Here is a 115,343-nt window from a genome sequence, read left to right as displayed (position 1 = left end):
ATACCAACGCCACGTTGGACCACCTATGATGCGGTGAGAAGTAAGCAGCCTCTGCTAGACGACGTGCAAGCCAGCATTCAGGAACGCGCCTGGACATCGCCCATCTGGTACAAGCCAGCGGGATAAGTTAACCCTCTAGCAGTTGAATATGGGCCTGACGCTGGTTAAATTAGCTTAGGCGCTAGGCCCATAAACCATTTCATGTTAAATCTTGCCCCGACACTAGGTTTTAAAGGTGTACTATGCCACTCGTATTTAGACAATTTATTCGCGACCCCTTCGCTCATTTCATCTTGATTGGCGCCGCACTATTCGGCCTCTACGCCTTAGTTAATGATGAGGAGCTAGCGCCCAACCGCATCATCATCTCAGAAGCGGATATACAACGCACCGCCAACCAATGGCAGCAAAAATGGCATCGCCCCCCTTCCGAGTCTGAGTTACTCAAGGTCATTGAGCGACAAATTCGCGAGGAGATCTATTACCGTGAGGCACTGGCCTTAGGTCTCGGCCAGGAAGACCCTATCATACGCAGGCGTTTGGCCGAGAAGATGGAGTTTATCGCCAACGATCTTCTGGTGCCCTCGGATCCATCGGATGAAGAGCTCGCCGCTTATCTCGCCGCGAACCCGGACAAGTTTGTATCTCCAGTTCGCCTGAGCTTCTCCCACATTTTTTACAGTGCAGATAATGTAAACAGTGCGAGTCAATCAAACCAAGAGACGCTACTCACCCACCTCAATCAGTCAGCTGAGCCAAAAGCATACTCAGGATTAGGCGACAGTTTCAATGGCAAGCAGCACTATGAGCAGATTGCAGATTATCAAATAGCCAGAATCTTCGGTCGTCGCTTCGAGGAGCAGCTTATCGCCTTGCCTGTTGGCCAATGGCTGGGCCCCATAGAGTCAGGCTATGGCCAACACTTAGTCAGAATCGATGACCGTATCGATGCCAAGCTTCCCCCACTAACGGACATTCACGACAAGGTCTTACCCTATTGGCTAGCCCAGCAGCAGGAAAGAAGTAATGACTCACTCTATGCCAAGCTAAAAGAAAATTACCAGATAGTGATTATGATGAAACCGTCTCAAATACTTGAGGCAAGTCTCACCAGCGAGTCTCAAGGTTTAGATGGATCACCAGAGACGGTGCAATAGGAATGAGTATGAAGAATATTAACTTATTGATCCTATTGCTTAGAGCGAGTCGATTAAATAGATTAAGTCACTGGACCAAGCCGTGCTTGATGACTCTGCTTTTAGTATTTCCTCTGCTCATGCAACACTCATTAGTTCGCGCCGACGAGATAAGGCCTGCCTACCTGGAGTTGACCGAGCTGGATAATACCTCCTTCAAGATCACCTGGAAGCTGCCCAGAAAAGAGACGCAAGTGCTTAAGCTAAGCCCTGAATTTCCTAATAATTGTACTAAGCTAGCGCCCATACACAGGGTTCAAACGCCGTCGGCCGACATCAGACACTGGTCGATACAATGCAGTGGTGGCCTCGCGGGTCAAACCGTCTCGGTTGCCGAACTGGCCAACACCACCACAGATATCCTAATCCGGGTACAACACTTAAATGGCTCGACCCAGATGGCCAGACTGACTCCGACTAAAACCAGCTTCGTCATAGAATCTGCCCTGGAATCATCAGATACTGAGGTCATCAAGGTCTATACCTTACTCGGCATCGAGCATATTCTGCTTGGCTTCGATCACTTGTTGTTCGTATTCGCCCTGTTGCTTATCATCAAAGACAGGCGCAGGCTGATAGGCGCGATCACCGCCTTCACCTTGGCCCACAGCATCACTTTAGCATTAGCCTCATTAGGCATAGCCAGCATCGCCTTACCGCCGGTCGAAGCCGTTATTGCATTGAGTATCTTGTTTTTAGCCGTGGAGATCATTCATGGTCTGAAGGGAAAAATAGGCATAGCCGAGCGTGCTCCCTGGATGGTGGCATTTATCTTCGGCTTGCTACATGGTTTTGGCTTCGCCGGCGCATTGGCAGAAATAGGCCTGCCGCAAAATGCCATCCCCCTCGCCCTGCTGTTTTTCAATGTCGGGGTCGAATTGGGACAATTGGCCTTCGTAGCAGCGGTACTGATTGCCGGCAGGATATGCCTTGTGTGGGTAAACAAGGGATGGGTTAGCGCTCACTCTCGCTCCCAAGCCTTGACCTTGATGGCCTATAGCATCGGCGGCCTGTCAGCTTTCTGGGTCATAGAGAGAACGGTCAGCTTCTGGGCCTAATGCTTAGTTTTCAGTGACGCCTATTCGCTAACTTGGTCGTATTGATTGCCTGAGTTTGTCGTCTATTTTTGTCACCTTTTATTGTAAATAAAGGGCTCAATATGAGCCCTTTATTCATCTCCAAGCATCAAGCACAGCTTGTACCTGAGGCTGGGCGCCATGCTTGCTTATCCAGTCGCTCAGATATGCCTTAGCATCTTGCCGCTTATTGAGTTTATCTAAACCTAACGCGTAGGTACTGGCATAGCGCCCATTAGTGGGGTCCAGTTCACTGGCTGTTAATAACCCATTCAGCGCCGCGGCATAATTCCCATCACGCACATACCAGAGCCCCATAGCGTAGTTGGCTGCCGCCGAGTCGGGTAGCCATGTTAATGTCTGCTTTAACATGGCCAAGCTCTGTTGCTCCTGGCCAAGCAGACGATACAGATCGGCAAGATTAAGCCTGGCGCTCTCTAGCCTGGGCGATATCTTAAGTGCTTGTCGATATGCCTGCTCGGCAAGCACATAATCTTGTCGCTCAAAATAGAACAAGCCGAGTAATACCTGACTCTCAGGAGCACTGGCATTAAATTTCGCCGACTCGATAAACTCATCAAACATGGCTAACAGGACTTTAGCCTTGGCCTTAGGCAGTTGCTCTAGTGGCAGACTCGCCAGTTGACGGGCTATCTCTACCCGCACCGACTTACTGCTTTGTTCGAGATGATTTAATAACAACCGAGCTTTAAGACCGATAGGCAGGGCGTCCATAGAGCGCACCGCTCCTAAACGCACCAAGGGATCTGAGTCCAGTAACAGAGATTGGGTAGCTTGCAAGCTTTGGGAGTTATGAAACTGACCATGGCGCAGTATCGCGCTTCCCCTCACTATCCCTGTTTGCCCTGAATCTAAGGCTATTTTTAACAGCTCAGTAGAGGCATTGATGTCTCCACTGTCTGCATCGAAAAATGCCTCGGCAAAATCATGTACACTCGGCTGCTTACCTCTGGCCTCATTCCAGTTATCAATGGTTTGTTGAGCCCACGAATTAGACTTGTCATCGTGGCATTGATTGCAGGCATTAGGCGCGCCGATCCGCTCAGCCAATGCAGGACGGGGGAGCCTAAAACTGTGATCTTGCCTGCCATCGACGCCCATATAGGTAGTAGTCGGCATATGACAATTGACACATTTCGCCCCCTCACCTTCATGGTGATGGTGCTCAACTTGATCGAATACACTGGGATTATGGCACTGAGTGCAGAGTGCATTACCTTGAATGTTCAGGCTTAGACTATGGGGATTATGACAATTGCTACAGGTCACCCCAGCGGCTTGCATCTTACTCTGCAAAAAAGAGCCCCAGACGAAGACCTCTTCGCGCATCTGGCCATCGGCGTAATAAAGTGGGCTTTCTAATAGAGAGAGCAAGTGGTCATCATTATAATCATGGCCGGGGGTAGACGCTTGCAGCGGTGTGCGTCTCGAGTGACAAGCGGCGCAGGTCTCTTTCTGCCTTTGAGCGACAGGGCCACTACTGGAAAAGGTCTGATACGTATCACTGTTAGCCGATTTAGCATCTGGTATATGCCCCCATTTAGCGTGATTATTAATCGACTGTGGAAAGCCTTTATTCGGCCCTGTCTTTGGTTTCTCCTGGGAGTTCGCCGCCCATTGCAGGTGTTGCTCTCCAGCGCCATGACAGGCTTCACAGCCGACATTAATCTCAAACCATTGTGTATTGAAGCTGTTATTTTCAGGTTCATAATTAACCTCTAGCCCGGTAGAGTGACAGCTAGCGCAGCGACTGTTCCAGTTGAACATGCTGCCAGTCCAGTGCAAAGGATCAGTATGATCTATGGCTGCGCCCTGCATCTTAGTCTCATCCATACCGTGAAGCTGCTCCGGGTACAGATGATACCAACGCTGGCCGCCCTCCTCCTTGCTACGCGTGTCCCAGATTATGCTCAACACTTGCTTAGCCCCGTTCGGGAAATCGATCAGATATTGCTGTAAAGGATAAACACCGAAGGTATAGCCGATATGAAACTCTTGTAACTTACCCTCGGCATTGTCAGTAGTGACATAAAACTTACCATCACGACGGTAAAAGCGTGAGGTCACGCCATTATAGGTAAATTGGCTGTTGTCAAAATCACCTAACACACTGATTTGTGTGGCAACAGACATAGCGGAAAAGTGATGACTGGTCTGCCACTCTCGATATTGCTCGCGATGACAAGTCTGACAACTAGCACTACCCACTAGGCTTGGCGAGCCATCCTCAGCCATCACGAACGGACATACGAATGTAGACAGTAGCAAGAGTCCAAGTAAAGCAATGCGCATATGTAATACCAATATCAAAATAAGCCAAATATTCAACTGCTTATTTTATAACACAGTCAGGGCTGAGAACGTATTTTAGGCCCATAAAAAAGCCGCCATTATCTCGCAATAACGGCGGCTTAATATCAAAATATACGCTAAGGAAGAAAGGTTACTCTTCGCTTGGTGGCACTTTCTTAACGAAGCAAGTTAAAATAACGATACGAGTACCGCTAACGCGCCCTTCGATGTGCTCAGGATTGTTTGTCAGTGAGATACCACGAACCGTAGTACCGCGCTTAGCGGTAAAGGTGGTGCCTTTCACGTTAAGATCTTTAATGATCACCACGTTATCACCAGCTTCGAGAATAGCGCCATTACTGTCTCTATGAGGGATAAAATCTTCATCAACCTCTTCGATGCCAGCGTCGCCCCATGCCTGCATGTCATCATCGAGATAGAGCATATCCAGTAGATCACGTGCCCATGCTTCTTCGCTAATTTGCTTAAGCATACGGTAAGCCATCACCTGAACGGCAGGAACTTGGCTCCACATGCTGTCATTGAGACAACGCCAGTGATTCATGTCTATGGTGCTGCGATCTTGAATTTGACCAGTACAAGTGTCACAGATCATGATACGCGCATCACCATATCCTTTTGAGTCTGGAAGCTCATAGGACGCTAACTTTGACTCGCTACCACACAGTTCACACTTGCTATCGCAGCGCTTTAATAGTTCTCTAGTCATCTCGATCTCTTCAATCAAACATCTACACAATAATGGGCGGCACTATAGCACACACAGTGGTTTCTAAACAGATGACCGAACCTCAGCTTTGACTGGACTGCCGCTCTCTACAACTTGCTGAAATAGCCTAATGTGCTCTGTATTGTGAAACACTCTTAATCTAGTGGTATATCTAAATATGAAAGACAAAAAAACGCAGCCAATCGCTGCGTTTTATAAGGATTAATCATACAAGAAAAAGGCTCACACGCCGATTATCTCTCCCTTGAGTGAATAGGCAATCATCAAGAGTTCCTGTTTTTCCTGCTCCCCGACCTCGTTTTTATTTAGTGCAACCATGATGTCATCGATTACGGCTAAGTATTCCGCCTCGTTGATGTTCATGCATCGATGAGCTTCTGGCATAGATTTTCCCGTGTAGTCCTGTGGCCCACCGGTACCGGCACACAAAAACTCGGTCACCATCTTGATCACCTGCTCTCTGTCACTGTCCTTATAACGACTAGCCACGGTAGGGTTTGTCGCATGGGTATCGAATATATCTGCCGCAATCCGTGCGATTTTTTGCTCCCCTCCAAGACGCTCATAAAGACTCATAACACACCTCGTATCCATTAAACTTAAAGACCCATTAAGTCTAGTAGAAAGTAATGTGAGTGGATAAATACTCATGGTGTTTTATGGGGAAAGACATTGACAGCCCAATGTTAGACGGGAGTTTAACCATCATAAACAAGCCGATTCAAAATAACTGATTTAGCGAGATTTATTCCGCAAAGTTAATTCAACGGAACTAATCTAACGAAACGGGTCTAGTTTATCCAAAACGAGGAAGAAAACTTAAGGTCTAGTTCAATCCCCTAACTCCAAGATCTCACTGCGATAGATATCAACCGATCCGTCGGCAACGATGCCAATGCGGTTATCTGAATAGATATTGATCTCAATATCTTGGAGTTTCTGGCCGTTTTCATCATAGACATTGGTGATCGTGATCGATGAATTAGGCTTTCTGGTAAGAATAAGCATAAAACCTCCTTGTCTGGATATAGCTCCCTGAGCAATATACTCACTAGGTTTAGCAATGAAGTTAGCTTTTAGCAAATTGAGCACTGCCATGCTGGAGCATAGTTGGGATTTATTTCAATCAGATGAACCCGGGCGATGGCGGCATACTCAACTGCATGGGACAGGCCATCAACTGGCAAAACTTCATGGCTTATTCTGATCAATATGCCAACTTTACCCAAGATCAGGTTGACCGCATGATCAATGGCCTAAGCAGTTCTTCACGTGTCACGCTTTGGTCGGCATCTAACTTAGCCGCCACGGGTATCGCCAATTAACTAAAAGATAGTGATAGTCATCTAAGGTTCAGGTTAAACAAAACAGCCGTGAAACCCCAATGGCAGTATCCTCGCCATCTTAGCCTCAGCAATGGGACCCTTGGCGATATCCGCCGAGTCGAACAAGGATAATCCGCTCTGTTTACTTTCATAATCGAGCCAGGTCATCAAGATGTAGCCCTCACCAACCTCTTTAGCTGGAATATACAGCGGCTCCTCTATTATCTTGTTGTCGCCAAAGTAATAAGATTGATTACCCGTCGTTGTTACACAATGAAGGGTATCGCTCAGACCTGTGGCATTATTTATACGTGCACCGACCCCAAATACCGATGACATAGAATCACTTATGCGGGTATCGAACTGAGGAAACTCCATCTCAATATTACTGCGGATCAACTTAGCGACTTTCGAAGCCAATACTAGCTGATTAGTTAACTGTTTGGCTAAGCGCTCATGGGATTCCAACTCTACCGAGATAGTCACAAATTCAGCATTTGTGCTAGCGTCACGCTCCTTGCCAGTCAGCAGTTGAGTCATACCATCGAGCAATATGCCCGCATCCGGGTAGAGGCTAATTTGCACCTCAAGCTGATTATCATGTTCAACCGCTTGGCCAAAATGAAAGGCGAAGCCGGCGGGAAGGTCGACCCACTGCTGTAACTTGAAATCCGCCTTATCGATAATGAGCAACTTAGCTCCCAGCTCGGGTCGCCATTTAAAGGCATCGATATAAGTTTGTCCCTCTTCATAGACACAAGAGGAAATGTAGAAGATAAGCTTGTTTCGGCTCTGTGCGAACGCATGCATATAACTTGCCTGAGGCAAGGTTATTACTTCGATGCGGGAGATCTCATCCTCTTTAGAGACTTGATACATCAAGAGTGAGCTGTCCCCTCCCACAAACCAGCTGCCGAAATTCCACATGCCGCCTTGCCCATCGGGCAAAGGATGAGCCGAGAAAGGCAGCTGCTTGAACTTGTCCCCAAAGCTTTTCACCCCGAGCGTATCTAGGCTATTTGGGTCAATTCTATAAGGAGAGCCTGCCTCCCAGAGTGCTAACAGTTCGCCGCGCCATGGAATGACACTGGTATTGGCCACATTCATATCATCATTATTGCGAATGGGCAGCGCATCTGGAATGATAGTCCCTGCAGTCCGGTACCTGAACTTGCCGGCCTTCTCTTCTGCCTTAAACTTCTTGGTCTGAATAAACTTGCCTTTATGGCTCACTTTTCCATGAGCTATGTCAAACTGCTGCACCATGCCATCACCATCGAACCAGTGCTGGTAACGCATGCCTGCCCGGTTCATCTTCGACGGTCCATTGCGGTAGAGAAAACCGGTTAAGTCACTTGGCCAAAAACCACTGGTTTCCATCTGCAGAGGGGCAAAGTCACTCATCGCACCCTCGAACGCCATGGCCCACTTCTGTTTTGTCAGATGATTATCATGAGCTAAAGAAAGCACTGAATCTGCCGAGGCTCCCCAAACCGACGCTGTAACAGAGCTCGCCATAAGAGCGAGTGAGGAGCCGATAAACGTTCTTCTACTTAACATGGCTAGCCACTCCTATCTTAGGTGAATCGTTAGCTGTGCATCACCATCGACAGTGAACTTGGCATCGTCATAGCTAGCAGGTCCGAAGCTGCCGCCATTGTTGCTAAAACCATATCCCTCGCTGGGAATACCCAAGAAGTTGGTGTCTAAGGTGCCATTATCATTTTCATCATGCATCACCTTAATGGCGTACTCGCCAGGGGCTAAGTCGGTAAAGACCAGGGTGTGAGACTCAGATGTCACCGCCTTTTTAGTTGATGCCACCACGCCTTTATTAGTGCTATAACTCTCCTCTCCTTGATAAACTGCCACCATCAAACTGCCCTGATGCGCTTGAATGTTATCTAAGTTAACCGTCAGAGTATCTGCATTGGCCAGAGGCTGAAGTAACAGAGATACTAAGGCGGCGATACTGCTAGCGGTTAACGTGCTTTTATTTATGATGTTTTTCATTGGACTTTCCTTGTGTCATCATTGAAGTTGTTAATCTGAGTTCAGTTTATAAAAAGCAGCATCATTAAACAGGTGCCAAAAGTAACGAGTTATGTTTATTTCCCATGACTCCAGGCAAACCTCCGACTCAGATAACCGAGAGCCTGATAATTAATACTCTTATCGTGAACAGAGTGGGAAAACGCTAAAGTGCATGGACTTAAATTTACCAAAGAGAGCATGATGCTCCAGTTAGCAGGCGTCGGAACTTGGGCCTTAGTGACCTGGTTGGCCTTGAGTCAATCGTTAACTCAGTTTGAACTCTTGCTATCAGGGATGGGACACCTGACCTTCTTGATCTTATTTCTACTGATCTCGACTCACTTTTTATCCCGTTTTAATCCTAAGGTGATCACTGGCGTTGTATATTCCCAGGCCCTAATCACCTTAATTCTCATCGTGTTTGACTCCAACATGATCACCCCTATCTTATTGGTGATCTGGGCATCACAACTTCCGGGCCAAGTGAGTAAACGCCTGGCAATTATCAGCCTGATCTTAATCAATCTGGCTTTCTATCTTATCCATAGCCTAAGTCACGAGAGTGCCAGTGCAGGATTTACCGTCCTCATCTACATGGGCTTTCAGTTATTCGCCTACAGCAGCAGTCAGGCAAGATTGAATGAAGTCGAAGCCAGAATGCAGCAAGAGCAACTCAATCAGCAACTTATCGCCACCCGCTCCTTACTGAGCCAGTCCAGCCAACATCAGGAAAGAGTCAGAATAGCCAGAGATTTGCACGATATCTTGGGCCACCAGCTCACCGCACTCTCATTACAGTTAGAGGTCCTCAGCCATAAGGTGCCAGATGAGGTCAAGCCAGATGTCGAGTTGAGTAAACAAGTGTCTAAGGAGCTGCTTGCGAGTATTCGAGCCGTAGTAAAGAAACAGCGAGATATCGTTGGGCTGGATCTGACGGCCCCTATCAATGCATTGATGACACGTCTTCCAGGGGTCAAACTTAAGATGGATGGTTTGCTTCCCTTAACATCAACCGAACTGGCTCAGGAGCTGGTACTCGTTCTGCAAGAAGGGATAAGCAATGCGGTTCGCCACGGTAAAGCCAAGACTCTGTGGTTATCCATGAGCCAGAAGGAACAAACTCTGCGACTCGTTCTCAGGGACAATGGCAAAGGGAGAAGCGGCGCACCTATCCCGGGATCGGGCCTTAAAGGAATGAATGAGCGGCTCGCCCCCTTCGATGGCAAGGTGGAGCTGAAAATGAACAAGCTCAATGAGCGGGGTCGTTCAAGCTCTGACACAGAGCTTCATATCAGCTGTGACATCGATACCCAAGTCACTGTCTGACATTAGGATTTTAGTTAGCTGCAAGGCATATAAGCAAACATTTACATTAGATTTAAAACGTAAGAGATGGATGAAATTAAGATGGAAGATAAGGTGAAAATGCCAGCAAAACTCGATAAAAAAGTCCCCATTACCTTAGCCCTGATCGATGACCAACAGCTGGTAAGGCACGGCATCGCCAGCCTATTATCTCTTTCAGACAAGGTACAAGTACTCTGGCAGGCGCAAAACGGACTGGAAGCCATAGACAAATTAGCCCAGCAGCCTGTCGATCTGATACTGAGCGACATTCGCATGCCAGAGCTCGATGGCATAGGCATGCTCAAACAAATAAGAGCCTCTGGCAGCCGAGTACGGATCATCATGCTTACTACATTCGACGATAATGAGCTCTTGATGGCCAGCATCACCCAAGGTGCCAATGGCTTTCTGCTCAAAGATGTCTCACTAGAAAAGCTAATTTCCGCCATCACTCGAGTTGCCAGCGGCGGTTACCTGATAGAGGCCGATGTGCTGCAAGAGCTCAGCAGCAACCAAGAGCAGTTAAGCATAGATAGCCTAAGCGAGATCAAGATAAGCAGCCGCGAGTCAGAGATCCTCACCCTGATGGCGGGAGGTTTATCCAACAAGGAGATCGCCGCAGCAGTCTTCCTCGCCCAAGGCACTGTCAAGAATCATATCTCCAACATCTTACTCAAACTCGAAAGCAGAGACCGCACTCAGGCCGTGCTAAAAGCACTGCAATTAGGGCTGATTTAGTTAGCAATCTAATAGACTTAACAATCAGTGCAGCTAATACGTGTTAGTTAAATGCTAAGTATGTCTATACCCGAACCTGTGCTAACTTAATTCATAGTGCATGTACTCTTTTTCACAGAGACATCGCCCTCTCACAAGGACAAGTTATGCTAGAGGAAAGAAAAAAAATCTTAGTGCTATTCGCACATCCATCTCAAGAACGTTCCGAGGTCAACAAGCTGCTGTACAAAGCCAGTTTGGAGCACAGTGATGTCACCGCCATCGATCTTTATCGTGAGTACCCGACTTTTCACATCAATATCGACAAAGAACAGCAACGTTTACTCGAGCACCAGGTGATCATTTTCCTATTTCCTCTGCATTGGTATTCGACGCCCGCCATCCTCAAACAGTGGCAAGATCTGGTGCTCGAGTATGGCTTCGCCTATGGCACAGATGGCACGGCGTTAAAGGGCAAGACCTTCTTCTGTGCCACCACTGCAGGCGGTAGTGAGAAGGCCTATCAGGGGATGGCTACAATCATTTCACCATTCGAGAACTGTTATACCCTATAGAACAGACCGCCAACTTAAGCGGTATGCGCTACTTAGCTCCCTTCGTGCTGTTTAGCAGCCGTAATGCCAGCGAAGAGGGAAGAATTCCCGGCCACATTGACGCATTTAATACCCTGCTAACCTCATTAGCCGCAAACACTCTGGACTTGTCTCAGGCCGCCTCGCTGCCCGTGCTCAATCAGGCACATATGCAGCAGACGGCTCAAGCATCTCAAACACGCTAACTTAAGGACAAGGTAACTTTTTATGACAGCGTATTTTATTCAAGCCTTTATCTACCTGTGCGCCGCCGTGATTGCCGTGCCCCTGGCCAAACGCTTAGGGCTTGGCTCTGTGTTGGGTTACCTCATTGCCGGTGTGGTAATTGGTCCTATCGTTGGCCTGGTCGGCAGTGAAACCAACACACTGCAACATTTCGCCGAATTTGGCGTAGTGATGATGCTTTTCTTAGTTGGCCTGGAACTCGAACCACGCATGCTATGGGATATGCGAAATAAATTGATGGGGCTTGGCGGGCTACAAATCGGCTTAACCACAGCGATTATCATGGCAGCAGGAGTCTACTTTGGCCTGGGCTGGAGCGTCGCCTTCACTGTTGGTCTCATCTTCGCCCTGTCATCCACCGCTATTGTATTACAAACGTTCAGCGAGAAAAATCTCTCCAAGACGGAGGGCGGTAAGAATGCCTTCTCGGTGCTGCTATTTCAGGATATTGCCGTGATCCCCATGCTGGCTCTTATCCCTTTGCTTGCGCTGCCAGAACTGGTGGAAAAAGCGCAGGCACTCGTTGGCCAAGCCGCCGAGCACCATGAGGAGTTATCACTGGTCGCCGGGCTCCCCGGCTGGGCCTACGGTATCACAGTATTACTCGCCATTGCGGCAGTTGTCGTTGGCGGACATTACCTGAGTCGCCCATTGTTTCGCTATGTGGCCAGCTCAGGACTGAGAGAGATATTCACCGCCACCGCGCTCATGTTAGTCATAGGCATAGCAGCGCTGATGAGCTTAGTCGGCCTTTCTCCGGCTCTGGGCACCTTTCTTGCTGGTGTCGTGCTGGCAAACAGTGAGTTCCGCCACGAGCTAGAGTCCAATATCGAACCCTTCAAGGGACTGTTATTAGGGCTATTTTTTATCACGGTTGGCGCCGGAATAGACTTTGGTGTGCTGGCCAGTAACATTGGCCCGGTTCTCGGTATCACTGCCGGCGTCATGTTGGTCAAGGCTGCAGTATTGTTCTTGCTTGCCATGGTATTTAGGATAAAGAATAGCGACCGTTGGCTGTTCGCTTTGAGTCTGGCTCAAGCCGGTGAGTTTGGCTTCGTGCTCCTAAGCTACACGGTACAAAACCATGTTATTCCAACCGATCTGGCCCAGATGCTCTCCCTCGTCGTCGCCCTGTCAATGTTCCTCACCCCTGGCTTGTTCATCTTGTTCGACAAGGTGATCTTACCCAGATACGAGGTGAATGAAAACAAACCCGAGGCCGATGAAATCACCGAAAAAGGCACAGTGATCATCGCTGGCGTGGGCCGCTTCGGTCAAATGGTCAACCGCTTTCTTGTCGCCAATAAAATCAAGACTGTGGTGCTGGATCAATCTGTCGATCAGGTGGCCAACCTAAGAAAAATCAATGTTAAAAGCTTCTATGGGGACGCCACACAGCCAGATCTGCTCCACACTGCAGGCATAGAAGATGCCAGCATGTTGGTTATTGCCATAGACAACAATGAGCGCGCCGTGGAGCTGACCAAGTACATCAAGCATACCTATCCTAAGGTGATGATTTTCGCCCGTGCATTCGATAGAGGACATCACTTCGAACTGAAACACGCCGGTGCGGATTTTATCGTCAGCGAAACCTATCACTCAGCACTGGAACTAGGCAAAGAAGCACTGATAGCCCTTGGGGTTCATCCCTTCAAGGCCGAACAGAAGAAGGCCACCCTGCGTGAACTCGAACTTTGTTATAAAGATTCACTCTATGAGATGTGGAAGAAGAACAGTGAAGACAGTAAATACAGCACGCACTTTAGGGAGCTGTTTATTGAGTTGGAAACTGCCATAGCAAAAGCCATGAAGAGTGAACATCTGGATGAACAAGCCCGAGTTGAGCGTGGCTGGACGCCGCCCCCCAAAGATTACGAAAAACGTATGAATGATAACGAGTAGTCCATAGCAGTTCATTAGCCAATGATTAAACTCAGCTGGACAAACATCCCATCAAAGATTACGAAAAACGAATGAATAAGAACGAAGAATTAGGTCCTAGGTTCTAGGATCTAAAACCTTTTTATCACTCCCGCACAATCAAGGTGGCCGATTAACCGGCCACCTTGAGCCGTTCCGCCAGAAAGTCCACGAATACCTTGACCCGATTCACCGCCTTACTCTCCTTACTGTAAACCGCGAAGATACCGTTATCGAACGTGGTGGAGGTCACCTCAAAATCCGGCAGAAGCTGTATCAGGGAACCAGACTCTATCTCAGATTTTATGCCCCATACAGGCTGAATGATGATCCCCGCGCCATCGAGGGCACACTGTCTCAGAATATCAGCATTATTGCTGGTCAGCACGCTGTCTTTCAGTGGAATACGATAAGATCTGCCCTGCTTTCTCAGGGTCCAGCTGTGATAGGGAGTGGAGAAGTTGAACGACAACATGGCATGCTCCCGCAGATCTTCGGGCTTAGTCACCCTTGCATGTCTGGCCAGATACTCAGGAGATGCCGCCATGGCAAAACTGTGAGGACCCAAACGCCTGGCAATAAGGTTCGAGTCTTTGAGACGACTCAGGCGCACCGCCACATCAACCCCCTCCTCCACCAGCTTAGTCATGCCGTCATCGCACTGCATCACCACCCTGAGATCCGGATACATGGCGAGAAACTCAGGTAACAGAGGAGCCAGATGCAGCTGACTGAACCACCAGGGCACTGATACCTTCAATGTTCCATGGGGACTGACATTATCGGCACTGAGCTCGGCCGCCAGGTTTTCCATCTCCATGATCAAACCGCTGGCGCGTCCATAGAGTATCTCCCCCGCGGGTGAAAGTTGTACATGCCTAGTCGTGCGGGTAAACAGGGACACGTTCAACTGACTCTCTAGCTGGGCTATCTGGCGCGACACAGATGAGTTCGCCATGTTGAGCTTTCTAGCCGCCTTAGCGAAGCTGTTGGCCTCGGCAACTGCCATAAAGCTTCTGAGATTTGGGAGTTTATCCAGCATATTATTTCGTTTATTCGAATAGTCATTTCGAAGTTTAGTTATTTTTTAGCATCAATAGAAGCCTTATATTAGCCGAAGAACAGAGTAATCAAGGCTAACTTATGAAATATCCCGCATTATTTGACACAACAACGCTAGGCTCACTGACCTTAGAAAATCGCATCGTGCTACCACCACTGACCCGCTCCCGCAGCAGTCAGCCCGGTAACATCGCCAACGAACTGATGGCTCAATACTACAGCCAAAGAGCCTCTGCAGGCTTTATGATCACCGAAGGCACTCAGATAGAGCCCAGGGGTCAGGGCTACGCCTGGACCCCTGGTATTCATTCCCCCGAGCAAGTCGAGGGCTGGCGTAAGGTTACCCAAGCGATACATGAGCAGGGTAAGGTTATTTTCGCCCAGCTCTGGCATGTAGGCCGGGTATCTCACACCAGTTTACAACCAGGTAATTCCGCGCCAGTAGCCCCCTCTGCGGGTAAGGCTGAGACGGTCAGCGTATTTATTGAGACCGGACCGGGAGAAGGTGCATTAGCTGAGCCTTCCCATGCCCGCGCACTCTCCACCCTGGAGGTTAAGGAGCTGGTTCAGCTCTACAAACAGGCCGCAGTCAACGCCAAAGAGGCGGGATTCGATGGCATAGAGATACACAGTGCCAATGGTTATCTGGTGAACCAGTTTATCTCAGACAAGAGTAACTTCAGGGAAGATGAATACGGCGGCTCATTAGAGAACCGACTGCGTTTCCTCAAGGAGATTGTCGAGGCCGTGACCCAGGTTTTCAGCCCGGAAAGAGTCGGAGTACGCTTCGCGCCTATGTTCGAGACCACACAAGAAGATCGTATCTATCTAGGCCTGTTAGAAGATGATCCTCACACCACCTATGTGACAGCAATCAAAATGCTGGAGCAGGCTAAATTAGGTTATCTGTCTCTTGCCGAAGCCGATTGGGACAATGCACCTGAACTGCCCGACAGTTTCAGACAGGCGGTGAGAGACAGTTTTTCCGGACTCATCATCTACGCCGGACGTTACACCCCCGAACGTGGCCAAAGAGTATTGGAGAAGAACTGGGGTGACTTGATTGCCTTCGGTCGTCCCTTCATAGCCAACCCAGACCTGCCTGAACGAATCCGCCATGATCTTCCCCTCAATGCAGTAGATCCTACCACCATGTATGGTGGTACTGAGCAGGGTTACACGGATTACCCGGTTCATGATGTAAATATTGCTTAAACATATTCTAGCCCTAATAAGCTAGGTTCTTTCTCATATGCAACTAGCAAATACCTTAAGTGAGAGTTGCAGCCATTCGGCTGTGAATGCTATCTATCGCGTTACACTCACTTCACTTCTAGCATGGAAGTCTCAGCTTCGCCGTCCATGAGGAGAAACTCCCTATCGGCCTGATTTAAATATTTTTGCATCAGGCCTTCGGCCCTCATGGTTTTTAGCACCTCAGCGATTAATCCCGCCAGCTTATGATGACGCATGTGCAGATAACCAAAATTATCAAAAGTCTCCAATCTGCCAACCATATGAATCTTGGCATCATTAAACTCATTGCGCTTTAACAGGGGGATAATTCTAAACTCGGCACCGATATAGATATCGATTCTATCGTGCATAAGCCGCTTCAACCCATGTAGCGGGTAAGTGGCGATGGTCAATTTATCCGAGGGGACCAGCGCCACCAAACGTTTCTCTGTGATGAAGATCCCGCGGCGATACTCGACTCTATAGGACGTATCTTGAAGATCGGCCCAGCGAGTCAGTTTGATGTCGGCGCGATGGGAAAAAGCACTGAAATGTGTCGAGACAATCGGCTCTTCGATACGAACAAGATTATTAAACTTTTCAGCATAATCGGCGACCCTTGCCGCCTCACCATCTACCCTACCAGAATTGGCCATCATGCTGGCCCGCGACGGTGGATAGACATTATAACGAAAAGGTATATTCAGTCGCCTGAATACCTCGATATAGACAAGTTCAACCCACCTGAAGTTAACGTCAGACTTGGGATCACCGATAAAAGCCAAGGTGATGCCTGCAGTATCTCCTTCACCATCGATTTCAGCATATCCTCCAACATCAGCCTCGATGTATCTTCTAAGATCTAAGCCTGTTTCTGTCCGAGGAGCTTCTACCACATTAGCCATAACTTTTGTCATAGCAGGCGCAACACTGCCAAAGAGTATGACACCCAAAAAAAGTAATCTTGCGATTGTCGACATCACCACACCCATTGCAGTACAGTCACTGATCCATGGATTAACTATAGCCGCTGGTGTTTAAGCGTATTAAAATAATGACCAGTACCAGATGATCAGATTTAAGTTTCCTGTTAAACACTAGATAGTTTTTAGCCAAAACTAACAACAAAAAAGCCACCCTAAGGTGGCTTCTCTATAAACTTCTATGCCTACAAGACTGTAGCGTTAAACCGACTTCATCTCTTGTATTATCTTCATAAGCAAGCTCACGAGCAATTTCTGCAACATTGTTGCTCACTGCCTTGCTCTAAATTTCGTCCTTAAACCAGTTTCATCTCTTGGACTATTTCATGAGCTATTTCTGGCGTCGTGCTCACTGGCTTCTCATGTTTATCTGCTTTTAGCTGACCCTTACGGTGCTTGAGCGCTGCCTCGAGCTTCTTCTTGGCAATCGCAATAGCCGGATACATGACATCGTTTGTCCCCGATGCAGAGATTCGACTACCTTCATAATTAGTGCGCAACTCAACCTGATACTCGCCATGCTCTTTAGAGATGGTGACATCTAACGAAATAAGTGTCGGGAAATGAGTGGCTATCTTGGAAAACTTTTCGTTCAAATGTTCTTTGATTGAATCTTTAACATCTACGTGGTGACCTGAAAGATTTATTTTCATAGGTTTTCCTTTTAAGAATTACTTCTAATAATAGAACTGGGGTCTGAGCTTGAAAATCTCAAGGGCTAACATAAAATTAATTTAAATTTTTACGCTAGCAAGTCATTACTAACTCGGTTAATAGAGTATTTTCATACTCATACAGACCTAATAGACCTCTATCCATCCTAACTATTACCATTGCAGAAAGTGAACGTTTAAAGATGAAAGTGCCAATGGGCGGATATGACCACGCACCTTTGATGCATATTTGTCACACGTAATTAATCACCAAAACAGTTCCAAACCAGCTGTCTTAATATTTACTCCTGATGCGAAACAAATGCAAGCCTCGGTTATATTCAATGTCTAAAATAAAGACAAAACTAAGATAAGCGTCATAAAAGCAGACAATATGTTGATATTTTCACCACCAAAAAGACTGATAATTAACCAACTAAAATTAAGCATAAACCATACTCGCTCTGTATGATGATTAATTTTCATTCACACCGAATCATTTCGGTCATTTACCGCAAAAATGAGAAGCAGTTCTCACTATGTAAATTTACATGTAAATGAGAATGAAAACAGTTACCAGATTTACACTCCTGATGTAAAATCGATCCCACCATTTTGATCTACCTGTTTCGTAGCAGGTTAAAACGGACAGAAAACAGTGATCCACTCTCACGTTACCAAATTAACTTTCATAGAAAAGGTGAGTTTATATCGCCCCAAACATGGCGCGCTGATGACCAGAATTCTGGCTGCGATATTTGGCGGTTATCTGGTTGCGGCCAATGTATGTGGATTTATTGCAGCCTTGCTGCCACTTCCTGCTGTCGATGCGACCTTAGTGGCGACCATGCTTTCATTCGCTATCTACGCCGTCAGTGCTATTCGAACTTTTAGCCTACCGTCGGCAATGAGAGCCTGGTTAGAGCCTTTGCTTATAAGTGCTTGCCTATACGCCGCGACTCAAATGATGACCTAACACCTGTAACAGGTTTATTTCCGTTTTTAGGTAACCTAATGAAAGATTCTTTTTTTCGCTCTATGACCTGGCTCCATACTTGGGTCGGCCTGCTCGTCTGCTGGATACTTCTTGTCGTCTTTTTTGCAGGCAGCATGAGTTATTTCCGTCACGAGATATCATTGTGGACCAAACCTGAATTGCATTCAGGTACATTCCAACATTATCACGCTAATGAGCTTGGCAAACAGTTAGCGTCGGGACAGAAATTCTTAAACGAACGAACCGATAATGCGAGGGACTGGCGTATCTACCTGCCCACTGAGCGCAGACCTTATCTTAGCTATGGCTGGCAAAATCAACCGGAAGCAGGCCAACGTCGCGGTGAATTTCATGAATTGATCGTTAAACCCGATAGTGAAGAGATGATCAGTGAAGTACGTGAGTCTAAGGGCGGTAATTTTTTCTACCGATTACACTTTGACCTTCATTATATACCGGCTAAGTTTGCCCGTTGGATAGTGGGCTTGTGCACCATGTTTATGCTGGTCGCCTTAATCAGCGGGATTGTCATCCATAAACGAATATTTAAAGACTTCTTCAGTTTCAGACGTAATAAGCGCAGCCGTTCCTGGCTTGATGCCCACAATGTCAGCTCAGTGATAGCACTGCCCTACCACTTGATGATCACCTATACGGGTCTCATCACCTTGATGTTTATGTATATGCCTTGGGCAATTGTCACTAATTATGACGGTGATAACCAAGCCTTTCGCGCAGAGTTAAATCCATCTAGGGTACAAACAAAGCCTAGTGGTCAAGATGCTAATCTTATTTCTGCAGCTAGCTTATTGCCACAAGTAAAGCGTTACTGGGGAGAGGCGCCGATTAAACAAGTGATCATCTCTGCGCCACATGACAGCAATAGCCGTATCAGCTTCTATCGTAACAATGAACAACTGGTCACCGACAAACGTACTCAAATCGTATTTAACGGAGTGACAGGTGAGCTAATTACCATGTCACCGATGGAAGAGTCTGCGACTCATGCAACCTACGACACCTTAATGTCATTGCATACGGCGAGATTTTCAGACTTCATTCTACGGCTATTTTTCTTTTTCTGTGGCTTATTAGGCTGCGCCATGATCGCAACAGGCGCACTACTTTGGGCGGTAAAAATCCGCCAGAAGCAGCAGAAACAGATAAACAAAGGCGAGCCGGCGAGTTTTGGTCTGCGATTGGTCGAAGGGCTGAACCTGACGTTTATTGCAGGGTTACCCTTAGCGACATCGGTTTTCTTCTACGCCAACCGTATACTGCCACTCGAGATACAAGATAGGGCGCAATGGGAAGCCGATAGCTTCTTTATCGCCCTTGGCTTAGTGGGATTATTAGCCTGTTTTAATCGCAGCCTGAGCAGTTGGCGACTCGTTTTGAGCATTGGGGGCCTTGGCTTAATTTCTCTGCCTCTACTCAACGCCTTAACCTCTCCGAGCAATATTATCGACAATATTGTCAGCGGACAGTGGGCCTTAGTGGGTTTTGACCTCTTATCTTGCTTATTAGGCTTAGGGTTACTTTTCGCTATCAAAAAACTCAACACTTCGAGTAAACCTAAATCAGCAGCCATCAAGAAAAATACGGCAGCAGAGTCTCAGCGACAAAACTTAGCGAGTGAAAATCCCCTTACAGCTAAAGTGAAGGAAGAAGCCCTATGATGATCTCGAATCTAATGGTATTGAGTATCTTGTGGATCAGCTATATCGCATTTGGCTGTTTAGCATTGGCCATGTTTTCTAATTTCAGGAGTACCTTCAAAAAGGCCCCGACTCCATTGCAAAGTAGAGGCTTATATTGGTCTGGTTGGTCGATACTTGTCTTAAGCTATTATTTGAGTGTGGCTAAACAGGGTATGGTTTATGGCAGTATATTCTTTACTGGTATGCTTGCTGTCGCAGGATTATTAGTGATTCTCACCCTAAGTTACCGTGCTAAGTCTCTGCCAGTTTTTATGGCCACAGGACTATTGGCAAGCGCCGGTTATCTCTTAACTTAATCCCAATAAAACTGATTAATGGCGAGCATGCTCTTCAATAATGATGGTGTTCAGCTATCATTCAGCTTAATTATTATACAATGCGTACCTATTCACAAAATAGTGAGACAGGTATGCAAGTTAACTCAACGAATCAATATGCCACCAACGCATCTGTAGCGATTCAACCAGCCTCGAATCAAGCACCAACAACTGCATTTCAGGCCAAAGTTGTTGCAGCTAAACCTCTGCCAAATATCACCGATTCAGTCACTCTTTCGGCGCAGGCGATGGCCTTATCCAAGCAGCCCAAAATGCCCATAAGTGAAGTTATGCCTTTAACCCCTACTCGACCTGCTCTCCCTGGCACTGGTGAGAATCAAGGTAATAATCAAGGTGAAAAAGTCGACCAATATATCGAGTATCGTAAGACTGTGGCTCAATATCAGATATATTCAGATATGGCGGGCGTAGCCACAGGAAACGGCAATGGCTTGTCGCCTGTAAGCGCTTATTACCTGTCGAATAACGATGGCGCACGTGAAGCCGTAGTCGGCTCTATGGCTCAGCAGCAAGAAGTATCCGTCATGCAAACCTATGTTGAGACGACTCAGAGCATAAATGAGCAAGCTTAGCGTCTCTGACTCCGCCCCTTACTGCTGAAGGACTCTAATAAGGTAATTAAGAGCCTCTTCAGACTGGTACCTTTGCCTTTTCCTTCATGCCCTCCTCGCTTTCCCCTTATGTTTCTCTTCATTTCCTCCAAGCCTCTCCCCTGCCAAGACACTCTCTAATACCAATCGGTATAGAGATGTAATCGTGCTAACCTGCTGGCAATACAACTCATAAAATATGCGTAGGAATTAATATGGCTTTCACCTTGGAAGTGAGCTGGGAAACTGATAATCGACCGATAGTCGAAGGGGAATTCTGTCGAGATCACACGATACACTTTGGTAGCGGTCAACTAATTCAAGCATCATCGGCTCCTGAATACAAAGGCAGTAATACTAAGGTTAACCCTGAAGAGCAATTGCTAGGTGCTTTAAGCTCCTGTCATATGCTGACTTTTCTCACTATCGCCCACCTCAAACGATTAAAGGTATTGAGCTATAAAGATGTCGCGACGGCAGAGCTCGGTAAAAATGAGGCGGGAAAAATATCCATATTAAAAATAACATTGAAGCCAGTCGTTATCTTCGATACAGATCAGGAAGTGAGTGAAGCTGTGTTAGATAAAATTCATGACAAGGCCCATGCGAACTGCTTTATAGCGAACAGCTTATCTGCCGAAATTGAAGTTATTTACTAGCCCCCTATGAAAAGGGGGCCTAACAATGTGCATGATGACATGGCTTACCACCCAAAATCTTCATATAAATTGGCCTGCAATAGCGTCCATGTAGGCCAAGGCACAAGGGATTAAAAGCACTGGTGAAATTATCCGCCTAAGAATTTTTTTCCCATACAGATTACTTAACCTCTGTATCGACAGTGTCATCTTGACTCACATTGCTTGGCTCATTGTCTATCCAGGCAATAAACAATTTATAGCCCAAGCCCATCACTACCGCGCCTACAAATAAGCCCACAATTCCCGACATCATCATGCCACCAATGGCACCGAGTAAAATGATAAGCATAGGGATATCGACGCCACGGCCCATCAACATAGGCTTAAGAAAGGCATCACTAGCACTGACTAAGATGGCCCAAACCATAAACATGATAGCAACCGATGAGCTCTCAACTGAAAAAACATAGGCTATGATCGGAGCCAGAACTAAGATGGGTGGAAGTTGCACTATGGCTAGAATTAGCACGGCCAACATCCAGATCCCAGTTGCCGGTACACCGACTAATCCCATGCCTATGCCTGATAGAATAGACTGTATAAATGCAACCCCTATCACACCTTGAACCACACTACGGACAGTGGCAACCGACAAGGCTGAAAACTCAGCACCATAAGAACCTGCTAGCCTGACTGCTATCTTGTGGCAAACGTCGCTTGCCCCTTTAGTATTGGTAATAAAGACACCACCAATGATAATTGAGATAACAAACTGCAGTACAGTCATGCCGAAACCACCTAGGACAGCGGCACCTTTAGTTGCTAAATTTTTAATCTCTTCACGATGGGTTTTAATGACGTTATCTAAATTCGTCGATGATTTATCCCAGAAGCTATACAACTTATCACCAATTAAAGGCAGATCGGCAACGGATTCTTTAGGGGGGGAATGACGAAAGTGCCCTCTTGAATCTCGCCAATAAAGTCTTGAGTACCGCTCACTAGGGCGCCAGAAAACATAAATGCAGGGACAAGCAGCAAGGCTAATGAAAGCACTGTCACCAGGGCACTGGAACGCCCTAAACTAAGTCCGCTTTTCTTCGAAAGTTTAGCGACTAAAGGAAACAAGGTTATCGCAATTATCCCCCCCAGACGATTGGCATGATAAAAGGTTTTATAATTTCGAAACACCAGATCACTACCATAAAAATAACGGCAATTTTGATGGCTGCATCTACGGCGTGTTTAGTAAACCAGTGGGGGCTATCGCTATTTTGAGCACTCATTTTAGCTCCAACAATTCTATTTAGGCTAGATTGTTAATAAAAAGTAACGTTGAGTTTAAAGCTATCTTAAAGATCACTTACTATCAATAATCTAGATGAAAAAAAGTTATCCCTCTTTCTCAATAAAGTCATCGGTAAAATCTGTCTTCCAGTACTTATAAGCTTGAACCGTGGCTTGGGCGGCAGCACCCATCAAGTTTACCTGATAGGTTTTCACCCCTTCGACATCCACCGACTGGTTGGCTGAGGCTTGATCGCCACTCCCCTCATACTCGGCACTGGCCTCCGCCTGAGCCTGACCTTCAAACCCCGCCTCCTTAAAACGATTCAGCGCATCACGATTCATAAACACCTGTACAAAACCCACTTGTTTCCAGCCAATCCCAGCACCGACACCGCCCGTGGCAAAACGGTAATAAGAGATGGTCCCTTTTTCATTCAGTACGCAGACCCCACCACCAGTTGAAAGTGCAAACAGATAACTGTTACTGCCAGTACAAGTCACATAGGCTACAGAGTTGGCTACGGCCGACTTAGCCCCGGCATGCTCCTTATATATTTCCTGCAACGCCTCATTAGTTTCTGCGCGCGCATTGTTTTTTTTAGATTCTGGTGTATTGCCTGTAGCACAACCAACTAATATCAGCGGAGTCACGATAGCAGCAGCTTTAACTAAACGAGTAAGATTAAATGTCATAACGCACCTTTTACTTATGAAGAACACATGCCAAAGTAAACCGCACCTTGCACATAATTTATAAAACCTTGAATTTAAGCGTACACCTAATACCAATTGGCATAGCAGATAAATCACACCTTTAAATTGATAGAAAGACGTTTAATATTCCAACGCTTTTATAATGACTACCGGGTATTCTGGACGCGATATTGTAAATACTAGTATAAATAGTGTCGAACTAGTTTCCATTTCGTGCCATTGACTAAAAAGTTAGCCATCATCAGGTGTACCACGCACATGCTAGTGCTATAACACTAAGTCTTGGTAGCGTCTAATTATGCTTTTACACTTTTCCACCAGCCAAAAAACACAACTATCAGAGAAGTGATAAGCACCACCTCCCCCGCTATCACTCCTGTAATGAGAGCCGTTAACGTGCCTGCAATGATCCAGAGGCTAGAGAATATAAAGATAATAATGCCCAGTCCCATAACACCTCCAGCAGATAAGATAGGACAAGTATAAATTGATGCCGTCTGACTTAGTTACCATTTTGTGCCAAGTGGTGACGTTTTATACTTATTTTAGGAGGGAGAGGGGCTTGCTTATTTGCTACAACTCAAGGCTTTTACGATAAGCACGTGGTGACAGGCCTGTCATTCGTTTAAATGCCCTAGAGAAATGGGCGACATCAGAATAGCCTAGTGTCGATGAGATGCGGGTAACGGGTATCGTTTTATCTAACATCAAGTCAACCGCTTGTGACTGTATTCTCTCTTCAATAACCGCTGAATAGCTCACCTTTTCAGCGGCTAATCGACGTTGCAGCGTTCTTACACTCATATTGAGTATGATCGCCGCTTGAGTAATAGGCAAACGTCCCATGATGATATAGGGGTGATGGCTCCTCTAAAAGTCGCTAAAAAAGCCGAGGGGGCAATAGCAGGAACTTGATATTTTTTTTGCCCCCAGTCAAGCTTATGTTTCACCTTCTGCTCAAGTTCCGCATCGGTTAAGCAAATAGCACAAACAGAACGCTCAGTGTAGAACTGGACTCTTTTGAGTAAGAGTGCGTCTTTGAGCACTTGGGAATTATTATATCGCATCACCACATCCGTAGGGGCCCAATCACTGCGGGTAAGACCACGGATCAACTCCACCATAAAGATCAATGCAAACTGTTCAGCAAGATGATGGCTGTGATCTAGGCTCTGCCTTCTGTCGCGAATAAACCAGTTTTTTCCTGCTAAGTGGCGAAGTTGAATATGAGTGTGAGTTGTTTCGGTATGCATTAAGTCAATGAATGTGCGAAGTGCGTCTTTTAATGTAACATCTTGCTTTATTCGAGCTATAAATCTTGGAATAAATATATTGCGGCAGGCATACCAGATCAACTCTGCATACTTCTTTTGCCCCGCTTTCTCAAAAATGAGTTCAAGCAGATTAATCACCGGGGCTTCGGGGACAAAGTCATACTCTGTCTCTAATATGTTCTCAGGAAGCCCAGCCATGGAGATAAGCGGATAGATATCTCTATCTAACGTTCTTAATAGGTTAACAAGCGTAACAGTATATTCAGCGTTAAAAAGAGGCACAATCTGAGCAGGACTTGAAGGCGGCATTTAGCTCTCCAGTAGACTCCGAGGACAGGAGAGTTTATCCCAGCAGTAAGTCTTAAACTTAAGTTTGATAAATTAAAACTCGTAAGAGAGTGTCAGCATGGGTCCATGAAAGCCATAATGAATGCTGGTAGTGGTATGATCACCCTCGATATCTACGGTCACTTTGTAGTATTTATAAGATAAATCTGCTGCAAATTTACCTTCAAAGTTATATTCAATCCCACCGCTGAGATCGATCAACTCCCCCTTTATATTGTCTATTTTTATATAAAAATACTGAGCATGACCTGTAATACTCCAGCTATCGGCAAACTGATAATGAGCCAGTAGACCGAGATCCGGCAACGGAGCCGTCACATCGGTAAACACCACAGTATCGGGAGCGATATCTATGATGCCACAGTTATCATCCAGACAAGCACCAATCTCACCCTCGAAGCCTAGCTCTAACCACATAACATGCAAACCGGCGGTAAAAATGAGGTCCCATGCATCATCCTTATAAAAATCATAGCCATAACCTATGCGAGCGATATCCACATTAAAGGTTGTGGTTATTTCGGCACCAAGCTGCACCGAGTAAGTCTCATCAATATCCGGATCGGGATGGTCAAACTCATAAGGAACAGTGATATTAGTATTGGTTGCATCACGATGAAGTCGTTGCCAATCAAAATAGATTCCATGCTGGGCATTGAACCAATATGCAATTTCAAAAAAAGGCAAAAACTCACTCTCTACCAGCTCTAAATCAGTTTCAAAATCAAGCTCAAAAGTTTTGTCTGTTAATGGACTAGTGACATCCATTCCTGTATCAGAATTAGAGTAAAAACCACCTATAGCGATCTTGAAACGGCTCTCATCGGCTACAACTGCGGGTGATAAAACAAGGATAGCGATAACCAACAAAGACATCTTTGTCTGATTCAATTTCGTGTTGAGCTGCATATTCTTACCTCTCAATTTTCCTTAAAAATGCCCAATTTCTGCTTTCCAGAAAAAAAGAAGCAAAAACCATGTAGAGACCAACCATCATCAGCTGAAGAATTCGCATATAGAAATTTTCAGCCACTCCCTTGTCAGTCGAAGATGCCGTAGAGCCCACAACGACAATTAAGGCCGAGACAATACCGGCATACACAGGGGGCCTTTGTCGGGTCTTCATATATTTTTTTCGCAAAAAGTATTACAGCTAAACTCGCTAAAATGACATAGAAAGACAGCTCAGGAACAGTCACTAATAAATTATAGAAAACAATCGCTAGTAAGCCACAAATACCATTAGTTATTAATAAAAACAGGCTGACTTATAGATAACGAGTGAGGAAAGAAAAACGGAAGCTACCAGCCTGGGAACTGCTTGGCTGATAACCTCCTAAAAATGTCGGCCTTGGTGAGAGAACCGAACCAGACATAAGGCATGCCTGTCACAAACAAAACTCTTGGACAAGCATTAATATGCATTACCCATATATCTTTAACTAATTAATTTTATTTAATAAATCCTTCTTTGTTTTAACGCTTAGTTACTTAGTTATTTACTGTTTATGTCGTCAGCCATAGATTGCCCTGCAAGCGGCAACGCCTCGAGTGGCTTTATCGGCTTCTGTACCAGCTCATCTTTAAGGTATGAAATAGCTTTTTCAAGCTGAGCGTCACCACCTGTAAAGGTGGCATAAGGCAAGTTATCCACCTCGATATCCGGACTCACTCCCCGGCCTTCGAGGATCCAGCGACCGTCCATGGCATATTGAGGATATTCGGCGACGCGCGCCATGCCTTTGTCTGTCAGGGAATTACGCCCCGACAGCCAGACACCGGCCCCAGCTGTCTGTTTACCGATAAGTGGCGCTATGCCCAAGGCCTTAATGCCGGCAGCGAAGGTCTCACCATCTGAATAGGTGAGTTCATCGGTCAACACAACCAAATGCCCGCGGAAGGTCTGCTGCATATTAGCATTTGGGGTGCCACGAGTCGGTTGCCAGAATGCCCAGGTACGGCGCAGTAATTTTTCGATGATCCAGCTGTCTATATTACCGCCTCGATTACGACGCACATCTATGATCAGCCCATCTTTCTCATAGTTAGCGTAAAACTCTCGGGCGAAGCTGGCAATGTCGCCGCTGCCCATGGCATAGAGATGTAAGTAACCAATTTTACCTTCACTAGTGTCACTCACCTTAGTGCCGTTATGGTTAACCCAGTCTAAGTATCTGAGCTTGGCATCACTGCGGATCGTCACTGGCTTCACTATGGTTTTATGTTGTTTATTACCACGTTTAAGCTGGAGCAATACCTGCTTCTTCGCCTGATTTCTCAGGAAACGGGTCACATCGGCAACATTGGTCACCTTCTTACCGTTAATAGCGACGATGATATCCCCCACCTCGGCATCGACGCTCACCTTAGCCAGTGGCGCGGCTTGAGCGGGTAGCTCGGGGTCATTCTGGTAGATGTGAGTGATCTTAACGCCAGTTTTCGTCTGCTCGAGACGCGCACCTAAACTGGCGGCTTTGGCCATCTGCTTATCTTTGTCCAGATCGCCACCGCGAACCTGAGAGTGGAGCGAATCCAGCTCTCCCATCATCTGCTTAAACAGATCGTTAAGCTCGTGTCTGTCCGTGAGTCTGTCTACCAAAGGCTGGTATTTAGCCTTAGTCGCCTGCCAATCCAGGCCGCGCATCTTCTTATCGTAGAAAGAATCTCTGTGCATTAACCAGGCATCTTCAAACATCTGTTGCCACTCAAGCCTTGGCTCTATGGCGAGCTGCCATTGCTGGATCTGAACCTTGGCATTGGTTAGTTCTTTTGGCAATTTATCACCGGCATCGACAATAAGCATATCTTTGCCGCCATGATTAGACTTACGAATAAACAACTTCTCACCGTCTGCCGATAAGCTGTAACTGGCGACACCTTTAGCAAATGTCTCCACTTTTGGGCTTAGAGGATCGAACTTCACCAGCTTCAAGCTAGGCTTACTGCCACGAGCGGCAGCGCGATCGAGAAAGTAGAGGCCATCCTTGTTCGCCGTCAAGGCGGAATAGTTACCAGAAGCCACCGGAACTTGCCACAGTCTCTGACTCAAACCATCCCAGTCGACGCTCACCTTAGTCGATGATGTCTCATCTTTGTCATCGGCTTCTGGCTTAAATAACTCATTGGGTTTCTGAAAGGCAAACCTGGCATCTTTATCTAATGCCAGGGCAAAAATTTGGGTACGTTTGTCAAACATTGGTCCTAAGTTACGGTCGCCCCAGGGCGAGGTAGGCGTCGACTTAAACTGCCTGTCGGAGAGGAAATAGAGCCAGTGACCATCGATGCTAAACGCGGGGGAATAGGATTCATACTTGTCACTGGTCAGGGTCTCAGCACGCTGTTTAGCTAATGAATAAAGCACAATTTGAGGTCTGGGTTTGCCAATCTCTGATTTAGTGACAGCGATAAACTGACTGTCACCCGACCAAACGATATCGGCATAGGGCCCCAGACCTTCGCCTTGGGTGATGATCTTCTTGTGCCTATTCTTCTTAAGGTCCAGTAACCACAAGTTACCGTCATAATCATCACTGGCAATGTATCTTCCATCCGGCGAAACACTGAGCGACATACGTAAGGTGTGACCATTATCGGTTAACTGTTTAGCGCCATTACCGCCATCGGCTGCGAAGCGCCAGATCTCTTGCTCACCAGAGGCATCGCTGATCCCGTAGACCCATTTTCCATCTGGACTCATCTCTGCATTACGAATACGACTGTTGCCTGCAAGGGCTATTTCCACCAGACGAGAACCATCTGTGGCCGCGACGGCCACATGACTTCTTGCCGTTATCACGACCTTGTTTGCAGAAGGTGACAGACGAGTAGACGTGGCGTACTTCATAGGATCGTTAACCCAATGCTCACGACGCTGTGGAAAATCAGACACTAAGTTAATATCTAATACACGGGTGCTATTGGCTGCGATATCGTAGAGCTTGATATCGGCACCCAGCTGAAACACGATGCGGCCATTATCGATGCGTGCACCACGTACCTGCCAATCGGTAAATTGGGTATGCTGCTTAAACGCTTTGCCATCTAATGTCATGGACCAGATGTTATCGTTACCATCACTGTCGCTAACGAAATAGAGGCGGTCATCCCAGAGCATGGGTTGACGCACTGAACCTATGTGGCCCGATGTTAAGCGCTCGGCCTCAGCCTTTGAGCCCAATTTGAAACGCCACAGCTCGCCTTTGGCGCCACCGCGATACACCTTGGCGTTGTCGCCGGTAGTCTGTAAACCAAAACGTGTGAAATACAGATACTCACCTTGATCATCGATAGTCCCTTCGATGGCATCGGCAAGAGGCAAGTCCTGAGTCTCTAAGGTGTCAGGATTAACACTTCTGAGCACCCAATAGTTGGCAGGACCGAAGGCATTATCTGTGGCATACAAGACCTGGCCATCGGCTGTCCAGCCCTGTACTCGCACCCGGCTATTTTCGAAACTTATCCTCTTCGCCTGACCACCTTTGATAGGAATAACATACACTTCGCTGCTACCTTCGTAGTTAGCCACATAGGCTACCCACTCGCCATCTTTCGATACTGTTGCCCCTAACTCTTCCGCCGGCAAACTGGTCAGCCTCTGAGCCTGGCTCTGATCCAGACTCTTGGTCCAGAGGTCGCCCTCAGCGGTGAACACTAAGGTATTGTCACTCAGTGCTGGGGCGCGAAAGTAACCTGGATAAATAGCATCTGCAGAAAAAGCGGCCGAAGAACTTAGGCTGCCGAGCGCTAACAAGGTACAGGCAACTGAAAGGCGAAGTTTCATGATTAGCTCAATATTTATTATTAATATAATTTTTCAAGGTCAACAAAGTAGCAAACTTTTATTAAACCAACAGTAAAAATTAGTACATAAATCATTAGCAAATGTGTACAAGCGAATAGCCTGACTATACTCAATAGATTCATTGATTAAAAGGTGAGCGTTCAGATGGGGGCTGAGGGTGATGATAACGTCAATTCTGCTTCAATATCCCAAGATATTGAAGCAGTTAACCACGGCCTCTCTACCCCTATAAGACAAGATCCTGTGATTGAGAAGTTACCAAAGACCTTAGCCAGTAGCTACTCAGATGAACAACTTCAGGGAATGCGTGTTGCACTCGGTGACCGAATCTGGGGCAAGCACTTTATCGACAATCGGGGAACCTTTGCCTTTCCATTCATCCTTTGGCGATTTTATTATGTCTTCTTACTGGGTCAAAACCACCGTTCCTACACCCGCCGAGAGAAACATGCCTCGATGCTGATGTTATCGGTCTTATTTTGAGCTTTATCATCATCAGTGTTTTATTTGGTCTACTTACCCTCTACATTCTCAAGTCCGCCATGGGAATAGATCTGTTAGAAGGCACCTCTTTGGGTATTTGAGACTGGTTTAAAGATGTTATTTAATGATTGAAGAAAAACCAATAGACAGCTAATGGATAACTGTCTATTGGTTATTAAATCACTTTTTCATATTCGCCATAGGAACATAAACCAGAACCTAAACTAGTGTTTTGCTATTTTAGACTGCAACTCACTCCACCTTTGATGCTGAGGGTGCTCTGACTCTTCGAGGTTTGGATACTGCTTGGCAATATTCTTAGCTAGCTTCTCTGCCTCATCCCACTGCTTAGAATCGATCAAGTTTTGCAGATGGTTCAATGCCTGCTTGGCGCTCACCACTGCCTCACGTTGTGGCACACTCTTGTTCGGTAACGCATGACTCGATAAAGACTTGGTCGACGGCATCTGGTTACTCGGCGCCTCGGCCCCTAACTTAGCTCTGTCATCAGGTCCATGGACTTCACCCATCTGTTTCATTTTCGGCTCGGCTGCCCCACCAAGTTGCTGATCCGATGCAGGCATCACACTCTGCGTCCTGGATGCTTGTCTGGACTCACTCTTCACATCGGAACTGTTATCTTCAAACTTAGCACCTTCAACAACATCAGCTTGTAACGACTCACGCTGCATAGCGGTACTTTTTGCTTCGAAACTAGCCCCTTCGACAACATCAGCCTGTAACGATTCAAGCTGTTCATCGAGCGGCTGGCTCATTTGCATCATCATGGGCATGGCATCATCGGATAGAATCTCTTGAGGGCTTTGAGGATTTAACATGATCACAGTCACCACCAGCATTACGGAGGCGGCCGACGATAATGCCCATCTATTCTTTCGCCAAAAACTATTCTCGACCCGCACCACATTGTCAGTGATCTTGTCGCCAGCTAATGGGGCTTCATGCTGACTGCTATCAACCGAAGCTTGATTGCTCACGGCGCTCGCCTCAGTAGCCATCTTGATGATGGCATCATCGAGTTCACAGCTAGGTTGCTCTTGGGCCTGCAACTTATACCAAGCCTGCAGTTCACTATCGAATTCCTGAGCCTGCTCAGTAGCAGGCTTATTGTTTTGATCATCTTTCATTTTGAACCTCCTGCCACTTATTCATCACACAGGTTTTCAGACCTTGGTTGGCATAGCGAATTCGACTCTTGGTCGCTTCGAGTGTCACGCCGACAATATCTGCGATGGCGCCGGCGGTAAAGCCCGCCTCCATATTCAGTAACAAGGCTTCTTTCTGCACCGTTGGCAATAATGCTATGCAACGCTTAAGCAGGCTAGCCTTGAAACTATCCTCCATCGCCCTGTCCGGTGACATTTCATCACTGGGCAGAAACGCTTCGCCATCTTGCTCTTCGGTAAAGGTCTCGCTAAACAGGTCGACAGGTTTCACTGCCCTGACATGGTCGATAAGCAAGTTATGGGCAATCCGATAGAGCCAAGTCGTAAATTTAGCATCGGCCTGGTAACTGGCAGCAGACTTGATGATCCGCCCCCATGTCTCCTGATAGAGGTCTTCCGCTAGCTGCTTATCCCCTATCTGGCGGACAAAATAACGATACAAGCCACCCTTATGTTTTAGATAGAGAGTTTCAAATGCCGAGGTGTCTCCACTGGCATAGTTCAGCATTAAGCGCTGATCTATCTCCGCCTCTGTCGATTTATCTTGCCCTAACGCTTGTGCCACACACCTCTCCTGCTGAAACGCCTCTCCCTTAGGCCGTAAACCTATCGAGGGAGAGACTATAGATAGACTAGTCATGGAAAGTTTGCACGCCCTGAACCCCTTTGTCTATCTCAAGCTGGTATTCGGGAGAGTTCATATCAGTTCCATTAAGTAAGTGATCATTCAGCGGGAGTTAAAAACGCTGTAGGCAAGTAAGGGGATTGAAGCTAATAGTTATTCTATATCGAAAACCACTTGCGCTGCATAAAGTGTTTTTAAACCCGCACTACGTGAGCTTCTCAGGACTTCTACTTCTGTGTTGCATTGCCTCAAAAGGGAATAACCATTTCCTCAACAATGCGCCGTGAATTCAAAGCCCTGAGAGAGCTCTGAATTAATCATAAACTTAATGGAATTGGTATTATATGTGGCGCTATGTATTTAGGTTGAACTTCGACCTTAGATTTAGGCATAGGTTTTATGGGGTGAATGATACTCGACATGTTTTCTCCATCAACAACAGCCTCTTGCCCTGCCAACAGGCGAGCTGTCTTAGCTAGCTGCACAAACTCATGACGATAGCCGAACGCGTCTTGGCCCATTGCAGAATTAGCTAAGTCGATCACCTTGGAATAGCTCAAGTCGTGGGTATAGAGATTCTGATTAATCAATTGCCCCAGTCCGGCAACTGCGGCGGAAAATCTATAGTCATCGCTCGCCTGGGCTAAGCTCTTAACCCCTGAGTCTCGGCGAATCGCATATGAGATCAAGCGGCTGCTATCTTCCCCTATGGGTTTATATCGCAACTTCAGAAAGGCTATCTCATCCCGGCTATATTTCTCCGTGCCAGTGGCATCATCATAACCATATCTGAGTTTGTCGTTGGCCTGGTTGGGACTATCGACATAGCTTATCTCATAGAGTGCGGTGACCCTGTGACCAGCCCCAATCTCGCCGGCATCCACCTTGTCATTATTAAAATCTTCACGATTAAGGGCTCGGTTCTCATAGCCTATCAAACGATATTCGGCGACGATTGCCGGATTAAACTCCACTTGAATCTTCACATCTTTGGCTATGGTCAACAGGGTCGAACTCAGCTCATCCACCAGCACCTTACGCGCCTCATTGAGCGTATCTATGTAGGCATAATGACCATTACCCTTATCGGCAAGTTGTTCCATCAAATGATCGTTATAATTTCCTTGGCCGAAACCTAAGGTCGTTAGGGCTATGCCTTTGTCACGTTTGGCTGCTATCAGCTCCATCAAGGCCTGATGATCTGTGGTGCCGACATTAAAATCTCCGTCGGTAGCCAAGATCACCCGATTGACGCCACCTTGGATGAAATGTTTCTGCGCAAGTCGATAGGCCTGCTGGATCCCGGCGCCGCCATTAGTTGAGCCCCCTGCCTTGAGGCTATTCAATGCCTGATTAATCGCCTGAGTGTCATTGCCTTTTACCCCATCGAGTACCACACCCGATGCGCCAGCATAGACAACGATGGAGACATGGTCTTGCTCACTCAGTTGCTGGGATAACATCTTCAATGATGTCTTTAACAAAGGTAATTTATCTTGCGAGTTCATCGAGCCAGAGACATCGAGCAGAAAGACTAAATTGCTCGCCCCTAGCTGGGACTTATCGACCTCATATCCCTTGAGGCCAATCCTGAGCAACATCTTATGCTCATTGTAAGGAGACGGTGCCAGCTCGGTATTAACACTGAATGGCTGCTCGACTGTTGAAGGAGTAGAATATTGATAATTAAAATAATTGATCATCTCCTCGACTCTAACCGTGCCCTTCTCTGGCAGGCGTCCCTGATTGATCCAGCGCCTCAGTGTCGTATAACTACCAGTATCGGTATCGATTGAGAAGGTGGATACCGGGATCTCCCCCGCCACCATGATGCCATTGGCAGTGTGCCTCGAAAAATTATCCCTGTTGCTAGCTTCTCTAAACGGCGGCAAACCCGGAGCACTCATCTGCCCCATGATATGATTGCGACTTAAGGATTTCATCTTAATCATACGCTCACTGGCCTGTTTGCCTGCCCCGTAGATACCACTCGATATAGAGATAGACATATCGGCAGATTTATCATCATCTGTGCTGACTTGCTCGGCCAGTGCTCGATGGCCAATCATGGCATCATTGGCTTGTACTCTTATAGGCTGGCTCTGAGGATTAATTCCTTCAGGCGTATTCTGGTCAGCTTGGGCTATCTCTTGCTTAGGCACAGCGAGTTGCTGCTCCTTTACCTCTTCTTGCAGCTGATGCTCCGTCGCTGCTGCGCTGTCTTTTTCTGCATCACTCTGCTGACCGCCACAGGCAGTCAAGGCCAATAGTAGGGAAACCGAAATGAGTGATAATTGAAACCCTTTCACTCTTTTCATTTTAGTGAGTTGCTGAACTGCAGAATGAGAGGTTGAATCTGCTTTCAAATGAGTCATGACCCTGTCCTTTTGTCTGTTGATAAACTTATAAACGAAGACAAAAGCAAAAAGGGTTATTTTAGAAATGATATTAGAGGGGACCGATTTATAAACATAAAAAAACGCCACTCAGCCTTGAGGCTCAGCGGCGTTTCGTCAAACTATACAGACAAGCGCTTAGCGCTTTCTGAAAAGCTTATAAATTAGCGAGTTTCTCTTGCAGCTTAGCATCTTTAGCTTCAACAACAGCGGCAGATCTGGCACGTTCCTCTTTTACTGCTACAGCCAAAGCATCATCAGCCACGGCTAAGATTTGCGCGGCTAAGTAACCCGCATTCTTAGCACCTGCACTACCGATAGCCACAGTGGCTACTGGTACGCCGCCAGGCATCATCACAGTAGAAAGCAGAGCATCATGACCTTGAAGTGGACCACAGTCCACTGGGACTCCAATCACAGGACGAGTGGTGATACCAGCAACTGCACCGGCTAAGTGAGCAGCCAGACCGGCGGCACAGATGAAGACCTTACAACCACGTTCTTCTGCATCATGCACATAGGCGTGAGTCGCAGCGGGAGTACGGTGAGCCGATGTCACCTTAGCTTCGAATCGAATACCAAAGCCCTTAAGCACATCTAGGGTGGCTTGCATGGTTGGTAAATCAGAATCAGATCCCATCAAGACTGCAACAAATGGTTTGCTCATTTTTAATCCTTATGTAGGGTATAGCTTAGAATTACTTATAATTTATGGCGCATTATAATGGAATAACGCCCCGATTGCTTGATTCCAGCAACGGCTCCCCCAAGCCAAGGGCTAATTATCACCTAGCTTGATCCACACTGCAAATAACTAATCCCTACAGACTAATAACAAAAACACCGTTTTGTGTAGCAAACAATTCTTGTCGGATAACAAGTTGCAAGTATCTTTTTTGGGTTGGGTTCATTAAGCTGGTTTGGTGTTTGGCTAACTTCATGAATGCCATAAGTTCATTCTAATCTATAGCCTGCGGCTCGCTTAACATGTAAACACTTCTACGAGGCGCCGTGAACACTTCCCTGTGGGCTCTGCCAAAACGTCCTTGTTTCGGAAGCTCGCAGCCCCGTTCACACCTGATTATTTATTTCTTCGAACTAGAGTTTTTTGGTTGTAACTCACTTTTTGACATAAACGTGCAAGAGCATCGAGTCTAATTAAACTGACATTGATTAGAAAAATTATCTTGGTTTATTCGAAATCCCTAATTATCACCAAGCCTTTGTAGATAATTTATATACGACTAAGGCGAGGGGTGAAGTGCATTACTGCTGGCTTTACCTTTACACCATAGCCCACAGTTATGTTGCTTTTTGAAAGCACACATAGCATCCCAACGACCACTAATACCACTGTATTGGCGGCGAAACTCTTTTGCTGAGGTTATCCAGGCATCGGATGATATACCAAGTTCATCAAGTAATTTAGGGCGACTTGAGTCGATGAAACCTCTTTTGTCTGGCCTAATTGCTCTGCCAGTCCAATCGATAAGTTGTAAATAATCACAGAAATGAAATGGGACGCCTGATTGAGTCGCTAAATGAGCTGCACCATCAAATTGGGCAAGGGGTTTGAGTCGCTCACTCGAGATTAGTTCTGATTCATCATTTGGTTTAGTGTCTTTATCTGGTGTATTGAGCTCGTTAATGCGCTCCTGAATAGACGTATAATCAGAAGCTTGAAGTGTGTTGGCAATTCCCGCTCTAATAGGATTTAAATCAACATACATCATGCAGGCTAATAGTGCTTGCTCATCAAGTAAAGCTTGTGACTTAAAGCGCCCCTCCCAGAAAGCCCCTTTACATCCATCCTCACGATTGGCCCTACGCGCTATCTCTTCATTGAGGCACCTCATAAACCAAGAGATACTGGATAGACGTTCGTGCCACTCAGCCAATAACCCATCAAGTAGTAAACGCTCCCCCTCGATTAAGGTCTCTCCATTCATAAATTTAGTCGCTACATCATGCCCTTTTGTCACCTTACACCATCGACTAATAACCTGACGGTTACTCAATGACTTGGCTTTGTCGGTATCGATTTTAAGGACTAAATGATAGTGATTATTCATCACCGCATAGGCACAAACATCAATACAAAAAATAGCAGATAGAGCCTTAACTTTATCGACAATCCAGCCGCGTCTATGCTCATAGCTTTTAGCTGTGAGTTTATCCTCTCCGCACAAAAAAGCCCTTCTAACACAACGATTTATTATGTGATAAAACGGAGTCGATTCTGCATCGATAAGGATTCTTCGAGCTGAAGTCATAATCGTTATCCTGAACAAAACTAAGTTGAGGTAACTTAAAGGTTAGTAGAGGGGATGAGCTAAAGCACAAAAGATATGGCTGTCCCGTCTTTTTTGCAAACAATTCTTGTCGGATAACAAGTTGCAAGTATCTTTTTTGGGTTGGGTTCATTAAGCTGGTTTGGTGTTTGGCTAACTTCATGAATGCCATAAGTTCATTCTAATCTATAGCCTGCGGCTCGCTTAACATGTAAACACTTCTACGAGGCGCCGTGAACACTTCCCTGTGGGCTCTGCCCTGAGGAATCCCCTGATAATTTTATTAAAAATCATTTAACTAGGGTGCACTTACACCTTGAACTGTGATCTGATGAAGGTGCGAACAAACATCAAACACAGGATATCAAGGTGCAAGTATTAGCTATCTTACATCAATCTCTCTATGAGCATTGCCCAGAGATCCATCTAAAACGCTTAAATACTCTCATGGTTGCTTGCCGAGCACTTGTTGATTCAGATGAGTTGACCTTAACTTCATTAGGTCGACACATTAACAGCAGTGAGACTCGTACTAAGCATTCCATCAAACGTATGGATAGATTATTGGGGAACCATCATCTCCACTCAGAACTAATTGCTGTTTATCAATGGCACGCCAAATGGTTACTTTACCAGAATACTATGCCAACAGTGTTGGTCGATTGGTCTGATATGAAAGAAGGTCGTGAGCTTATTGCCTTAAGAGCCTCTATCGCGCTAAGAGGACGCTCTATTACACTTTATGAGCGAACTTTTCCTTTAGCACTACAAGGTACGCAAACGGCTCATAACCAATTCTTAAACGAGTTGAACCAAGTTATACCGAAGCACATGACTCCTTTAATCGTTACAGATGCCGGTTTTAGAAACCCATGGTTTAGGCAAGTTGAAAAACTAAGTTGGTATTGGTTAGGTAGAGCTAGAGGATTAAGTGTTTATCGTCAACACCCCAACGGTCGGCAGTTTTCGTTAAAAGAGTTGTATCCATCAGCAACAAGTCGTGCAAAGCATGTAGGACGGATAGCTTTATCAGTTAAGAAACCACTAATTTGTGAAATGGTGATATTTAAGGAGCGTAATAAAGGGCGTACAGGCCAGAGAAGTACGACAACAGATTGTCACCATACTGCACAATGGACTTACGAACGAACAGCTAAGGAACCTTTGGCGTTGGTGACCAACTTAACAATGGAAGCTATTCCTCCTAAAAAGCTGGTCAATATCTATCGAAAGCGAATGCAAATTGAAGAGACGTTCAGAGACTTAAAAAGCCCAGCTTATGGATTTGGTTTACGTCATAGCCGAACTCGCTCAGCCGCAAGGATGGACATACTATTAATGATAGCGCTGCTAGTACAATTAGCCTTTTGGTGGGTAGGCTTGTTCGCTGAAGCTCAAAAGCTACAAAGACACTTTCAAGCTAATACGGTAAGAAAGCGTAGTGTTCTTTCGACTGTAAGAATGGGAAAAGAACTTCTCAGACGGCGAGCTCACTATCAAATATCTAAAAGTGAACTTATCGATGCAGCAAAAATATTATCTGAAATATCCAGAGAACATGGGTGTTGGGGTAATGAATTATGAGGGGATCCTACAGCATTGAGCCACCACATCCCTATCAGACCAGTTTCGAACCAATTCATCATCGACCCGTAGTACGAGATGCAGATGATTACTCATTACGGCATAAGCACAAATATCGATAGCGAACACTGAAGCCAATTCTAACAATCGACTTTCAACCCAATCACGCCTATGCTCATAGGATTGACCTGTATAATGATCGACTCCACACAGAAAAACCTTTCTAACACAACGAGATATACAGTGATTAAATGGACCGACTCTTAAATAGAGAGTTCCAAACTTACTAATGCTTTCCTTGGTGTCGGCATAACCAATCCTCCTCAAAAACTCTTACCTAAGCTTAGTTAAGGGAGCTGGCTCTGACAATTTTGGGTGTTTTAGTTATCTTACAGAGCGTGCCATTAACCATGTCTGTCCTTATTTATTACTCAGCTATTCTTTGGTTGAAAATCATTCAAAGCATGCTCTCACCCTGCCTTGATATATAGTCAATTCATAATTAGCATAAATAAAATTTAATTAAAGTATAAATTAATTCAAATATTTATAATGTTGGTACAAGTATACTATTTATGCCTTTGATACAGTAAGTAAAAGGCTAAAAATGAAAGGGAAACATATATCATGCGCAGTTAATAACGTGGATGCACTATCTCACTTACCAGTACACTCTCAAAAAGTAGCATTAGTGACTGAAGGGGGAGGGCAACGTGGTATTTTTACTGCGGGGGTTCTAGATGCGTTCTTGGAGGCAAAGTTTTGCCCCTTTTCGTTAATGATAGGAACATCAGCAGGTTCACTTAATTTGGCGTCATATCTGTGCGGTCAAAGTAAGCATGCTTATGATGTAATCACTAAAGCGACCACTACTAATCATTTTTTTGATTTAACTAGATTTTTATCAGGTAAAGAAGGTTTAGATCTAGACTGGTTATTAAAAGAGATGCAAACAAAAATACCTCTGAATTGGCTGCAGGCTCGTGAAAGAATGCGCTCATGTACAGTGCTTGCTTGCGCTAGCCATGTAGATACTCATAGGCCATTTTATTTTGATCTATACGATGATAATTGGCAAACATCTTTACAGGCATCATGTTCAATTCCTGCATTACGAAAACAGCCAGTTTTAAACCAAAAACAGTATTGGATAGATGGGGGTTTAGGTGCACCTATTCCAGTTCAAGAGGCCTATAAGCGCGGGTATAAGGATATTGTTGTGATCCGTACTGTTCCGATCACAACTAAGTTCAATCATTGCTGGATGTCAATCCTAACTAAATCACTCGGGAGGAGTAAGCTTTCAAATTTAATTAGTTTGCTACTTGAACATGAAGAGAATTATCGGCGAACTCAATCCTTTCTAAACTCTCCACCAAGTGATGTAACTATTTATGAGATCTACCCCAAAAATGACCTACGCTCTAAATTAATTGGCAGTAGTAAGCATTCACTGGAAAGTGATTATGAACTCGGTTATCGTTCAGGCCGCTACTTTAAGGAAACTCTAGGTAAAAAACTTTTCAAACTAAATAACCAATAACCAATAACCAATAACCAATAAATAACAGAATATATATACAATAATAGATAGCATTATAACTTGCTAATCATCATCCTAAAGTTAGTACAGCATAATAGCTAAACGTAAGGAAATAAATATAAGAAAGTAACTTAAAAAGAATACACTTCACATAAAGTCAATTTATAAGAATGCTGCAACATTCCATCTTGACCAATCAAATAAAAGTCTGTTAGAGCAAACACATAGATTAAACCTATGGGTTAGAAATAATCTTCAGGGTAGATTTAATTTAACGGTAACACTTTCAATAATTAGGACGTAACGATGAAGATAGAAACAGAACTGTTAGATAGAGCTGAAGAACTTATAAAAAAATACGGCGCGTTAAATATTAGTATGGCAGAGGTACATCTTGGCGTGTGTTCATCAAGCCACATGTTCAGGATTTTTAAAAATAAGAATTCATTACTTGCAAGACTTTGTGTAAGAGAGATGATGAGCAATGTCGAAAAAATAAAGTCTGATGCTCCTGACTATATGAGTAGACATTTCAAGGTTGTAACTGACCCTTTTATTTACGATTATTTATCCATACAAGATAAATATATGGTTAAGTACTATTTAAATATCTTCCTATCTAAACTAAGAAAAAGTAATTTAGCTGGAGTAATAGGTTTCAAGCAAGCTTATGACGTTCAATAGTTTTATATAGAGTTATTCACACGCATCCCACAATAGTTATAGAAGATGTTTACTTATACGCATAAAAAACAACAGCCTAAGTAAATGTAACCCAATCTAAATTAAATGTAGTGATACCTATGCATAAATTTTCACATTCCCTATTAAACATATCTAATTGAGGTGTATTCATGTCAATAATTACCAGCTTAATGGCTGCTAGAGTCTATTCTGATTGCAAAATTCACGCCCTTAGTGAACAGCAAGCATCATTAGTTGCGAGTATCATAATAGCTCAAAGACACAATAATGGTATAAAAGGTGTACCGAACTCTCTATCAAATTTAAATAAAGATGAACTTTTTTTAGTTCAATTACAAGTTTGTAAATTCTTTAAATCTAATTGCCATGTTGAAATTTATGACAATATTAAAGACCCAAGTCATATTGAAATTGCAGCCGAACTACTAGTTGAGTCAATTTCAATATCCATTTTATACACATAAAACTCCAAACGAAGAAGTAAATAATCCAATGTAGTTGAATCCGCTCAGACTGCTCTGAAACCTGCACTTTGAAGTAGAATGGGTATCGTTCATTTGTTAGAATCCCCCTAATTTTTATGGCAACAATCCTGACATAGGGGCTTGCTGCCACACTCTGCTTGATTCTGAAGGTTTCGTACTGACTGTTTCGAACCGTTCATTTTCACACAGAGTATTCAGATTTTACGATTTAAAGGCAGGTTATGACCGTTCTTCTAATGACTCCACCTATGACCCAACTGAATACGCCCTACCGGCAACAGCGTATTTAACTGGTTTTTTACGCTCTCGAGGCTATGAGGCGGTTCAGCGAGATCCTGCTATTGAGCTTTTCCTAGAAATGATGACAGCGCCTGCGCTGGAGATTATTCGTCAGCATGTGGAAGAAAACTTCGAGCACTTTGAAGACAATGAGCTGCCTGATGTGATCTTTAGTTTTCTGGCTGAGTTTGACCGTTACCACCAGACAGTTGAGCTTGCTATTCGCTTTTTGCAGGGCAAAGATCCAAGCCTTGCACTGCGTATTAACTCCCGTCGTTTTTTACCAGAAGGCCCGGCGTTTGACACTATTGCTCAGATGGAAGCGGTATCCGGCGATGTGATGCAAGCGGCCTTTGGTAATCTAGGCGTACAAGATAAAGCCAAATATCTAGCAACCCTGTTTATTAATGATCTGTCTCAGGTCATTACTCAGGGGTTGATCCCTACTTTGAAGTGAGCCGTTATGGCGAGAAATTAGCGGCAGCCAACCCAAGCTTTGACAACCTCTACGATACCTTGATGGGCGAACCTAGTTTCAGCTCGGAAATTTTGGAACAATTGGTCGAGCAGTATCTGGAAGAAACTCAGCCTAGCGTAGTCGCGTTAACCGTGCCTTTCCCCGGAAATATGCTAGGAGCCTTACGTATTGCGCAAACTTGTAAAGCCATCAATCCTGATATTCCCATCGTAATGGGCGGTGGTTTTATCAATACCGAGCTGCGCGCACTGAAGGACCCTCGAGTATTTGAGTTTGTCGATTTTATCTGTCTCGACGACGGCGAACGTCCTTTTATCACGCTGCTGGAATACTTTGAAGGACAACGTGAGATAGACTCCCTGATGCGCACCTTTTTCCTCGCAGAGGATGAAAATGGCCAAGCATACGTACACTTCAATGAAAATGCGCAGCTCCACGATATCCCACAAACCGATGTCGGTGCACCGATATACGATGGCCTGCCATTGGGGGAATACCTGTCTTTGTGTGAAATGCTCAATCCGATGCACCGCATTTGGAGCGATGGACGCTGGAATAAACTGACCATAGCTCATGGTTGTTATTGGCGTAAATGCAGCTTTTGCGATGTCAGTCTGGACTATATCGACCGCTACGACACCGCTGGAGCCGATATTCTGGTGGATAGAATCGAACAACTCATCGAAGAAACCGGACAGACAGGTTTCCATTTCGTCGATGAAGCCCTACCGCCAAAGACGTTGTTTGCGCTAGCAAAACGGCTAATTGAACGCGGTGTAGTGATCAGCTGGTGGGGCAATATCCGTTTTGAGAGGACGTTTAGCCAAGCCCGTTGCCAGTTGCTGGCGGATTCTGGTTGTATAGCTGTTAGCGGCGGTCTTGAGGTGGCATCAGATCGTCTATTGAAACTGATGAAAAAAGGCGTGAGTGTTGAGCGGGTCGGCCACGTAACCAAAGCCTTCAGTGAAGCAGGTATATTAGTTCACGCCTATTTGATGTATGGCTTTCCAACACAAACCGAGCAAGAAACCATCGATTCGCTGGAAATGGTGCGTCAGATGATGGAGCAAGGTTGTTTCCAGTCCGCCTACTGGCACCGTTTTGTGGCCACGGTTCACAGTCCTATAGGCATGAACCCTGAGAAGTTTGGCATCACGCTTGCCGAGCGCCCTGAGATCTTATTCGCTGAAAACGATGTGGACTTCACCGATCCAACCGGCACGGATCATGAAATGCTTGGGGTCGGGCTTCGTATGGCGATCTACAATTATATGCACGGTATTGGCTTTGAGCAGCCGATGAGCTTCTGGTTTAAACAGCCTGTTGCACGCACTCAGATGAAAAAAGACCTGATATCAAAAGCGGTTAACAATCTAATCGCCAGCTGTGAAGGATAATTAGACTCAGGCGAATACCAATAGATTTAATCTATAAAAAGGCCACTTTCTTGTAAATCAGTCAGTATAGATGCAGCTGCGGGCTTCCCAAAAAGGGTGAGGTATCACGAAGTTATACTCTCCGAACGAAAGGCAGGGATGCCGAACTGGCCGTTAAACAAGGACGTTGTTTGATTTGGTAGAGCCCACAGGGGCTGTACTCGAATGATATCCTATCTAAAAGCCAGTTCGGCAAAATATGTCCAAATAACCAAGACACCCAGGATTGTCACTTGCCTGTATGGCCTCCCTTGTTCAAAGTAGAAGTGCACCACTCTCCACCAAGAGATAGGCTATCCGCGCTAAAATGGCTACTACACTTCAAATTTCACTAGCATTAAACTGCGTATCAAGGCAACGATACAAGGTGAGCAGCCAACATCACTGCAGCCCTTTGTCGGCAACGAGCATAAAGCAATGCCTAAAGGACTCATGTTCAGTGCTAAAGATTATCTGCAACTTGTTGATGATACAGGGCGAATAGTCAGAGCTGACAAGCGAGGCTCTATGAGTCAAGAGTCGGCTAATATTTTAAATAGACTTAATATCCCGCAAGAAAACAGGATAAAGCTGACCACAGAGTTTACCAAGATTTTCAAAGAGCCCGTGGGCAACACCCAAGAGTTAACTGTCTACTGTGAACATCTTGACCGCAAACGTAAGCAAGGGGCTGCCAACTGTCATCGATGGCTAGATAGCGCTTAATCAAGACCCTATATACCCAATTTAAAGTCATTTTTTCATACATAACCAAACCCTTGTTTGGGGTTTATGATGTTTTATTTTTAAGGAAATAGTCGATATTTCACTCATAACAGACTATTTGAGTATCGTTTGGTCTGTAATACCAATCGGTATAAAGGTGTGGTCACTCAGCAAGAGTTTAGCGCTTCAGAGGCAAGGCAACGAGTGAGGAACATAGTTATTCTACGTTTAAGTTCGTTAACGCCGTATCGGAAGTGCTAAAACTCGCCTTTCAGGAGTGTTTTTGGCAGCCTACTTCTGTGTTGAATGAGTTCAAAAGGGATCACCATTCCCTCACTCATCCACCTTGAATTATGCAGTCAAAAATAACTCTGAGTTGGCCACTTTCTTATACCGATTGGTATAAGTGGGCGGATTGATAAATCGAGGAGTTTATCTAGATGTGTTCGGCATTGACGATCTTGCTTAGAATAAGAATGGATGATGGGATGAACGCTCCCTAATTCGGCTCTGCTAAGTCCTTATAACTTGCCAATTATGAATGTCATGTTCAATCGACTTTGAACAATATTTTAGGATTAACCATGGTTTTCATTTCAAGAATATTGCCGTTCGGGTCTTCAATAAAAAAGGTTTCCTGTTCATATTTACTGTCTATAAAGCGACGATAAGGCTTGTCTAAATAGGCAATGCCAGCCGTTTCAATACGCTCTTTTAAGGCTTGAAACGCCCCATCAGGTAAATGTATACCAAAGTGGGGAACGAGGACGCTACCCATGTCCACTTCATGGCGTACTTTTGGCAAACGTTCTTCGCTTTGGTGTAAGGTCAATTCGTTGCCCCAAAAATCAATATCTACCCAATGGTCCTCCTCGCTATTGCCACTCTTACAGCCAAGTACATCGCAATAAAACTTTTTAGCCACATTTAAATCGCCCGCTGGAATGGCAAGATGAAAACAGTTGGTCATAAATGTCCCCTTGTTTTGTTTTATTTTAAACGCATGAATTAAATAGCTACTCTATTTTATAGAACACCAATCCATAGAACTCTACTTTAAAGCCAAATTTAATAAAAAGAGCTGCAATGCTTTGTTGCGCTGAGTAAAGACGCACGCGCTTTATATACCATATGTATGTTAAATAGAGGTTGAATTATTAATTGAATAAATTTAGCGAACTAACTATTCAACAGTTCAGCATTTGTTGGGTATTTCTCAAGTAACTCAACAAGTTTCCTAGCACCCTCTACAGGTTTAAGACCGGTAAGCGTCCTGCGCAACACGGTTACCTTTTCGAGCTCTTTCGAATTGAGCAGCAGTTCCTCACGACGCGTGCTGCTTTTAGCAATATCCAGCGCGGGAAAAATTCGTTGATTTGCAGCCTCACGCGATAAAACGACTTCCATATTACCCGTACCTTTAAACTCCTCAAATATCACCTGATCCATTCTGCTACCAGTATCAACCAGTATGGTTGCTAGAATGGTAAGCGAGCCACCATGCTCAATTTTTCTCGCTGCGCCAAACAATTTTCGTGGTATTTCCATCGCTCTAGCGTCAAGCCCGCCCGATAGGGTACGACCGCTGCTCCTTTGATTGGCATTATGTACTCGTGTCAGTCTTGTCAGAGAATCAATGACAATCATTACATCAAAGCCTTCACCTGCTTGCCGGCGAGCGACTTTAAGAAGGTCATTAGCTACACGAACGTGTTGGTCATAGTTTTCATCCGTGGATGAGGCGTATACTTGTGCCGGTACGCTGCGCTTAAAATCCGTCACCTCTTCGGGACGCTCATCAATGAGTAACGCATAAAGCTTTATTTCTGGATAAGCCTTCCCCACCGACTGACAAATATGTTTTAACAGGGTGGTTTTTCCGGAGCCTGGTGGAGCAACAATTAAACCTCGCTGCCCCATTCCTATTGGCGTGAACAGATCCATAGCTCGGGTGGAAAGTTGCTCAGAGCCTAATTCTAGGCGAATACACTGATGAGGATTGATGGCTACGCCATTTATAAAACGCTCTTGTGGGTCAACGTGAGGTACAACCTTGGCCACTTGCTCGACTTGTTTGGCGACCTTTTTTCTTTTCACATTCAAAGTTAATATTTTTCTTGTCATAATATCGGTTTATCAATAAAGGAATAAAGGTGTCAGAGCGAATAAGGTCAGATCTTGGCAGAACCAACAGGGATTTACAGAGCCAGGCTAGGAGGTTTCCCAACCCGACTAATATTTATTGCTAAGCGAAGAAGAGACGCCATAACCAGGAAGAGTCGAGATCTTCTTTACAGGTCTTATATTGTGCGGCGTAGCGCCTGGATCTGGCATCGACCTTAGCCGCAACCTTGATCAACCAGGCTTTCTGGTTATAGCTCTTTCGCTTATAACCACCCCAACCTTCGTGGTAATTCAGATACTGATTTCTGGCATCCCACTTAGAGACTCCGTTGATTTTATGAGTTTTATAGATAAACCAGCCCATAAAGTCCATGGCATCGTCGAAATTACTCCGACTTGACCAGGAGTTACCCGTCTCCCTGACGTAATCGTCCCAGGTCATGGTCTTAGCCTGAGCATAGCCATAGGCATCACTGGCGCGTCCAATGGGAATGAAGCCGAGAAAGTACTCCATAGGCGGCGCAGCATTGTGCTTAAAAGAGCTCTCCTGATACATCATGGCCAAGGGGACATGGACAGGCACACCCCACTTCTCTTGGGTTTTCTGTGCGGCGCTATACCAGTCGCGATTTTCCTGATAGATGGAGCATAAATTTTCAGGGTTTTCCGGCGGAGCCGTGGCGCAACCTGAGAGTAATAATGCCAAAAAAGCTGCTGTTAAAACCGAAAAGCCTTTCATAAGTGCGGATACCATGTGTAATGCTAAATTAAGTCATGAAACGAATCAAAACGTTAGTGTCACACCCTTAGGTTAAAGAAGCAATTATCCAAGCTCAAAAGTATCGAGTATTAACGTTATGTCACAGGTTACTTCACGGGTAATTCACACTCATGCGCTTCTTCAAGCCAGATCACCGGCTGCCAAAACCCAGAGTCATTGCCACGATAGCGTTTACCTGTATTAAATTTAGCCGCAAAATGATACCTGCGGTTAGCTTCGACTCTGATCACTAAGTCTTTAGGCGTCCTGGCAGCTAGCTTCACTTTCAGAGATGGCGCACTGATCAACTCGGCAAAGGTAAAGGTATGTTCACCGGGCGAGATCCGATAGTTTGGCTTAGAGATGACAGGCTTGCCGTCTAAATGAGTCACGACGGCTCTATAGAAATCTTGGCTTTGATCTGGATCGAGATAACCTGAGACTACACCACATCTAAGACCATCATCGGGCTGTGAGGCACAGCCCGAAAGCAACATAAACATGGAAAGTAGAACGAGTAATGGTTTCAAATCTTCACTCTCAACGAAAAGTTTTATCTAAGCCATCATTAAAATATCGACAGATAAGCTCAAACCATAGGCTAAAAAGTATTTAGCCTATGGTATTGCAACCTATGAAGGGATAGCGACCTGTTGTGCCGGTTTGTTCGATGTTTCATCTCGGAAATAATCTTCCAGAAAAGCCTCAAAACTTTGGCTAGACTCGGCCTCCATCTTAGCTTGCTTAGACAAGGAGTCTAACGCAGCCTGTTTGTATCGGGTGATGACTTGCTCTGGTAGTTCATATTCACTCAAATCTTTATAGTACTGCTTGGCTAAGCTCTTGACCCAGCAACCATGATCAATTTGACTCTCCAGCAAGTGCGACATGACCCTTCCAGAAAGGGTTAAATCAGGATCATTGACCGCAGCTAACCAGGTATCTAATGCCTGACGGTAATGATTTTCACCATCTTGATCCAATAGTTTGGCAATCGAAGTCAAAGATGAAAACATCTGCTTCATCCAATCGGTAAGGAGAACAGCGTGTCCATTATTGCTTAATTCCAGACCCGGCTTACGCCCTTCCATAATGACTCGGTTCAAGTTAGCGGATATTTCGGCTTCTTCATTCTCTCCCGATAAGGGGGAATCACTTAACAAACAATAGAGAAGGAACATGTCTAAGAAGCGTACTTGAGATGCTTCTATGCCTATCGCGCTGTATGGGTTGACATCCAGGGCTCGAACTTCAATATATTCCACTCCGGCTCGCGCCAGTGCCTGCGAAGGTTTTTCACCATCGAGAGTGACTCGCTTAGCCCGGATTGGCGAATAAAATTCATTCTCTATCTGCAGTACATTGGCATTAAGCTGCCTAAATTCTCCATCGACCTTAACGCCAATTTTCTCAAAATTAGACGAGGGCATGTTGATGGCATTTTGCATCCCTTGCAGAAACTGATCCAAAGAATCATAACTGATGCTTAAGCTGTCTTGCTCCTTATTGGTATAACCAAGGTCACTCATTCTCAATGAGGTGGCATAGGGAAGATACAAGGTCCCCTTGCCCATCTTCTCAAACTCGATGTCTGTCTGCTGGCCTTTAATGAACGAGCTACACAGGGCTGGGGAAGCGCCAAAAAGATAAGGCAACACCCAAACCATGCGTCGATAATTACGTATAAGTCCTAGGTAGGACTCAGAGATGAAATCGGTTTTGGAACTCTGCTGATCGCTTAAAAGGTACAACTTGTCCCAAAGCGGCTGAGATACGGAGAAGTTAAAATGAACCCCGGAGATAATCTGCATCTGAGCGCCGTATCGATAGGTTAATCCCTTACGATATAAGCGTTTCATCTGTCCTGAATTTGAATTGCCGTATTGAGCAATGGGAATTTCGCTCACATCACCGACATAACAGGGCATACTCACAGGCCATAAACCTTGTTGATTAAGGTTTTGCACCGTAAATGCGTGGGTATAGGTCAGATCTTCCAGCAAGTCATCGATATCACTGAAAACAGGAGTGATAAATTCAAGCAAAGACTCACTATAATCTGTCGTTATCCTCGAATGAGTGAGCGCGGCACCTAGTTCTCTAGGGTGAGCATCTGTCGCCAGCTGACCTGACTCACTGATTCTTAATGCTTCGCGTTCTATACCGCGTTGCATCCCCTGTAGTGCTGCACGCCCCTCTGAGTCAGAGAGTTGTTCGATCGATGTATTGAAAGAGTTCAATATTTTATTCTCTAATTTTTGTCATCATTTAGGCTTGTCTGGATCAGACCCGCTAACAGTGCATTTTCTTTCATTAACACAATCGACGGTGGTTAACTCTCTCAGGCAAGTCATCTTTATCTAAGCCATAAAGCAGCGACATCCACTTCTAACGAGATGCCGCAACTTACTACCATTAGATATATGGCCTAATTCAGCGATTACAACTCTAAATCTTCCACCGGATAACCGAGTGCTTTAATATCCGCCTCGATCGACGCCTTATCACCCACGATTAATACCAGCATACTCTTAAGATCTAACTGTTTTCTAGCCAGCTGATTCAATTCATCTTTGCTGATTGAATTAGTGATCTTAGTTTGTTGCTTGGTGAAGTCAGCATCGAGCTGATAACGCTGTATGCGGCGCATGAAGCCCGCTTTTTGATAGGGCGTCTCATAATCCAGTGCATTTCCTTGAGAAACTGAGGCCCGCATAAATGCCAACTCCTCATCAGTCATTCCTGACTGGCTGTACTTATTAATCTCATTGAAAAATTCCACCAGGGCCAGAGATGTCACATCCGTTCTCACGCTTGCCTGGGCTTCATAAACCCCCTGCTCAATGCCACCAGCAAAGTAACTACGGGCACCATAGGTATAACCTTTATCTTCGCGTAAGTTAAGGTTTATACGACTATTGAAGGCACCACCTAAGGGATAATTCATCAGATAAGATTTAAAGTACTCTCCCGTTGCATCATAGGGCAGCGCACGCTTACCAATTTTAATGACAGATTGCGCGGCGCCGGGCTTATCTAAAATATAGATCTTGCCCCCTTGGAGTTGAGGTAGATCTGCCAATTTAGGCAGAGGCGTAGCTTCGCCTTTCCAATGACTAAAGCCAGCTAACTTACCCATAATTTCGGATTCACTCAGATTACTCACCGCAATAATTTGTGCATTACCGGCTCGATACTGCTTTTGATAGAAAGCGTTAATATCATCTAAGGTTAACGAGGAAACAGACTCTAAGGTGCCGCTACTGCTCACCCCCAATGGGCTAGCACAGCCATACATCAAACTATCGAAAGCCGTATTGGCCAAAAAGTTAGGATCAGACATCATGTGCTGCAGACTCTGCAGTTGCTGCTGTTTCAGTCGGTCAAAATCTTCAGCCTTGAACGCCGGCTCAAATAATCGCTCCTGAGCAATAGCCAGTGTCTCATCGAGGCGTGAGGTCAGGCTCGAGATTTTCACATAACTCTGATAGGCACTGGAACCGAAGGTGACACTACTGCCTAGCATCTCTAATGCTTGAGCAAGCTCTTCTGAACTGCGTTTCTTACTCGACTCATTGAGCATGGCAGCGGTTAAGCCTGCAAGCCCCGCATCTTCGACCGGCACTAATCTATGACCGCCATTAAGATAGATGATGAGCTCGACCGTGGGCGTCTCCTCACTCTCTGTGCCCATCACCTGGATATTGTTAGCCAGTTTTCCAGTCCACAATTGGGGAACCTTAAGTACAGGTGCTGGTCCCGCAGCTGGCATTATGGTGCGATCGAAAGCCGAAACAATCTGCTTATGATCAGCCACCCCTTCTACCGCGGTGTTGGACACCGTTAGCTCTGGGGGCGTGAAAGTATCTTCATGGGCGATAAGCTGTTCTTGTCCCTCGGGAACCACGCTCATGACCACCATAGGTTTGTTCTTAATATATTTGTCGAATACCCGCATCACATCGGCCTTAGTCACGCTGGCGTAGCGCTTTAGATCCGATGAGATCATGTCGGGGTTACCGGAAAAAGTCTGGTTAAATGCTAAGGTAGAAACTTTACCCGATACGCTCTGCAAGCCAAAAATCGTCCCGGCTTCAAACTGCACTTTGACCTTCTCCAAGTCATCATCGGTAACACCACGCTGCTCAAATTCGGCAATGGATTGCTTCATTAGCTTCTCGATGTCGGCTAAATTACCTCCTTTAGCAGGATTAGCCAAAGCATACATAGAGAACTGACAAGCCAACTCCTGACAAGGGTGACTCACACCGGCCTGCACCGCATAGCCATCTTTAACCAGATTCTTGTAGAAGATTGAGGTCTTGCCGCCACCTAAGATATTAGACAGCAGATCTAGGGCAGCCTCATCCTGATGACGGGCGTAAACTGTTGGAAAGGCGATACGCAGCAATGGAAGATGAATCTTATCTTCCATTGAGATATAGCGAGTCTTATCTAAGGTCAATAAGTACTTCTCATCGGCTTTAACTGCAGGACCTGCTGGGATCTCACCAAAATACGTGTTAACCCAAGCTAAAGTCTGAAATTCATCGAAATTTCCACCTATGGTGAGGGTGGCATTATTGGGGCCATACCAACGCTGGAAGAAGTGTTTCACGTCATCGAGATTGGCGCGTTCCAGATCATCCGGCCAGCCTATGACAGGCCAAGAATACTGATGACCTTGGGGATAAAAAGCTTGATTAAACTGCTCGCCCATTCGCCCGTATGGCTGATTATCGATGCGCTGTGCTCTCTCGTTCTTAACGGTCTCGCGCTGAACTTCGAACTTCTCTTCCGTTAAAGCTGGCAAGAAGAATCCCATACGGTCAGACTCGAGCCAAAGCATCTTCTCAAGCTGGTTACTCGGCACAGTCTCGAAATAGTTTGTTCTGTCGGTATTGGTGGTGCCATTCAGTGTACCACCGGCCTCGGTGACGGTTTTGAAATGCTGCTCGTCGCCGACATGTTGTGATCCCTGAAACATCATGTGCTCAAATAGATGAGCGAAACCCGAACGGCCTTCAAACTCTCTGGCAGAGCCCACATGATAGGTCACATCCACATGGACTAAAGGATCTGAGTCGTCCTGATGGAGAATGACGGTGAGTCCATTGGCAAGCTGATACTTCTTGTAAGGGATCCCAATCTCAGACTCGGCAACCTTAACCGTTTCTAACAAGGTCACTCCCGCAGGAAGATTGACTGGTGACTCTTGGCTGGCACACCCCGCTAAAGCAGCTGAGATGGCTACAGCTAATATCCATTTTTTCACTTTCAAATCCTTAATATCAAATTATCTGAAGTAACATTACCCAATCTAGAGCAGTCGCCGCGACCAATATAGAAGGTACACTTTTACCTGTCTATAACCAATGAAGTGCAAATGCGGCGACTAAAAAATAACGCACACTTTTACCTATTAATATCATCAGAGTCGATCTGAGTAAGGGAAGTTTCATCCACCCTGCTAATAAACACAATAAATCGCCGATAATCGGAGTCCAGGCTAACAATAGGGCCCAATATCCATATTTCTCGATGAGGGCAATAGAGCGCTTATATTTTCCTTTAGCCATCTCCTCCGGACTGCGGGCAAAACGACCTAAAGTCCCCAGATAATAACTGGTTATCGATCCTAATGTATTACCCACACTGGCAAGAATAACGAGAGCCAACCAGTTAGAACTGTCATCATTGAGTAATGCTACCAGTAAAATTTCTGATCCACCCGGTAACAAGGTTGCAGCAAGAAACGCCGCACTAAACATCAACCATAACTCTGTCATAAATGCTTACCTAATGAAAAAACGCAATTTTTTGTGATAAACCCAGTGAAAAAAACCATGTTACTCAAGTGTTAACCTTTAAAGTTATTAAAACAAACTTAATTATCACAATAAGTTATAACGAAATCGGTTTGTTTTGCAAGCCACTCTGTCTATACAATGCAGCATCGGATAATTGTCTGATCTAATTTTGTTCTAAAAAGGCTTAGGCAAGTATTCAGCGCTTTTTTGAATGTTAATAATAAAAATCACTTGGAATTACATAATGTGGCAAACCATTAAACAGATCCCTTTTTGGCAGAAAGTCTTAGCAGGCTTTTTTTTAGGGGCAATGATAGGGGTGATCTTTGGCGAGTCAGCCACAGTACTTAAACCCTTAGGCGACCTCTTTATCGGCGCCATCAAGATGTTAGTGGCACCTTTGGTATTTTGTGCCATCGTTGTTAGCATCACAGCACTAGGCTCACAGGTGAGCTTGAAGCGTTTAAGTTTTAAAACGTTAGCCATGTTTATGTTTACCGGTACTTTAGCCTCCTTAATAGGCTTAACCGTAGGCTCGCTTATCGACATGGGCGGCAGCATGGATCTGGTTGCAACGGAAGTAAGAGAGCGTCATGTTCCCGGCTTTGTACAAGTATTGCTGGATATGATCCCGGTCAATCCTTTCGCCTCTCTGGCCGAAGGCAAGGTATTACAGATCATAGTGTTTGCGGCATTGATAGGCATAGCCATCAACAAGGTAGGCGAGAAGGCTGAGCCATTAAAACGCACCTTCGAAGCTGGTGCAGAAGTCATGTTCCAGCTGACCCGTATGGTCCTCCAATTGACTCCTATCGGTGTCTTTGGCTTGATGGCCTGGGTAGTGGGCGAATATGGTCTGTCTACCCTGTTGCCTTTAGGTAAGTTCATCGCCGCCATCTATATCGCAGCCTTTATCCATATCATCTTCGTCTATGGTGGCTTGATTAAATTTGTCGCTAAACTGAGTCCCCTCCAGTTTTTCCGTAAAGCCATGCCGGCACAAATTGTTGCATTTACCACAGCTTCCAGCTTCGGTACTCTACCGGCCAGTACACGCTGCACCGAGTCCATGGGTGTTTCGAAACGCTATGCCTCCTTCGTATTGCCTCTTGGCGCAACCATGAACATGGACGGTTGTGGTGGCATTTATCCTGCGATTGCAGCCATATTTATCGCACAAATCTACGGCATTTCACTGGATATGACCGATTACATGCTTATCGCAGTGACTGCAACAGTAGCCTCAGTAGGCACGGCAGGTGTACCAGGTAGTGCTATGGTGATGCTATCCGTGACTCTGGGTGTCGTCGGTTTACCATTAGAAGGCATCGCCTTCATCGCTGCCATCGATCGTATTATCGATATGATTAGAACCAGCACCAACGTCACTGGCGATATGATGACAGCTGTGGTCATAGGTAAGTCTGAAGGGCAACTTGATGAAGAGCAGTTCTACGCCGCAGAAGATGAGCCCCTAAAGCAAGAAGCAAGAAGCTAACACCTGCTAACCCTCAGTGTTAAAACAAGCCGCGATAGCGGCTTGTTTTCGAATAGCCTGTTCAAAATCCGTCTGCTGATATTAGAAGCAAAGGCAAAGCCCTTTATGCTATGTTAGATGTTCTAGAGATACGACTGAAAGATCAGATATTTAGTAGGATTGGTATTATACTTACCCCATCTTAATCTTGGCTTACAAGCCTGACTTGCAACACTGAAGGATACACAATGGCAAAAGTCTTTCTGCTCCCTATTTTTCTTTGTCTCTTATGGACACTTTTTTTGCATTTCAACGGTGTGCCCATTAAGCAAGGAAAGAAAGGTTTCATCTATATCATAGCCATTAGCGCGACGGTGATCCTCTCCCTGGGACTGTTACTCTGGGTGACTGCCGAGCAAAATATTCGCAGTTAATTTTCTGCTCTACACCCATAACCTTGTCTCATCAGTTTAGTATTTAGCGCCGTTTAACTGTCTAATAATCGCTATCGAATAGGGATTAATTGGAAATCTTGCCGCGTTTATAGTATAAGCTCACACAAATCTGCTTTATCTCATTTCTAACCGTTAACTCTGGAACAAATCATGTCAGATAAGTTTTTCTTCATGGGGCGTAAAACTCCAAAACCTAAGCACGAAAGCTATGGCTTTAACACTAAACGCACCCAAAAAGCTGGCACCAGTCAAAATCCACTGAGTCTATCCGTGGTTTCAGATGAGCGTAAATCAGAGGTAGAGGCCATTCTTGAGCAGCATGGGCTACTGGCGAACATAGAGGTCAATGCTGAGGGGGTTGAAGATATCATCGAGCTAGATGGCATCTTGAACAAGCCTGTCACGACTCGATTCGAGAAAACACCCAACAGGAATGATCCTTGCCCCTGTGGTAGCGGTAAGAAATATAAGAAGTGCTGTGGTTAGGACGTATTAACTACCGAGCAATGCAATAAAGCTACTGAACTCTCTGGGACAGTGGCTTTATTTTTATCGGTCAACTTATCGCTTTCTAAAACTATCGCATATGAATATTCCGCTTCTATTCTTTATTGACCAAGCTTTCTGAGATACACGTTAAGTGCATCTCTAATTCACCTTCCGTTGTAGGCATAGTGTCTAATTCAAATGATAGCGGGCTGCTACCGTTAAGCATGAATACCGCCGTCTCTCCATGGTCATAATGAAACCATTTCCCGTTGATACAAAGATCTGTATAGCAATTCGGCAATAACTCCATGGGTACACCTCTTATTGTTTTACGACATCTGGCTGCCGTCTGGTCATCTTTATTCGAGACTGTCTTAGCAACTAAAAGTTGTCACTGTGATTTGGATCACCTTTATAAGACCTCACATGACCTAGAGATGTCTTGATCTAAATCAAGCACGGATGCATTAGAGAATTTGAAATAAAATCACAGATAGATAAAACACTAAAAATCATTTTTCATCAGTTCACATTTAGATAGATACATCAGTTAAGAGGCGTTTTATAGCTGAATATATTAGGGGCTACAAAAAGGTTTTCATACCAGCATCTTTATCTTGCATACGTAAGGTTAGTCCTGTCGAAGACAGAGAAAGAATATCTCCCACAGGTCTATCTGAGTGATCTGTTAAGGTTACATTGAGCGGTGTTTGTACACGCCAACTACGATCGCTTCCATTGATGTCTATAATTTCTGGGGTACCCAAATTGGGCTTGAATTCCCCAAACTCATCAATATCTAGATGCAGTGGGATCCATAACTTATAACCTTATCCTTCGGCCAATAGTGATAAATTAGAATGTTGTAATATAGTGGCCAACCTATTGGGGATCTGCGTTTGAACCGAAAGAGTTCGAGAACTAACGGCGTCGGTTTGGGTCGGTTTATTTGAGAAGAGTTCCTTGAAAAAACCAATTCATCTGCTGAGAAATCCATATCTGCTTCGATGTAAAAAAAGGTGCGTTGATTATAAAGCCATCAATCCTTTGCTTCAATCTCACCATAGCTTTAGTCGAGATTATTTAATCTGAGTTAATACTTATGTGATCTACATCACCTAATAACACGGACATACTCATGCTTTCGTTTACTACAGCCACTGATTTTAAATCACTTAGCCAGAGATATTTCCAGATAAGAACAAAATCAGTTCATTAATCTAAAGCAGATTTTTTTGATAAGTTGCTCAAAGTCGAAGGGTTTAAGCATCACCTCATCCATACCTGCTAACTTACATGTCTGAGTTACCTCCTCAGAGACACTCGCCGTCACAGCAAAGATAGGCACCCGATTGCCATTAACTTCCATTTTACGTATTGCTTTTGTCGCGTCAAAACCATCCATGACAGGCATAAGACAGTCCATCAAAATCAAATCAATGTCGTGCATTTTGAAAAGTTCTACCGCTTGAGCCCCATTTTCGGCGAGGTATAATTGAGTATCTAACTCCTCAAGAGGCATTCTGATTATTTCCCTATTTAGCGCTATATCATCCACGATCAGAATACTTTTCCCTTGATGATAGAAGCATCATGGCTGCGCGTTTCTTCTACACAGTGTCCCTTGCCAACGACAATGTCATGGCTTATATCCAAAGATAAATTGATAATAAACTGACTGCCTGCATTGGGGAGACTTGTTACATTAATAGTCCCCCCCATTTTTTCTACCAAGTGTTTACAAATCGATAAACCAAGGCCTGTTCCACCATACTCTCGGGTTGTAGAAAATGAATGCTGAATAAATGGATCAAAAATATGCTCAATTCTCTCCTCGGAAATACCGATACCTGTATCAGCCACTTTAAATGTCAGCTCACAAGATTTACTTATCCTTGATCTAAGCTCCAAGATGAAATTAACCTGTCCCTGATGCGTAAATTTGAGGGCATTGTTAACTAAGTTAATTAAGACCTGCTTTAACCTAATATCATCGACCATGACCAAAGGGATATCAGGACTCATTTGGGTATGGAACTCGACATTATGATCAGATAAAAGCTGATCACCACAAATTTTCGACACTTGAGTCATGATAGATGCCAGATCAGTGACTACCGGATGTAAAACTAACTCCGACGATTCTATTTTTGAATAATCCAGCACCTGATTGATCACTGCCAATAATTGCTGTCCTGAACAGTTTATAGTCTCCAAATAATGACTCTGAGAACTTGTTAAGCATGATCTACCTAGTTGCTGCACCATACCTAATATGCCGTTCAACGGGGTCCTTAATTCATGGCTCATTGCAGCAAGAAACTGATCTTTAGCGCTATTTGCCGCTTCCGCCTTTAACTTTTCCTCTAAGAGTAACTGGTTATTTTTCTCTAATAAAATGGCATGATTTTTAACTAATGCCTTCAAATGCTTATCAGAATTATTGACTGAAGCTTGAATAAGCAAGAACTCTTGGTTATCTAATAGAGAAATGGTACTGCAAATAAATTCTATTGTATCCTCACGAGAATGAATTGAATACGCTTGGAAAAAGCGATATTTTCGTTTTTTTTCAATCGAACGCTTAATGCGAACTATATCCTCAGCGTTAATGTGATCACTTAAATAGTTTTGGTTCGGCCCTAACTCTAACCAAGCAATCAGAGCTGAATTGGCCTCCAAAACCTCTAGAGTTCCCACAGAACACAAGCCGACGCCATGATCCATAAGGTCAAATAGCTCAAACGTTAATGGCCGCATATACTCATCCTAAGTTCAGTGCGATTATCTATGTTTGCATTACAATCTGATCTTGTAAGCTGCCTACTATCTGAATAATAGACTCGACATCATCACCTTCGACGCCAGCCTCTTCAAGTGACTCTTGGAGCAGTTCAGCAACTTCCAAAAAATGAGGCAATGTAATATCAAGGTTGATATGGGCCTGACGAAGATCGCGGCCTTCATAAGCATCGGGGCCACCTAGCGCTTTTGCTATGAAATTAGTTTGGTGAGCCATCAGATTATCCATATTAACGTTTCTAAAATAATGCTCCAGCTCATCGCTATCTAGCACCTTTTGATAAAAACGACTCACGACCAGAGTAAATGTGTCGAACCCTCCATATTTATCGAACAGAGATTCAGCCATAGTAAAGTCCTTTTAATTGACATAATTTTGAAACCACCCTCTACTGAGAATAGAAGATATACAAACAGAGTCAAACAGAGATACATAAAGGTAAAATGATAAGAATCAAACGAAAAGCGGGGGGAAATAAAAAGCCCATCAGATGATGGGCTCAATGTTATAAGGCTCTAAGACCAATTGGTATAAGGCTTAACCAAGCACAGCAATCAACACACCTGCGGCTACGGCGGAGCCAAGTACTCCAGCCACATTAGGGCCCATGGCATGCATTAACAGATAATTATGCTGATTCGCTTCCAGCCCCACCTTATTGACCACCCTCGCAGCCATAGGGACCGCTGAGACTCCAGCGGCACCAATCAGCGGGTTAATCTTACCGCCAGAGAGCTTACTCATTAGCTTAGCCATCAAGACGCCTGTAGCCGTGCCTATGGCGAAGGCTATCGCGCCGAGTATTAAGATCCCTAAGGTCTCGAGTTGAAGGAACTTATCGGCAGATAACTTAGATCCGACAGCCAAACCTAGGAAGATGGTCACAATATTAATAAGCTCGTTCTGAGCCGTGTTCGACAGTCTGTCGACTACACCGGATTCCCGCATCAGATTGCCCAGACAGAACATGCCGACCAGGGGCGTCGCAGCAGGCAGGAACAAGATAGTTAATCCCAGCACCATCAGAGGAAAGATGATCTTTTCTTTCTTGCTCACTTCACGCAGCTGCTCCATCTTTATCTGACGCTCAGACTCAGTGGTTAACAATCTCATGATAGGTGGTTGGATCAGAGGAACCAAGGCCATATAAGAGTATGCTGCTACCGCAATGGCTCCCAAGAGTTCAGGGGCGAGTTTAGAGGCTAAGAAGATGGCTGTAGGACCGTCGGCACCTCCTATGATCGCGATGGCGCCCGCGTCTTTCATGCTAAATTCGAAACCAGGTACCCAGTTAAGCGCTATTGCACCGATTAAGGTAGCAAAAATACCAAACTGGGCCGCTGCACCTAACAATAGCATCTTAGGATTCGCGATTAAGGCACCAAAATCGGTTAACGCCCCAACTCCCATGAAGATAAGCAGAGGGAACACCCCGGTTTCTATGCCTACATGATAGGCAAGAAACAGTAAGCCCCCTTCATCGATGAAGCCACCATTGGGAATATTGGCCAAGATAGCCCCGAATCCTATCGGCAATAATAACAGGGGCTCAAATCCCTTCACTATCGCCAGAAATAGCAACAAGGCACCAACAGCCATCATCAATACTTGGCCGCCGGTAAAATTAGCAATTCCCGATGCAGCCCAAAAAGCAATTAATCCTTCCATTGAGACTCCTAAGCTATGCCAAGTAATTGGTGACCAACGGCGACAGAGTCACCTTCTTTGACCCATACTTTGCTGATCACCCCATCGGTTTCAGCGCGAACTTCTGTTTCCATCTTCATCGCCTCTAAGATGATCACCACATCTCCCTCTCGGACCGTGTCACCCGGAGCCACATTCACTTTAAAGATATTGCCGGATAGAGGGGCATTCATCTCAAGTTTAATCACTGCTGCAACTTGAGGAGCGGCTTGAGCCACATTTGGCGCAACGAAAGGAACTACATTCTCACTGGATACTATTTGATTGATATCGCCGCCCGGTGAGACCTGCACCACATAACTCTGACCCTGAACATTGACAGTGTAAGTCTCTGAACCTCGTTCAGATACTGAAGCTGCAGGCTTAGCAGGAGTCGCTACACTCTCTCCAGGCTTAGGTTCGAATGCATCGGGGTTATTACGATTCTTGATAAACTTAAGACCAATTTGCGGAAATAGCGCATATGTCAATACATCATCGACCGACTCACTCGCAAGTTCAAGCCCCTCTGCATCAGCCTTCTGGTGTAATTCGGCGGTAAGCCTATCGAGCTCAGGAACAAGCAGATCCGCTGGACGACAGGTTATCGCCTCCTCCCCCTTAAGCACGCGCGCTTGTAGCTCGGCATTGACCGGGGCTGGAGTGGCGCCATACTCGCCTTTTAACACACCTTCAGTCTCTTTCGTCATCGACTTGTAGCGCTCACCAGTCAATATATTGATAACCGCTTGAGTACCGACAATTTGCGAGGTTGGCGTGACTAATGGCAGATAGCCAAGATCTTGCCTCACCTTAGGTATCTCTTCCAGCACTTGATCTAACTTGTCGCTAGCGCCCTGCTCTTTGAGCTGGATCTCCATGTTCGTCAGCATACCGCCGGGAACCTGAGCCCTGAGGATGCGAGAGTCAATGCCTTTGAGTTCACCTTCAAATTGCGCATATTTCTTACGTACGACTCTGAAATAGGCGGCAATCTCTTCGAGCAAGGCCATATCGTATCCCGTAGCCCTGTCAGTCCCCTCTAGCATGGCAACTAAGGTTTCGGTCGCACTATGGCCATAGGTCTGACTCATGGAAGACACTGCGGTGTCGAGCACGTCGATACCAGCTTCGATGGCTTTAAGATAAGTTGCAGTACTGAGTCCGGTTGTAGCATGACACTGCATCGAGACCAGTAGATCTGTCTGAGATTTTATTTGGCTAATCAAATCGAAAGCATCATAAGGTTTTAATAGGCCAGCCATGTCTTTAATACACAGTGAATGGCAACCCATATCTTCCAGACGTTTTGCCATGTCGACCCAAGAATCTAAGGTATGCACCGGGCTCGTGGTATAGCAGATAGTCCCCTGAGCGTGTCCACCGACTTCGACCACTGCCTTCACCGATGTTTCCAGATTACGTACATCATTCATGGCATCGAATATTCGAAACACATCGACGCCGTTTGTATGAGCTCTCTCGACAAACTTGTACACCAGATCATCGGCATAATGACGATAACCCAGTAAATTTTGTCCCCTTAACAGCATCTGCTGAGGTGTATTTGGCATCGCCTTCTTTAGCTCACGCAATCGCTCCCAGGGATCTTCACCAAGATAACGAATACAAGAGTCAAACGTCGCGCCTCCCCATGACTCCAGAGACCAGAAACCAACTTTATCTAGTTTGGATGCGATGGGGAGCATATCCTCGAGTCGAAGACGTGTGGCGAGAATTGATTGATGTGCATCTCTTAAGACAACATCAGTTAATGCAAGTGGATTGCTCATGAAAACTCCCTACTAATATTATTATGCTTTTGCGCGATATTGATGGATGGCCGAAGTGATCACCGCGACAATTTTTGGATCCATTCCTGTTGGCTGAGTGCTTTTATTCTCTGTAGTCCTTGTTGCTTTCTCTTGGGGCAAAGGGGCAAATTTCATCGCCACCAATTTAATGCCTAAAATGAGTATTGTCAGAAATACAAAGACCAGACCCATGCCTAAAAACATGATGCCTACGGCTTGCACAATTTGCTCAGATATCGAGTTCATATCATCCTCAGTATTAACAGAAGTTAGTTAGCGTCGTATGCACTCTCTACACAAGTATTCAAAATTGAATACAAACAGAACCATTCCAGTTTTTTATTCACTTACGAGCTATTTTTCATTATTTAAAAGATAAAATATAGTCGTCTAAAGAAGCATTAAGTGTCTATCACTAGAAAAACAATAACCAATCTATAACAAAATAGCGAGACACTTGTAAATTGGTCATACCAAGATTAGTAAAAACAAACACCCACCAATGAGAATACAATAACTAAAACCGGTATCTACCAAATATTCATCAATGAAAAGTCCGTGGAATGGAAATAACGATTAAAAAACAGATAATGTTCGGAAAGTGAATTCAGCTGAACGAACAGAAATAGCCATAAATGAGAATTTATGCAATTTAGAGTCGAAAATTGATGCAGGGATAAGCAAGAAGGAAAAGATTACTGAAACATAGATAAATAAAAGAGAAAATATCAGGCACAAAAAAACCCGCGGACATGAGTCGACGGGTCTATTGGTGATGACGCAGAGCGCTAGAGAAATTCGAACTCCTAACACTTGATTTGGAGCCGGTAACTCTACCCAGCTGAGCTACACAGGTAAATCTCGTCATCTTGGTTATCTAAACAAGATAACCCTATTTCCAATTAACATTCGTTAATCAGAAATGGAATATGGTGCGGATGGGAGGAGTCGAACCTCCGACCGCCTGGTTCGTAGCCAGGTACTCTATCCAGCTGAGCTACATCCGCATAAATAAAACTTTACTACTTTACTACTTTACTACTTTTTACATTGTATTGAATGGTGCGGATGGGAGGAGTCGAACCTCCGACCGCCTGGTTCGTAGCCAGGTACTCTATCCAGCTGAGCTACATCCGCAACGCTGTTCAATACTATTCTAATACAAAATGGTGCGGATGGGAGGAGTCGAACCTCCGACCGCCTGGTTCGTAGCCAGGTACTCTATCCAGCTGAGCTACATCCGCATATTTTGTATATCTGCTATCTGGCCAGAGATAACAACATTATTAGTAGAATATAAACCACTAGCAATGATTTGGGACAAAAAAGCCCGAAGACGTTGTCTACGGGCTTATTTGTAATGGCGGAGAGGGAGGGATTCGAACCCTCGATGGGATTTAAAGCCCATACTCCCTTAGCAGGGGAGCGCCTTCGGCCACTCGGCCACCTCTCCGAAAATCACAAAACGAGTAAATGGTGCGGATGGGAGGAGTCGAACCTCCGACCGCCTGGTTCGTAGCCAGGTACTCTATCCAGCTGAGCTACATCCGCAAATCTCGTTTTACTTAACTTTTCAATCAAACATCAATGAAAAATCAATAATTCCAGTCAATATATCAACTAGAAATTTAAATATGGTGCGGATGGGAGGAGTCGAACCTCCGACCGCCTGGTTCGTAGCCAGGTACTCTATCCAGCTGAGCTACATCCGCACAAATAAAACTTTACTACTTTTACATTATATTGAATGGTGCGGATGGGAGGAGTCGAACCTCCGACCGCCTGGTTCGTAGCCAGGTACTCTATCCAGCTGAGCTACATCCGCAACGCGTCTCAATATTCCCGTCAACTTACAAAAGATGGTGCGGATGGGAGGAGTCGAACCTCCGACCGCCTGGTTCGTAGCCAGGTACTCTATCCAGCTGAGCTACATCCGCAACTTTTTTGCAAGTAAGAAATGGCGGAGAGGGAGGGATTCGAACCCTCGATGGGATTTAAAGCCCATACTCCCTTAGCAGGGGAGCGCCTTCGGCCACTCGGCCACCTCTCCGTTTCTTGGCGCACATATTACTGTTTGACGAAAATAAGTCAAACCATTTCTTATAAAGGTTTTCTGTTTGAGCTGTTTTTAAACAGATTAGTCAGATATCAATCAAACTCTGTATAAATCATCGTATTTATGTAATTAAAATGTCGTTCTAACACCGGAACACACTTAGACTATCAGTGTAAAAAAAACGAGAAACTAAAAGCCAGAAAACAAAAAAGTCAGTTAAAAACTGACTCTTCTATTTTAAGAGGTAACTCTTAAGACTTTTAAGGCTAGAAATTTCCACCCTCAGACGCATTGCCTGCTTTTTCAGACTGAATACGTTGGTAGATCTCTTCACGATGCACAGATACTTCTTTAGGTGCATTAACACCAATACGTACTTGATTACCCTTAACGCCTAAAACAGTGACAGTCACTTCATCACCAATCATCAGTGTTTCACCAACACGACGAGTCAATATCAGCATTCGTTTACTCCTTTAGTTCCAAATTTAGCTTTATACGATACTATTCCGTTATATGCTTATTATAAGGTTAGCTTAGTACAAATTAATAGTACCCTAGTGGAAAACCACCATTAAAATACACCTTATTTAAGTCAAAAGCGTGATCTAGTCCTCGAACAGCACTCCCATATGGCTAGATCCTCGAGCCCGCAGGATAACTATTATCAAACCATTAGATTAAACTAGCATTAAATCCCAGCCCTACCAAGGGTTAAAGCAGCACCCAAGCACAATGCATTAAATATTGACCATTTAACTTGACAAATTTTACATAAACAACTCAACAGAACTTACAACAAGCCAGAAAGCTTCACCTAGTAAGGGTTACAGTCGACGAAACTAAAAGCGTATTCTTTATACATCTCATTGCAATAATAGATTTTCTTCTCGCCTCAGTCTACTAATCATCAGCAACAAAGGAGCCTCTATGCATATAACGTCAATAAAAAAGGACGCTATATAAATATAGCGTCCTTTTTTTTACATTAGATAAGACATTGTAAAACTATCTAGTCGAATACAAATTTATGGCCTAATCAGCATCGGCTATGTCTTCACTTAATCTAAGCGCTCTTTTAACCAAGATGACACTTGAGCCAGAGCGGCATCTAAGTTCTCAGGCTGACTTCCGCCAGCCTGAGCCATATCAGGGCGACCGCCACCTTTACCACCGACTTGTGCAGCGATGTTAGCAACCAATTCACCGGCCTTTACTTTAGAGGTCAGATCTTTGGTCACGCCCACAATCAGGTTAACCTTAGCGTCACCTGCGATACCCAATACTACAATTCCTGATCCCAGCTTTTGCTTTAACTCGTCCAGTAAACCTCTTAAGGCACCTGGCTCGACGCCATCAAGCTTCTTAATTAAGACTTTAACGCCGTTAATCTCTTGAGCTTCACCCGCTAAATCTGCACTCGTGGCAGCCGCAAGCTTATCCTTTAGCTGAGATAACTCTTTCTCAAGCTGTTTCGTACGCTCTAGTTGCGCCTTAAGCTTAGTCACGACAGAGCTAGTATCGGCCTTGAGTAGCTTGGCTGCTTGATCTAACTCAGATTTTTGACCAGCCACATAAGCCATTGCAGCAGCGCCAGTCACAGCTTCGATACGGCGTATACCCGCCGCAATGCCGCCTTCCGAGGTGATCTTAAATAAACCTATATCTCCGGTGCGTCCTACATGGGTACCACCACAGAGCTCGATTGAGAAGTCTCCCATGGTAACGACACGCACTTCATCGGCATATTTCTCGCCGAACAAGGCCATAGCGCCCTTCTCTTTCGCCGCATCGATAGTCATGACTTGTGCTGTCAATTCATGATTGTGACGAATTTGGGTATTCACTAAGTCTTCAACGGCTTGCAACTCTTCAGGCTTAACCCCTTCAAAGTGTGAGAAATCGAAGCGTAAACGCTCAGGGTCGACCAATGAACCTTTCTGGCTCACATGAGTACCAAGTAACTGACGCAGCGCCGCGTGGAGCAGGTGAGTCACAGAATGGTTAAGCTCGGTGCGCTGACGCAGCGTCTTATCGACACTCGCCACTAGCGATTGCCCAACGACTAGGCTACCCGTCTTCAAGGCACCAAGATGACCGACGGCTTGGCCATACTTCTGAGTATCTTTAACGATAAACTCTATACCATCCGTACTTAGCGTACCCCTATCACCGCATTGACCACCTGACTCACCGTAAAAAGGCGTGGTATCGAGCACAACAACGGCCTCTTCGCCGGCATTTATCTCAGTAACAGATCCACCTTCTTTATATATAGCGGTGATTTTTGAGTTCGAAACAAGATCGATATAACCTGAAAATTCAGTCTCTTCATCTATCTTAAGTGATTCGTTGTAATCGGTATCGAACTGACCCGCTGCTTGTGCACGTTTTCTTTGCTCTGACATAGCAAGTTCAAAACCTGCTTCATCTACCGTTATTTCACGTTCACGGCAGACATCTGCTGTCAGGTCGACCGGAAAACCATAAGTATCGTAGAGTTTGAAAGCTGTCTCGCCATCGAGAACATTACCGCTAAGTGCGTTAAGCGCGCTGTCTAAGATCCCTAAACCACGTTCAAGAGTACGCGCAAACTGCTCCTCTTCGGCCTTCAATGATTTAACCACAATGGCTTGAGTTTCTACTAACCCCTTAGCCGCATCACCCATAACTTCGATTAAGGTTGGCACCAACTTATAGAAGAAGGAGTCGGTTGCACCTAACTTATTACCATGGCGAACCGCACGACGTATGATGCGACGAAGTACATAGCCCCGGCCTTCATTGGATGGCATCACACCATCAGCAATTAAGAATGCGCATGAGCGAATATGATCGGAGATAACTCTTAACGATTTGTTTTCTAAATCGGTCACAGCTAATATTTCGGCCGTCTTCTTGATCAGCGCCTGAAAAATATCAATCTCATAGTTAGAGTGCACACCCTGCATGATGGCCGCAATACGTTCAATTCCCATACCTGTATCGACAGAAGGCTTAGGAAGCGCCAACATGTCGCCATTGGACTGACGGTTATACTGCATGAAGACTATGTTCCAGATCTCGATGAATCTGTCACCATCTTCTTCTGGCGTACCAGGACGACCGCCCCAGATATGCTCGCCATGATCATAAAAAATTTCGGAGCAAGGACCACAAGGACCCGTGTCACCCATCTGCCAGAAGTTGTCAGAGGCATATGGAGCGCCTTTATTATCACCGATGCGGATCAAGTTTTCAGCCGGAACACCTATCTCTTTGGTCCAGATATCATAGGCTTCATCATCTGTATCATAAATGGTGACGCACAGACGCTCTTTAGGAATGTTCAGCTCTTGAGTCAGGAAGTTCCACGCAAATGTGATCGCTTCACGCTTAAAGTAATCACCGAAGCTGAAGTTACCTAACATCTCGAAGAAAGTATGATGACGTGCAGTGTAACCTACGTTATCTAAATCGTTATGTTTACCGCCGGCACGTACACAGCGCTGGGACGAGGTAGCACGAGTGTAATTACGTTTATCTTCACCCAGAAATACGTCTTTGAACTGGTTCATACCCGCGTTAGTAAAGAGTAACGTAGGATCGTTAACAGGGACCAGTGAACTGCTGTCCACAACCTGATGACCATTTTTGCGGAAATACTCCAAGAAAGCAGTTCTTAGCGCTGCAGTGCTTTGATACATGAAATCACCCTGAATTGAGATTACTTAAATTATTGGCATTGTGTTGGACGATTAATTAATCAAACTGACAATCGTTATTCAAAACACTTGCGCTATTTTGAGCCGTATTATAAGCAGTCTAAAGAATAACAACCAGAGTTTTAGGGAGGGTATTGCGCGAAATGAAGATAGAGTGTGAAAAAATAGGGCTTTACAACGGATGAACTCGATTAATCGTCAAAGCGATCCTAGTCCAGTATGAGGGGATTTGATCTTAGACGTAACCTATTTTAGTTATCACCTGTTTGATACGTGATGGGGGTTGGGCCATGGCCCTTACTGATATGGTTAGAAATAGTCGCGGCGCGCAAGTTGCGAAACCGCGATCTAGTGGGCCGAATGGCCCACCGAGTGACTTATATTCTATCGCCTGTGATTAAACACATCTCTAGAATACTTCACCAGTCTCGAGATCCACATTCTCATCACCAGTCGCTGATTCAGCCGCATCGGGAGATGCGAGTAACATGCCACGAAGTGCAGTTTCAATTTCTTCCGCAATTTCAGGATGTTCAATTAGATACTTACCTGCATTTGCACGGCCCTGACCAATTTTATTGCCTTTATAGCTGTACCAGGCACCCGCTTTCTCGACTAATTTATGTATCACACCAAGGTCGACGAGTTCACCAGTACGGTTGATGCCTTTTCCATAAAGAATTTGGAATTCAGCCTGTTTAAATGGTGCTGCTATCTTGTTTTTAACCACTTTGACACGGGTCTCGTTACCGATAACTTCGTCACGATCTTTGATTGCACCGATACGGCGAATATCGAGGCGAACAGAAGCGTAAAACTTAAGTGCATTACCACCGGTTGTGGTTTCAGGGTTACCGAACATTACACCAATCTTCATACGGATCTGGTTGATGAAGATAAGCATGGTATTGGTCTGCTTCAGGTTACCGGCAAGCTTACGCATCGCCTGACTCATCATACGGGCCGCAAGCCCCATGTGTGAATCACCGATTTCCCCTTCAATCTCAGCTTTCGGTGTCAAGGCCGCAACCGAATCGACGACGATGACATCGACGGCACCAGAACGGGTCAAGGCATCACAGATCTCTAACGCCTGCTCACCAGTATCTGGCTGAGAACAGAGTAGGTTATCGATATCGACACCTAACTTTTTAGCATATATAGGGTCTAACGCATGCTCTGCATCGATAAAGGCACATACTCTACCTTGGCGTTGTGCGGCAGCAATGACCTCTAACGTCAGTGTTGTCTTACCCGAAGATTCTGGTCCGTAAATCTCAACGATACGTCCTAAAGGAAGTCCACCGGCACCGAGTGCAACATCTAAAGAAAGTGATCCGGTAGAGATAGTCTCAACATCCATCGAGCGATTCTCGCCCAGTTTCATGATAGAGCCTTTACCGAACTGTTTCTCAATCTGACTTAAAACGGCATTCAGTGCTTTCTCTTTGTTCGCATCAATCTTCATTCCGATATCCTCTTCGCGCATAATCTAAGTCACGGCAACAACGCCGATATAAACTCGTGGCGACTCCGCTATTTGAGCTTAGGAAAACTTTATCCTGCTCGAATAGGGGTCTCAATATGCAAACTAGTATACTGTACAATCATACAGTATCAAGTGCTGATCATGATTATTTTTTTCTAGCCGTGTTCACTCAATTAGAAGCACTTGTTGCAGAAGAAAAATTCAATCTGACTATTTATTCTTTAAAGACGCAACTGGCTCGAAAAATTGCTAATATTGGCATCATATTTTTAAGGCGGCTCCAATGGAGCACCTTGCCTGTTCAATACCCCATAGAAGAAACGAGCTGTAGATGAATGCAATCGACACCCAAAACCTAGAAAAACACACACCTATGATGCGTCAATATTTGACGCTCAAGGCCGAAAACCCAGAAATGTTATTATTTTACCGCATGGGTGACTTCTACGAACTCTTCTATGACGATGCAAAGCGAGCATCCGAACTCTTAGGTATTTCGCTCACCGCCCGTGGTAAGAGTGGCGGCGATCCAATTCCCATGGCGGGACTGCCCTATCACGCCGTCGAAGGTTATCTCGCCAAACTTGTTCAGCTTAGGGTCTCTGTCGCTATTTGTGAGCAGATCGGCGATCCAGCTACCTCTAAGGGTCCGGTTGAGCGAAAAGTCGTTCGTCTCGTCACCCCAGGTACCCTGACCGACGAAGCTTTACTGCAAGAGAGACAAGATAACCTACTTGCTGCTGTATACCATGGCAAGGCAGGCTTTGGTTATGCCACCTTAGACTTAAGCTCCGGCCGTTTCGTGGTCAGTGAATTAGAGACAAGAGAAGGATTAGAGGCTGAGCTGCAACGTACTAATCCAGCCGAGCTTCTCTATAGTGAAGACTTCAGCGAGATGCCTCTCATCAAAGGATTCAATGGCAAACGCAGGCGCCCGGAATGGGAATTCGATTTCGATACCTCCCGTAAACTGCTCTTGGATCAATTTAAGACTAAAGATCTGCGCGGATTCGGCCTAGAAAACGCGCGTTTGTCACTGCAAGCGGCTGGATGCCTGATGCAGTACGTCAAAGATACTCAAAGAACCGCACTTCCCCACATCAACTCTATCGTGCTATTCAATCAAGATGACAGTATCGTGCTCGATGCCGCCACGAGAAGAAACTTAGAGCTGACAATCAACTTGCAAGGTGGGCGTGAAAATACCCTATCTGCCATATTAGATAATACAACGACCCCGATGGGCAGTCGTATGTTGCAACGTTGGATCCACGAACCGCTGAGAAATAAACAACAGATAGAATCTCGCTTAAGTGCACTCACCGAGTTGCTCGACAGCGGCCTGTTTGACACTCTGACTCCACATTTAAAAGCACTGGGCGACATAGAACGAATCACGGCCAGACTCGCACTGAGAAGCGCCAGGCCAAGGGATTTTTCTCGACTGAAGCAAGCATTATCTACCTTGCCCGACATTCAGCAGCTACTCATTGGTTGTCAGTCACCACATCTCAAGCGTTTAGCGACTATTATCGGTGAGTTCCCCGATGAGCTCGCGCTCCTCGACAGAGCAATTATAGACAATCCGCCTATGCTGATCCGCGATGGTGGCGTCTTGCGAGATGGCTACAACGAAGAGCTGGATCAATGGCGCGCCTTGAGTAAGGGGGCAACGGATTACCTCAAAGAGTTAGAGGCTCGTGAGAAAAATTCGACCGGTATATCTACCCTTAAAGTCGGCTATAACCGGGTTCATGGTTACTATATCGAAGTCAGCCGTCGGGAATCTGATCTGGTGCCTCTGAGCTACCAACGAAGACAGACCCTGAAGAATACCGAACGTTACATCATTGCCGAATTGAAAGAACATGAAGAGAAGGTACTCTCAAGTCAGGGCAAGGCACTGGCACTCGAAAAGCAGCTCTGGGAGCAGTTATTCGATCTTCTGTTACCGAAACTCCATGAGTTACAGCAATTCGCTCAGGGTGCGGCAGAGCTTGATGTCATCAGTAATTTTGCCGAACGCGCCGAAACGCTAAACTATCGATGCCCGACACTCACCGACACCTCGGGTATACATATAGAATCTGGCCGACATCCCGTGGTCGAGCAAGTCAGTCAAAGCCCTTTCATCGCGAATCCTGTGACCCTGAATTCGACGCGTAAAATGTTGATCGTCACTGGGCCAAATATGGGCGGTAAGTCAACCTATATGAGACAAGTAGCCTTGATCACTCTCATGGCACATATCGGCTCCTATGTACCGGCCCAAGACGCAATTATTGGTCCTGTTGATCGCATTTTTACACGCATAGGCGCATCTGATGATCTCGCTTCCGGTCGCTCAACCTTCATGGTGGAGATGACAGAAACGGCAAATATTCTCCATAATGCCACGACTCAGAGTTTGGTATTGATGGATGAAATAGGTCGTGGAACGTCGACATACGACGGACTCTCCCTAGCTTGGTCGGCAGCGGAATACCTGGCAGAAAAAATTGAGGCGATGACACTATTTGCGACCCACTACTTCGAACTCACCCAACTACCTGATCTCATAGATAATGTAGAAAACGTCCATCTTGATGCGATAGAACATGGAGACACCATAGTCTTCATGCATGCGGTACAAGAAGGCGCCGCAAGTAAAAGCTACGGTTTGCAGGTTGCCGCTCTGGCAGGTGTACCGGCCAGAGTCATTGCCGCAGCCAAGCATAAACTGCATCACTTAGAGAGCCGCGATAGCAAGGGGTCCACTCAGGAGTCACCACAACAGGCTATGGTCTTTCCTGAGCCACAAATATCGCCAGTCGAAGATGCATTGCAAGGTATTAATCCTGATGACCTCAGCCCGAAGCAAGCCTTAGAGATATTGTACAGACTAAAACAGCTAGCTTAGAAAATACCAAGCCTCCAGGAGAGGAGGTTTGCAGAGCTTGTGCAGTACAGAGTGACATAACTCTTTACAAGAGATGCCAGACACAAAAAGCGCACTAAAAGTGCGCTTTTTTTGTAGTGATATTGATATGTGATGCTAACAGCTATTTGTTAAGGCTATTTACTCAGTCCATTCACTAAAACAAATGACTAAGTCTACTTTCTGGGCCTAAACTTGAAAATCTAATCACGAATGCATCAATAGAAACTGTTATCCAAAAGATGGACAGGCTTGCTCAAAAAATACTCTCATACTCATAATGCGTGAGGATAGCCTTTACATTTACACCCTAACCAACAATAAAAGGTAAAAATAAACAGGTTACGACTAACTCTTAAAGATAGCCTCTACCGATAAACCCTGGGCACCGAGTAAGTCTTTAAGGCGTTTGAGGGCTTCGACTTGAATTTGGCGTACACGCTCTCGTGTGAGACCTATCTCTTTACCCACATTCTCCAGCGTAGATGGTTCATACCCCAACAAGCCAAAACGGCGCGCTAATACCTCTCTCTGCTTAGTGTTGAGTTCATCGAGCCATTTAACCACGGACTTTGACATGTCTTCGTCTTGTACCTTGTAATCTGGGCCCACATTATCATCGGCGGCAAGTACATCGAGCAAGGCTTTATCATTATCTCCACCTAAAGGCGTGTCGACCGAAGTGATCCTTTCATTAAGTTTCAACATACGACTGACATCAGAACTGGGCAGATCCAGTTTAGCCGCTATCTCTTCGGCGGTCGGCTCATGATCTAGCTTGTGAGCTAATTCTCTTGCAGTACGCAGATAGACATTGAGTTCTTTAACCACATGTATAGGTAGGCGAATCGTTCTGGTCTGATTCATGATGGCACGTTCTATGGTCTGTCTAATCCACCAAGTCGCATAGGTAGAAAATCTAAATCCTCTTTCAGGATCAAATTTCTCAACCGCTCGGATCAGGCCTAAATTACCCTCTTCAATAAGATCTAATAATGCGAGTCCACGGTTGTTATAGCGACGAGCTATCTTAACGACAAGTCTAAGATTACTTTCAATCATGCGGTTACGTGACTTACCACAACCTTTCAACGCTTTACGAGAGAAATACACTTCCTCTTCAGCGCTCAGTAGAGGGGAAAAACCAATTTCACCTAAATACAACTGAGTTGCGTCCAGGTTTTTCTGCAGATCATCCTGAACCTGCTGTTCAAGCTCTGCTTCTTGTAACTTATTTCCTTTCTTTGTTTTTACGTCAGACTCGTTTTTTGACAAGTCCACTAAAGGCTCCGCTATTGCGGTACTAGTTCTACGACCCATAAAATGATCTCCCAAATTTCAATTTAAACTACTGCACTTTACTATCCTCCAAATGCCAAACTGGCTCCTAAACCATTATTGTTTAGGTAAATATTTAAGTGGGTTAACAGACTTCCCGTGATATCGGATTTCAAAATGTAACATGACCCGATCGGTACCCGTATTACCCATTGTTGCAAGCGTTTGCCCCATTGAGACAAACTGTTTTTCTTTGACTAAGATCTTATCGGCATGTGCATAAGCACTGAGAAAATTGTCACTATGTTTAATGATGACTAAATTTCCATACCCTCTAAGGGCACTGCCAGCATAAACAACTCGGCCATCGGCTGCAGACTTAATTATCTCACCTCGATTACCTGCGATCTTAATCCCTTTATTCCCTTGCTCATTGGCAGAGAATCGACCAATCAACTTTCCTCTCACTGGCCATAACCACTTGCTTACTTTAGTGGGTAGCTGAGTCGTCGGCCTGTGGACAGATTTGTTAATATCTTGTTGACTAGTCGTTACAGAATACGCAGACTCTTTGACAGGATCAAGTGGTTTCTTTTTAGCCACTTCAGGCTGCTTACTGGTCGTCACTACAGGAGTATGTGTTTGTTTTTTATTCGTTTTGGTCTTAGTTGATACGACTTTTGGAGGATTATTCGGCACTGTTTTAGTCGTTTGGCTATTTGTAACAGTAGATGTCAAACTAAGGTTTAACTTCTGTCCAGGATAGATAACATATGGCTTTTTAAGCTTATTTTTCTTAGCTAAATCAATGAAGTCATTGTTAGATGCCCAAGCAATAGAGTAAAGGGTATCCCCTCTCTTAACGAGATAAGAATCGGATTTTAATGACCCTTTATTATAAGTAGCCATGACGGGAGTCGTGACATTCACCACTGGAGCGGGTCTATCAGACTGAAAGCTACAGCCTACGAAGCAAATGCATAGCGCTAATAGAAGTAGATTCTTGCAATTCATCTTCAACCCAGTAATCAAAAATACACCCTACAATAATCAGCCAAGCAGGCTGATATAAGACCCAGTAAATATCTAAACTAAAAAACATTTAAAACTTAACAACAAGCTTTGGCCGGTTAAGCCAGCTCCCCATTAATAAGAGGGACAAAGCGAACCATTTCGACCACTTCTGAAGTAAAGCTCTCTCCCTTACGTACGACTTTCAGCAGTTGCTGGGACTCCTCTCCCACAGGAATAACCAGTACCCCGCCATCGACTAACTGAGTCAATAACGCTTGTGGAACACTGCTCGCCGCTGCCGTTACCATGATGGCATCAAATGGGCCTTTATTGGGCCAGCCTTTCCATCCATCACCATATTTGAACGATATATTATGAAGATCGATTTTTTTTAATCTTTGGCGAGCCTGGATCTGTAGACTCTTGATCCGCTCGACAGTACATAGCTCTGGCACAAGTTGAGCCAATATGGCTGACTGATATCCAGAGCCCGTACCGATTTCCAACACCTTAGATGGGTTACGATCCAGAAGTAGCTCGGTCATTCTTGCAACGATATAAGGCTGAGAAATTGTTTGCCCTTGCCCAATAGGTAAAGCAGTATTTTCATAAGCTTTATGTCCTAAAGCAGCGTCCAGAAAGAGTTCTCTGGGTGTATTGGCTAATGCCTGCAACACCTTCTCACTCTCTATACCGGACTCATGTAAACTTCTGGCTAAATTTAATGCTGAAGTCGTCGCAACACCATTCATATTTTATCAATCCATTCTTGCAGTGGTGTAATTCTCTCGAAAGCGGTCAAGTCTACAGTTAAAGGGGTCACTGATACATAGCCATGATTCACAGCATGAAAGTCCGTTCCTTCACTGGCATCCTGCTCATCTCCCGGGGGCCCCAACCAATAGATGTCTCTTCCCGCTGGATCTTGAGCCTTAATCATACCTTCGGCTCTATGTCTTGCCCCTAATCGAGTGACCTTAATCCCTTTAATCTCATCAATCGGTAGATCAGGAACATTAATATTTAAAATCTGATCCTGAGCAATAGGTTTGTTCAGTAAGCCCGCAATGATTCGACAAGCAAAATGGGCTGCCGTGTCGAAATGTGCCAATTTAGAGCCCACCAGTGAAACGGCAACGGCTGGCAAGCCAAGAAAACGCCCCTCCATTGCTGCCGCTACGGTACCGGAATACAAGGTGTCATCACCTAAATTAGCACCGGCATTAATCCCAGCTACCACCATATCGGGCTCATCGGAATACAACTCACGTATTGCAAGATGAACACTGTCGGTTGGTGTGCCACTTACAGAGACAAAACCATTACTTAACGTATTAATTCGTAAAGGGTTCGTCAAAGTTAATGAACTACTCGCTCCTGAGCAGTTACGATCAGGCCCCACAGTCATGACCTGATAGGACACTGATAATGCATCCGATAACGCCTTAATTCCCGGTGCAGTGACACCATCATCGTTACTTACTAGGATCTTTATCATTATTGACCTGCTATAAATAATTATACAAATATTTAATAAATCTGAAAATGGCACTGAAATCTTGGTGTTAACTTAAGGCTGAAAACCCCAATATTTCCTAGCTATGCTGAGCCTTGCTCTTGCTCACGTCGCTCTAACTGACGTTGACGAAATTCCCGTTCTCTAACATCTTCATAATCAAACACTTCTCGCAGCACGGACGTTGCGAAGCTGCCTGCAGGAAGTGCGAATTTAATGACTATCACATCGTCTCCCTCTTGTTGATATGATAAATGCTGAGGCTCTAGTAACAGAGGTCGGCGCTCTTGCTCTAATCCCGCATGTTCTAATCCATCACGATCTGTGTCAAACTCGGCTAACGCCTTAGCCTCGAAATCTGCCGCATTACCTTGAGGCAATGCCGATCCCCTGCCCCACATAGGTGCCGACAGCTGAATATCTTTTTCGTCCAGACGCTTAAGTAACGCATCATCCCATTGCTCGGCAACAAAATAACTTCTACTTCCCGCTAACATCACACTGTCGCCATCGAGTTTCTCGAGGCCGTGTTCGGTCAGCCTCATCGATGTAACGTAATTGAACAGATAGGAGCGAACGGCAGATAGATACATGCTGCGTTTTTTCCTGTCTTTCACCTTACGACCGGTAAACATCTGTCGACCAAAGACTAAATTTTTGCCGTCATGACCAAATCTTTGCTCACCGAAATAATTCGGCACCCCGGTCTCGTTTATTAGCGCTAATCTAGTAAGTACATCTTGCATATCGGTCACGTTACGCAGAGTCAAACTAAAGCGGTTACCGGCCAAGGCACCTATTCTTAACTTTTTACTGTGACGATCACTAGACAAGATAGTGAGTTCATCGCAATTTAAGCTGGCCCAATCCGGAGTCTCTTTACCTGGAATACGCACGCCGAACCACTGCTCAGTGACCGCATTCTTATCCTTCTGACCCGCATAGGTCACCTCTTTAGGGTGAACATGGGCAAAACCAGATAATATCTTAACCACATCGGCAGTATTTAGCCCCTCTTTACGTATATGCAGAAGGTGGTGCTCTCCCTCGCCCGTCGGGCTAAAAGGCAATATTTCCTGCACAATGAAATCGCTATTTTGCGTACGAAGATCGGCCTTGGATGCTGGTTTACCGTGTAAATAATGCAGTTCTATCATGGTCACTCTTATTCTCTAATTGGGTCAATTGAGTCTGTTTGAAAAACTTATATGGCTATCTTAGTGACCAATACGACGGCTTCGACGGCAATGCCCTCTTTACGACCGGTAAAGCCTAGCTTCTCGGTCGTGGTCGCCTTAACATTGATATTATCTATATTGGTCTCTAAGTCTTGGCTTAGCACTTCACGAATGGCTGCTATGTGGGGCGCCATTTTAGGTACTTGAGCGATAATGGTGACATCTAGGTTGCCAAGCTCGAAGCCTTTATCCCTTGCCAACTTGTAGCAATGGCGCAAAAGATGACGACTGTCGGCTCCCTTAAATTCTTCATCGGTATCGGGAAAATGCTTGCCGATATCCCCTAAGGCGACCGAGCCTAAAATAGCATCGGATATGGCGTGTAGCACGACATCGCCATCAGAATGTGCAATCAAGCCTAGCTCATAGGGGACATGCACACCGCCTAACAATAATGGGGCATCACCACCAAATTTATGTACATCAAAACCATGGCCTATGCGTATATTCATTATTTATTCCATTTAGCGTATTCAATTAACACGACGAGATAATCTAGATTAACAATTGAGATTATCTCCCGGTCAGTTTCCAGAGCCCATTAGCAAGCTAAGTTATTCTATTCACCCTGGCTCAGAAAGAGTTCAGCCAATCGAAGATCGTCCGGATGAGTGATCTTAATATTATCGGCTCTGCCTGTCACTAGTCCCGGCGCGATTCCGGCCCATTCCATGGCTGAGGCTTCGTCGGTAATGTTTACTTTCATCTTCAAGGATTTGGCTAAATTATCTCTGAGGGACACCACAGGAAAAAGTTGCGGAGTGAGGGCATGCCATAACTGTTCACGACATACTGTCTGTTCAATTTTGCCCTGTTTATTCCCTCTCTTCATGGTATCTCGAACGGGTGAAGCTAAAATGGCTCCCTGAGGAAATAAGCCTCTCGAATCTATAAGCTTGTCGATATCGCCGTGAGTCAAACAGGGACGGGCGGCGTCATGAACCATAGCCCAATCGTCTCCATCGACCCGATTCAGGCAGGCTAAGACTGAGTCTGCACGCTCTTCACCACCGACAACGCTGAGTAATTTGGGGTGTCTAGCCTCAGGTAGAGAGGAGAAATAACTATCTTGTGGGTGAAGCGCTACGATAACACGGTCGATTCCGGGATGAGTGAGGAGCACTTGTAAAGTTAAAGATAGAATTGGCTTGCCGGCTACTTTCAGATACTGCTTAGGAACATCGGCTCCCATGCGGCTGCCTATACCGGCAGCAGGGACTATGGCGACAATCTTTTCTTGGAAATCATTCATGGATAAATTTCTGCTTTTTTAAGATTAGGAGGTCAATCAGTTTGCAGGCTGTAGGCTACCACCCACGACACGAAAAAATGTTTCACCTTCTTTTACCATGCCCAGCTCATTTCGGGCACGCTCTTCAAGTGCTTCAGTGCCACTGCGAAGATCAATTATCTCTTCTCGCAACACTTGATTACGTGCAACTAACTTGGCATTGCCTTCTTGCTGAAGCGCTATTTGTTCGCGAAGTTGAACAGATCCAGGCAGGTTGTTTACCCCACACCATAACTGGTACTGGAGTACGCCTAACAAGCCGATCAATACAAATAGGAAACGTTTCATTGCAATACCAATTATTCGACACTCAGCCGAGATAATACAACAAAAAAGGCCACCCTGTGGTGACCTTTTCATTAATAGCGACAATTTAATCTGGCTTACTGACTCATTCTATGGAGAGTATGTCTCTAATCCAGAATAGATCAGCGAGTCGATTATTATTGACCCTTTATTTCGCTACGACCAAGGTATGGCGCTTTCTCACCTAGCTGCTCTTCGATACGAAGAAGCTGGTTGTACTTGGCTATACGATCTGAACGGCTCAGAGAACCAGTCTTAATCTGACCGGCACAAGTCCCGACAGCGAGATCGGCGATAGTCGAATCTTCGGTCTCACCACTGCGGTGCGAGATGACCACGGTATAACCGGCTTCTTTCGCCATACGGATAGCCGCAAGCGTCTCAGTTAGTGTACCAATCTGGTTGAACTTGATCAGGATAGAGTTACCTATCTTGTTGTCGATACCGCGCTTGAGGATCTTAGTGTTAGTCACGAACAGATCGTCGCCCACTAACTGGATCTTATCACCTAAGATCTGAGTCTGGTATGCCCAACCATCCCAATCTGACTCATCTAAGCCATCTTCGATCGATGCGATAGGATATTCTTCAGTCAGCTCCTTAAGGAAATCAGAGAAACCGTTAGCGCTGAATACCTTACCTTCACCAGCGAGATTATACTGGCCATCTTTATAGAACTCAGAAGCCGCACAATCTAGCGCAAGCGTCACATCTTCACCTAGCTTGTAACCGGCTTTCTCGACAGCAACCTTGATCACAGCCAGAGCATCTGCGTTTGAAGCCAAATCTGGAGCAAAACCACCTTCATCACCAACAGCCGTGTTCAGACCTTTATCCTGAAGTACTTTCTTCAAGTTATGGAAAATCTCGGCGCCCATACGTAAGGCTTCGCGGAAGTTCTTAGCGCCAACAGGCTGAACCATGAACTCCTGAATGTCGACGTTATTATCGGCATGCTCGCCACCATTGATGATGTTCATCATAGGTACAGGCATAGTGTATTGGCCTGGAGTACCATTTAAGTCGGCGATATGTGCGTATAAAGGTACACCTTTAAATGCAGCTGCCGCTTTTGCCGCAGCTAAAGACACAGCCAAGATAGCGTTAGCGCCTAGCTTATCTTTGTTTTCGGTGCCATCGACATCGATCATGATCTGATCGATGTCGGCCTGAGCCGCAGCATCTTTACCTAGCAGGGCATCACGGATAGGACCATTGATGTTGGCAACGGCTTTAAGTACGCCCTTACCCATGTAGCGACTCTTGTCACCATCACGTAGCTCTAACGCTTCGCGACTACCTGTAGATGCCCCTGAGGGTGCTGCCGCCATGCCATGAAAGCCACCTTCTAAGTGTACTTCGGCTTCTACAGTTGGATTTCCGCGAGAATCCATGATTTCTCGACCAATGACATTAATAATTTTAGCCATAATTTCCTCGGTTTAAGTTTAAAAATAAAATCAAAAATATAATAAAACTAAAATTTGTTCATCCAAATTTACATCATCAGAAAACAAAAAAGCCGCTTCCAAACTTTGGAAGCGGCTTAACGTCACTGATTTAGCCTAAGTCGCGTTTTTGGTACGCGTTGGCTGCAGCAATAAAGCCTTTAAATAATGGCTGACCATCACGAGGCGTGGATGTAAATTCAGGGTGGAATTGACCGGCGACAAACCAAGGATGATTGGGTAGCTCGATCATTTCAACAAGCTGGCGATCAGAAGAAAGACCACTGAATATTAGACCAGCTTGCTCTAAACGTTCTTTATAGTTGTTGTTCACTTCGAAACGATGACGATGACGCTCGACACAAGAATTGCCTTCGTAAGCTTCGGCAGCCTTACTTCCCTCTGAGAGGTGACATAGCTGTGCACCCAGGCGCATTGTACCGCCAAGATCTGATGATTCGTGACGCTCCTCTAGAGCCCCGTCTTCATTGAGCCACTCGGTGATCAAGCCAACGACAGGGTACGGCGTTTCCTTGTTAAATTCGGTAGAGTGAGCATTTTCCAAACCGGCTACGTTGCGTGCGAACTCGATTAATGCGACCTGCATACCCAGGCAGATGCCGAAATATGGCACATTATTTTCGCGAGCAAACCTGGCTGCCAGTATCTTACCTTCTATGCCACGCTCACCGAAACCACCCGGTACCAGGATACCGTCCAGGCCTTCCAGATCTTCGACACCCTTAGCTTCAAGGGTCTGAGAGTCGACATACTTGATATTCACCGATACCCGGTTAAACAGACCCGCATGCTTCAAGGCCTCATTGACAGACTTATAGGCATCTGGCAGTTCAATATACTTACCCACCATGCCGATAGTGACATCACCGGTAGGGTTGGCTTCTTGGTAGATCACTTGTTCCCACTCATGCAGATCGGCTTCTTTACATTCGATGCCGAAGCGCTTGACCACGATATCATCCAGGCTTTGAGCCTTGAGTAGCGCAGGGATCTTGTAGATGCTATCCACATCTTTGAGTGAGATAACTGCACGTTCTTCAACATTACAGAAGAGTGAGATTTTCGCTCTCTCGTTGGCAGGAAGCACACGATCACCACGACAGATAAGAATGTCCGGAGCGATACCGATAGAGCGCAGCTCTTTCACTGAGTGTTGTGTCGGCTTAGTCTTGACCTCACCTGCGGCGCCTAAGAAAGGCACCAGAGTCAGGTGCATATACAGGGTACGTTCACGCCCCAGTTCAACACCTAACTGACGAATAGCTTCTAAAAATGGCAGGGACTCAATATCACCTACCGTGCCGCCAATCTCGACGATAGCAACATCATGACCTTCACCGCCAGCAAGCACTCTGTCTTTGATGGCGTTAGTGATGTGAGGAATGACCTGAATGGTCGCACCTAAATAGTCACCACGACGTTCTTTACGAAGGACTTCTTCATAGATACGGCCTGTGGTGAAGTTATTACGACGGTTCATCTTGGTACGAATGAAGCGCTCATAATGACCTAGATCGAGATCTGTCTCTGCTCCGTCCTCGGTAACAAAAACTTCTCCGTGCTGAGTCGGGCTCATGGTGCCGGGATCCACGTTAATATATGGATCTAGCTTCATAATGGTTACGTTTAGGCCTCTAGCCTCTAAAATTGCCGCTAACGATGCTGCCGCAATGCCTTTACCTAGTGATGAAACCACACCACCAGTTACGAAGATATACCTTGTTGTCATTATGAACCTGAGAAAATGAGTTGGAAATATGTGCTTGTAAGAAAGCACTAGGACGGGGCGCAATTGTAGCAAAACTCCAGCGATACGACAAACAAGTTCAGCGATAATTTTTATCTATTTGTGCACTTCATTACGCTTGACTTGATCCCAATAGCCATCGAGTTCGATTAAACTATGCTCCTGCATCGACTTACCGCTCTTGCTCGCTAAGGTTTCTACGCCTCTGAAACGTCGTTCAAATTTTGCATTTGCCTGACGCAGGGCCTGTTCCGGTTCAATGCCTAAGTGACGTGCCAGATTAGTCACGGCAAACAGCAGATCGCCCATCTCATCTTGTATCTTCTCTTGTATAGGCTTATCTAACCTGACCTCATGCAAGACTTCGCCGATCTCCTCATGAATTTTATCTACCACAGGGCCGAGATCATCCCAGTCGAATCCGACTCGCGCGACGCGTTGCTGAATTTTGACCGAGCGAGTCAGTGCTGGTAAGGCTAGTGGAATGTTATCTAATACCGAGTGAAGGGATTTATCCTTTCGCTCTTTGGCTTTTATGGTTTCCCAATTTTGCTTCACTTGCTCGGCGCTCGCCTCTTTGAGAGAACCAAACACATGGGGATGTCTGGAGGTAAGCTTGTTGCATATTTTCTCTACGACATCTCCAAAATCGAACAAGCCTTGCTCTTTACCCAACTGACAATAGAACACCACCTGAAACAGCAAGTCTCCCAGCTCATCGGGAAGCTCGTCTAAGGCCATGCGCTCTATGGTATCGGCAACTTCATAGGCTTCCTCTAATGTGAAGGGCACGATAGTGCTAAATGATTGAGCGAGATCCCAGGGACAACCCGATTGAGGATCTCTGAGCCTTGCCATCACATCCAGCAGAGGTTGAATTTCACTGTTTTTCATCTTAATTCCGTAAGCATATAAAAGGCGGCAAAAGCCGCCTTAATGGGTCAATAATCCCAAATTAAACGTCCTCAGGATTATAAACGTCTGGCTTCACTCACGCCTTCCACCTGATTAATTTTCGCCAGTACCTTGGAGAGTCCATCGAGATTATACAATTCCAACTCGAGTTCGATAGCAGCCGTCTGTGTCTTAACATCCGATGATGTGCTCATCGCCATCACATGGGTTTTCTCGGCGGCGAGTACTGAGGTCAAATCACGCAACAGACCCGAACGGTCATTAGCTATGATACGCAGGCGGATCTTATAGCCGCCGGAGTAGTTTTCTCCCCACACCACATCGACAGTACGTTCAGGATGGGCGCGTATTAACTCTTTGACCTGATCACAATCTGCCCTGTGCACCGAGATCCCGCGGCCCTTAGTGATGAAACCGAAGATCTCATCGCCGGGTACCGGCTGGCAACAACGTGCGATATGACTCATCAAGTTGCCCACACCACTCACTTCAACCTGGCCCTTACCTTTCTTTCCTGCTTTACTCTGACTCTTTTTGACCAGATCTTCGACCGCTTCCTCATCGGATAGCTCATGCTTACGCATCTGGCTCTGTACATGATTAACCACCTGATTGAGCCTGACATCTCCGCCACCGATCGCGGCTAAAAGATCATCCATGCTCACCATATTAAACCGCTCGACCGCACTTTGAGCGTCTTTGAGCTTGAGTCCCACACGTGAAAGCTCAGTTTCCATCATCTCACGGCCGGCGGCACTGTTCTTATCTCTATCTTGCTGTTTAAACCAGTGCTGAATTTTAGAGCGGGCACGGGATGAACGAATGTAACCTAAGTGTGGATTTAGCCAGTCGCGCTTAGGATTAGGCTGCTTAGAAGTGATGATCTCGATGCGCTGGCCCGTTTCCACCTGATAGGTAAAAGGTACGATGCGACCATCTACTTTTGCCCCTATACACTTATGTCCCACATGGGAATGAATATAGTAGGCGAAATCGAGTACAGTCGAGCCAAGCGGCAGGTCGACCACCTCACCGCTGGGGGTAAACACATAAACCCTGTCTTCGAAGACCTGGCTGCGCACCTCTTCGACTAGATTACCACTCTCGGCCACATCCTCTTGCCACTGCAAAATCTTACGCAGCCAATTAATCTTCTCTTCATAACCAGTCTGCTTACTACTGCTGGTGCCCTCTTTATATTTCCAGTGAGCGGCAACCCCGAGCTCGGCATCTTCATGCATCTGCTCGGTGCGGATCTGGATCTCGACGGTTTTACCCTCGGGACCCACAACTATGGTATGAATAGACTGATAACCATTGGGTTTGGGATTAGCGACATAATCATCGAATTCCCGGGGGATATGATGCCAAAGCGTGTGCACCACACCTAAGGCGCCATAACAGTCCTGCAGTCTATCGGTGACAATCCGCACGGCGCGGACATCAAACAGTTCATCGAACTTAAGATCTTTACCCTTCATCTTCTTCCAGATGCTATAGATATGTTTAGGGCGGCCATACACCTTGGCCCTGATGTGATCTTTATCTAATCTGGCTTGCAGTTGACCGACAAAATTATCGATGAATGTCTCACGATCCAGCCGCTTACCATCGAGCTGTTTGGCGATATCTTTATAAGTTTGAGGATGAAGATAGCGAAATGAAATATCTTCCAGCTCCCACTTCAGCTGGCCGATTCCGAGTCTGTTGGCCAGTGGGGCATAGATATCGGCAATTTCACGGGCCAAAAGCACTCGCGTCTCTTCATCGGCATTTTTCACTTCTCTGAGCAAACAGATACGTTCGGCAAGCTTGATCACCACGGCGCGGACATCTTCCACCATGGCCAGCAACATACGGCGGATGTTATCTATCTGAGGCTCTGCGGCGCGGGACTGGTCATTGATTTTCAATGCACCAATGGCATTCATGGTTTCAACACTGCGCACTAAGGTGGCGAGGCCTTTACCGAAGGACTCCTCCAGTGACTCCTTAGATAAAATACCCGCATCATAGACCACGAAGATGACGGATGCCTGCAAGGTTTCGATGTCCATGTTCAGAGGCGCGAGAATTTCTATCAACTCTCTGGCACGCTGGAGCAAATTAGTATCATTGCCGTGCTCCGACACCATGGTCTCAATCTGACGCAGCAGTTCGAGTAAAGATTGGGCTTCGTCAGTGTCACTGATGTAACGATTGACCCACTCTTCTAACTGAAAATCCGGATCACTAAAATGTGCTTCTCGAACTGATACCATCTCAATAACATCCTTAACTTTAAATCTTAAAGTACGCTCAGGAACTTAATCCCTTCTCACCGAAGGCCCATCTTGAGCATTCCACTTCTAATGTCAATTAACAAACCTTGACTCAAGCGTTAATTAGTTACTAATTAAACAATTAACTCAGCTCAAACAAGGCCATGGCTTCGATGTGATGGGTTTGAGGAAACATATCGATCAAACCTAATTTTGTTAACTTGTAACCATGTTTTAACAGAGACTCACTGTCTCGAGCCAGGCTCGCCGGATCACATGACACATAGACGATGGATTTAGGCTTCATCTTCTTCAGCCATTGCAGACTCTCGAAAGCCCCTGCCCTAGCGGGGTCTAACAGCAATTTATCCACTTTACCTAGCCAGGACTCTTTAGAGAGGTCGGCGCTAAGATCGGTATGAAAGAAAGACACATTATCTAACCCACTCAGTGTGGCATTCATTTTGGCTTGTTGCACCATCTCAGGCACACCTTCGACACCTATCACCTCGGCGCCTTTCTTAGCTAATGGCAGACTGAAATTTCCGACACCACAAAAGAGATCTAACACCCGCTCATTGGCTTCGACGGATAACCAGTCCACGGCTTGATTGACCATGGCATTATTGATTTCGGCGTTGACCTGAACAAAATTCCCTGGGGTAAAACTTAGCTTAACCCCGTTATCCAGCTCATAATAGGGCAGTTCATCTGAGTCAAGGGTCAGCGTTTTGGGCGCATCACAAATCAAGGTTAAGTCTGAATCATTGCCTTGTACTATCAAGTTAATCCCGTGACTGAGGGCAAATGCTCGCAACTTATCGGTGTCTTTATCCGGCATAGTTTTTGTCATTCTTATCACGACAAAATGTCCATTATTGGCATCAATCAGTTCTACATGACCCAAGGCCTTTTTACTCGAGAGTTGATTGAGCAGCTTAGACAAAGGCAAGATGAGGTCTGACAAAGGCGTCGCCAGCACAGGACAATGCGCTATCTTAATGACTTGTTTACTCGCCTTAGCCCTGAAACCTAGCGTAGTGTACTTAGTATTTCGATCATAGAAAGTCGCGAGTCTAGCACGGCGTCGATAATCCCACTCTTGACCAATCAGTGCCGGCGCGAGCGTTTCTGCTTCAGCCTGACCTAGCTTAGCCATAAGACTGACTAGGGCATCTTGTTTATAGCTGCGTTGTTTATCGATTACCAGATGTTGTAGGTCACAGCCACCACACTGGTCATAATGAGCACATTTTGGCATGACTCGATCTGGGGACTGTGTGACTATCTGTTGCAATGTTGCCCGAGCGTGGCGCTTCTTCTGTTCGGTCAATTGCCCTCTCACGCTCTCTCCCGGTAACGCCCCCGGCACAAAGATAATCTTGCCATCCTGATGAGCAATACCCGCACCCAAATGATCGAGCTGAGTCACCTCTAAGCTTATTTTGGCTGATATTTGCTTAGATCTATTTGGTTTTGCTTTAAAAAACTGTGCCATTGAGGCCTCTAAATCGATAATAATACTGGCCAAGACCGCCTATTTTCTGGCAGTCTAGTGACACGTTTGTCAACAAACTGGTAGATTAGCTAACTTAATGAATAACGCCGATAACATGACGAAATACAGTCTCCGCTCTTGGGTACTTGTACTTGCGTTAGCGCCGACGATTCTCGTTGGTGTTCTACTGGGCAGCTATTTTACCATAAATCGTTTCTATGAACTCGAACAAACTCTCATAGAGCAAGGCAGTAATATTATTGAGCCACTGGCGATTGCTGCTGCCATTGGACTTGAGAACAATGACTTTGAAAGTACTAAAAAACTGATCACGGCCATCCAGCTAAATAAAGCTTCTTTAGTGCAGTTTATTGCCATTTTCGATACCAATAATCGTGTCATAGTCACCTCACATCATTATAAAAATCATGAAATGATGCGCTACGATCAGCCTTTTACCAGCCTACTCAACACTCAGCTCGAACAAGTCGGCGACAGCATAATACTTCGCACTCCTATTTTTTCATCCGATAATGAACTTCACCTTAATACCGATGAAAACAAAGATACTGAGCGCCTTATCGCGATTAAGCTCGGCTATATAGCGGTCTTAGTGAATAAAGAGAATGCACTACTCGAACAACATAGGGCCGCCGTTGCCGCATTTATTATCGTGTTAATCGGTGTTCAGCTGAATTTACTCTTCACCTTCAGATTGGTTAAAAACGTCACTCAACCCATCACAGAGATGGTACGAGTCGTGGCTAAGATCCGTGAAGGCAAGCTAGATACCCGGGTAGATGGTAACCTGATCGGCGAGCTGGATCTGCTCAAACGTGGCATTAACGCCATGGCAGGCTCCCTGTCCGAATATCACGATGAGATGCAACAGAATATCGATCAAGCCACCTCGGATTTAAGGGAAACCTTAGAGCAGATCGAGATCCAGAACGTCGAACTGGATCTCGCCAAGAAACGCGCGTTAGAGGCGAGTCGAATAAAATCAGAATTCCTGGCCAACATGTCCCATGAATTAAGGACTCCGCTCAACGGCGTCATCGGCTTTGCCAAACAGCTACTCAAAACGCCTCTGCATTCGAGTCAACAGGACTATGTCAATACCATAGAAAAAAGCGCGACTAACCTGCTGGGGATAATTAACGATATCTTAGATTTCTCGAAACTCGAAGCGGGAAAAATGGTGTTGGAGAACATGCCTTTCGCACTGAGAGAGACTTTAGACGATACCATCACCTTGTTATCTAACAGTGCCCGTGACAAGGATATTGAGTTAGTGGTAAATATCGACCAAGCGATACCGGAAGATCTCTCCGGCGATGCGATGCGGTTTAGCCAGATAATCACTAATCTGGTGGGAAATGCCATCAAATTCACCGATATCGGCAGCGTGCATTTAAAAGTACAGCTGACCGAAGCGACCGATGACAAGGTCAACCTAAGATGCGAAGTGATAGATACAGGTATTGGTATCGATGAGGATCAACAAAAACTGCTTTTTCAGGCATTTGGCCAGGCAGACTCATCCATTTCCCGTCGCTTTGGCGGAACGGGCCTTGGGCTTATCATCACTAAGCGACTGATCAACCGTATGGGCGGCCAGATAGGCTGTCATTCAAAGCCTAATACAGGGTCAACCTTCTGGTTCACCCTTCCTCTCAGCACCAGCATATATCCAATAGGTCAGATCCAGTCAGTGGATAAACTGCTCAATAAGACTATCTTGCTGCTTGAAGCCAGAGAGCTGTCTAACAACACCTTAGATCGTCAGATAAGGCATTGGGGAATGCGGCTGACTAACATTCGATCCAGTGAACAGCTGGCTCATCATTTCAGTCAGTACGATACTGTTTATGATTACGCCCTGATCAGCAATAAGGGCCTGGACCAAGACTGTGATATTGCCTCACAGCTGAAAAAAATTAAAACTAGGTGTCGCTATCTCATCCTGATCGGCGGAGATCTAGAGCATGAACTCCACTTTATCTTACCCTTTGTCGATAAAGTGGTGCCGGCACCAATAGGCGAAAAAGTACTGGCTCAGATCTTGATTGATCCCCAACCTAACTCAGAAAGCCAGCAACTACTCAAAGAATACACGCCTCCCGAGCCTATTTCGAAAGAAGCCATGAGCGTATTGGCTGTCGATGATAATCCGGCAAACCTAAAGCTCATCGATACCTTGCTAAAAGAAGTCGTCAGTCAAGTCACGGTAGTCAATAGCGGCCTGGGCGCCATCAAGCAGGCTCAGGAGCGTAGTTTCGACCTGATATTTATGGATATACAGATGCCTGGCACTGATGGCATCAGCGCCACTAAACAGATACGTCAACACTCCCTCAACCGTAACACTCCTATCATAGCGGTGACGGCACATACCATTGCCGAGGAGAGAGAACGAATCGAAAACAGTGGTATGGACGGTTACTTACCTAAGCCCATAGATGAAGCCTCCCTTAGAAGTGTCATCAGCCGCTGGAAGACCCGCCCCAGATTCACCCACTTCGATCAGTTCACCCTAAATTGGGATCTGTGTTTAACCCAAGCAAACAATAAGACTGACTTAGCCCTGGATATGCTTAAAATGTTGGTGGACTCACTACCTGAGACCACAGACCAGCTCCAAGACTCCTTAGATAGCTTCGATGAAAAACAGATGCTCACCACTGTGCATAAGCTACATGGCGCGAGTTGTTACTGCGGCGTACCGACGACACAGAAACTTTGCCATGAGATAGAATCTAGGTTAAAGCAAGGAATAGGTATCGCCGAGGTGGAACCTGAAATACTAGAGTTACTTGATGAACTAACTAAGGTAGAATCGGCGGCAAATCAAGTGTTATCACAGTTATCAACGGATGTATTAGATGACAAACAAGCTCGGCTTCTTTAAACGCGTAAAAGCGTTAGACTTGCAACAGAAAAAAGTATTCGCCATCGCATTGTGCCAACGTATGCTGCCTAACTATCAACTTTTTTCAGAGGTATGTGAGTTTGGTGATCCACAAGTACTCGATACTGCACTTAGCCTGCTATGGCAATCTATCTACGATAAAAAGTTAAAGCTCAATATTGATATCTACCTAGAAAGGTTAGAGCTAATCACTCCAGATCCTGCCGACTTCGATGTCTATGGTGTCTATCCAGCCATGGATGCGACCACGGCAATTATTGCCCTCTTGAGTGCCATACAGAGTAAAGTCGAAGAAGATATCGTCAACATCAGTAAACTCTCTTCGAGCACAGTCGCCAACTACATAGAAGCGATTTCCGATGTCGAACTTGACGAAGATGCGTTCGATGATTACATCTTTAATCATGAGGTCATGGTTGAAGAGAAGGAGCTGCAAGGCACACTACTTCAACTCATCGAAGACAATCCTAAGTTGAATGCCGACTTTGTAAAATCATTGCGAAAAGAGATCATTGAAGCGGGCGTATCAAACATAGGTATCGGACTGCCTGAGAGCTAAAGCTAAAGCTATCAATGAGAAAATTGATTTATGAAGGCTATATCCTGATTAATTCAGAGGGCCTAACAGACACTTGGAAACTCACAATAGGTGAGCAGACTAGAGTGGGCTCTCTGTTTGAATTAAGAAGACAGATCAACTTTTTTCAGGAGCTAGGCGTTCTCCCACCAATGCAGGGCCATATTCCAGCTCAAGCGCCCAAAGCAAGGCTCTCTAATAGAGACTCCACAAAGCAAAACCGAAACACCCCCTAAGACCTTAGCTTAATCCCATCCCAATGAAAAACTGTGTTACTTTGATAAGAAAGTATAAAAACACGACTCAAATAAGGGATGGTATTGATGTCACCTATCTTAACCCCATTGTTTGCCGTACTTGGGATCATGTTGCTAGGCTCGCTTATCCAGAAAAGCAGGATCCTGTCACCAGATACCGATCAGGTATTAAACCAATATGTCTATTACATCGCTTTTCCGGCGATCATGCTGATTGCCTTGGCAGAAACGCCTATCGAAGGGATCTTACAGTGGGGATTTATAGCCGGCTATAGCTTGGCTATGATACTGACCTATCTTTTGGTGATGCTGGTGTCCTATATCACCAACAAAGGCCGCACAGATATCGCATCACTCAGGGCGCTAAACACCACATTCGGTAACTGTGCTTTTATCGGCATGCCGCTACTCACCATACTGTTTCCGGATAATGCTAACGCATTAACGGCAGCGGCTATCGCGACGCTTCTATCGGTCATTATTTTTGCCCTAGTCTTAGTCACTATCGAGTTGTATCAAGGGCAGAAGCAGGCATCCCCCCTTGTCGTCATCCTTCAGTCCCTGGTACAGAACCCTATTGTGATTGGTAGCAGCATCGGCATGGCAATTTCGGCCCTCAACATTCAAGTCAATGAATCGTTATCGATTATGTTACGTCAGATAGGCATGACTTCTAGCCCCTGTGCCCTCTTCGCGATAGGCATGGTGCTCGTCAAAGCGAGCGCAGAGCAAGAACTCACTTTGACGTCGTCAGCCACCGGTGAGGCTCTTCAAGTAAAGGCTAAACAAGGGAGACTTCAGCATATCGCCGAATTGAGCTGGATTAATGTGTGCAAATTATTTATACAACCTGGCCTGGCCTATGTACTCTTAATGGCCTTTGGCATCGAGGGAGACTTGCTGATCATGGGGGTCCTGCTAGCTTCATTACCCACGGCAGCGAGTGTGTTCTTATTGGCACAAAGGTACCGAGTGAAAGCCAGCATCAGTGCTCAAGCTATCATGTTAGGGACAGTGTTGAGTATTGTGACCCTGCCCAGCATAGATTATCTACTGCGCAGTTAATCGGTTAAGCAAAGAGTGATACAAGCGACTCAGTGTCCCATTGAGTCATAATAATATTGAACACTATTCACTCGGAGCTTTACTGTATATAAAATCAGTATATACTGTTTAAAAACACAGTACATTAAAGGGATGTCATTATGCTCTGCCAACTCAGCATCAATAATTTCGCCATCGTCCGCTTTCTGGAGCTGGACTTCAAGCCTGGAATGACCAGTATTACCGGTGAAACCGGTGCGGGTAAATCGATTGCAATTGACGCCCTGGGTCTGTGTCTGGGTAACCGAGCCGATGCTGGCACGGTAAGGCCTGGGGCTACGAAAGCCGAGGTGAGTGCCAGATTTTCCTTAAATGATATCCCAGTTGCCAAACGTTGGCTCGAAGATAACGATCTCGACCACGATAATGACTGTATACTCAGGCGAACGGTTGGCAGTGATGGTCGCTCCAGGGCATACATCAATGGCAATCCGGTGCCCTTATCACAGGCTAAAAATCTTGGCCAACTGCTTATTGGTATTCACGGTCAACATGCACACCATGCCATGCTTAAGAGTGAACATCAGCTGACTCTGTTAGACAGTTACGCCAATCATAAAATGCTTCTCGACTCAGTCACCGCCGGTTACCAACGCTGCAAGCTGGTAGAGAAGGAGCTTAAGGCCTTAACTCAGTCACAACATGAACGTATTTCTCGAAAGCAGCTGCTCCAGTACCAAGTAGAAGAACTCGATGAATTTAGCCTTTCTCCCGGTGAATTTGAACAGATAGAAGCTGAGCATAAGAAACTCGCCAATGGCACAGCCCTGGTCGAGGCCTGTAAAAATGAGCTGTTTATCTTGCAGGAGAATGATCAGGGCAGCGTCGAATCCTTGATCAACGCGGGTATCACTCAAGCCCAGGAGCTCGAGTCATATGATCCTCTGCTGACGAATGTCGTTAATATGCTAAATGAAGCCCTTATTCAAGTTCAGGAGAGCAGCAGCGAGCTGGAGAATTACTTAGCAGGATTAGAACTGGATCCGGAACATTTTGCCCACTTAGAACAAAGATTATCCCAAGCCATGCAGCTGGCGCGTAAGCATCACGTCAGCCCGAGTGAGCTGGCTGCCCACCATCTCACACTTAAAACTGAACTAAGCAACCTAGATTCTGACGAGGAAGCCTTGGACGATCTCAAGCAACAAGTTGCCGCCAGTCGAGACAGCTATCTGGTACATGCCAAGAAGCTCAGTCAGAGCCGTTGTCGTTATGCCAAAGAGTTAGACAAGCAGGTCACTCAATCTATCCATGAACTGAACATGCCGAAGGGAAAATTTACTATTTTGGTCACATTCAGTGAAGATCTCAGCTCACCGAATGGCTGTGACACCATAGAGTTTCTCGTCACCACGAACCCAGGACAGCCGCTTCAGCCCCTGTCTAAGGTCGCATCGGGTGGTGAATTATCCAGAATAGGCCTGGGTATCCAAGTCATTACCGCCAGAAAAGTATCGACACCAACGCTCATTTTTGATGAGGTCGATGTGGGTATTTCTGGGGCGACTGCGGCGGTGGTTGGACGAATGCTGAGAAAGCTAGGAGACTCCACTCAGGTATTGTGTGTGACCCATCTCCCTCAAGTTGCCGGCAATGGACACCAACACATGTTTGTCGACAAGAAGAGTAAGGCAGGAAAGACAGAGACGTCCATGACGCCATTGGACAAAAATCAGCGCATAGAGGAGCTGGCCCGTTTACTGGGCGGTGATGAGATCACTAACAATACATTGGCGAATGCTAAGGAGCTGTTGCGATTGTAGATTCTATATACCGACCTCATTAAATATTGGATATAGCGCTTCCCTTGGTCTATATTTTCCTTAGAGTCATTAGATGAATGGCTCTAAGGAAACGAGCTAATCGGTAATAAGGCAAGGGATATGAATTATTTACTGAACACATGGAAAAGTGCGGCCAAATACTCTCTCATTGTCGTCATTAAGACGCTTCATTTACTCGCTTATCTGATGCTTTTTTTCACACTCCCCAGCCAGGCGGATGGCAGTTTTTATGGTCATGCGACCGTTACTACAGATCATAGAGCCTATGGGGTGTCTTTGACGCAGACAGATCCAGCCGTACAGGTACTCGCCGGATACGACGTCGGTAATGGATTTTACCTGGGCACCTTCATATCGACATTCAATTTCATCGATGATGCCAGCCCCTATGAGGCTGGAGAAAACCTGGAGACCGATGTTTATGTTGGCTACCGTCATCTATTTAACGAAGAAGTGTATCTATCGGTCACCCTCTACCAATATCTTATTCAGGGCTCCAATGCGGCAGACATCAGTCTGGACTTTACCGAGTTGATGTTTGACCTGTACACCCCTTATGGACAATTCTCTTTTAGCCATACCTTAAATGATATCTTAGGGGACTTGAGTCAAGATAAAGCCTACCGAGTGGAATACAACAAGTCGCTGTCACTGTGGGATACCGGAGTAAGTTTAGATATGCAGCTAGGATGGTGGGACACCGAGGAGGCCCTAGGTGATGCTTATACCTATTTTAACTTAGGCTTAAGCTACCCCATAGGTCCGGTAACCGCGTGTATCACCTACAATGGTACCGATAACGCGGGACAAGACCTGTTTGGTCATATCGCCGACCCCACCTTTTTCGCCAAAGCCACCTGGGTGTTTTAAGCGAAATAGTAAGCTAACACCTGCAGACAAATCAGCGAGAAAATACCTGCCAGCACATCGTCAATCATGATCCCGAAGCCACCTTGTACCTTGGCATCCAGCCAACGAATGGGCCAAGGTTTCAAAATATCGAAGAAGCGAAACAAGGCGAATCCTATGACTAACCAGAGCCAACCCGCAGGCGCGGCAATCATAGTAATGAGTAATCCGGCAATTTCATCCCACACGATAGCACCATGATCGTGAACCCCCATGTCTTTAGCGGCCTTATCACAGATATAAAAACCAGCGAGCACACTCAATAAGGTGAGCGCCAGATACCAAGGTAAGCTAAGGGGTGCCATCAGGAGAAAAAGTGGAATAGCGGCCAAGGTACCGAAGGTCCCCGGCGCTTTTGCCACTAAGCCCGAACCAAACCCAAGCGCTAAAAAGTGAATGGGATTCTTCAGGGAGAGATGAGTTAACGCTTTGTCTTTAGATAATATGTTCATCAGGAGAAATGCTCGAAACCTATGTTGGTGAGATTAAATGGCTCTCCATTGCGTATCAATCTCAGTTGTTTATCTGACGTCACTTGTCCTACCTGGGTAAATTCGACACAGGCATGGGCTAACGCCATCTCCAAAGCGCCTTTTTGCGCCTCTGGAACGGTAAAGAGCAATTCGTAGTCCTCACCGCCAGATAACGCATAGCTTAAGGCTTCTTGCTCAGATACTGAGTCTTTTACGGCCTGGGATAACGGCAATAGATCCACATCGATAACCGCACCGACCTCAGAACGCTTCAGCACATGCAAAATATCCGATGCCAGACCATCGGAGAGATCGATGGCACTCGAGGCCAGGTTTCGCAGTGCTTGCCCCGCCAACACTCTCGGTGTCGGATAATAATGACGATTAATCAGATATTCGTTATATTCGGCATCGACTCGCCGGTTTCCGCGTATCACATCCAGACCCAATGCCGAATCACCTAAGGTGCCAGTGACATAGATCCAGTCACCATTTTTAGCACCACCTCGCGTCAGCGCGGTTCCCGTAGGTACTAATCCGTTGATGGTAATGCTGATTGCACGCGGGCCACGAGTCGTATCTCCACCTATGAGTGACACCCTGTAATACTCGGCGGCATCGAACAAACCGGTACTAAACTGCTCCAGCCAAGTCTCATCCACATCGGGCAAGGTTAATGCCAGTGTCATCCATGCGGGCTCGGCCCCCATGGAAGCAAGATCGGAGAGGTTAACGGCTAAGGATTTATAGCCCAAGGCTTGAGGTGGTATATCGGGATAGAAATGGACATTCTCGACTAAGGTGTCACAAGAGATAGCGATGGATTTATTCGGAGCGACTTGCACCAGAGCACAATCGTCACCTATGCCTAACTCGACATCACGGCGCGTTTGACCACGGCGATTAAAGAAGTGTTCGATTAATTGAAATTCTTTCAAGGATTAGTCTGCCCGTATCTGAGTAAGATAAGTACATCTGATTTTAGGATAAATACTAGGTTCGCGAGGCAAAAAAAATGGCATCCTGAGATGCCGTTTTTCGTATTACTTACGACCCACTATCTTGTCGAGAATACCGTTAACAAACTTATGGCCATCTTCTGCACCAAAGGTCTTTGCCAGTTCGATAGCTTCGTTAATCGCAACCTTATAGGGTACATCCTTGCGGAATGTAAGCTCGTAGGTCGCCATTCTCAGTACCGCTTTCTCGATAGGAGATACTTCGTTAAATGGACGCTCAACATGAGGAATAATTAGTTCATCTATTTGAGCGAGTTTCGTTGCCGTTCCAGTGAATAACTCACGGAAGTATGCGACATCGATACCATCGACTTTTTGCTCTGTAAGAAACTCATGCTCCACATCGGCAATATTATTTCCGCTTAACTGCCAAGAGTAGATGGCTTGTACGGCTAAACGGCGGGCCTTGCGGCGCTCAGAAGGTTTCATCTTTTTTCCTAATCTTGCAACTGCTGTTCTAGTTCTTGCAGCACGTTAATCATTTCAATCAGGCTAAGTGCAGCTTCGCCACCCTTATTGCCCGCTTTAATACCTGATCGCTCAATCGCTTGCTCTGTGGTATCGGTAGTCAACACACCGAATGCAACAGGAACATCGTACTCAAGTGCAACTTGACCTAATCCCTTATTACATACATCTGCAACTAAATCAAAGTGTGGCGTACCGCCACGGATAATTGCACCGAGGGCAATAATGCCATCAAACTTACCACTAGCGGCAACACGACGTGCAGCTAAAGGCAGCTCTACGGCTCCGGGGACTCGTACGACTGTGATGTTATCATCAGCGACTTGACCGAAACGCTTTAGTGTATCAACCGCACCCTCGAGTAAGCTCTCAACAAGAAAACTGTTGAAGCGAGATACTACGATAGCAACCTTGGCGTTTTTCGACTCGATATTACCTTGAACTATGTTCATTTATCTTACCTAAATTAGCTGATTTAACCGGCTCGGACACGGAAGAGGCGGTATGATATCACAGCCCCCTACGTTGTTCTCCATGCAAATCACCAGAATTGATTTAATTTGAACAGATTTTATCTATTCACTTATGTACTCGGTCACTTCTAAGCCAAAACCTGAAAGTGAATGATAACGTTTAGGTGAACTGAGCAGACGCATCTTAGTCACCCCCACATTGGCTAATATCTGCGAGCCGACACCCACTTGACGAGACGTTCCTTGCCACTTTGCCGGAGTGGGCGCTTGGCCACTGTCTTCGAGCTCGAATGCTTTTACTTTGGCAAGAATATCACTGCTGTGTTCCTGGTTACCCAGAAGTACCAGTACTCCGCCTTCATCGGCAATACGTTGCATCGCCTTCTCGAGGGGCCAACTACGCTTCTGATCACGTTCCGAGTGCAACAGGTCATTGAAGGTATTTTGCAGATGCACGCGCACCAGCACTTCATCTTTAACTTCACCCTTGATCAAAACATAGTGGAGCTGATTATCGATAGTGTCTCTGAAAGTCAGCATATCGAACTCGCCGAAACGTGTGGGCAGTTTACACTTAGCCTCACGTACTACGTTGCTCTCTTTGGTATTACGATATTCGATAAGATCGGCGATGGTGCCCATCTTAAGACCATGTTTCTCGGCGAACACCTCAAGATCCGGGCGTCGAGCCATGGTGCCATCGTCATTCAATATTTCGACAATCACAGATGACGCTTCAAAACCTGCCAGCCTGGCTAAATCACAACCCGCCTCGGTATGACCCGCACGAATAAGCACTCCGCCCTCTTTCGCCATCAAGGGAAAGATATGACCCGGCTGCACTATGTCACTGGCCTTAGCCTCTTTTGCGACCGCAGCTTTCACCGTCACCGCTCTGTCTTGCGCCGATATACCGGTAGTCACTCCTTCAGCAGCCTCGATAGACATAGTGAAGTTAGTCGAAAACTGGGCATTATTATTGACGACCATCAAAGGTAAGTTCAGCTGCTGACAACGTGATTGAGTCAATGTCTGACAGATCAATCCGCGGCCGAAGGTCGCCATAAAGTTAATCGCTTGTGCCGTGATCATGTCTGCAGCCATGATCAGATCGCCTTCATTCTCACGATCTTCATCGTCCATCAAGATAACCATTTTACCGAGACGAATATCTTCGATGATCTCTTCTATACTGTGTAACGACATTGTAAGGCCTTAAATTTTATAGTTTCGAGTATCTGGTTTAGGCAAAACCTATGAACCGATATTTTATTATCAATTTAATCTTCTATTCACAGGTATTCTAGTGTCTAACGCAAAAAACCTGAGCGAGCTAACAGATCCATGGTCACATTTGACTCAGGCTGCGTTTCTTTATTGGTATATGTCATCAAACGCTCTAAATGACGGGCAATCAGGTCGACTTCGATATTCACCTTGTCACCCGCCTTGAGACTTTCAAGGGTCGTCTCTGTGGCGGTATGAGGCACAATAGTCAGTCTGAAGCGATTGTCTTGCACCTCATTCACGGTCAGGCTCACCCCATCTATGGTGATCGAGCCTTTGTGGGCGATATAACGGGCCAACTCTGCCGGTGCGCTCAGCCAGAACTCGATGGCCTTACCCCGGTATTGCCTGTCATCCACGGTCGCCACGCCATCAACATGACCGCTAACCATATGTCCACCTAATCGAGTGGTTGGCGTCACGGCTTTTTCAAGGTTAACTCTGGTACCCACCTGGTATTTGGCAAAGCCTGTCAGGCTCACTGTTTCAGCCGAGATATCGGCGACATAACCATCACTGAGGCATTCGACGACGGTCAAACAGACGCCATTGGTGGCTATGCTATCCCCTAGACGCACATCGGACAGGTCGAGTTTATTACTCGCCACGTTGAGGCGAATATCATCACCTAGCCGCTCTATCTTTCTTAAGGTTCCAACTGACTCTATGATCCCGGTAAACATGAATTATGACCTTATTTTTAACGTCAAACGGGTGTCATCACCCAATTTACGTTCATCGATTAATTCGATGGATGGAATGTCTGCCATATCTGTATAGTCAGGCAGAGAGATTAAATTACGTCCGTTCGAGCCTAAAAGCTTCATCGCCTGATAGAGGATTAACTCATCGGCATGATTCTGGCTAATGACACTGCCGGCCAGTGTTGCTCCTGCTTCGATTAACACTGAATTACAGGTTTTACCTAAGTGAGAAAACAGCGCCGTCAACTCGACTCTGCCGTCATCATCTGGGGCCAGTGTGAGCCCGGAGACATGCTTAGGCCAAGCGTCCTGTTCAGCCTGAGGATAATCGACACAAGAAACCAGTAAGATAGGGCTGGTGATAGCAAACAGTTTCGCTGATGATGTGAGTCTGGCGCGGCTGTCGAGTATGACTCTAAGTGGCTGGTGCAATGAGTCTGCATCGACTTGCTGCGATAACAAGCCTAATTCACTGTGACGCACATTGAGGGATGGGTCATCTAACAATACGGTTTCGATGCCAGTCACCAAGGCGCAGCTCCGCGCTCTTAAGCGCTGCACATCACGGCGAGACTCAGGGCCGGAGATCCATTTTGATGCGCCGTTACTCAAGGCCGTCTTGCCATCTAAGCTAGCGGCAAGTTTTACCGTCACCCAAGGAAGCGCGCTTTGCATACGCTTCATAAAGCCAGGATTAATTTGAGCAGCCTCATCACCAAGCAGGCCAACATCGACCTTTATGCCGGCATCCTTGAGCATCTTAATGCCTCGACCCGATACCTGAGGATTGGGATCTTCTACGGCCACCACGACACGGGATATACCGTGTTTAATCAGCGCCTCTGCGCAAGGAGGCGTGCGGCCATAATGGCTACAAGGCTCCAGGGTCACATAAGCTGTCGCGCCCTTTAGATCGGCTAGGCCGCCGGCGCGCTCCGTGGCCATGGCTAAGGCATGCACCTCGGCATGAGGGCCGCCGGCGCGAATATGAAAACCTTCACCGAGGATCTTATCATCTAATGTGATGACGCAACCGACACAGGGATTAGGGCGAGTGGTATATAAACCTCGACGTGCAAGTTTGATTGCACGGCTCATAAATTCAGTATCTTCTATTGACCACATAAGTTCACAGACCAAAAAAGTTTAAAAAATCACTAATCGATGGGATTGAAACTTTATTTACTTCTGCAGCTTGGCGATAGCATCACCAAACTCGGAAACATCTTCGAACGCCCGGTAGACCGAGGCAAAACGGATATAGGCGACCTTATCCAGGCCCACCAGCTGATCCATCATCAAATTGCCGATAAGCTCAGACTTGACCTCACGCTCGCCGGTTGCCCTCAGGGTCGACTTGATCTTAGTCAGGGCTTGCTCTATCTGATCAATAGAGACGGGGCGCTTCTCTACCGCCCTCAGCATGCCGCCCCTGAGTTTCTCTTCATCGAAAGGCTGGCGACTGCCGTCTTGCTTTATCACTCGGGGCATCACAAGTTCGGCACCTTCAAAAGTGGTATATCTCTCGTGACACTGGACGCACTCTCGGCGTCGTCTTACCTGATGTCCGCCGGCCACCAGACGAGAATCGATCACCTTAGTATCGGTTGCGCTACAGAAAGGACAATGCATCGAGCCTCCAAAAATAAGTGAGAAAAAAACTAATGGCATTTTTACTCTAACGAAAAAACCAACAAAAATGGCCGCTAAGTAGCGGCCATCGAAGTTTACCTGAATTAACCTTAAAGGTTAACCGTAAACAGGGAACTTAGCACACAGTTCCAGAACCTGCTTCTTAACACGCTCGATAGTGCCTTCATTAGTGATGTCATCCAACACATCACACATCCAGTTAGTCAGCTCAACTGCTTGCTCTTCCTTGAAGCCGCGGCGAGTGATGGCAGGAGAACCTATACGTAGACCCGAAGTCACAAATGGTGAACGTGGATCGTTTGGTACCGAATTCTTATTCACTGTGATGTTAGCAAGACCCAGCGCCGCATCGGCATCTTTACCCGTCATATCTTTGCTGATCAAATCCAGCAAGAATAGATGGTTATCGGTACCGCCAGAAACCACATCGTAGCCACGCTCGATGAAGGTCTTTGCCATCGCCTTGGCATTAACAACGACTTGCTTCTGATATACAGTAAACTCAGGCTCTAGCGCTTCTTTAAATGCAACCGCTTTAGCAGCGATAACGTGCATCAAAGGACCACCTTGACCACCAGGGAATACCGCAGAGTTTAGCTTCTTGTAGATAGCTTCATCATCGATAGCCGAAAGGATCAAACCACCACGCGGACCGGCTAAGGTCTTATGGGTTGTAGTAGTCACAACGTGAGCGTGTGGGAGAGGATTCGGGTAGATACCCGCAGCAATCAGGCCGGCAACGTGTGCCATATCGACGAACAGGTAAGCACCAACTTTATCGGCAATTTCACGGAACTTGCTCCAGTCGACGATGCCTGAATAAGCACTAAAACCTGCGATGATCATCTTAGGCTTATGCTCGATAGCAAGGCGCTCAACTTCGGCGTAATCTATCTTACCCGTAGTCTCATCGATACCGTATTGAACCGCATTATACAGTTTACCTGAGAAGCTAACGTGTGAACCGTGAGTCAGATGACCACCATGAGCCAGACTCATACCCAGTACAGTGTCGCCGCCTTGAAGCAGAGCCATAAATACTGCGGCATTTGCCTGTGAACCTGAGTGTGGCTGCACGTTGGCATAAGTGGCACCGAAAAGCTCTTTAGCGCGAGAGATAGCCAAGTCTTCTGCGATATCTACATACTCACAACCGCCATAGTAACGCTTACCTGGGTAACCTTCGGCGTACTTGTTGGTTAGCTGAGAACCTTGTGCTTCAAGAACACGAGGACTCGCGTAGTTTTCTGAAGCGATAAGTTCGATATGCTCTTCCTGGCGGCGAGTCTCATCTTCAATCGCTTTGAAAAGTTGTGGATCGTAGTCCGCGATATTCATATCTTTTTTCAGCATTAGTCACTCCAGCTGTCATTTCTTATAGGTAGGGTTGCGCGGTAGTCTACTCTGCTATCGATCACAATCCCAGTATTTACAACATGAAATTCCTTGGCTTTACTCATTAGTTATACTCAATACGCGCGCATCAAGCAGAGATGTTAGTATGATATTTATGCCATATCACAGGCCTAGATTATTCATATCCAAAGACACGAATCTGGATTCCACAGCCCAAACCCGTGCCATTCACGGGTTTATGATTAAGTGTAGAAACTAAGTTTAAAAGCCATAGCTGAAACCTAGCATGCCTCTAACTCCATAATATTCCACTTGTAGCGGCCTGGCTGGCGAGCCTTGCGATTACACAGGATCAGAGGCCCATCGATTAGATTATTCATCTCCACACAGCTTTAGAAACTAAACCTAAAAACTGAATTTAAAAGCCATAGCTGAAACCTAGCATGCCTCTAACTCCATAATATTCCACTTGTAGCGGCCTGGCTGGCGAGCCTTGCGATTACACAGGATCAGAGGCCCATCGATTAGATTATTCATCTCCACACAGCTTTAGAGACTAAACCTAAAAACTGAATTTAAAAGCCATAGCTGAAACCTAGCATGCCTCTAACTCCATAATATTCCACTTGTAGCGGCCTGGCTGGCGAGCCTTGATAATAGGTCAGAGGCTCATCGGTCAAATTATTCATCTCCAGGTATACCGAAGCACGCTTGCTCAGGTTATAGGAGGCCGACATGTCCAGACTTTGGTAGGACCCATAGTAGCGATCAGAATCCGACCTTCTGCCGTGAGACTCGATATATTCTCCCTTGTAATTCATCGCAACACGTAATGAGAAGGTGTCATCGTCATAATAGACAGTCAGGTTATATAGCCTATCGGCCTGACGGGGGATCTTAGTTTTCTCCTCCCGACCCGGCACCGTCATCTCTGAATCCATCAGGGTATAATTGGCCAGTATGCCGAAACTTTCCAGTGAGTCAGAGATGAAATCTAAACTCTGGCTCAGGGATAATTCTGCGCCATACAAGCGAGCATCATCACCATTTTCCGGGCGATTGATTAGCACGCCAGTCTTGCCCTTATATTCCCCTATGCTGGTATGTTCGAAGATGGGATCTTGGATATCTTTGTAGAAGAATCCCGCCGATATCAAGCCCACATTGTCGAAATAATATTCCGCCATCAGATCCAGATTATTGGAATAAGTAGGTTCGAGTTCCGGATTCCCCGTATTGAGCTCATTGTCAGCCTCGAAATAGGTCGACCCCGGAGATAAGGCACCAAAATCGGGACGACTAAAACCCCGGGTCAAGGCGAGTCGATAATTGGTCATCTCATCCGGCGAATATTTAACGTGCAAAGAGGGCAATACAGAAAGATAATCCTTGCCGCCTTTGGATGCCACCAAGGCATCCTCATCGGCAATATAGGTATAGCCCTTCACCTCTGTATCAGTCTGAGTCAGACGCAAGCCCCCCATCACGAACCACATGTCATTAAACTCATAGCTCGCCATGGCGTAGGCAGAAATATGAGTTTCATTGACATCGAAGTGACGTCCCAAGGCGCCGCCATTGGAGACCAGCAGAGATTCACTCTCATCTAAGATGAAGTTATCCCGATTCTGAGTCCAGAAATCGGCCAGTTCAGGCAGTGACGCCACCGGAGAAAATTGCTCATGATAATCACCATTAAGTGCCCCGAGATAATCAGCACCACCGGGCTGACCAGACAGGGGAAAATCACTCAGGGTCGGCACTGGCCCAGCACTGGGGTCCCAGGAGTAAAACTCGTCGGAGAATCGCGCATTACGCTCCTTGTTACGGTACTTAGCCCCTAACTTCAGGTTCAGCTCATAGCTGATATCCTGATTAAAATTTATCTGAGCGACTATCTTGTCTCTCTCTTTGACATTGACCTTGTATAACTCGACCCAAGACAACATAGACTTAGCGGGATCCATGATAAAATCATCTGACAGATGGGTATCTGGCCTGTTAGCGCTATCTTGGCCGCCATCGACCCGATTGTAGGCATTGTTCCCCTCGCCGCGATCTTCCAGCCCGGTATAACCCACATTTTGTTGATCGAAGCGCATCACAAAGTAACTGGCATCATCGCCATTTGGCGTGTCGCCATAACGAAACTCGTTGGTATAGCTCGCCAATTGCCAATCTATGCTCGATGCCTCACCGATAAAATGTTCACCACCAAGCTCGAATCCCGTCATTTCGGTGATCAACTCATTGCTGATATGCTGCACTTCGGCCCTGTCTTTATCGAAACGGTATCTGTGCTTGTAATGCAGTTCATCATCTCTCAGGGAGCCATAAATCATGCTGGCATAGAGCTTACCATCGTCGAGCAGGTACTCGAGTGCACCATTGAAACCATAGGTCTCCCGGGTACCCGTGTAATCTCTCAATTCGAGTCGATAGATCCCACCATCTTGATCTCGTCTGGGTTCATAATTATCCGTGGCCCAGTCTCTCGACCAAATATTGGCATTGATGATAAAGCCAAATTTATCGTCCGCACTGCGATCGCCGTAGAGCAGATTGGCAGTATAATCCAAGCCATCTTGGGCCTGAGCGTGTTGCCCGACTCCGGCTGAGAGGCTAAATGTCTGCTCCTTGGCAGCTTTACGGGTGATAAAATTGACGCTGCCTCCTATGGCATCTCCCTCTATGTCGGGAGTCAGTGCCTTAGTCACCTCTATGTATTCGATCATTTCCGATGGAAAGAAGTCGAATGCCGTCGAGCGACCTGTGGTTTCCTCTTCGGCGGTAGGGATACGATTGCCATTGATGGTGGCACTGTTCCACTCAGATGGCAGTCCGCGTACGGCAACGAAGCGCCCCTCTCCCTGATCTCGCTCGATTGATACACCTGGGATGCGCTGCACCGCTTCGGCGGCATTTCTATCGGGTAACTTACTGATCTCACTTGCTGAAATTACATTGATTATGGTATTGGAGTTTTTCTGGGTGTTGAGTGCCAGCATCTCGCCGCGCTGAATCGCTCCACGCACCTGAATGACCTCTAAGGTGTTACTGTCCAGATTCAGCACTAACTCGCCTAACTCAAGACGTTGCTCACCCTCTATCTTCAGTACCTGCTGGTATTTTTGATAACCCAGATAGGAGATCTCCAGCCGATACTCCCCCTCGGCCAGCTGATTAAGGCTAAAGTCACCGTTATAATCTGTCACGACTCTGATCCCTGTGCCCAGTACCACCACAGTCGCTCCGGCCAGAGCCGACTGATTGTCCTTTACCGTTCCCGTCACCAGGTGAGTCTGCGCCAATACCTGAGGTGAATGGGACAAGATGATGGCCACGACTAATGCTTTGAGCTTCATTGTTATTATCTCCTCGAATTTATTAACTGGTCTAGTCCAAATAAACTGAATAAATCCTAAGCAATATTTCTTACAGGGAGATGAAACAAATGTTAAAACTTGTAATGAATGGGATGAGGATAAGTTAAATCTTGAAGTCGAAGGCAGGTTTAACAGAAATGAAATAATGTGGACTAGACCAGATGCTATATTAAGCATAACTATTACTCTGTCAGGTCTTAACAATGCGACAAAATGAAGCATATCTATTACTCACACCGGGTCCGCTGACCACCTCTAATCGAGTCAAAGCCACCATGCTAAAAGATTGGTGTACCTGGGATGATGAATATAACGCTGGGGTCGTGCAGGATATTCGTCAGCGTCTGGTTGCCATCGCCACCACAGAAAAACACCAACATGACTATACCTGCGTACTCATGCAGGGCAGCGGAACGGCCAGTGTCGAATCTGTGATAGGCACGGCGCTGGGTAACAAGGATAAGCTACTGGTCATCAATAACGGGGCTTATGGTGCCAGGATGACTGAGATAGCCGACTATCTGGGCATAGATAACACTAGCCTAGATTATGTAGAGACTCAGATGCCGACGACGGCCGATCTGGAGCAAATCTTGTCCTCGGATCCAGACATCACCCATGTGGCTCTGGTACATTGTGAGACAACAACAGGCATGCTCAATCCAGTCGAATCCTTAGCTAAGGTAATAAAAAAGCAGGGTAAAGTCCTTATACTCGATGCCATGAGCAGCTTCGGCGGCCTGCCACTAGATGTCGCCGAGTTGGGGGTCGACTTTTTGATAAGCTCGGCCAACAAATGCATTCAAGGGGTGCCGGGATTTGGATTTATCATAGCCAAGACCCGTCAACTCGCCGCCTGTAAAGGCCGTGCCCGTTCGCTGAGTCTGGATCTCTATGCTCAGTGGCGCTGCATGGAAGACAATAACGGCAAATGGCGTTTCACCTCACCGACGCACACGGTGAGAGCCTTTCAACAGGCCTTAAATGAACTGGATGAGGAAGGTGGCGTCCCTGCCCGAGCCAAACGTTACCGTGAAAACCAGGCGCTTCTGGTCTCGGGCATGGAGAGGTTGGGCTTTAAGCCGCTGCTGCCCACCAGACAGCAATCTCCAATCATCAGCTCGTTTCACTCCCCCACACATCCGGGATATTGTTTCAGTGATTTCTATGAGCATTTAAAGCGCCAGGGCTTTGTCATCTATCCAGGCAAGGTATCCAATGCCGATTGTTTTCGCATCGGCAATATTGGGCATATTTTCATTGAAGACATCCAACGCCTACTCGAAGCGATGAAAATCAGCCTGCCGGAACTGGCAAATGCATAAATAAGTGAAGACAGTTCATAACTGGGTGTAGGAGTCATAGTTTGCCTATGGCTCCTACCCTATGGCTGAGAGCAGGATACTGAGTCTTAATTAGAAAGCTAAAAGAGATTAATGACTGGTCACCAACATCTCTATGGCGCCGTGTAACCAGTACTCGACATTAAGATCGATCAAGACGCCCTTCGCATCATAGCGGCGGCGAATAATTTTCAGGCAGGCGGCCCCATTGCCCGTCTCCAGACTGTTGGCAAAGATATCGGGCAGAGCCGTCACAGAAACCAAGCTGGTTTCAGATCTCACATGAATGTGATAGTCACTGGCCATGATCTCTGTGATAGAGGCGTCCAGCGCTTTATTTTCTATGCCGGGAAACATCTCGGTGGCAAAATGGATCTCTTCCAACATCACAGGCCTGCCATCCAAGAAACGGGTGCGCACCAGCTTAGTCAGAGACTGGCCAGCAAACTCCTGCCAATCCAGTCTCGAGTCTGCATCATCATTGAATGGCCCGATAGACAGCACCTGAGTTTTGGGCTCGAAGCCCTGCTCCCGTGCCAGGCCATAGAAATTGACCTTAGTCACTGGGTTCCATTTCAAGCGCTTGGGAGACACGAACCAGCCCTTACGTTGCCGACGATAAATAAGTCCCTCGGACTCCAACCTCAAGAGCGCATCGCGCACCGTGATCCTCGATGATGAGAAGACCTCCACCAGCTCCCGCTCGGAGGGTAACTTGCCGCCGTCACCGAAACTGCCGGCTTGAATCAAATCCTGGATATATTTGGCTATCTTTTGATACAAGAGCATGGCGGTTCACCTCCTTAGGTCATGGTCCCCACATTACGAACATGGAGACATATAAATACAAACGAAGCGCGATAAGCGCTCTGTTAAAAACCAGTAGATTATGCAAGTCTGTGGGGACAAATTCAATTCTGTATATCTAGTTGACTCAAGTCTGGCAATGCAAAACCGATTCAATGATCCGCCTTGCCAGCCGAAGCAGCCAGGTTTGCCACAGCGGTGATCACGCCTGGCACAGATAAATCTTGATCTTGGCGACGCTCCTGATATCGAATCGCGTTACGCACCAGATTAGCCCCAAGATAGCGAAACGGCTCAACGGGAAACAGTCCCCTTGGCCCCGTCACTAAGCCGGAACGCGTCCATGAATTATCCAACCCAAGCACCAAGGAAGATAAAATATCGCCCCCGAGATAGCTCTGCACCACACCGTTGCCCGAATAACCCAGTCCATAGAAAACGTTACTATGCTCGGTTAATCGACCAAAGAAGGGCATGCCGGTCACGGAGCGATCCGATGCGCCGGTCCAACTGCGCGCCAGCGGCAGACGAATACCGGGGAACATCCAGGCCAGTTTATCGGACAATTGTGACGAATAGACACTCGGCTCATCAAAAAAGTTTCTAACCCGATTCCCGAATGAGAAGGTGTTGCCTCCCTTACCTAACATCAATCGACCATCGGGAGTGCTACGATAATAATGCACGAAAGTGCGCGAATCTATCACTGCGGCTCCGTGGTTCAGACCGATTGAGGCCAATGACTCGGGCACAGGTTCGGTGATCACCATATCGGAGGAGACTAAGATTATACTGCGGCGAAGCTCGGGAACCAGCTCAGGCATCCAGGCATTAGTGGCCAAGACTAATGACTTGCAGATAAGCTCGCCCTCGTCGAAATTGAGTCTATTACAGCTACCATAGTCAATGCTATTAACCGAGCTTAGTTCATGGATCTCGACTCCGAGTTTGATTGCGATCCGTCGCAAACCCCTTACCAATTTCCCCGGATGTAAACTGCCAGCGGCTTCTGAGAAGTGCCCCTCCAGATGAACCTCAGAACCCGTTTTCTGCTTGAGTTCCTCCGGCGAACACCTATGCCATGAATTAATATCATGCCGGTTCAATGACTGTAACATTGAGCTCATTCCGCCTAGCTGAGACGGATTCGTGGCGGTATAGAAAGTACCATCGGCTCTAATATCTGCATCGAGACCGTGAGAGAGACAAAAATCCCTGATCTCGCCAACACCAGCTTCAGATGCCTTGACTAAACGTATCGCCTCTTCCAAGCCATAAAGACGACACAGGCTGGGAAACTTACTTGACCAGGTCAACATGGCCCCACCATTGCGACCCGAGGCGCCACTGCCACACAAGTGTTTCTCCACTAGCGTCACCCGTAATTCAGGCCGGGCTAATTTCAGCTTGATACCGGTCCACAGGCCGGTGTAACCGCCACCGACGATAGCCACATCCGAGCTGTGCTCCCCCCTCAGCGCAGTGGGCTGAGTCTTATCGCCCGCCATGGCATCATCAAACCAGAATGCTTGATGACCCATCTAAGGGCGCTCTCCCCTCGCCAATCTGGAATTAATCAGCTGCATAACAGGGACTATGTCGGCTAAGGCATCCACCACATAATGAGCACCTGCCTCATACAAGGTGTCATAGGCAGCTTGAGTCAACTGCTCACGCTGCTCATCACTACATGCCTGCCATTCATCTTCTGTCATGCCTACGGCATTGCCCGTTATTGCTATACCGACAGTCCACATGCCAGCGTTAAGCCCTTCTTCTATGCCAGGCACAGAATCATCGACTTTAACGCAGGCCGCCACAGATTGAATTCCTAAGCGATTAACATTCTCCAACGCCATCCAGGGACCCGGACGCGAACCGGCAGCGAGCTCATCGCTGGCCACTACACAATCCGGCGCATAGCCTAAATCGGCGGCAACGGGAACCAGCACATCCATGACGGCCTTGGGATAACCCGAGCAGCTGCCAATCTTGATGTCCTTACCCTGCATCCAGGCAATGGCAGTCAATGCTCCCTTTATAGGCGCGGCATGCTCGACAACCTTGGCCTGTTGCATGGGCATAAATGTCCGATAGATGAGATCCACATTCTCATGACTCATGGGCTGACCGAATTGCTCTACCCAGCGGCTATTGACGCTGTCCAGTTCCCCCAAGGCACGAATATGATCCCACTTTCCCATCCCCATGGGCACTCTGGCCTCGGCCAGAGTAATTGGGAAATCGAAGGCCTGGGAGAAGGCCTCGACGAAAATAGTCGTGGGAGCAACAGAGCCATAATCGACGACTGTACCGGCCCAATCTAAAATAACTGCTTCTATGTGATTCATATTAAATCCTATGTTGAGAGTGGTGAGGTTAAATTTAAGAGACCCATTTGCTAGATGTGCTGGCCAGCCTTAACCGGCTCAGGTACAAGGCTAGGTCCCCGTAACAAGCTAGAGAAATAGGCCAATGAGGCCAGCACCAGCGTCCCAGCCACGATGGCGACCAGATAAGTGGTATTGATGAAAAATGTCAGCCAGCTCAATTCAGGTGATCCGAAGGTGCGATAGAGTAATATTCCCACGCTGCCCAGATAACCGGCCGAGTCCGATATATAGATGAGAAATCCGGCGTTGGCACTCACGCCGAGGGCGGAGATCATGCGATCGAACAGGAAGCAGTTATAGGGAATATAGGCAATATAGACACCGGCGCCCAAGGCCACCATCCAGGTCTTACCTTGGATCATGCCCGCTTCGAACATCAGGGTAGACAGGCCGAACAGGCAGATCCCCAACAGGATCACCAGATGATTGGCATAAAAGGCCTTCACGTTATTCTTGATCAGTACCATGGCTCCGAGCGCCAACAAGACGATGAAGGCGATACGGATCCCCGTATAAGCAAATATATTCGCCTCTTGGCCGTAACCCAGGGCGGCCCAGATCTCGGCTTCGAAATTATCTCTGAAATCCCTCAAGCCGGTTAACATCATGAAACTCAGCACCAGAAAAGTGATGCCTGGGGCGAAACGGCAGAAGAAGCGCCACCTTTCTTTGCCATTCATAGGCAACCTTTTCTGTCTCAGGGCAATATCCGCTGCCGAAGGGGGCGGCAGCTGACTCAACGCCACCACAGATACCAGCAAGGGCAGGATGAATATGCCACCGGTAAACGCAGGCATCCAGAGCTCGGGCACCCCCATATCGACAATCAGCCATTTGCCTATGGTACGAACCCAACCCGAGGCCACGATAAAAGTCACACTCAGCGCCGCGCCGAGGATCTCCGAGACCCGTCGTCCCTCGAGATAGCTAAACACCAGTCCCCAGATCATTCCAAGAGGTAAGCCGTTAAGGAAGAGTAAAATAAGATTATAAGGAGCGGGCACTAAAGGGAAAATGATCAAGGCCAGCTGAGCGAACATCACCAAGGCGAAGATGCAATAGGCCCGCTGGGACGCCTTCATCTCGGACACCACCTTGATGCCAATAATTTTAGATAACAAATAGCCAAATACCTGAGCCAGCACCAGGGCAACTTTAAAATCTATCTGAAAATCCCAGCCAGTGACTGTTTCATAGGTCGCAGCGGTGAAAGGTTTACGAAAAGCGTACATGCAAAAATAGGTCATAAATGCGGCTGAGGAGGCATACACGATCAGCCAAAATTGAGATTGGTGTAATTTTTCTGTTAGCTTAAACACAACTCACTCCAAGTAGTCGACAACTGGTCTAGTCCAATCCTTAGAGATTAAATGAAGTGTGTGACGCTAATATGTCAGAAGTAAGACAATACGATTGATGAAATAATTCAGGATGAACCACAGTGCATCTGGCGAGTACAGAGCCAATTTAGTACACTGCCTGCAATTTCCGCTTCGCAGAGAACCATTATGGCTCAGTTCGTATATAGCATGCTTAGAGTCGGCAAGATTGTGCCGCCGAAAAAGCAAATTCTTAAAGATATTTCTCTTAGCTTCTTTCCCGGCGCCAAAATCGGTGTCCTGGGCCTCAACGGCTCGGGTAAGTCCACCCTACTTCGTATCATGGCCGGTATCGACACTGAGATTGAAGGCGAAGCACGCCCGATGCAGGATCTTAAAATTGGTTACCTGCCCCAGGAGCCTAAGCTCGATGAATCTCAAACCGTGCGTGAAGCCATCGAGGAAGCGGTTTCTGAAGCTAAGAATGCCCTGACTCGCTTAGATGAAGTCTATGCCCTGTACGCCGAACCCGATGCCGATTTCGATGCCTTGGCCAAAGAGCAAGGTCAACTGGAAGCCATCATACAATCTCAAGATGCCCACAATCTGGATAACATCTTAGAGCGCGCCGCGAATGCTCTGCGTCTTCCCGACTGGGATCAAAAGATTGCAGTGTTATCCGGTGGTGAACGTCGACGCGTCGCCATCTGTCGCCTGCTTCTGGAAAAACCAGACATGTTACTGCTCGATGAGCCAACTAACCACCTGGACGCCGAGTCTGTCGCCTGGCTGGAGCGCTTCCTCAAAGACTACACAGGTACAGTCGTGGCCATCACCCACGATAGATATTTCCTCGATAACGCGGCGGGTTGGATCTTAGAACTGGATCGTGGTGAAGGTATCCCGTGGGAAGGTAACTACTCCTCTTGGCTTGAGCAGAAAGATGCCCGCCTAAAGCAGGAATCCGCCACCCAAAGTGCTCGCCAGAAGACCATAGCCAAGGAACTCGAGTGGGTACGCCAAGGTGCCAAGGGCCGTCAGTCGAAAGGCAAGGCGCGTATGGCACGCTTCGAAGAGCTTAACACCAGCGATTATCAGAAACGTAACGAGACCAATGAGCTGTTCATTCCACCCGGACCGCGTCTGGGAGACAAGGTCATCGAAGTGAAGAACCTGACCAAGTCCTATGGCGATCGTGTACTCATAGATAACTTGAGTTTCTCGGTGCCAAAGGGTGCCATCGTCGGCATTATCGGTGCTAACGGCGCGGGTAAATCTACCCTGTTTAAGATGATCACAGGCGCAGAGCAGCCAGACAGTGGCACAGTGGAAATCGGTGAGAGTGTACAACTGGCTTCTGTAGATCAGTTCCGTGACTCCATGGATGATAAGAAAACCGTCTGGCAGGAGATCTCCGGCGGCCATGACATCATGCGCATCAACAACACAGAGGTTCCGAGCCGCGCCTATGTGGGCCGTTTCAACTTCCGCGGCGGCGATCAGCAGAAGATCATCGGCACCCTATCTGGCGGTGAACGTAACCGAGTACACTTGGCGAAACTTATCCAGTCAGGCGGCAACGTCTTGTTACTCGATGAGCCTACCAACGATCTCGACGTCGAGACCCTACGTGCACTGGAAGAGGCGATACTCGAGTTCCCGGGTTGCGCCATGGTCATCTCTCACGACCGTTGGTTCCTCGATCGCGTCGCCACCCATATCTTAGATTACCGCGACGAAGGTCAGGTGAGTTTCTACGAGGGTAACTACACCGAGTATTCGACTTGGCTCAAAGATACTTATGGTACCGATGTGGTTGAACCACATAGATTGAAGTACAAGCGTATGAGCTAGCTCGTAGCTCGTAGCTCGTAGCTCGTAGCTCGTAGCTCGTAGCTCGTAGCTCGTAGCTCAGCATAATAACTAGCCACCCTTTTTAGGGTGGCTTTTTTTGTTTTTACCAAGTAGGGTTGTTGTTTACTTGTCGGATAACAAGTTTCAAATATCCTTTGAGTTGGGTTCATTGGGCTGGTGTTGGGTTCGCTCACTGAATCATTTTACTTCAATTTTATCTATCACCTGCCGTGGGCTTAAGTACAAACGCTTCTGTGACTCGCTGTAAATATGTCCCTATACGCTCTGCGGTTTCATCCTTGAAACCGAAGGTCACAGCCGCGTTTGCACCTGAGTGTTTACTTCTTCGATTTGAGCTTTTATGTGCAGCTAAACACATTTTGTCGGATAGGCGGCACTTGTTACCAAGTACCGCCCTCCTAAGAACCGGACGTGCAACTTTCACTGCATACGGCTCAAGCCTCCACTAAGGCGTATTCTGTTACCCAGCACCCTACATAGCAGCCAAAACAGGATCGAACCAAGAATTGCGACTTTGCTTTTTCGGTTTCCTCTTAACCAAATAGGCTAGGTATTGAGGATCGAATGGCGTTGATGCACTCCTGATTTTCACATGTCTCTTTATTGGCATTTGAGCTATTTGAACCAGATTAAAATGGCAGTCCATGTTGGCTATTTTCTGCCAGCCGTGGAATTGCCATCCACCTATGCGATTCATATAATATTTACGCCTCACCCAGTCCTTACTTTTCGTTGGGTGACGCCTTACCGCCCATCGCCATAACAGCCAGAAAAGTTGATGCCCTACATAACCGAAAACTTGCTTTGCAACACAGTGGCGATAATAATTCGCCCATCCTCTCAGCTTCGGATTCAATATTTTGATTAAATCGTTAACGGGGATTGTTGGATGTTTTCTGATGAATTCACGTAGATTACTCAAAAATGATAGAACGTTGCTTTTGCTCGGTTTAATAAGCAGTTTGCCTTTGTACTTCCTAAGATTGAATCCCAGAAAGTCAAAACCATCATCAATATGAGTGACATGCGTTTTCTCTTCAGAGAGTGTTAAGCCTCTTTCCTGTAGAAAGCCAATTAGTTGCGGCTTGATTTCATTAACGAGCACTTCCTTCGAAGAACCTGTGATAACAAAATCGTCTGCATATCCGATAAAGTTGACCCTATTACCTGTTTTACAGGCAATAGACTTAACCAATTGTTCTAACCCAGCCAGCGTGAGCAACATAAGCGTTGGGGATATTATTCCACCTTGCGGTGTTCCTTCTGCTGTTTTGTAGAACAATCCTTTGTCAACATAACCGCACCCAAGCCATTGTTTCAGCATTCGTTTATCTAATTGAATGTTGTCGATGAGCCATTGATGACCAATCTTATCGAAACAGGCTTTGATATCACCCTCAAGAACCCATTGGCTAGAGCGCTTCATACATAAACATTTGAAGCACTGTGCAATTGCATCTGCTGCGCTTCGGTTAGGTCGAAAGCCATAGCTATTGAGGTCGGCCACAGTTTCCGAAATAGGCTCCAAGGCGAGAAGATGCAGTGCTTGTTGCGCTCTGTCTATCATGCAGGGAATGCCTAAAGGTCTGAGTTTGCCGTTTTTCTTGGGGATGTAGATACGCCTGAGCGGTTTGGCATGATAGCCTTTTCGACTCAGTTGATTAACCGCAGTCATACAACGAGCATCACTTTTCCAAATGATCCCGTCGATCCCTGGTGTTTTGCTGCCTTTATTTTGAGAAACTCTTTTAACAGCAAGCAATTTTGCTGATTTAGAGTGGGTAAGTATCCACTGCAATGCTTTCGCCTTGCCGTGTTTACCTTCTCGGGTTGCTTTTGCAATGCGCATTTGAAGCTTTAATACATGTTGCTTAACCACTTTCCAGTTAATGGATTGCCATTGAGCATTGTCAGGGGATGCACTCACTTCGATTGAAGCCATCATTTGCGTTTCTCCTTGAATAAAGTTCTTCAAATCATCTTGCAACGGGAGACCAGCTAGAAGTCAGCTCGCTTTCGCGCCAGATAAAATCAGTATCCGCATCATTACAACACGGCATTCGCTTTTTCTAGCCTCCTTTACCTGCATGACTATCGGCAGCCTTCGCAGGCCACTTTCCCCAAAGGGAGTAATACAGGCTTACCCTGTTCCGTATGTCGCGCAACGTCAGTTTAGATGCCCACTATAGTGCGGAGAGTTATTTGATCACGAAAGAGCACTGTCCAATCTCTTTCCAACTCTCGTGCCTTTTGGCTACAGCGTATAAACCACTTCCGCTGTTTCAAACATAACGCACCTTACATGGATTCACTTACGTTCATCATACTGACACCCTAGCACTTACCCGATTGTGGTTATCAGGAAGAACGTCCTCTCACGATTCTGTTCCCGTCCAATGGACTTCGTTACATTGTCAGACTCGCTGCTTTATTCAGAGTCTTAGGGTCATCTGGTGATACAGATGGTTCACTCTTATTCGCGGTGAACAGCGCTTCATACGACCTCAGGTCGCACGGACAAAAGCTTGTTAGAGTTAAAGTCCTAAAATCTACGTTTCGCATTATCTTGAGTAATGATTATCTTAAGAAACTAGGATTGTATTCACTGAGAGAAGGATAGATCGTAGTTCACTCTCGAAACAAAGAAGTTAACCAGAAAGGATTAGGCGTTCTAGATGAACCGCCCTCAGCTCTGGCATCCTGCTTCGCCTACCTCCTAAATCCATTTTGTCGAGCGCGGA

97 protein-coding genes, 9 tRNA genes and 4 pseudogenes (1 of these 110 cut by a window edge) are annotated in these 115,343 nt (G+C 46.1%); 32 read left to right on the top strand and 78 right to left on the bottom strand.

Features of this window, described 5'->3' with window-relative positions; all coding sequences use genetic code 11:
- The 3 genes from FM037_RS07935 to FM037_RS07925 form a co-directional block, all read left to right on the top strand.
- Positions 1–126, top strand: partial view of a DUF3604 domain-containing protein gene (locus FM037_RS07935; protein ID WP_229381115.1) — the final stretch only. 1,791 nt of this gene lie to the left of the window's left edge; only the last 126 of its 1,917 coding nucleotides appear in the window; its start codon lies off the left edge, out of view; it ends in the stop codon at positions 124–126.
- Positions 127–242: 116 nt separating this feature from the next.
- Positions 243–1,157, top strand: a complete 915-nt coding sequence (locus FM037_RS07930) for a peptidyl-prolyl cis-trans isomerase (protein ID WP_144045547.1) — start codon at positions 243–245, stop codon at positions 1,155–1,157.
- A gap of 8 nt (positions 1,158–1,165) precedes the next feature.
- Positions 1,166–2,254 (top strand): HupE/UreJ family protein, encoded by a 1,089-nt coding sequence (locus tag FM037_RS07925; RefSeq protein WP_221937480.1) that lies wholly within the window; start codon positions 1,166–1,168, stop codon positions 2,252–2,254.
- A gap of 114 nt (positions 2,255–2,368) precedes the next feature.
- Here FM037_RS07925 and FM037_RS07920 read toward each other — a convergent pair whose 3' ends face one another.
- The 4 genes from FM037_RS07920 to FM037_RS07905 form a co-directional block, all read right to left on the bottom strand.
- Complete coding sequence (locus FM037_RS07920; protein ID WP_144045546.1) at positions 2,369–4,585, bottom strand: ammonia-forming cytochrome c nitrite reductase subunit c552; 2,217 nt, start codon at positions 4,583–4,585, stop codon at positions 2,369–2,371.
- Positions 4,586–4,736: 151 nt separating this feature from the next.
- A complete protein-coding gene (locus tag FM037_RS07915) occupies positions 4,737–5,315 on the bottom strand; it encodes a PhnA domain-containing protein (RefSeq protein WP_144045545.1) in 579 nt (192 codons plus the stop codon).
- Positions 5,316–5,558: 243 nt separating this feature from the next.
- Positions 5,559–5,912 carry a group I truncated hemoglobin gene (locus FM037_RS07910; protein WP_144045544.1) on the bottom strand — a complete coding sequence of 118 codons (354 nt, stop codon included), beginning with the start codon at positions 5,910–5,912 and terminating at the stop codon, positions 5,559–5,561.
- A gap of 255 nt (positions 5,913–6,167) precedes the next feature.
- Entirely contained in the window at positions 6,168–6,344 is a 177-nt protein-coding gene (locus FM037_RS07905) for a carbon storage regulator (RefSeq protein WP_144045543.1), read from the bottom strand.
- Positions 6,345–6,466: 122 nt separating this feature from the next.
- Here FM037_RS07905 and FM037_RS07900 point away from each other — a divergent pair, with 122 nt between their 5' ends.
- The gene (locus FM037_RS07900; RefSeq protein ID WP_227992609.1) at positions 6,467–6,661 is read left to right on the top strand and encodes a M43 family zinc metalloprotease; all 195 of its coding nucleotides are present in this window, start codon (positions 6,467–6,469) and stop codon (positions 6,659–6,661) included.
- Between the two features lie 33 nt (positions 6,662–6,694).
- On the opposite strand, the gene FM037_RS07895 is transcribed toward FM037_RS07900, so the two are convergent.
- Both FM037_RS07895 and FM037_RS07890 read right to left on the bottom strand, forming a co-directional pair.
- Entirely contained in the window at positions 6,695–8,221 is a 1,527-nt protein-coding gene (locus tag FM037_RS07895) for a carotenoid oxygenase family protein (protein ID WP_144045542.1), read from the bottom strand.
- Positions 8,222–8,233: 12 nt separating this feature from the next.
- Positions 8,234–8,674 carry a DUF2141 domain-containing protein gene (locus tag FM037_RS07890; protein WP_144045541.1) on the bottom strand — a complete coding sequence of 147 codons (441 nt, stop codon included), beginning with the start codon at positions 8,672–8,674 and terminating at the stop codon, positions 8,234–8,236.
- A 219-nt stretch (positions 8,675–8,893) separates the two neighbouring features.
- Between FM037_RS07890 and FM037_RS07885 the strand changes: the two genes are divergently transcribed.
- From FM037_RS07885 to FM037_RS07870, 4 genes and pseudogenes are all read left to right on the top strand, one after another.
- On the top strand, positions 8,894–10,021 hold the full coding sequence (locus FM037_RS07885; protein WP_144045540.1) for a sensor histidine kinase: 1,128 nt from the start codon (positions 8,894–8,896) through the stop codon (positions 10,019–10,021).
- Positions 10,022–10,120: 99 nt separating this feature from the next.
- A complete protein-coding gene (locus FM037_RS07880) occupies positions 10,121–10,780 on the top strand; it encodes a response regulator (protein WP_144048882.1) in 660 nt (219 codons plus the stop codon).
- A 146-nt stretch (positions 10,781–10,926) separates the two neighbouring features.
- Positions 10,927–11,558 (top strand): annotated as a pseudogene (locus FM037_RS07875) (NAD(P)H-dependent oxidoreductase).
- Positions 11,559–11,580: 22 nt separating this feature from the next.
- Positions 11,581–13,503, top strand: a complete 1,923-nt coding sequence (locus tag FM037_RS07870; protein ID WP_144045539.1) for a monovalent cation:proton antiporter-2 (CPA2) family protein — start codon at positions 11,581–11,583, stop codon at positions 13,501–13,503.
- Positions 13,504–13,654: 151 nt separating this feature from the next.
- On the opposite strand, the gene FM037_RS07865 is transcribed toward FM037_RS07870, so the two are convergent.
- On the bottom strand, positions 13,655–14,563 hold the full coding sequence (locus tag FM037_RS07865; RefSeq protein WP_144045538.1) for a LysR family transcriptional regulator: 909 nt from the start codon (positions 14,561–14,563) through the stop codon (positions 13,655–13,657).
- Between the two features lie 101 nt (positions 14,564–14,664).
- Here FM037_RS07865 and FM037_RS07860 point away from each other — a divergent pair, with 101 nt between their 5' ends.
- The gene (locus FM037_RS07860) at positions 14,665–15,798 is read left to right on the top strand and encodes an alkene reductase (RefSeq protein ID WP_144045537.1); all 1,134 of its coding nucleotides are present in this window, start codon (positions 14,665–14,667) and stop codon (positions 15,796–15,798) included.
- A 107-nt stretch (positions 15,799–15,905) separates the two neighbouring features.
- On the opposite strand, the gene FM037_RS07855 is transcribed toward FM037_RS07860, so the two are convergent.
- Both FM037_RS07855 and hpf read right to left on the bottom strand, forming a co-directional pair.
- Positions 15,906–16,799, bottom strand: a complete 894-nt coding sequence (locus FM037_RS07855; protein ID WP_144045536.1) for a type 2 periplasmic-binding domain-containing protein — start codon at positions 16,797–16,799, stop codon at positions 15,906–15,908.
- A 299-nt stretch (positions 16,800–17,098) separates the two neighbouring features.
- Entirely contained in the window at positions 17,099–17,455 is a 357-nt protein-coding gene (hpf, locus tag FM037_RS07850) for a ribosome hibernation-promoting factor, HPF/YfiA family (protein WP_112353526.1), read from the bottom strand.
- A gap of 733 nt (positions 17,456–18,188) precedes the next feature.
- On the opposite strand from hpf, the gene FM037_RS07845 reads away from it, so the two are divergent.
- The 5 genes from FM037_RS07845 to FM037_RS07825 all read left to right on the top strand — a co-directional run bounded on the left by FM037_RS07845 (position 18,189) and on the right by FM037_RS07825 (position 21,760).
- Entirely contained in the window at positions 18,189–18,431 is a 243-nt protein-coding gene (locus tag FM037_RS07845; RefSeq protein ID WP_152829228.1) for a hypothetical protein, read from the top strand.
- A 38-nt stretch (positions 18,432–18,469) separates the two neighbouring features.
- On the top strand, positions 18,470–20,131 hold the full coding sequence (locus FM037_RS07840; RefSeq protein WP_144045534.1) for a PepSY-associated TM helix domain-containing protein: 1,662 nt from the start codon (positions 18,470–18,472) through the stop codon (positions 20,129–20,131).
- On the top strand, positions 20,128–20,469 hold the full coding sequence (locus FM037_RS07835; RefSeq protein ID WP_144045533.1) for a DUF3325 domain-containing protein: 342 nt from the start codon (positions 20,128–20,130) through the stop codon (positions 20,467–20,469). Before FM037_RS07840 ends, FM037_RS07835 begins: the two co-directional genes overlap by 4 nt.
- Before the next feature lie 113 nt (positions 20,470–20,582).
- Entirely contained in the window at positions 20,583–21,083 is a 501-nt protein-coding gene (locus FM037_RS07830; RefSeq protein ID WP_144045532.1) for a hypothetical protein, read from the top strand.
- A 233-nt stretch (positions 21,084–21,316) separates the two neighbouring features.
- Positions 21,317–21,760 (top strand): OsmC family protein, encoded by a 444-nt coding sequence (locus FM037_RS07825; RefSeq protein WP_144045531.1) that lies wholly within the window; start codon positions 21,317–21,319, stop codon positions 21,758–21,760.
- Between the two features lie 160 nt (positions 21,761–21,920).
- Here FM037_RS07825 and FM037_RS07820 read toward each other — a convergent pair whose 3' ends face one another.
- From FM037_RS07820 to FM037_RS07795, 7 genes are all read right to left on the bottom strand, one after another.
- The gene (locus FM037_RS07820; protein WP_221937479.1) at positions 21,921–22,643 is read right to left on the bottom strand and encodes an AI-2E family transporter; all 723 of its coding nucleotides are present in this window, start codon (positions 22,641–22,643) and stop codon (positions 21,921–21,923) included.
- An 11-nt stretch (positions 22,644–22,654) separates the two neighbouring features.
- A complete protein-coding gene (locus FM037_RS28780) occupies positions 22,655–22,933 on the bottom strand; it encodes a hypothetical protein (protein WP_221937478.1) in 279 nt (92 codons plus the stop codon).
- A 201-nt stretch (positions 22,934–23,134) separates the two neighbouring features.
- Positions 23,135–23,725 carry a lipid-binding SYLF domain-containing protein gene (locus tag FM037_RS07815; RefSeq protein WP_144045530.1) on the bottom strand — a complete coding sequence of 197 codons (591 nt, stop codon included), beginning with the start codon at positions 23,723–23,725 and terminating at the stop codon, positions 23,135–23,137.
- A gap of 594 nt (positions 23,726–24,319) precedes the next feature.
- On the bottom strand, positions 24,320–24,550 hold the full coding sequence (locus FM037_RS07810) for a helix-turn-helix domain-containing protein (RefSeq protein WP_185976977.1): 231 nt from the start codon (positions 24,548–24,550) through the stop codon (positions 24,320–24,322).
- The gene (locus FM037_RS07805) at positions 24,547–25,329 is read right to left on the bottom strand and encodes an AraC family transcriptional regulator ligand-binding domain-containing protein (RefSeq protein ID WP_144045528.1); all 783 of its coding nucleotides are present in this window, start codon (positions 25,327–25,329) and stop codon (positions 24,547–24,549) included. The genes FM037_RS07810 and FM037_RS07805 overlap by 4 nt, the downstream gene beginning before the upstream one ends.
- A 72-nt stretch (positions 25,330–25,401) precedes the next feature.
- Positions 25,402–26,277, bottom strand: coding sequence for a hypothetical protein (locus FM037_RS07800; protein WP_144045527.1), 876 nt, complete (start codon positions 26,275–26,277; stop codon positions 25,402–25,404).
- Between the two features lie 586 nt (positions 26,278–26,863).
- The gene (locus FM037_RS07795; protein ID WP_144045526.1) at positions 26,864–30,148 is read right to left on the bottom strand and encodes a S41 family peptidase; all 3,285 of its coding nucleotides are present in this window, start codon (positions 30,146–30,148) and stop codon (positions 26,864–26,866) included.
- Between the two features lie 165 nt (positions 30,149–30,313).
- Between FM037_RS07795 and FM037_RS07790 the strand changes: the two genes are divergently transcribed.
- A complete protein-coding gene (locus FM037_RS07790) occupies positions 30,314–30,652 on the top strand; it encodes a hypothetical protein (protein WP_324617114.1) in 339 nt (112 codons plus the stop codon).
- A 224-nt stretch (positions 30,653–30,876) separates the two neighbouring features.
- Here the strand turns inward: FM037_RS07790 and FM037_RS07785 are convergent, their stop codons facing one another.
- The 5 genes from FM037_RS07785 to FM037_RS07765 all read right to left on the bottom strand — a co-directional run bounded on the left by FM037_RS07785 (position 30,877) and on the right by FM037_RS07765 (position 37,133).
- Positions 30,877–31,800, bottom strand: a complete 924-nt coding sequence (locus FM037_RS07785; protein ID WP_144045525.1) for a hypothetical protein — start codon at positions 31,798–31,800, stop codon at positions 30,877–30,879.
- Positions 31,790–32,347 carry a sigma-70 family RNA polymerase sigma factor gene (locus FM037_RS07780; RefSeq protein WP_152829324.1) on the bottom strand — a complete coding sequence of 186 codons (558 nt, stop codon included), beginning with the start codon at positions 32,345–32,347 and terminating at the stop codon, positions 31,790–31,792. The genes FM037_RS07785 and FM037_RS07780 overlap by 11 nt, the downstream gene beginning before the upstream one ends.
- Before the next feature lie 434 nt (positions 32,348–32,781).
- Positions 32,782–34,839: a vWA domain-containing protein gene (locus FM037_RS07775; protein WP_144045524.1), complete on the bottom strand. Its 2,058-nt coding sequence runs from the start codon at positions 34,837–34,839 to the stop codon at positions 32,782–32,784.
- A 178-nt stretch (positions 34,840–35,017) separates the two neighbouring features.
- Positions 35,018–35,527 (bottom strand): 5-(carboxyamino)imidazole ribonucleotide mutase, encoded by a 510-nt coding sequence (gene purE, locus FM037_RS07770; RefSeq protein ID WP_144045523.1) that lies wholly within the window; start codon positions 35,525–35,527, stop codon positions 35,018–35,020.
- A gap of 577 nt (positions 35,528–36,104) precedes the next feature.
- A complete protein-coding gene (locus FM037_RS07765) occupies positions 36,105–37,133 on the bottom strand; it encodes a transposase (protein ID WP_144045522.1) in 1,029 nt (342 codons plus the stop codon).
- Positions 37,134–37,520: 387 nt separating this feature from the next.
- On the opposite strand from FM037_RS07765, the gene FM037_RS07760 reads away from it, so the two are divergent.
- A complete protein-coding gene (locus FM037_RS07760) occupies positions 37,521–38,735 on the top strand; it encodes an IS4 family transposase (protein WP_144045521.1) in 1,215 nt (404 codons plus the stop codon).
- A 15-nt stretch (positions 38,736–38,750) separates the two neighbouring features.
- Here FM037_RS07760 and FM037_RS29230 read toward each other — a convergent pair.
- Positions 38,751–39,046, bottom strand: a pseudogene (locus FM037_RS29230) (transposase); the annotation flags it as partial.
- 296 nt (positions 39,047–39,342) lie between these two features.
- Between FM037_RS29230 and FM037_RS07750 the strand changes: the two are divergent.
- From FM037_RS07750 to FM037_RS07730, 5 genes and pseudogenes are all read left to right on the top strand, one after another.
- Complete coding sequence (locus FM037_RS07750; RefSeq protein WP_144045520.1) at positions 39,343–40,278, top strand: patatin-like phospholipase family protein; 936 nt, start codon at positions 39,343–39,345, stop codon at positions 40,276–40,278.
- A gap of 306 nt (positions 40,279–40,584) precedes the next feature.
- The gene (locus tag FM037_RS07745) at positions 40,585–40,962 is read left to right on the top strand and encodes a helix-turn-helix transcriptional regulator (RefSeq protein WP_144045519.1); all 378 of its coding nucleotides are present in this window, start codon (positions 40,585–40,587) and stop codon (positions 40,960–40,962) included.
- A 170-nt stretch (positions 40,963–41,132) separates the two neighbouring features.
- Positions 41,133–41,447, top strand: coding sequence for a hypothetical protein (locus FM037_RS07740; protein WP_144045518.1), 315 nt, complete (start codon positions 41,133–41,135; stop codon positions 41,445–41,447).
- Between the two features lie 242 nt (positions 41,448–41,689).
- A pseudogene (locus FM037_RS07735) lies at positions 41,690–43,622 on the top strand (radical SAM protein).
- Between the two features lie 357 nt (positions 43,623–43,979).
- Positions 43,980–44,366: pseudogene (locus tag FM037_RS07730) on the top strand (hypothetical protein); the annotation flags it as partial.
- A 550-nt stretch (positions 44,367–44,916) separates the two neighbouring features.
- On the opposite strand, the gene FM037_RS07720 reads toward FM037_RS07730, so the two are convergent.
- From FM037_RS07720 to FM037_RS07690, 7 genes are all read right to left on the bottom strand, one after another.
- The gene (locus FM037_RS07720) at positions 44,917–45,336 is read right to left on the bottom strand and encodes a VOC family protein (protein ID WP_144045517.1); all 420 of its coding nucleotides are present in this window, start codon (positions 45,334–45,336) and stop codon (positions 44,917–44,919) included.
- A 209-nt stretch (positions 45,337–45,545) separates the two neighbouring features.
- Positions 45,546–46,490 carry a transcription termination factor Rho gene (gene rho / locus FM037_RS07715; protein ID WP_144045516.1) on the bottom strand — a complete coding sequence of 315 codons (945 nt, stop codon included), beginning with the start codon at positions 46,488–46,490 and terminating at the stop codon, positions 45,546–45,548.
- 121 nt (positions 46,491–46,611) lie between these two features.
- Positions 46,612–47,229 (bottom strand): transglycosylase SLT domain-containing protein, encoded by a 618-nt coding sequence (locus FM037_RS07710; RefSeq protein ID WP_144048880.1) that lies wholly within the window; start codon positions 47,227–47,229, stop codon positions 46,612–46,614.
- A 128-nt stretch (positions 47,230–47,357) separates the two neighbouring features.
- Positions 47,358–47,753 (bottom strand): hypothetical protein, encoded by a 396-nt coding sequence (locus tag FM037_RS07705; protein ID WP_407695654.1) that lies wholly within the window; start codon positions 47,751–47,753, stop codon positions 47,358–47,360.
- Positions 47,754–47,882: 129 nt separating this feature from the next.
- A complete protein-coding gene (gshA, locus tag FM037_RS07700) occupies positions 47,883–49,490 on the bottom strand; it encodes a glutamate--cysteine ligase (RefSeq protein WP_144045514.1) in 1,608 nt (535 codons plus the stop codon).
- Positions 49,491–49,690: 200 nt separating this feature from the next.
- The gene (locus FM037_RS07695) at positions 49,691–52,525 is read right to left on the bottom strand and encodes a M16 family metallopeptidase (RefSeq protein WP_144045513.1); all 2,835 of its coding nucleotides are present in this window, start codon (positions 52,523–52,525) and stop codon (positions 49,691–49,693) included.
- Positions 52,526–52,616: 91 nt separating this feature from the next.
- Entirely contained in the window at positions 52,617–53,039 is a 423-nt protein-coding gene (locus FM037_RS07690; RefSeq protein WP_144045512.1) for a YqaA family protein, read from the bottom strand.
- Positions 53,040–53,301: 262 nt separating this feature from the next.
- On the opposite strand from FM037_RS07690, the gene FM037_RS07685 reads away from it, so the two are divergent.
- From FM037_RS07685 to FM037_RS07675, 3 genes are all read left to right on the top strand, one after another.
- Complete coding sequence (locus FM037_RS07685; RefSeq protein ID WP_144048879.1) at positions 53,302–54,558, top strand: dicarboxylate/amino acid:cation symporter; 1,257 nt, start codon at positions 53,302–53,304, stop codon at positions 54,556–54,558.
- A gap of 227 nt (positions 54,559–54,785) precedes the next feature.
- Positions 54,786–54,971, top strand: coding sequence for a hypothetical protein (locus FM037_RS07680; protein ID WP_144045511.1), 186 nt, complete (start codon positions 54,786–54,788; stop codon positions 54,969–54,971).
- A gap of 171 nt (positions 54,972–55,142) precedes the next feature.
- Complete coding sequence (locus tag FM037_RS07675; protein ID WP_144045510.1) at positions 55,143–55,478, top strand: PBPRA1643 family SWIM/SEC-C metal-binding motif protein; 336 nt, start codon at positions 55,143–55,145, stop codon at positions 55,476–55,478.
- Positions 55,479–55,593: 115 nt separating this feature from the next.
- Here the strand turns inward: FM037_RS07675 and FM037_RS07670 are convergent, their stop codons facing one another.
- From FM037_RS07670 to recA, 20 genes are all read right to left on the bottom strand, one after another.
- Complete coding sequence (locus tag FM037_RS07670; RefSeq protein WP_144045509.1) at positions 55,594–55,791, bottom strand: hypothetical protein; 198 nt, start codon at positions 55,789–55,791, stop codon at positions 55,594–55,596.
- A gap of 274 nt (positions 55,792–56,065) precedes the next feature.
- Positions 56,066–56,248, bottom strand: a complete 183-nt coding sequence (locus tag FM037_RS07665) for a hypothetical protein (protein ID WP_144045508.1) — start codon at positions 56,246–56,248, stop codon at positions 56,066–56,068.
- Between the two features lie 440 nt (positions 56,249–56,688).
- Entirely contained in the window at positions 56,689–57,003 is a 315-nt protein-coding gene (locus tag FM037_RS07660) for a response regulator (RefSeq protein WP_144045507.1), read from the bottom strand.
- Positions 57,004–57,041: 38 nt separating this feature from the next.
- The gene (locus tag FM037_RS07655) at positions 57,042–58,241 is read right to left on the bottom strand and encodes a sensor histidine kinase (protein ID WP_144045506.1); all 1,200 of its coding nucleotides are present in this window, start codon (positions 58,239–58,241) and stop codon (positions 57,042–57,044) included.
- A 28-nt stretch (positions 58,242–58,269) separates the two neighbouring features.
- Positions 58,270–58,632: a group I truncated hemoglobin gene (locus FM037_RS07650; RefSeq protein WP_144045505.1), complete on the bottom strand. Its 363-nt coding sequence runs from the start codon at positions 58,630–58,632 to the stop codon at positions 58,270–58,272.
- A 189-nt stretch (positions 58,633–58,821) separates the two neighbouring features.
- Positions 58,822–59,952 carry a sodium ion-translocating decarboxylase subunit beta gene (locus tag FM037_RS07645; protein ID WP_144045504.1) on the bottom strand — a complete coding sequence of 377 codons (1,131 nt, stop codon included), beginning with the start codon at positions 59,950–59,952 and terminating at the stop codon, positions 58,822–58,824.
- An 8-nt stretch (positions 59,953–59,960) separates the two neighbouring features.
- Entirely contained in the window at positions 59,961–61,763 is a 1,803-nt protein-coding gene (gene oadA, locus FM037_RS07640; RefSeq protein WP_144045503.1) for a sodium-extruding oxaloacetate decarboxylase subunit alpha, read from the bottom strand.
- 21 nt (positions 61,764–61,784) lie between these two features.
- Positions 61,785–62,030 (bottom strand): OadG family protein, encoded by a 246-nt coding sequence (locus FM037_RS07635; protein ID WP_144045502.1) that lies wholly within the window; start codon positions 62,028–62,030, stop codon positions 61,785–61,787.
- A 684-nt stretch (positions 62,031–62,714) separates the two neighbouring features.
- Positions 62,715–62,791: transfer RNA gene (locus FM037_RS07630), tRNA-Arg, on the bottom strand.
- A 53-nt stretch (positions 62,792–62,844) separates the two neighbouring features.
- A tRNA-Arg gene (locus FM037_RS07625) sits at positions 62,845–62,921 on the bottom strand.
- Positions 62,922–62,951: 30 nt separating this feature from the next.
- Positions 62,952–63,028 (bottom strand) — tRNA-Arg (locus tag FM037_RS07620).
- Positions 63,029–63,145: 117 nt separating this feature from the next.
- A tRNA-Ser gene (locus FM037_RS07615) sits at positions 63,146–63,237 on the bottom strand.
- A 21-nt stretch (positions 63,238–63,258) separates the two neighbouring features.
- Positions 63,259–63,335, bottom strand: a tRNA-Arg gene (locus FM037_RS07610).
- 84 nt (positions 63,336–63,419) lie between these two features.
- A tRNA-Arg gene (locus FM037_RS07605) sits at positions 63,420–63,496 on the bottom strand.
- Positions 63,497–63,532: 36 nt separating this feature from the next.
- Positions 63,533–63,609 (bottom strand) — tRNA-Arg (locus FM037_RS07600).
- A 35-nt stretch (positions 63,610–63,644) separates the two neighbouring features.
- Positions 63,645–63,721, bottom strand: a tRNA-Arg gene (locus FM037_RS07595).
- A gap of 21 nt (positions 63,722–63,742) precedes the next feature.
- Positions 63,743–63,834 (bottom strand) — tRNA-Ser (locus FM037_RS07590).
- A gap of 272 nt (positions 63,835–64,106) precedes the next feature.
- Complete coding sequence (gene csrA / locus FM037_RS07585; RefSeq protein WP_076416871.1) at positions 64,107–64,304, bottom strand: carbon storage regulator CsrA; 198 nt, start codon at positions 64,302–64,304, stop codon at positions 64,107–64,109.
- A 597-nt stretch (positions 64,305–64,901) separates the two neighbouring features.
- On the bottom strand, positions 64,902–67,526 hold the full coding sequence (alaS, locus tag FM037_RS07580) for an alanine--tRNA ligase (RefSeq protein ID WP_144045501.1): 2,625 nt from the start codon (positions 67,524–67,526) through the stop codon (positions 64,902–64,904).
- Between the two features lie 427 nt (positions 67,527–67,953).
- Positions 67,954–69,012 carry a recombinase RecA gene (recA, locus tag FM037_RS07575; protein ID WP_144045500.1) on the bottom strand — a complete coding sequence of 353 codons (1,059 nt, stop codon included), beginning with the start codon at positions 69,010–69,012 and terminating at the stop codon, positions 67,954–67,956.
- Positions 69,013–69,364: 352 nt separating this feature from the next.
- Here recA and mutS point away from each other — a divergent pair, with 352 nt between their 5' ends.
- Positions 69,365–71,932, top strand: coding sequence for a DNA mismatch repair protein MutS (gene mutS / locus FM037_RS07570; RefSeq protein ID WP_144045499.1), 2,568 nt, complete (start codon positions 69,365–69,367; stop codon positions 71,930–71,932).
- A gap of 366 nt (positions 71,933–72,298) precedes the next feature.
- Here mutS and rpoS read toward each other — a convergent pair whose 3' ends face one another.
- The 13 genes from rpoS to rlmD all read right to left on the bottom strand — a co-directional run bounded on the left by rpoS (position 72,299) and on the right by rlmD (position 86,483).
- The gene (rpoS, locus tag FM037_RS07565; RefSeq protein WP_144045498.1) at positions 72,299–73,270 is read right to left on the bottom strand and encodes an RNA polymerase sigma factor RpoS; all 972 of its coding nucleotides are present in this window, start codon (positions 73,268–73,270) and stop codon (positions 72,299–72,301) included.
- A gap of 75 nt (positions 73,271–73,345) precedes the next feature.
- Positions 73,346–74,242 (bottom strand): peptidoglycan DD-metalloendopeptidase family protein, encoded by an 897-nt coding sequence (locus FM037_RS07560; RefSeq protein ID WP_144045497.1) that lies wholly within the window; start codon positions 74,240–74,242, stop codon positions 73,346–73,348.
- A gap of 116 nt (positions 74,243–74,358) precedes the next feature.
- Positions 74,359–74,994: a protein-L-isoaspartate(D-aspartate) O-methyltransferase gene (locus FM037_RS07555; RefSeq protein ID WP_144045496.1), complete on the bottom strand. Its 636-nt coding sequence runs from the start codon at positions 74,992–74,994 to the stop codon at positions 74,359–74,361.
- Complete coding sequence (surE, locus tag FM037_RS07550) at positions 74,991–75,740, bottom strand: 5'/3'-nucleotidase SurE (protein WP_144045495.1); 750 nt, start codon at positions 75,738–75,740, stop codon at positions 74,991–74,993. Before surE ends, FM037_RS07555 begins: the two co-directional genes overlap by 4 nt.
- A gap of 101 nt (positions 75,741–75,841) precedes the next feature.
- Complete coding sequence (gene truD, locus FM037_RS07545; protein WP_144045494.1) at positions 75,842–76,915, bottom strand: tRNA pseudouridine(13) synthase TruD; 1,074 nt, start codon at positions 76,913–76,915, stop codon at positions 75,842–75,844.
- A 47-nt stretch (positions 76,916–76,962) separates the two neighbouring features.
- Complete coding sequence (gene ispF / locus FM037_RS07540; RefSeq protein ID WP_144045493.1) at positions 76,963–77,448, bottom strand: 2-C-methyl-D-erythritol 2,4-cyclodiphosphate synthase; 486 nt, start codon at positions 77,446–77,448, stop codon at positions 76,963–76,965.
- Between the two features lie 107 nt (positions 77,449–77,555).
- A complete protein-coding gene (gene ispD / locus FM037_RS07535) occupies positions 77,556–78,248 on the bottom strand; it encodes a 2-C-methyl-D-erythritol 4-phosphate cytidylyltransferase (RefSeq protein WP_144045492.1) in 693 nt (230 codons plus the stop codon).
- Positions 78,249–78,284: 36 nt separating this feature from the next.
- On the bottom strand, positions 78,285–78,575 hold the full coding sequence (gene ftsB / locus FM037_RS07530; protein ID WP_144045491.1) for a cell division protein FtsB: 291 nt from the start codon (positions 78,573–78,575) through the stop codon (positions 78,285–78,287).
- Between the two features lie 155 nt (positions 78,576–78,730).
- Positions 78,731–80,023, bottom strand: coding sequence for a phosphopyruvate hydratase (gene eno / locus FM037_RS07525; RefSeq protein WP_144045490.1), 1,293 nt, complete (start codon positions 80,021–80,023; stop codon positions 78,731–78,733).
- 130 nt (positions 80,024–80,153) lie between these two features.
- Entirely contained in the window at positions 80,154–81,791 is a 1,638-nt protein-coding gene (locus tag FM037_RS07520; protein ID WP_144045489.1) for a CTP synthase, read from the bottom strand.
- Between the two features lie 114 nt (positions 81,792–81,905).
- On the bottom strand, positions 81,906–82,703 hold the full coding sequence (mazG, locus tag FM037_RS07515; protein ID WP_144045488.1) for a nucleoside triphosphate pyrophosphohydrolase: 798 nt from the start codon (positions 82,701–82,703) through the stop codon (positions 81,906–81,908).
- Between the two features lie 77 nt (positions 82,704–82,780).
- Positions 82,781–84,985 (bottom strand): GTP diphosphokinase, encoded by a 2,205-nt coding sequence (gene relA / locus FM037_RS07510; RefSeq protein ID WP_144045487.1) that lies wholly within the window; start codon positions 84,983–84,985, stop codon positions 82,781–82,783.
- Positions 84,986–85,127: 142 nt separating this feature from the next.
- Positions 85,128–86,483, bottom strand: a complete 1,356-nt coding sequence (gene rlmD / locus FM037_RS07505) for a 23S rRNA (uracil(1939)-C(5))-methyltransferase RlmD (protein WP_144045486.1) — start codon at positions 86,481–86,483, stop codon at positions 85,128–85,130.
- A 97-nt stretch (positions 86,484–86,580) separates the two neighbouring features.
- Here rlmD and barA point away from each other — a divergent pair, with 97 nt between their 5' ends.
- The 5 genes from barA to FM037_RS07475 all read left to right on the top strand — a co-directional run bounded on the left by barA (position 86,581) and on the right by FM037_RS07475 (position 94,007).
- A complete protein-coding gene (gene barA, locus FM037_RS07500) occupies positions 86,581–89,394 on the top strand; it encodes a two-component sensor histidine kinase BarA (protein WP_144045485.1) in 2,814 nt (937 codons plus the stop codon).
- Positions 89,369–89,974, top strand: coding sequence for a YjaG family protein (locus FM037_RS07495; protein ID WP_144045484.1), 606 nt, complete (start codon positions 89,369–89,371; stop codon positions 89,972–89,974). The genes barA and FM037_RS07495 overlap by 26 nt, the downstream gene beginning before the upstream one ends.
- A 341-nt stretch (positions 89,975–90,315) precedes the next feature.
- Complete coding sequence (locus FM037_RS07485; protein WP_144045482.1) at positions 90,316–91,314, top strand: AEC family transporter; 999 nt, start codon at positions 90,316–90,318, stop codon at positions 91,312–91,314.
- A 140-nt stretch (positions 91,315–91,454) separates the two neighbouring features.
- Positions 91,455–93,116: a DNA repair protein RecN gene (gene recN / locus FM037_RS07480; RefSeq protein ID WP_144045481.1), complete on the top strand. Its 1,662-nt coding sequence runs from the start codon at positions 91,455–91,457 to the stop codon at positions 93,114–93,116.
- A gap of 120 nt (positions 93,117–93,236) precedes the next feature.
- Positions 93,237–94,007, top strand: coding sequence for a TorF family putative porin (locus tag FM037_RS07475; RefSeq protein ID WP_144045480.1), 771 nt, complete (start codon positions 93,237–93,239; stop codon positions 94,005–94,007).
- Here FM037_RS07475 and FM037_RS07470 read toward each other — a convergent pair.
- From FM037_RS07470 to FM037_RS07425, 10 genes are all read right to left on the bottom strand, one after another.
- Positions 94,004–94,498, bottom strand: coding sequence for a phosphatidylglycerophosphatase A family protein (locus FM037_RS07470; RefSeq protein ID WP_144045479.1), 495 nt, complete (start codon positions 94,496–94,498; stop codon positions 94,004–94,006). The genes FM037_RS07475 and FM037_RS07470 overlap by 4 nt on opposite strands.
- Positions 94,498–95,457, bottom strand: coding sequence for a thiamine-phosphate kinase (gene thiL / locus FM037_RS07465; RefSeq protein ID WP_144045478.1), 960 nt, complete (start codon positions 95,455–95,457; stop codon positions 94,498–94,500). Before thiL ends, FM037_RS07470 begins: the two co-directional genes overlap by 1 nt.
- A gap of 105 nt (positions 95,458–95,562) precedes the next feature.
- Positions 95,563–95,967, bottom strand: a complete 405-nt coding sequence (gene nusB / locus FM037_RS07460; protein WP_144045477.1) for a transcription antitermination factor NusB — start codon at positions 95,965–95,967, stop codon at positions 95,563–95,565.
- Positions 95,968–95,975: 8 nt separating this feature from the next.
- A complete protein-coding gene (ribH, locus tag FM037_RS07455) occupies positions 95,976–96,458 on the bottom strand; it encodes a 6,7-dimethyl-8-ribityllumazine synthase (RefSeq protein WP_144045476.1) in 483 nt (160 codons plus the stop codon).
- 123 nt (positions 96,459–96,581) lie between these two features.
- Positions 96,582–97,685, bottom strand: coding sequence for a bifunctional 3,4-dihydroxy-2-butanone-4-phosphate synthase/GTP cyclohydrolase II (gene ribBA, locus FM037_RS07450; RefSeq protein ID WP_144045475.1), 1,104 nt, complete (start codon positions 97,683–97,685; stop codon positions 96,582–96,584).
- Positions 97,686–97,789: 104 nt separating this feature from the next.
- Entirely contained in the window at positions 97,790–98,449 is a 660-nt protein-coding gene (locus FM037_RS07445; protein WP_144045474.1) for a riboflavin synthase, read from the bottom strand.
- Positions 98,450–98,452: 3 nt separating this feature from the next.
- On the bottom strand, positions 98,453–99,595 hold the full coding sequence (ribD, locus tag FM037_RS07440; RefSeq protein ID WP_144045473.1) for a bifunctional diaminohydroxyphosphoribosylaminopyrimidine deaminase/5-amino-6-(5-phosphoribosylamino)uracil reductase RibD: 1,143 nt from the start codon (positions 99,593–99,595) through the stop codon (positions 98,453–98,455).
- Positions 99,596–99,652: 57 nt separating this feature from the next.
- Positions 99,653–100,102: a transcriptional regulator NrdR gene (gene nrdR, locus FM037_RS07435; protein ID WP_144048878.1), complete on the bottom strand. Its 450-nt coding sequence runs from the start codon at positions 100,100–100,102 to the stop codon at positions 99,653–99,655.
- Between the two features lie 117 nt (positions 100,103–100,219).
- A complete protein-coding gene (gene glyA, locus FM037_RS07430) occupies positions 100,220–101,476 on the bottom strand; it encodes a serine hydroxymethyltransferase (RefSeq protein WP_144045472.1) in 1,257 nt (418 codons plus the stop codon).
- A 578-nt stretch (positions 101,477–102,054) separates the two neighbouring features.
- The gene (locus tag FM037_RS07425; RefSeq protein WP_144045471.1) at positions 102,055–104,844 is read right to left on the bottom strand and encodes a TonB-dependent receptor; all 2,790 of its coding nucleotides are present in this window, start codon (positions 104,842–104,844) and stop codon (positions 102,055–102,057) included.
- A gap of 224 nt (positions 104,845–105,068) precedes the next feature.
- Here FM037_RS07425 and phnW point away from each other — a divergent pair, with 224 nt between their 5' ends.
- Positions 105,069–106,190, top strand: a complete 1,122-nt coding sequence (gene phnW, locus FM037_RS07420) for a 2-aminoethylphosphonate--pyruvate transaminase (protein ID WP_144045470.1) — start codon at positions 105,069–105,071, stop codon at positions 106,188–106,190.
- 108 nt (positions 106,191–106,298) lie between these two features.
- Here phnW and FM037_RS07415 read toward each other — a convergent pair whose 3' ends face one another.
- From FM037_RS07415 to FM037_RS07400, 4 genes are all read right to left on the bottom strand, one after another.
- Complete coding sequence (locus tag FM037_RS07415) at positions 106,299–106,997, bottom strand: UTRA domain-containing protein (RefSeq protein WP_144045469.1); 699 nt, start codon at positions 106,995–106,997, stop codon at positions 106,299–106,301.
- 170 nt (positions 106,998–107,167) lie between these two features.
- Positions 107,168–108,556 (bottom strand): FAD-dependent oxidoreductase, encoded by a 1,389-nt coding sequence (locus FM037_RS07410; RefSeq protein ID WP_144045468.1) that lies wholly within the window; start codon positions 108,554–108,556, stop codon positions 107,168–107,170.
- Positions 108,557–109,366, bottom strand: coding sequence for a phosphonoacetaldehyde hydrolase (phnX, locus tag FM037_RS07405; RefSeq protein WP_144045467.1), 810 nt, complete (start codon positions 109,364–109,366; stop codon positions 108,557–108,559). It abuts the gene before it with no gap.
- Between the two features lie 50 nt (positions 109,367–109,416).
- On the bottom strand, positions 109,417–110,727 hold the full coding sequence (locus FM037_RS07400; RefSeq protein ID WP_144045466.1) for a DUF5690 family protein: 1,311 nt from the start codon (positions 110,725–110,727) through the stop codon (positions 109,417–109,419).
- Positions 110,728–110,916: 189 nt separating this feature from the next.
- Between FM037_RS07400 and ettA the strand changes: the two genes are divergently transcribed.
- Positions 110,917–112,581 (top strand): energy-dependent translational throttle protein EttA, encoded by a 1,665-nt coding sequence (ettA, locus tag FM037_RS07395; RefSeq protein WP_144045465.1) that lies wholly within the window; start codon positions 110,917–110,919, stop codon positions 112,579–112,581.
- Between the two features lie 214 nt (positions 112,582–112,795).
- Here the strand turns inward: ettA and FM037_RS28490 are convergent, their stop codons facing one another.
- Both FM037_RS28490 and ltrA read right to left on the bottom strand, forming a co-directional pair.
- Positions 112,796–113,026, bottom strand: coding sequence for a hypothetical protein (locus FM037_RS28490; RefSeq protein ID WP_185977104.1), 231 nt, complete (start codon positions 113,024–113,026; stop codon positions 112,796–112,798).
- A 48-nt stretch (positions 113,027–113,074) separates the two neighbouring features.
- Positions 113,075–114,547: a group II intron reverse transcriptase/maturase gene (ltrA, locus tag FM037_RS07385; protein WP_144045464.1), complete on the bottom strand. Its 1,473-nt coding sequence runs from the start codon at positions 114,545–114,547 to the stop codon at positions 113,075–113,077.
- Positions 114,548–115,343 lie beyond the last annotated feature (796 nt).

This window comes from Shewanella psychropiezotolerans (genome assembly GCF_007197555.1).
GTDB lineage: Bacteria > Pseudomonadota > Gammaproteobacteria > Enterobacterales > Shewanellaceae > Shewanella > Shewanella psychropiezotolerans.
The sequence above is the reverse complement of the archived record's forward strand: the minus strand, read 5'-3'. Positions and strand labels throughout refer to the sequence as shown.

Coding starts and splice junctions, on each gene's coding strand:
- nusB (WP_144045477.1), bottom strand. CDS start 95,967: ATGAAACCTTCTGAGCGCCGCAAGGCCCGCCGTTTAGCCGTACAAGCC.
- FM037_RS07670 (WP_144045509.1), bottom strand. CDS start 55,791: ATGGAGTTATTGCCGAATTGCTATACAGATCTTTGTATCAACGGGAAA.
- ispD (WP_144045492.1), bottom strand. CDS start 78,248: ATGAATGATTTCCAAGAAAAGATTGTCGCCATAGTCCCTGCTGCCGGT.
- FM037_RS07915 (WP_144045545.1), bottom strand. CDS start 5,315: ATGACTAGAGAACTATTAAAGCGCTGCGATAGCAAGTGTGAACTGTGT.
- FM037_RS07860 (WP_144045537.1), top strand. CDS start 14,665: ATGAAATATCCCGCATTATTTGACACAACAACGCTAGGCTCACTGACC.
- FM037_RS07750 (WP_144045520.1), top strand. CDS start 39,343: ATGAAAGGGAAACATATATCATGCGCAGTTAATAACGTGGATGCACTA.
- mutS (WP_144045499.1), top strand. CDS start 69,365: ATGAATGCAATCGACACCCAAAACCTAGAAAAACACACACCTATGATG.
- FM037_RS07830 (WP_144045532.1), top strand. CDS start 20,583: ATGCAAGTTAACTCAACGAATCAATATGCCACCAACGCATCTGTAGCG.
- FM037_RS07800 (WP_144045527.1), bottom strand. CDS start 26,277: ATGCAGCTCAACACGAAATTGAATCAGACAAAGATGTCTTTGTTGGTT.
- purE (WP_144045523.1), bottom strand. CDS start 35,527: ATGAGCAAACCATTTGTTGCAGTCTTGATGGGATCTGATTCTGATTTA.
- recN (WP_144045481.1), top strand. CDS start 91,455: ATGCTCTGCCAACTCAGCATCAATAATTTCGCCATCGTCCGCTTTCTG.
- phnX (WP_144045467.1), bottom strand. CDS start 109,366: ATGAATCACATAGAAGCAGTTATTTTAGATTGGGCCGGTACAGTCGTC.
- FM037_RS07470 (WP_144045479.1), bottom strand. CDS start 94,498: ATGAACATATTATCTAAAGACAAAGCGTTAACTCATCTCTCCCTGAAG.
- eno (WP_144045490.1), bottom strand. CDS start 80,023: ATGGCTAAAATTATTAATGTCATTGGTCGAGAAATCATGGATTCTCGC.
- FM037_RS07890 (WP_144045541.1), bottom strand. CDS start 8,674: ATGAAAAACATCATAAATAAAAGCACGTTAACCGCTAGCAGTATCGCC.
- FM037_RS07655 (WP_144045506.1), bottom strand. CDS start 58,241: ATGCGGCCATTAACGTTTGAGCTATTTGACCTTATGGATCATGGCGTC.
- FM037_RS07775 (WP_144045524.1), bottom strand. CDS start 34,839: ATGACTCATTTGAAAGCAGATTCAACCTCTCATTCTGCAGTTCAGCAA.
- FM037_RS07815 (WP_144045530.1), bottom strand. CDS start 23,725: ATGACATTTAATCTTACTCGTTTAGTTAAAGCTGCTGCTATCGTGACT.
- FM037_RS07705 (WP_407695654.1), bottom strand. CDS start 47,753: ATGTTTATGTTGCTTTCGGGCTGTGCCTCACAGCCCGATGATGGTCTT.
- FM037_RS07855 (WP_144045536.1), bottom strand. CDS start 16,799: ATGTCGACAATCGCAAGATTACTTTTTTTGGGTGTCATACTCTTTGGC.
- FM037_RS07660 (WP_144045507.1), bottom strand. CDS start 57,003: ATGCCTCTTGAGGAGTTAGATACTCAATTATACCTCGCCGAAAATGGG.
- ltrA (WP_144045464.1), bottom strand. CDS start 114,547: ATGATGGCTTCAATCGAAGTGAGTGCATCCCCTGACAATGCTCAATGG.
- FM037_RS07745 (WP_144045519.1), top strand. CDS start 40,585: ATGAAGATAGAAACAGAACTGTTAGATAGAGCTGAAGAACTTATAAAA.
- FM037_RS07485 (WP_144045482.1), top strand. CDS start 90,316: ATGTCACCTATCTTAACCCCATTGTTTGCCGTACTTGGGATCATGTTG.
- ftsB (WP_144045491.1), bottom strand. CDS start 78,575: ATGAAACGTTTCCTATTTGTATTGATCGGCTTGTTAGGCGTACTCCAG.
- ribD (WP_144045473.1), bottom strand. CDS start 99,595: ATGTGGTCAATAGAAGATACTGAATTTATGAGCCGTGCAATCAAACTT.
- FM037_RS07835 (WP_144045533.1), top strand. CDS start 20,128: ATGATGATCTCGAATCTAATGGTATTGAGTATCTTGTGGATCAGCTAT.
- oadA (WP_144045503.1), bottom strand. CDS start 61,763: ATGAGCAATCCACTTGCATTAACTGATGTTGTCTTAAGAGATGCACAT.
- FM037_RS07555 (WP_144045496.1), bottom strand. CDS start 74,994: ATGAATGGTGTTGCGACGACTTCAGCATTAAATTTAGCCAGAAGTTTA.
- FM037_RS07785 (WP_144045525.1), bottom strand. CDS start 31,800: ATGAAAGATGATCAAAACAATAAGCCTGCTACTGAGCAGGCTCAGGAA.
- ettA (WP_144045465.1), top strand. CDS start 110,917: ATGGCTCAGTTCGTATATAGCATGCTTAGAGTCGGCAAGATTGTGCCG.
- FM037_RS07920 (WP_144045546.1), bottom strand. CDS start 4,585: ATGCGCATTGCTTTACTTGGACTCTTGCTACTGTCTACATTCGTATGT.
- FM037_RS07805 (WP_144045528.1), bottom strand. CDS start 25,329: ATGCCGCCTTCAAGTCCTGCTCAGATTGTGCCTCTTTTTAACGCTGAA.
- FM037_RS07560 (WP_144045497.1), bottom strand. CDS start 74,242: ATGAATTGCAAGAATCTACTTCTATTAGCGCTATGCATTTGCTTCGTA.
- glyA (WP_144045472.1), bottom strand. CDS start 101,476: ATGCTGAAAAAAGATATGAATATCGCGGACTACGATCCACAACTTTTC.
- FM037_RS07780 (WP_152829324.1), bottom strand. CDS start 32,347: ATGCTGAACTATGCCAGTGGAGACACCTCGGCATTTGAAACTCTCTAT.
- FM037_RS07740 (WP_144045518.1), top strand. CDS start 41,133: ATGTCAATAATTACCAGCTTAATGGCTGCTAGAGTCTATTCTGATTGC.
- FM037_RS07825 (WP_144045531.1), top strand. CDS start 21,317: ATGGCTTTCACCTTGGAAGTGAGCTGGGAAACTGATAATCGACCGATA.
- FM037_RS07425 (WP_144045471.1), bottom strand. CDS start 104,844: ATGAAGCTCAAAGCATTAGTCGTGGCCATCATCTTGTCCCATTCACCT.
- FM037_RS07475 (WP_144045480.1), top strand. CDS start 93,237: ATGAATTATTTACTGAACACATGGAAAAGTGCGGCCAAATACTCTCTC.
- FM037_RS07675 (WP_144045510.1), top strand. CDS start 55,143: ATGTCAGATAAGTTTTTCTTCATGGGGCGTAAAACTCCAAAACCTAAG.
- FM037_RS07635 (WP_144045502.1), bottom strand. CDS start 62,030: ATGAACTCGATATCTGAGCAAATTGTGCAAGCCGTAGGCATCATGTTT.
- FM037_RS07900 (WP_227992609.1), top strand. CDS start 6,467: ATGAACCCGGGCGATGGCGGCATACTCAACTGCATGGGACAGGCCATC.
- FM037_RS07895 (WP_144045542.1), bottom strand. CDS start 8,221: ATGTTAAGTAGAAGAACGTTTATCGGCTCCTCACTCGCTCTTATGGCG.
- FM037_RS07520 (WP_144045489.1), bottom strand. CDS start 81,791: ATGACAACAAGGTATATCTTCGTAACTGGTGGTGTGGTTTCATCACTA.
- relA (WP_144045487.1), bottom strand. CDS start 84,985: ATGGTATCAGTTCGAGAAGCACATTTTAGTGATCCGGATTTTCAGTTA.
- FM037_RS07845 (WP_152829228.1), top strand. CDS start 18,189: ATGACCAGAATTCTGGCTGCGATATTTGGCGGTTATCTGGTTGCGGCC.
- rho (WP_144045516.1), bottom strand. CDS start 46,490: ATGACAAGAAAAATATTAACTTTGAATGTGAAAAGAAAAAAGGTCGCC.
- mazG (WP_144045488.1), bottom strand. CDS start 82,703: ATGAAAAACAGTGAAATTCAACCTCTGCTGGATGTGATGGCAAGGCTC.
- alaS (WP_144045501.1), bottom strand. CDS start 67,526: ATGTATCAAAGCACTGCAGCGCTAAGAACTGCTTTCTTGGAGTATTTC.
- FM037_RS07790 (WP_324617114.1), top strand. CDS start 30,314: ATGGGGGCTGAGGGTGATGATAACGTCAATTCTGCTTCAATATCCCAA.
- FM037_RS07410 (WP_144045468.1), bottom strand. CDS start 108,556: ATGGGTCATCAAGCATTCTGGTTTGATGATGCCATGGCGGGCGATAAG.
- FM037_RS07840 (WP_144045534.1), top strand. CDS start 18,470: ATGAAAGATTCTTTTTTTCGCTCTATGACCTGGCTCCATACTTGGGTC.
- FM037_RS07925 (WP_221937480.1), top strand. CDS start 1,166: ATGAAGAATATTAACTTATTGATCCTATTGCTTAGAGCGAGTCGATTA.
- FM037_RS07880 (WP_144048882.1), top strand. CDS start 10,121: ATGCCAGCAAAACTCGATAAAAAAGTCCCCATTACCTTAGCCCTGATC.
- FM037_RS07650 (WP_144045505.1), bottom strand. CDS start 58,632: ATGGCTGAATCTCTGTTCGATAAATATGGAGGGTTCGACACATTTACT.
- rpoS (WP_144045498.1), bottom strand. CDS start 73,270: ATGGGTCGTAGAACTAGTACCGCAATAGCGGAGCCTTTAGTGGACTTG.
- barA (WP_144045485.1), top strand. CDS start 86,581: ATGAATAACGCCGATAACATGACGAAATACAGTCTCCGCTCTTGGGTA.
- FM037_RS07445 (WP_144045474.1), bottom strand. CDS start 98,449: ATGTTTACCGGGATCATAGAGTCAGTTGGAACCTTAAGAAAGATAGAG.
- surE (WP_144045495.1), bottom strand. CDS start 75,740: ATGATAAAGATCCTAGTAAGTAACGATGATGGTGTCACTGCACCGGGA.
- ribBA (WP_144045475.1), bottom strand. CDS start 97,685: ATGTCGTTACACAGTATAGAAGAGATCATCGAAGATATTCGTCTCGGT.
- truD (WP_144045494.1), bottom strand. CDS start 76,915: ATGATAGAACTGCATTATTTACACGGTAAACCAGCATCCAAGGCCGAT.
- FM037_RS07720 (WP_144045517.1), bottom strand. CDS start 45,336: ATGACCAACTGTTTTCATCTTGCCATTCCAGCGGGCGATTTAAATGTG.
- FM037_RS07690 (WP_144045512.1), bottom strand. CDS start 53,039: ATGACAGAGTTATGGTTGATGTTTAGTGCGGCGTTTCTTGCTGCAACC.
- FM037_RS07810 (WP_185976977.1), bottom strand. CDS start 24,550: ATGAGTGTAAGAACGCTGCAACGTCGATTAGCCGCTGAAAAGGTGAGC.
- ispF (WP_144045493.1), bottom strand. CDS start 77,448: ATGAATATACGCATAGGCCATGGTTTTGATGTACATAAATTTGGTGGT.
- FM037_RS07870 (WP_144045539.1), top strand. CDS start 11,581: ATGACAGCGTATTTTATTCAAGCCTTTATCTACCTGTGCGCCGCCGTG.
- FM037_RS07865 (WP_144045538.1), bottom strand. CDS start 14,563: ATGCTGGATAAACTCCCAAATCTCAGAAGCTTTATGGCAGTTGCCGAG.
- FM037_RS07710 (WP_144048880.1), bottom strand. CDS start 47,229: ATGAAAGGCTTTTCGGTTTTAACAGCAGCTTTTTTGGCATTATTACTC.
- ribH (WP_144045476.1), bottom strand. CDS start 96,458: ATGAACATAGTTCAAGGTAATATCGAGTCGAAAAACGCCAAGGTTGCT.
- FM037_RS07905 (WP_144045543.1), bottom strand. CDS start 6,344: ATGCTTATTCTTACCAGAAAGCCTAATTCATCGATCACGATCACCAAT.
- FM037_RS07680 (WP_144045511.1), top strand. CDS start 54,786: ATGGCAAAAGTCTTTCTGCTCCCTATTTTTCTTTGTCTCTTATGGACA.
- nrdR (WP_144048878.1), bottom strand. CDS start 100,102: ATGCATTGTCCTTTCTGTAGCGCAACCGATACTAAGGTGATCGATTCT.
- FM037_RS07910 (WP_144045544.1), bottom strand. CDS start 5,912: ATGAGTCTTTATGAGCGTCTTGGAGGGGAGCAAAAAATCGCACGGATT.
- FM037_RS07645 (WP_144045504.1), bottom strand. CDS start 59,952: ATGGAAGGATTAATTGCTTTTTGGGCTGCATCGGGAATTGCTAATTTT.
- phnW (WP_144045470.1), top strand. CDS start 105,069: ATGCGACAAAATGAAGCATATCTATTACTCACACCGGGTCCGCTGACC.
- FM037_RS07885 (WP_144045540.1), top strand. CDS start 8,894: ATGATGCTCCAGTTAGCAGGCGTCGGAACTTGGGCCTTAGTGACCTGG.
- FM037_RS07415 (WP_144045469.1), bottom strand. CDS start 106,997: ATGCTCTTGTATCAAAAGATAGCCAAATATATCCAGGATTTGATTCAA.
- csrA (WP_076416871.1), bottom strand. CDS start 64,304: ATGCTGATATTGACTCGTCGTGTTGGTGAAACACTGATGATTGGTGAT.
- FM037_RS07495 (WP_144045484.1), top strand. CDS start 89,369: ATGACAAACAAGCTCGGCTTCTTTAAACGCGTAAAAGCGTTAGACTTG.
- FM037_RS07765 (WP_144045522.1), bottom strand. CDS start 37,133: ATGACTTCAGCTCGAAGAATCCTTATCGATGCAGAATCGACTCCGTTT.
- recA (WP_144045500.1), bottom strand. CDS start 69,012: ATGAAGATTGATGCGAACAAAGAGAAAGCACTGAATGCCGTTTTAAGT.
- FM037_RS07795 (WP_144045526.1), bottom strand. CDS start 30,148: ATGAAACTTCGCCTTTCAGTTGCCTGTACCTTGTTAGCGCTCGGCAGC.
- hpf (WP_112353526.1), bottom strand. CDS start 17,455: ATGAAAATAAATCTTTCAGGTCACCACGTAGATGTTAAAGATTCAATC.
- FM037_RS07930 (WP_144045547.1), top strand. CDS start 243: ATGCCACTCGTATTTAGACAATTTATTCGCGACCCCTTCGCTCATTTC.
- rlmD (WP_144045486.1), bottom strand. CDS start 86,483: ATGGCACAGTTTTTTAAAGCAAAACCAAATAGATCTAAGCAAATATCA.